The sequence below is a fragment of the Sphaerisporangium fuscum genome (assembly GCF_018531465.1).
In the GTDB taxonomy this organism is placed as follows: domain Bacteria; phylum Actinomycetota; class Actinomycetes; order Streptosporangiales; family Streptosporangiaceae; genus Sphaerisporangium; species Sphaerisporangium fuscum.
This window is the reverse complement of record NZ_JAHDTF010000004.1, coordinates 113,630-226,159: the sequence shown is the minus strand read 5'-3', so window position 1 is coordinate 226,159 and position 112,530 is coordinate 113,630. Positions and strand designations below refer to the sequence as shown.

Sequence of the window (112,530 nt, the reverse complement as noted above, 5' to 3'; positions counted from 1 at the left end):
CCTCCAGCTGGATCGCCCCCGGCGGCAGCCTGAGGCGGTCGAGCCCCGCCTCCAGCAGGTCGGGCAGTGCCGAGTCGAGCAGGTCGCGGGCCGAGACGTTGATCGAGACCGGCACCTCGATCCCCGAATGCCACCACAGGGCCGCCTGCTCCAGCGCGGCGTCGATCACGTGCTGGGTGATCTGCCGCATCAGGTACGACTGCTCGGCCAGGGGGATGAAATCGTCCGGCGAGACCGGGCCCCGGTCGGGGTGCCACCAGCGCAGCAGCGCCTCCACGCCCTCCACCGCGCCCGTGGCCAGCTCGACCTTGGGCTGGTAGTGCAGCTGGAGATCGTCCCCGCCGATCGCCCTGCGCAGGTCGCCGAGCAGGTTCAGCCGCTCGGGAGAGTTGCGGTCCTTCTCGGCGATGTAGACCTCGACCCCGGTGCGGCCCTCCTTGGCGAAGTACATGGCCACGTCCGAACGCTGGAGGAGCAGTTCGAAGTCCGGCGCGTGGTCGGGGTACAGCGCGATCCCGACCGAGGCGTCGACGTCGAAGGTCATGCCCTCCAGCCGTACGGGCTCGGTGAGCGCCACCCGCAGGCGGGCGGCCACCTCGCGGGCGGCGGCGGCGTCCCGGACGGTCGGCAGCAGCACGGCGAACTCGTCGCCGCCGAGCCGCGCCACCACGTCCCCCGGCCGCACGCTGTGCGTCAGGCGGTGGGCGACGATCTGCAGCAGCCGGTCGCCGACCGGATGCCCGAGGGTGTCGTTGACCTCCTTGAACCGGTCGAGGTCGAGCAGGAGCAGGCCGACCCGCTCGTCGTCGCGGGCCTCGGCGAGCGCCTCCTCGGTGCGGAGGATCAGCAGCTTGCGGTTCGGCAGGGACGTCAGCCCGTCGTGCATGGCCTGGTGGTCGCGGCGCATCGACAGCGAGGCCGTGAAGTACATCGCCGCGAGCGGGGCCACGAACAGCGGGACCAGGGCCGGTGACCGGCTCATCACGACGACGACCAGCGGGGCGAGGCCGAGCAGGGCGGTGTACACCAGGCTCTGGTGGCCGATCGTGGCCCGCAGCACCCGCAGCAGCGACCGCCGTTCGTGCAGGGCCACCGCCGCGCACACCAGCACGCCGCGCATCAGGAAGTACGCCACGGCGGCGAGCGCGACGACCGCGATGTCGCCGCCCTCCGGCACCCAGGGCTGGTCCGGATGGGGATGGTGCCCGAAGGCGCCGAGCACGACCGCCGACGCCGTCGAGGCCAGGGTCACCTGGGCGACGTTGAACAGCGTGCGGTGCCAGGAACGGCGGCGGAACAGGCCGCTGACGACCAGCGCGAGAGTGTGGATCAGCACGGCGACGGACAGCCCGTGGTACAGCAGCACGGCGAAGGTGAACAGCGCCGAGGTGGCCGTCCCGCTGGCCAGCCGGGAGGTGGAGACCACGATCGGCCGCAGCTCGCCCAGCACGACGAGCGCCGTGAGCACCCAGAACAGCGGCGTGCGCGCCAGGGTCGCCAGTTCGTGGAGACCGAGCTGGAATTCCGCGGCCAGCAGCGCCGCGAACCCGGAGACGACGACCCCGGTCAGGTAGGTCCACAGCGGGGAGAACCGCCGCGGCGCCTTGTCGCGCGTGTCGGATGGGTCCGTCATAGGCAAGTAAACCCCCAAGAGGTCACTATGGGAGGGTACGACCTCTGGGCCACTTCGCGAAACCGATTGGGCACGTTCCGTCACCGATTATTTCCGGGCCCCCGCTTTTCCTGTTCGCGACGAGGACAGATCATGGATGACGGAAACCACGACAAAATGTTCTTCTAGTGAGATCTCCGGACGCTTCGCCCCTCGTCGCCCGACCCCTCACGCCCCGGCCCGGAACCCCCGCCCAAGCTCCCCCGCCTCCGGAACCACCACCGAAACCGCCGGCCCGCCCTTGTCACGAACCGTGACCGAAATCGGTCGAAACCCGCGGGGCGGGTCACCCGTCACCTGGGCCAGGGAAGGTGGGCCGACACCTGCCAGCCGCCCTCCTCGGTAGGGCCGTACTCCAGGGCCCCGCCCACGAGGGAGACGCGCTCCTCCAAGCCCGCCAGCCCCCGTCCCGCCCCCGGAGGCGGCCCACCCGGAGCGGATGTCACGGCCCTCGGTCCAGGCCCGTTGCGGACCTCGGCCGTCAGGCCCTCACCGGCCGCGCCCGACACCCGTGCCCGCACCTCGGCCCCCGGCGCGTGCTTGCGGGCGTTGGTGAGGGCCTCCTGCACGACACGGTAGGCGGTACGGCCGGCGCTCTCGGGGAGGTCGCCGGCCACCTCCACCCGCAGATCCACCCTCATCCCGGCACGCTCGGACTCCTCGGCCAGCCGCCCGAGCCCGGCCAGGGTCGGCTGGGGCATCTCTCCCACGGGCGCGCGCAGGACGCCGACCACCTCCCGCAGGTCCTGCAGCGCCAGGTGCGCGCTCTCCCTGATCACCTTCGCGGCGCGCGCGATGTCCTCCGCGGTGGCGCCCGGATTGAACTCCAGGGCTCCGGCGTGGACGCTCAGCAGCGACAACCTGTGGCCGAGCACGTCGTGCATGTCCCGGGCGAGTGCCTCCCGGGCGAGGAGCTGGGCCTGCTCGGCGCGGAGCAGCGCCTCGGTCTCGGCCCTGGCGGCGCGGTCGCGCAGCGACAGTACGAGCTGCCGCCGGTGGCGGATGAACAGCCCCCAGCCGACGACGGCACCCTGGAGGGAGAAGGCCAGCAGCGCCACGACGGACCCGGGCAGGTCGGGCTCCGGGCGCGCCAGGACGTACACGACCGCGGTGACCAGGCTCAGCAGGAAGACGGTCGCGCTCGTGCGCGGAGGGCGGTGCACGGCGACCGTGAACAACGCCACCAGCATCGGACCGGCGACCAGCTCGAAGAACGCCGACAAGGCGACCATCGTCACGGCCAGCTCGACCGGCCGGCGGCGCCGCCACCACAGCGCCGCGCACCCCAGGGCGCCGATGACCTGGTCGAGGTCGAACAGCCATCTCGGCACAGTCATGGTGTCCAGGCGCATCCTGGCCAGCACGAGTCCGAAGCCCGCCGCGAAGAGGATCAGGACGGTGTCCACGAGCCGGTCGCGGAGGGGCCGTGGACGCTCGGCCACGGTCGCGGAACCGTTCATCGCGCCTCGACAGTCACGCCCGGAACCTTCCACGCACGAAGATCACGAATAGGTGGTCCAGGCCCACCTCGACGGTCACGACCGGAGCCCTCCCTCGTCCGAGGGTACGGCCCGCCCCGCGCGGGCGCCCGTCGCCCGAACGGCGGCCGATACCAAAGACGCGGCGCGGGCTACTTTGGTCGCGGCCGGCCCGCCGAGGCGGAGACCTCGGCCGGGGCGGCCCATGCCGTCGGCCGATCCGCAGGACGATCCTGGCGTCCTAGCTTCGGCTCATGAGCGAAGGTCACCACTCCGCCACCGACGAGACTCTCCCTCCCGGCATCGGCGCCCCGCCGGGGACGCCGACCGGTGAACGGCCCGGAAGGCCAGGTCACGCGGCATCCGGGAAGCCCGCGCCCGCCGGGACCCTGCGCCGCCTCGCGCCCGTCGCAGGGCTGTTCTTCCTCGCCCCGCTGGTCGGGGAGTTCCTGCTGGGGAACGTCCCGATCACGTTGCTCCCGGCGCTGCCGTTCTTCGCGCTGCTGTACGGCGGCGGGGCGCTCCTCATCCGCGAGGCGGCCCGCCGCGCCGGCCGCGGGTGGCCGACGATGGTGCCGCTCGCGGCGGCGTACGCGCTGTTCGAGGAGGGGCCGGTCGACCAACTGCTGTGGAACGACTCCTACGCCGGTCACGACTACCTGCACGGGGTCTCGTACGTGCCGGCGCTGGGCACCAGCGTCGAGGTCGTCCAGACGGTCCTCGCGCTGCACGTGGTGTGGAGCATGTGCGTCCCGATCGCGATCGTGGAGACGTTCGTCCCCCGCCGGCGGACCACCCCCTGGCTGGGGCGGCTGGGACTGACGGTGACCGCGGCCGTGTTCGCGTCCGGCGCGGTCGTGGTGTTCCTCGGCAACTACGCCGAGGCGCACTTCGTCGCCCCTCCCGCCCAGGAGATCGAAGCCGCCGTCGTCATCCTCGGCCTGGTGGTGCTCGCGTTCCGCCTCCCCTCGCGGCCGGTCCCCGAGGCGGGCGCCCCCGCACCGTCCCCGGCCCTCGTCGGCGCGGCGGCGCTCCTGGTGACCAGCGCCTGGTGGGGGCCCGCGGTGCTGGTTACGGCCGACTGGTACGACTGGGCCGGGATCGCGCTGTGGTTCCTCCTGGTCGTGGCCGGCGTGCTGATCGTCCACCGCTGGTCGCGCCGCCGCGGCTGGGGAGCGCGGCACCGCTTCGCGCTGGCGGCCGGCGCCGCCCTGACGTACGTGTGGGCGGCCTTCCCGAACCGCCCGGAGGCGGACGGCGTCCCGCCGTCGCTCGACCTGACCGGCAACGTCGTGCTCGGCGCGGCGGCGGTCGTCGTCCTGATCCTGGCCTGGCGCGTGGCCGCCAGAAGCGACGCGGCCGAGGGGAAATGATTGGCGCCCGGCATTCGGGCCCGTGTAGCTTCGCCCGCGTGTCCCCTGCTCTGCGCACCGCCCGCCTGCTGCTCAAGCCCTACGTCCCCCAGGACGAGGACGCCTTCGTCCGGCTCTTCGGCGACGAGGCGGTGACCCGGTGGATGGGGATGCCGGACGTTGACGCCCGGACGCTCTTCCGGCGCGCCTTCCTTCCGGGCAACACCGTCACCTGGGACATCTGGGCGGTGTGGGAGGGCGAGACGTACGTCGGCCACGCCGAGATCAAGCCGAGTCCCAACGCGCAGGTCGACGGGCACGAGATCGTCTACGCGCTCGTGCCGGAGGCCTGGGGGCGGGGCCTCGGCGGCGAGGTCGCCGAGGCGGTCACGGCGCACGGCCTGGAGACGCTGGGGCTCGACGCCGTGCACGCGACCGTCGATCCGGACAACTCGGCGTCCCTGGCGCTGCTCCGGCGGCTCGGGTACGAGGACGTCCGTGACCTCGTGGACGACGAGACGGGCGAGGTCAGCCGCATGCTGACGGTCAGTAGCCGACGGTGAACCTGGTGCGGTGGTGCCGGGGGCGTTCCGCCTCGTCCAGCAGGGCCACGGCGAAGTCCTCCATGGAGATCCTCGACTCGCCGTCGGCGCCCACCAGCAGGTCGTCCCCGCCGACGCGGTAGGCGCCGGTGCGCTCCCCCGGTTCGAGCAGGGCGGGCGGGCTCAGGTAGGCCCAGTCGACCCCGTCCTCGGCGGCCCGGCAGGCCTCCAGCTGTCCGGTGCAGGCCAGTGCGATGGGCCGCCAGTCCGCGGGGAAGTCCGGCGTGTCGACCACCGTGCCGCCGCCGGGGACGGTGAGGGTGGCCGCGCCGCCGACGACCAGCAGCCGTACGCCGGTCCGCGCCACCCCCGCGAGCAGGGTCTTGGTGGCGGTGACGAGCTCGTCCTCGTGTCCGGGTACCGGACGGGTGGCGGTGATGACGACGTCCTGGCCGGCGCTCAGCTCGGCCACGTGCTCGAGGTCCGCCGCGTCACCGGCGCGGAGGTGGGCGCCCGGGGGCACCTCGCCGAAGCGGGCCGGATCGCGGACCACGGCGGTGACCTCGTGGCCCCGGGACAGTGCCTCGGCGACCACGCGGCGTCCCACGTTCCCCGCCGCTCCGAAGACGGTGATGCGCATCGCTCTCAGGTTCCTTCCGGTCGGTCGCCGTCACGCGGTGGTGTGCGGGACGGCTGCGGGCTTCTCGGCCGCCTGGCGGCGGGTGTTCTGGGTCTGTGCCGCGACGAGGGCGGCCAGGACGACCACCGCTCCGGCGATCTGCGCCACCGTGAGCTCCTGGCCGAGGACGAGCCAGCCGAGCGTGGTGGCGACCACGGGGCTGAGCAGGCCGAGGAAGGTGACATGGGTGGGTGACAGGGCGCGGATCCCCCGGAACCACAGGGCGTAGGCGAGGGCGGCGCCGATGAGCGTGAGGTAGCCGTAGCCGGCCAGGTTGGCCGCGGTCAGCGTGGCGGGGGGCGGCCCTTCCACCAGGAAGGCGACCGGGAGCAGCAGCAGGCCGCCCGCCACGAGCTGCCATCCGGTGGTCGCGAGCAGCGGCGCGGGCGAGGTCCACCGCTTGCTGAGGACCACTCCGGCGGCCATGACGGCCGCCCCGCCGAGGGCGGCGGCGACGCCCAGGGCGTCCAGGCGCGCGCCGGCCCGCAGGACGAGCAGGCTCACGCCCGCCACCCCGGCGACGCCGGCGATCAGCGAGCGGGCGGTGAGCCGCTCGCCGAGCAGGCCCGAGGCGAGGACGGCGACCAGGAGGGGCTGCACGGCCCCGACGGTCGCGGCGACCCCGCCGGGCAGGCGGTAGGCGGCGACGAAGAGCAGGGCGAAGAACGCGCCGATGTTCAGCGCGCCCAGGACGAGCGCCCGCCACCACCAGTCGCCGTGCGGCAGCCGCCGGGTGAGGAGGACGAGCAGGACACCGGCGGGCAGGGCCCGCACCACCGCCGCCAGCAACGGCCGCCCCGGCGGCAGCAGCTCGGTGGTGACGAGGTAGGTGGTCCCCCAGACGGCGGGGGCCAGCGCGGTCACGAGGAGCGTCCCGAATCGATTGCTTAGCACTAAGACAAAGTACCTCAGCGCTAAGCTAATCCACCAGACTTGGACGGAGATTTATCTCACTACTAAGCAATCCCCCGCTCTGGGCGTGCTGTTCGAGCCGCCCGGAACGCTCGACGGCCATAAGGTTTCCGGGTGCCTGATGCGATCTTCGCCCACCCTCGGCTCGCCCCCGTCTACGACGCCTTCGACGGGGACCGCGACGACCTGGCCGCCTACCTCACCATCGCCGGCGAGCTCGGGGCACGCCACGTCCTCGACATCGGTTGCGGCACAGGGTGCCTGGCGATCCTGCTCGCCGGCAGCGGCCGCACGGTCGTGGGCGTCGATCCGGCCGAAGCGTCCCTCGAGGTCGCGAAGTCGAAGGATCGGACCGGAAGGATCACCTGGGTCCACGGCGACGCCACGGCGCTTCCCGCGCTCGGCGCCGATCTCGCCGTCATGACAGGAAACGTGGCGCAGGTGTTCGTGACCGACGACGACTGGTCGCGGACCCTCCGAGGCGTCCACGCCGCGCTCCGATCGGGAGGTCACCTGGTGTTCGAGACCAGGCGCCCCGGATTCCGGGCCTGGGAGGAATGGGCCGCCGACACCGCCCCCGTCACCCTCGACGTCCCGGGCGTCGGACCGGTCGAGCGGCGTTTCGAGGTGACCGGCGTGAGCCTGCCGTTGGTCTCCTTCCGCTACACCTACCGGTTCCTGGCTGACGGCGGCGTCGTCACCTCGGACTCGACGCTCAGGTTCCGTGACCGGGACGAGGTGGAGACGAGCCTGGCCACCACCGGCTACCGGGTGCTGGACGTGCGGGAAGCCCCTGATCGCCCGGGACGCGAGTTCGTGTTCGTCGCGGAGCGCGTGAGCTGAAACGGCGGGGCTTCTCCGCCCTCTCGCGTTCGTCGCGGAGCGCGTGCCCCTGAGCGGCCGGGCTCCTGCCGTCCCCCGTCACCCACGGAGCCGGGCTTCCGGAGGCGAATACCGGAGTACGCGGTCACCGGAAATCAATAGGCTGGGACGGTGGGAGATCACGTCGATCATGTGCTGGAGCAGTGGGCAGCGGAACGTCCCGATCTGGACGTCTCCCCGATGGCGGTGATCGGACGCCTCTCGCGGCTCACCCAGCTGATCAGCGGCGAACTGCGGCGCACGTTCGGCGAGCACGGGCTCGACTCGGCGTCGTTCGACGTGCTGGCGACCCTGCGCCGCAGCGGGCCGCCGTACCGCCTCACCCCGGCCGAGCTGATGCGCTCGGCCATGGTCACCTCGGGGGCCATCACCCAGCGCCTCGACCGCCTGGAGGCCCGGGGCCTGGTGACGCGCACCCCGAGCGAATCGGACGGCCGCAGCGTGCTCGTGGCCCTCACCGGCGAGGGCCACGCGCTCATCGACCGGGCCCTGCCCGACCACGTCGCCACCGAGCACCGCCTGCTCTCAGCGCTGCCCCCGTCCGAGCGTGAGACGCTCGCCACCGCCCTCCGCGCCCTGCTGGAATCCCTCGGCGACACCCCGGCCTGAGAGCCACCCTCCCGGCCGTTCAGGACTCTGCGGTTTCCTGGGAGTCGGCGGCCTCCTCCGCGGGGGTGACGGCTTCGGGGCCGTGGTCGAGGAGGGCGCGGAAGGCTTCCTCGTCGAGGATGGGGACACCGAGCTTCAGCGCCTTGTCGTACTTGGACCCGGCGTTCTCACCGGCGACCAGGAAGTCGGTCTTCTTGGAGACCGAGCCGGTCACCTTGCCGCCGCGTGCCTGGATGGCCTCGCCGGCCTCGTCGCGGGAGAAGCCCGCGAGCGTGCCCGTCACGACCAGGGTGAGCCCGGCGAGGACCTGTGGCCCCTGCCCGGTCGGAGGCTCGTCCTCCATGCGGACCCCCGCCGCGCGCCAGCGGTCGACGATCTCGCGGTGCCAGTCTTCGGCGTACCACTCCCGGATGGAGGCGGCGATGGTCGGGCCGACCCCCTCGACGACGGCCAGCTCCTCCTCGGAGGCGCCGAAGATGCGGTCGAGGGAGAGGAACGCCGAGGCCAGGGCCTGCGCGGCCGTCGGCCCGACGTGGCGGATCGACAGGGCGACCAGCACCCGCCAGAGCGGCTGCGACTTGGCCTTCTCGAGCTCCTCCATCATGCGCTCGGCGTTCTTGCTGGGCTCGCCGCTGAGGTTGGCGAAGAAGGTGACGACCTTGGGCTCGCCGGTCTCCGGGTCGGTCTTGGGCAGGCCGGTGTCCTGGTCGCGGACCACGGACTTGATCGGCAGCAGCCGATCGATCGTGAGGTCGAACAGGTCGGCCTCGGTGCGGACCGGAGGCTCCTGCGGGGGCAGCGGGGCGGTGAGGGCGGTGGCGGCGACGTACCCGAGGCCCTCGATGTCGAACGCGCCCCGGCCGGCCGCGAAGAAGATGCGCTCGCGGAGCTGCGCGGGGCAGGAACGGGCGTTCGGGCAGCGGATGTCGACGTCGGCTTCCTTCATGCGCCGGAGCTCGGTGCCGCACTCGGGGCAGTGGGTCGGCATCACGAACTCGCGCTCGCCGCCGTCGCGCAGCGCCACCACGGGCCCGACGATCTCGGGGATGACGTCGCCGGCCTTGCGGAGCACCACCGTGTCGCCGATGAGGACGCCCTTGCGCACGACCTCGGAGGCGTTGTGCAGGGTGGCCCGCTCGACGGTGGACCCCGCGACGACGACCGGCTTCATCACGCCGTACGGCGTGATGCGGCCCGTGCGGCCGACGCCGACCTGGATGTCGAGGAGCTTGGTGTTGACCTCCTCGGGCGGGTACTTGAAGGCGATGGCCCACCGCGGAGCCCGCGAGGTCGACCCGAGCTGCCGCTGCAGCTCGATGCGGTCGATCTTCACCACGACGCCGTCGATCTCGTATTCGGGGTCGTGGCGGTGCTGCCGGTAGTACTCGATGAAGTCGTTGATCTCGCTCAGGCTCTTGACGACCCGGAAGGTGTCGCTGACCGGCAGCCCGAACTCCTTGAGCTTGTCGTACACGCCCGACTGGCTGGCGGGGAGCGGCGCGCCGCCCTCCCAGGTGCCGACGCCGTGGCAGATCATGCGTAGCGCGCGCTGGGCGGTGACGCGGGGGTCCTTCTGCCGCAGCGACCCGGCGGCGGAGTTGCGCGGGTTGGCGAACGGCGGCTTGCCGGCGGCGACGAGCTGCTCGTTGAGCTTCTCGAAGCCCTCGACGGGCAGGAAGACCTCGCCGCGGACCTCGAGCAGGTCGGGCACGCCGTCGCCGGTGAGCCGGTGGGGGATGTTGGCGATGGTGCGGACGTTGGCGGTGACGTCGTCGCCGATGCGCCCGTCGCCGCGCGTGGCACCCCGGACCAGCCTGCCCTTCTCGTACACCAGGGCGATGGCGAGGCCGTCGATCTTGAGCTCGCAGAGGTAGGGCGCCGGGTCGATCTCCAGCATGCGCTCGGCCCTGGCCTGCCAGCCCGCGAGGTCGGCGTCGTTGAAGGCGTTGTCGAGGCTTTCGAGGCGCCTGAGGTGCTGCACCGGGGTGAACTCGGTGGAGATCGGCGCCCCGACCTTCTGGGTGGGCGAGTCGGGGGTGCGGAGGCTCGGGTGGGCCTCCTCGAGCTCGCGCAGCTCGCGCATCCAGGAGTCGTACTCCCCGTCGCTCACGGTGGGCGCGTCGAGCACGTAGTAACGCCAGTTGGCCTCGTCGGCCAGCTCCGCCAGCTCGGCGTGGCGCTCCAGCGCGCTCGCCGGCACGCCCTCGACCTCGGCACCCATGCTGCCGTCTCCCCTCGTCGTCCGACCCCAGGGAGAACGCTACGGGCAGCGGCGAGTGCTCGCGCCCCCGCGTGGGCGGTCTACCTGGGGAATCGTTACCTCCACCATGCCATCCCCCACCGACATTTCTACACGAGAGGCTTTCGCGTTCGCGGCGCTCCCCACCGGCCGTCCTTCCGGTTACGGCCGCGGTGAGCGGGTCAGCCGCCCTGGGCCCACACGCCTTCCCAGTGGGAGCACTTGCCGGTGATCCTCGTGGAGGTGCCCCGGCAGACCTTCGCCTCGGAGCTGATCATGTAGCCGGCGTTGACGTGGAAGGACCGCGGCGTGACCTGGTCGCAGTTCTTGAAGGTCGCGGTGCGGTACTTACCCTTGTCCGTCAGCCACTTGATCTTCAGCCACGAGCACGTGCGCGCGCCGCCCGCGTCGTACAGGTCGCCACTGATCCGCAGGCCGGAGCGGGTGGTCCTGATCTCGCCGCCGGCCCAGCCCTTGGTATCGGACGAGGCGGTCGGGCCCCATGACCACTTGTCGGCGGCCTTCGCCGTCGAGGCGGACGCGGCGGCCGGCAGGCCGAGGCCGAGCACGGCGGCGGTGGCGAGACCCAGCAGCACACGAGAAGCGTTACGCATGACTTTCTCCTGATCTGTCGATATTCGTGCACATCAAGAGATAAGCCGTCACCCTTGCAATGGACTTGAGGGCGCTTGCACCCCACTGGCCGGGCGCTATTCGTCGCCGGGGTCCTCGCGCAGGACGCGCGCGGCCTCACGGCAGCGGGCCAGGGCCGTCCTGGCGTACGCCGGAGAGGCCCCGGCGAGCCCGCACGACGGCGTGAGCACGACCTGCTCGGCGAGCCGCGCGGGGCCGAAGCCGAGACGCCGCCACAGCTCGACGGCCGGCTTGGCGACCACGCCGATGTCCGGCAGCCGGGTGTCGGTGCCGGGGACCACGCCGAGGAACAGGGCGATGCCCGCCTCGATCGCCTCCCCGACGGCGTCCTCTTCCCTGCGCCGCAGCAGGCCCATGTCCAGCGAGACCCCGTTGACGCCCGCCTCGCGCAGCACGCCGTACGGCACGCCGGGCGCGCAGCAGTGCACGATCGTGAACGCGTCGGCGGGCAGCACGGCCCGCAGCCGCTCGGCCGCCACCGGGGCCTCCACGGCGGCGAGCCTGCCGAAGCCGGACGCGGTCGGCACGGTGCCGGCGAGCACCCCGGGCAGGCCGGGCTCGTCGAGCTGGACGATCAGCCGCGCGCCGGGCACCCTGGCACGGACGTCGGCCATGTGGGCGGCCAGCCCTTCGGCCAGGGAGTCGGTCAGGTCACGCACCGCACCCGGGTCCGCCAGCGTCTTGTCGCCGTGCCGCAGCTCGATCGACGCGGCGAGCGTCCACGGCCCGCAGACCTGGATCTTGAGCGGCCCTTCGTACCCCTGCGCGACCTCCTCGAGCGCGTCGAGGTCGCGGGTCAGGTGGCTGACGGCCCGCCGCAGGTCGCGCCCCGGCCGGTCGGTGAACCGCCAGCCGGACGGCTGCACGGTGACCGGCAGCTCGACCAGCAGCGACGCCGTCCGCCCGATCATGTCGGCGCCGACGCCGCGATCGGGGAGCTCGGGAAGGTAGGGCAGGTCGGGCAGCTCGCCGAACACCACGCGCAGGGACTCGACATGGTCGTCGCCGGGGTGGGACCCCACCCCGGTCGCGCTCGCCGCACTCCAGGGAAACTCGCTCACGAGGCGCAAGCTTAGGGACTCCCGGCGGCACCCGGTTCCACCAGCCGTACGGCGGACCGTACGTGAGCCCCGTCCGGGCGCGGGATCTCCACAGGGCGATGATGGGAGGATGAAGCTCACCAAACACGGCCACGCGTGCGTCCGGCTGGAGAAGGACGGCTCGACCCTCGTCATCGACCCCGGGGGCCTGACCGAGGAGTCGGCCCTCCAAGGGGCGGACGCCGTGCTCATCACCCACGAGCACTTCGACCACCTGGAGGTCCAGCGCCTCGCCACCCTCGGATCCGGCGTGGAGATCTGGACCTGCTCCTCGGTCGCCGAGAAGCTTGAAGGCCTGAGCAGCAAGGTCAACATCGTCGGCGAGGGCGACTCGTTCACCGCGGCGGGTTTCGAGGTCGGGGTGGCCGGCCGCGACCACGCCCGGATCGCCTTCGACGTCCCCGTGGTGCAGAACATCGGCTTCCTCGTCGACGGCGAGGTCTTCCACCCCGGCGACGCGTTCACGGTGCCCGGACAGCCCGTGGGCACGCTCCTCACGCCCACCGGCGGTCCGTGGATGAAGGCCGCCGAGATGGTCGACTACCTGCGCGAGGTGGCTCCCGAGCGGGCCTACTCGATCCACGACGGCCTGGCCAACGACATCGGGCTGATGCTGGTCGACAGCACCCTCGCCCGGCGCGGCGAGGCGCAGCACGCCGACTTCCGCCGCCTGAGGACCGGCGAGAGCGTGGTCCTGCCCGGCTGACCGACGCCCCGGCGGACCGCGCGGAAGAACGGCGGGACGACGCGGTACGGCGGCGGTGAAGCTGAGAGCCGGGCCCGCCCGTGTGATCGAGGGCCCGGCCCGCTCGGCGTGCGGCTCGCGCTCCTCGCGGGCCGGCCCGGCCGGGTGACCGAGGGCCCGGCCCCGGAGGACGTCAGGAGGACGAGGTGATGGTGGCGGATCCGAGGACGACGTCGTCGCCGTAGAGGACGGCCGCCTGGCCGGCCGCCACACCCGTCGCCGGGGTGTCGAGCTCGACGTGCAGCACTCCGCCCGAGAGCTGCGCCCGGCAGCCGTACACCTCGCCGTGGGCCCGCAGCTGCACCTGGCAGGCCAGCGGCTCGTACGGCTCGGGCAGCGGCCCGTTCCAGACCGGCCGCTCGGCCACGATCGAGGTGACCGCCAGGGACGATCGCGGGCCGACCGTCACGGTGTTGGACACCGGCTCGATCGACAGCACGTAGCGGGGGCGGCCGTCGGGGGTGGGCCTGTCGATGTGGAGCCCCTTGCGCTGGCCCACGGTGAAGCCGTACGCGCCGCTGTGCGTGCCGATCACCGCGCCCGACTCGTCGACGATCGGCCCCTTCTCCGAACCGAGCCGCTCGGCCAGGAAGCCTCTGGTGTCGCCGTCGGCGATGAAGCAGATGTCGTGACTGTCGGGCTTGTCGGCCACGGTGAGGCCGCGCCTGGCGGCCTCCTCACGGACCTCCGCCTTCGTGGAGCCACCCAGCGGGAAGATCGCGTGGGAGAGCTGCTCGCGCGTGAGGACGCCGAGGACGTACGACTGGTCCTTGCCCGCGTCGACGCTCCTGCGCAGCACGCCGTCCTCGAGCCGGGCGTGGTGGCCGGTCGCCACGGCGTCGAACCCGAGCGCCAGCGCCCGGTCGAGCACCGCCTCAAACTTGATCTTCTCGTTGCAGCGCAGGCACGGGTTGGGCGTGCGCCCGGCGGCGTATTCGCTGACGAAGTCCTCGACGACGTCGCGGTGGAACCGCTCGGCCATGTCCCAGACGTAGAAGGGGATACCGATGACGTCGGCGGCGCGCCGGGCGTCGCGGGAGTCCTCCAGGGTGCAGCAGCCGCGCGCGCCCGTGCGGTAGGACTGCGGGTTGGCGGAAAGCGCCAGGTGGACGCCGGTGACGTCGTACCCGGCCTCGGCGATGCGGGCCGCTGCCACAGCGGAGTCGACGCCGCCCGACATGGCGGCAAGCACACGAAGGCTCATAACACCTCGAGACTACCCGCCCCCGCACCCCCGCCAGGTATCCGAACCCATCCCTCGGCCGCCTCGCGTTGGCGTCCGGGGGCGGGGCCTGGGAGGATCGAGGGCCATGGGACTGTTCGGGCGTACGAGCGAGCAAGGCGGGCCGGACGACGTGGTCGCCGGTTTCTGGGCGTGGTGGGCGCAGGCGCGGCCGAGGGTCGAGGCGCTGCTCGACGCGGGTGACGGCGCGGGGCTCGCCGAGGAGCTCGCGCCGGCCGTCGCCGGGATGCACCCCGGCCTGGAGTGGGACATCACGCACGGCAGGGCCGCACGCCACGCCTTGATCGTCTCCTGCGCCGGCGATCCCGAACTCCGCCCGCTGGCCCACCACTGGGCGCGCCAGGCACCGCCCGCCGACGAGCTGTGGGAGTTCCTCCCGTCGCGCCCGGCCCACCCGAACCCTGCCGAGCTCACGATCGACGTGAACGGACGCGAGCTCGACCTGGAGAAGATGGTGTTCGGCCTGCGGGTGCCCAACGGGCAGCCCCGCATCGACGTCTCGGCCTTCCACCCGATATTTCCCGACCTCGACGACGAGACCCGCATGGAGGCCACGGTCCTCGCCCTCGACTGGCTGATCGGCGAGGACGAGGTGGCGCGGTGGGTGGGCGACATCGTCGCCGCGGCCTTCCAGCCCATCGACGCCGTGGCCGCCGTCCACCTCCCCGCCGTGGTCGCCGACCTCGCCTCCGAATACCAGCAGGAGCAGTGGGCGCTCATGGAAGGCCAGACGGCCGGCGGGGCGCGGCTGATCGCCACGGTGCGCTATCCCCTGCGGCCGGTCGACCACCCGCTGTTCGACCGGCACATCGCGGTCGTCCTGCCGTACGCCGAGGCCGACGGCGACGGGCTGCCCGCCGGCGGGTCGGCGGCGGCGCTCGGGGAGTTCGACGAACGGCTGGCCGCCCTCCTCGATCAGCTGAAGGGCACGGCCGTGCTCGCCGCCCACGTGAGCGCCGAGGGGTCCCGCGTGCTGCACGTCTACGCCGACGCCGAAGGCGATGCCCTGGCCCGCCTGGAGGAGCTGGCCGCCGGCTGGCCGGAAGGCCGGGCCGGCGTCGAGGTGACGACCGACCCCGGCTGGCTGGCCGTCGCCCCCTTCCTCAGCTGAGCCGACGGCCGTACAGCGGAACGGCGACCCGGCGGAGGCGCCGGCGCGCTACGTCAGGCCGGCCCGGCGGGCGCGTTCGACGACGGGGGCGATCACCGCGAGCAGTTCGTCGACGTCGGCCGCCGTGGAGGTGTGCCCCAGGGTGAAGCGCAGCGAGCCGCGCGCCCGTACGGCGCCGGCGCCCATGGCGAGCAGCACGTGGGACGGCTGCGCGACCCCCGCCGAGCAGGCCGACCCGGTGGAGCACTCGACTCCCTTGGCGTCGAGCAGCATCAGCAGCGCGTCGCCCTCGCACCCGGGGAAGGAGAAGTGGGCGTTGCCGGGGAGCCGCTCACGGGGGTGGCCGTTGAGGACGACATCGGGCACGGCCTCGCGGACCCTGATGATCAGCTCGTCGCGCAGGGCGGTCAGCTTAGCTGCGTGCTCGTCGCGGTGTGCCACGGCGGCCTGCACGGCGGCCGCGAACCCGGCGATCGCGGGAGTGTCGAGGGTGCCGGAGCGCACGTCGCGCTCCTGCCCGCCGCCGTGCAGCACGGGCACCGGATCGACCCCCCGCGCCAGCAGCAGCGCGCCGACGCCCATGGGGCCGCCCAGCTTGTGCCCCGACATGCTGAGCGCGTCCACCCCCGATGCCGAGAACGACACCGGCACCTGTCCCACCGCCTGGACGGCGTCGGTGTGGAACGGGATGCCGTACTCGTGGGCGACCGCGACCAGCTCGGGGATCGGCTGCACGGTGCCGACCTCGTTGTTGGCCCACATGACGCTGACGAGGGCCACCCGGCCGGGGTCGGCCTCGATGGCGGCCCGCAGCGTCTCGGGGTGGACGCGGCCGTACTCGTCGACCTGCAGCAGCTCGACCGAGGCGCCCTCGTGGTCGGCCAGCCAGTGGGCGGGGTCGAGGGCCGCGTGGTGCTCGACGGCGCTGATCAGGATGCGGTCGGCTCCACAGGAGGCGTGGCGCGCCCAGTAGAGACCCTTGATGGCGAGGTTGTCGGCCTCCGTACCTCCGGAGGTGAACACGACCTCGCTCGGCCGGGCCCCGAGCGCGTCGGCGATGATCTCGCGCGACTCCTCGACGACCCTGCGGGTGCGGCGGCCTGCCGCGTGGAGGGACGATGCGTTACCGACCCGCGCGAGCTGCGCGGTCATCGCCTCGATCGCTTCGGTGAGCATCGGCGTGGTCGCCGCGTGGTCTAGGTAAGCCATGGCGTTAACCAGCGTACCCAGGTTGTGAACTGTACCGTCCGGACGGTATAGTTACGGGTGTGAGAAGAGATGAGCTTTTGAACGCGGCGGAACAGCTGCTGGCCGAGCAGGGGGCCCCGTGCCTGACCCTGTCGGCCGTGGCCGAGCGGGCCGGCGTGAGCAAAGGCGGCCTTCTCTACCATTTCAACAGCAAAGAAGCGCTGGTCAAGGGCATGATCGAACGGCTGGTCGCCGACTTCGACGAGCTCGTCGCCACGCAGGACGAGTCGTCCTACACGCGGGCCTACCTGGCTGCCACATTGGCGGCCATCCGCAGTGGACGCCTGAGACGCTGGGCCGTCGTGACCGGCGCGGCGGGGGACCCGCAGTTGCTGGCTCCCCTCCGCGAGGCGATGGCCCGCTGGCACCGTCAGGGCATGGAGTCCGAGCCGGACCTGATGGCGGCGCAGATCGTACGGCTCGCGTGCGAAGGCCTGTGGGACGTGGTGACCCACGACCCCGACTTCTACAACGAGCCCCAGTACGAGGAACTGCACCACCGCCTCCTCGCCCTGCTCCCCGACCCGTGACCCACTAGCCCAGGCCCACCCCCTCCACTCCGCCCGGCGACGGCCCTGGAACACGGAGCGGCCGCCCTTCCAGCGGCCGGTCCCCCCTTCCACGCCGGCAGTGGCGTCTCTTATCGGCGCCGCGACGGCGAGAAGCGGTACGGCGGCCCGCTCCCCAGCACCCGGGAACACCACCGACGTTTCCGGAACGGCCACCCTCCCGGAACACCACCGGCGTTCTGGAACACGGCCACCGTCCCGGAACACCGTCGGCCGGTCCGCCCCTCCGCGCCGGCAGTGGCGTCTCTTATCGGCGCCGCGACGGCGAGAAGGGGTACGGCGCATCCGGCGCCGCCGTACGGCGGCCCGCCGGACACCCCGTGGCCACTGCTTGCCTGTGTGACGTGGTCGGCCTGCCTCTGGGGAGATCGCCAACTTGTCCACCGTAGGACGGCGCCGGATTCGCCGTCCCAGTTCCCACCGCCTCGGCGCCGAGACGGGGGCACTGGGACCGGAGGGAAGCAGACGCTCCGCCTCGGCACCGAGACAGGGGCCCTGAGACCGGAAGGAAACAGGCGCCCCACCTCGGCACCGAGACAGGGGCACTGAGACCGGAAGGAAGCAGACGCCCCGCCTCGGCACCGAGACGGGGGCACTGGGACCGGAGGGAGCAGGGGCGCCATTCGTCCGGTGTTGGCGTGGACGGTGACGGGGGGAGGAAGGGCGCTTCCCCGGACTCCGTCGGGCCTCTGTGGTGCGATTCACTCTCTTCTGTCCTGAATTTCATGAAATTTACGGACATCAGACGAAGTTGAGCGGAATCGTCCCGCAAGGATCTCTCTGTCGTGGAGAGGGCGGAGCAGCGGTACGGCGGCCTCCGGGCCGAGCGGGCCACCGTCCGGACCCGCACCTCCCCACGCACTGCCCACACCCCCAGCCCCCCACCAATCCCCCAAACCCCCCACCTCCCCCGTAGTACCAACTGGAAAGGAAGCTTTGATGACCCGCGACCTGAGGAACGCCCGCGTGCGGGCGATCCTCGCCTTCGTCCTCGCCGGCCTGATGTGCGGCACGTTCACCGTGCGCATCCCCGCGCTGACCGAGAAACTCGGCATATCCGAGGCCTCGGTCGGTGTCGTGCTCCTCGCATGGGGGCTCGGGGCACTGGTGTCCATGCAGTCCATGCGCGGCGTGATGGCACGGGCGGGCAGCCGCGCCGTCCTGCGGGTCGGAGCCCCTCTCTGTGCCGTCTCACTGCTCGGCGTGGCCTACGCCCCGTCGTTCCCGTGGCTGATCGCCGCGGCGGCGCTGTTCGGCATGTTCTTCGGCGCCGTGGACGTGGCCATGAACGCCCAGGGCTCGACGGTGGAGCGCGCCTACGGCCGTCCGCTGATGAACGGCATGCACGCCGGCTGGTGCGTGGGCGCCATGCTGGCCGGTGTCCTCGGCACCGTGGCGATCACCGCCGGACTGTCGTTCACCGCGAACCTCGCGGCGGTGGCCGTGGTGTCGGCGCCGCTGGCGTACGTGCTGAGCCGCGGCTTCCTGCCGGACCCCGTCGCCGCCGCCCCGGCGGCCGGCGCGGCGAAGCGGCGGATGCCGCCCGTGGTGTACCTGCTCGGCGCGATCGCGTTCGGGGCCTTCATGGTCGAGGGGGCCATCGCCGACTGGAACGGCCTGTTCCTGCGGAACACCCTCGGCACCCCGGAGGCGGTCGCCGCCCTCGGCTACCCGATCTTCGAGGGGGGCATGCTGGCCGCGCGGCTCAGCGGTGACCGGCTGCGTACGCGACTGGGGGCCCGCCGCCTGCTGATGGCCTCGGGCCTCGGTACGGCCGTGACCTTCGCCCTCGTCGTCACGACGTCGTCGACGGTGATCGCCGTGGCCGGCATGGTGCTCATCGGCCTGACCGTCGCCATGGTGTCCCCCACGACGATCTCCCTCGCCGGCACGGCCACCGCCACCCCGGGTCCGGCGATCGCCCAGACCGGCGCGATGGGGTACGCGGGCCTGCTCCTCGGCCCCGTCGTGATCGGCTTCGTCAGCAACGCCGCCACCCTGCGGGTCGCCCTGGGCATCGCCGTCGTCCTCGGCGTGCTCATCTCGGTGGCCGCCCGCTTCCTGCCGCGGCCGCAGGGGGCGATGTCCGAGATCCACGCACCGATCGAGGAGCGCGAACCGCTGAAGATGGCCGCCTGAGGCCGAAGGCGACGAGCCGCGGCCGGACCACTTCCGGCCGCGGCTCCGTCATGCCGGGAAGAAGACGCCCAGGCGGGAACCACTGCCGGCCTCCTTGGAAACAACGGGTGTCCTGATCCGGAGCCGAGAGGCCGCAGCAGCTCGGTCGCCGACCACGGCGCGGCGGTCTCCAGGAGGTGAGTGACCGTCAGGTGAGGCCGGCGTCGTGGGTGAGAAGGGCGATCTGGGTGCGGTTGTCGAGGCCGAGCTTGGTCAGGATGTGGGAGACGTGGGCCTTGACCGTGGCCACGCTCATGAAAAGCTCCGCCGCGATCTCGGCGTTGGTGCGACCGCGCGCCACGGCGAGGGCCACGGCGTGCTCGCGCGGGCTGAGGGCGGCCAGCGCCGTACGGGCCCGCTGGTAGGCGTCGGCCTGGAAGACCGCGCGGTCCATGAGGCGGCGGGTGATCCGCGGCGACAGGATGGGCTCCCCGGCGGCCACCTGACGGACCGCCTCCACGATCCGCGGCGGCGGGGTGTCCTTGAGCAGGAAGCCGCTCGCGCCGGCGCGCAGCGCGTCCAGGATATTCTCGTCGGCGTCGAAGGTCGTCAGCACGATGACCTCGGGCGGGTGGGGCCGGCTCCGGAGCCTGCGGGTGGCGGTGACGCCGTCGACGCGGGGCATCCGCAGGTCCATGAGCACGACGTCGGGGGCGTGCGCGTCGACGGCGGCGGGCACCTGGTCGCCGTCCGCGGCCTCTCCCACGACGGTGATGCCGTGGATGCCGTCGAGCATCATCGACAGCCCGGCGCGGACGAGGGCGTCGTCGTCCACGACGAGCAGGCGCAGGGGGCGGGTCACGCCGGCCATGGTAACGACGCGCGCAGGCGGAACTCCCCCGCCGTCGCCTCGTGGTCGAGCCGCCCGCCCGCGAGCTGCACCCGCTCGGTCAGCCCGACGAGGCCGGTGCCGGTGCCCGGTGTGATCGGGGCGGCGGCTCCGGGCTCCGGCAGCGGGTTGCGGACCTCGATCACGAGCCCGTCGCCCGGCCGTCCCTCCAGCACCACCCGGACCGGGCGGCCCGCGGCGTGCTTGCGGGCGTTGGTCAGCGCCTCCTGCACGACCCGATAGGCGGTACGGCCTGCGGCGGCGGGCAGCCCGCCCGGATCGGCCACCTCATCGCGCAACGCCACCTGGACACCGGCGTCACGCGACTCCTCCACCAGCCGGGGGACGTCGGCGAGCACCGGCTGCGGCGCCCCGTCATCGGCGGCGTCGTCCTCGCGCAGCAGGCTGATCACCTCGCGGAGCTCGTCGAGCGCCTGGTGCACCCCGGCGCGGACCACCCCGGCGGCACGGGAGAGTTGCTCGGGTGGGGAGTCGGGACGGTACTCCAGCGCGCCCGCGTAGGTGGCCAGCAGGGAGAGCCGGTGGGCCAGCACGTCGTGCATCTCGCGGGCGATGCGGGTGCGTTCGAGCATGCGGGCCTCGGCGACCCGGCGGCCTTGCTCGGTCTCCGCGCGCCGGGCACGCTCGCGCAGCGACGCGACGAGCGCGCGCTGCGCCCGGACCAGCGCGCCTCCAGCGACCAGAGCGCCGTGCCCGAGGACGATCAGCACCAGCCACCACTCGTAGGAGATGCCGCCGTTGGGCTGCCACAGCCCCTGCACGGCGTGCGCGACGACCCCCGCGGCGGCCACCGGGACGGCGACGCGCAGGTCCCGGCGGCGCGCGACCTGTAGCACACCTCCCGTGGCCGGCGGGCTGGCCACGGGCGACAGCGCCGCCAGCACACTCAGCAGGAGTGTCCCGGTGACGGGACGCCACAGCACGACGGGCGACAGGGCCCACCCCAGCACCCCGGACACGACGTCGAGCGCCACCAGGAACCCGGAGCGGTGCTCGCCGAGCCGGCCCCACAGTGTCAGCGTGATGAGGGCGCCCACCGCGATGAGCATGACGGCGACGGCGGCCCTGGGGGTGGCCTCCGCCTCGGTGTCGCACTCAGTCCGGTCACGCACCGGGCAAGGGTAGCCCCGGCTCCGGCGGCGCCGACACCTACCAAAGTCGATGCTCGGCCCTACCGAGGACGGAGCCGCGACGGCCGTCCGCCTGATGCGCGGGCCGTCCCCGACCACGACACTGATCTTCCCACTCGTCGAAGGGAAGTACGTTATGCCCAGCCAAAGCACCCCCGTTCCCACCGCATCCGGACGTACCGGCGCACGGCGGGCGATCACCGTCGCCGGGGCGGTCGTCGCGGCCCTCGCCCTGTGGGGGCTGACCGGGCCGGTGGCCGGGATCGACCTCGCCGCCAGGCTGGGCGAAGCCGTGCAGCCGGTCGGGCCGGCCGCGGTGGTCGCGGCGAGCCTGGTCGCCGGGCTGGCGGCGTGGGGACTGCTCGCGGTGCTGGAACGGCTCGTGAGACGGCCCAGGCGCGTCTGGACGATCGTGGCCGTCGTGGTGCTCGTCCTGTCACTGGCCGGCCCGCTGGGCGCCGCCGACACGGGCAGCATGCTCGCGCTCGCAGGTATGCACCTGGTCGTCGCCGCGGTCCTCATCTACGGCCTCGCCCCCACGGCCCGCGCCCGCTGAACGTACCCGCGGCCCCGTCCCACCTCGGTTCACAGGTGGCGCACTTCCTGGGGGCGGGGGTCAGGAGCCTCGCAGGAACGCGGTCGGGTCCTCGCCGGCCAGGCGGAGCACGTCGCGGCCGGTCACGGTGACGAACACCGCGACCCCGGCCGTCCAGCAGGCGGCGGCCGCGACCACGACCGGGGCGACGAGGAAGTGTCCCAGCCCCGCCAGGCTCGCCGTCGCCCCCAGCGTGAGGACCCGCGCCGGCGCGGCGTACCAGTTGCGGCGCATGGCCGTCAGCACTCGCGTGCCGGCCAGGTAGCCGGCGAGGCCGCCGGTGACCAGCCACAACGCCCCGGTGGGCGCGTCGCCGCGCAGGGACAGGCCGACCCCGGCCGCCACGACCAGGAGCGAGAACGCGGGCATGATGTGACCGCCGGCGTACAGGGTGTGGGCCAGCGCCGGGTTGCCGCCCGACGCCATGAGGAGCCGCTCGTTGATGTCCGCGGCCGAGGTGAAGTAGACCCACCACAGCGCGGCGGCCAGCAGCAGGCCGCCGCCGAGGCCCAGCCAGTACGTCAGGTCCTGCTCGGGGCGCTCCAGGGCCCCGCTCCCCACCGAGATGACGATCTCGCCCAGCAGGATGATCATGAACAGGCCGAAGCGCTCGGCCAGATGGGCGGCGTCGACCGCGTGCGCCTGGTCGCGAGGCGCGTTGAGCTGGGCGAGGAGCAGGTCGCGCCGGCCGGGCCGCTCCTGGGAGCCGCGGCCGTGCCCCTCGTGGGAGCCATGGCCGGAACCCTCCCGGGAGCGGCGGCCGGTACCCTCCTGTGCCCTCTGGGTACGGGCCTGGCGCCACGCGCGCATCTGCTCACGGCGCTCGCCCAGCAGCAGCAAGGCGGTCTCCTGCACCAGCGCGAGGCCGCACAGCACGTAGACCGAGGTGCCGTGGAGGGCGCCGGCGAGCCCCAGGATGACCACGGACAGGGCGTACCCCCCGGCGCTGCGCCAGTCGGCCTTGCGATGCCCGTGCCTCGCGGCGACCGCGTACGCCGTGGCGAGCAGGAGCCGCGCGCCGGCCAGCGCGAGGATGAACCCGGCGGCGTGCCCCTCGAAGACGTGGTGGGCCTGGGTGGCGGCGACCACGCAGGGCACCGTACCGGCCAGGATGACCAGGCGGTGCGTGGTACGCCGGTCGTCGCCGCGGCGGTTGTAGAGCACCACGAAGCCGATCCAGGTCCACCACAGCATCATGAAGAGACCGAAGGCGGACAGGACGGCGTCCCCACCCGGGTCGGCGACGATCACGTGCGTGACCTGGCTGACCGCGAAGACGAAGACCAGGTCGAAGTACAGCTCCACCCAGGAGACGCGCTTGCCGTGCCCGGCCGCAGGCTGTTCCGAACTCACCGGATGATTGTCCCGGATACGAACATCCTCCGGTTCCCGTCCGAAGCGCCGAACGGGGAAGCAACGATTGTTCCGGATGTGAGCATCCTCCGACTTCCCGGCTCAAGCACCGAGCGGGGAAGTCGCGAGTGGAAGCGGCGTGACAGGCCAGGGAACGCGGAACGGCGCCGCCCCCGCCGGGCGGGGTGCGGCGCCGTTCACGAAGGGCTACTTGCGCTTCTCGATCTCGTCGGCGAGCTGGGGGACGATCTGGTGGAGGTCGCCCACGATGCCGAAGTCGGCGAGTTCGAAGATGGGGGCCTCGGGGTCCTTGTTGATCGCGACGATGGTCTTGGCGGTCTGCATGCCGGCCCGGTGCTGGATCGCGCCGGAGATGCCCGCCGCGATGTACAGCTGCGGCGAGACGGTCTTGCCGGTCTGCCCGACCTGGAACTGGTGGGGGTACCACCCGGCGTCCGTCGCCGCGCGGGAGGCGCCGACGGCCGCGCCGAGCGTGTCGGCCAGCCGCTCGATGATGGAGAAGTTGTCGGCGGAGCCGACGCCGCGGCCACCGGAGACCACGATCGCGGCCTCGGTGAGCTCGGGGCGGGCGCCCTTCTCCTGCTTGACGCGCTCGACGACCTTGGCGGCCTTGGCGGCGTCCGACAGCGCGACCGTCACCTGCTCCTCGGCCGCCGCCCCGGCGGACGCCTCGGGAGCGGTGGAGTTGGGACGGACCGCGATGATCGGGGTGCCCTTGCCGACCTTGGCCTTGACGTTGACGCCACCACCGAAGATCGACTGCTCGGCGACGAAGCCCTCGCCGAGGCCCACGGCGTCGGTGATGACACCGGAGTCGGTCTTGATCGCCAGGCGGCCCGCGACCTCCTTGCCCTCGGAGGTGGCGGCCACCAGGACCGCCGCCGGGGAGGCGGAGGAGACGAGCTGCGCGAGCAGCTCGGCCTTCGGCGCGACGACGTAGTCGGCGATCTCGGCGGAGTCGGCGACGTAGATCTTGTCGGCGCCGTACTCGGCCAGCTTGTCCTTGGCCGCCGGGGAGTAGCCGGGCCCGGCCCACACGGCGGACGCGGAGCCCAGCGAGCGGGCGAGCGTCAGCAGCTCCAGGGTGACCTTCTTGACCTCACCGTCGACGTGCTCGACGAGAACCAGGATCTCAGCCATCGGGTCCCCCTTAGATGAACTTCTTCGACGCGAGGAAGTCGGCGGTCTTGACCCCGCCGTCGCCCTCGTCCTTGACGATGGTGCCGGCGGCGCGCGGCGGCGCGGAGGCGAACTCCGTGACCTCGCTCCAGGCCCCGCCGAGGCCGACCTGGGCGGCGTCGATCTCGGCGTCGGCGACGCCGAGGGTCTCCACCGGCTTCTTCTTGGCGGCCATGATGCCCTTGAAGGACGGGTAGCGCGGCTCGTTGATCTTCTCGACGACCGAGACCACGGCGGGCAGCGTGCCCTCGACCTTGTCGAACCCGTAGTCGGTGACCCGCTGGATGCTGATGGAGGAGCCGTCGATGTCGACCTTGTTGGCCAGCGTGAGCTGCGGCGTGCCGAGGCGCTCGGCCAGCATTGCGGCCAGCACTCCGGTGCGCGCGTCGGTCGACTCCGACCCGAGGATGACCAGGTCGAACCCGATCTTCTTCAGGGCCTGCGCCAGGGCATAGGAGGTGGACAGGGCGTCCGAGCCGTGCAGGGCGTCGTCGACCAGGTGGACGGCCTTGTCGGCCCCCATGGCGAGTGCCTTGCGGATGGTGTCGGTGGCCTTGCCCGGCCCCATGGTCAGGACGGTCACCTCACCGCCGTGGGCTTCCTTGATCTTGAGGGCCTCTTCGACGGCGTATTCGTCAAGCTCGTTGATGACGCCGTCAGCCGCGTCACGGTCGAGCGTGTTGTCCTTGGGGTTCAGCTTGCGCTCGGTCGCCGTGTCGGGGACCTGCTTCACGCAGACGACGATGTTCATGGCCGGTGGCCGACCTCCCGTTTCACAGGCGCCACCGCATCGCTGGGCTGGCGCCGATTCCTCGGCACGTGCGCGCGGGGTACGCGCACGTCGTTCGGGCCGCCCCGGTGACCGGCACCGGGAGCGGCCTTCAGACTGTCATGCGCCCGTGGGCGTCGTGACGTCGGGTGCCCTGGGACGATCTCCATGCCGGCAGCTCGTCCCTTTCCCTCGGCAGTATGTTACTTGCTAGTAGCTTAGTGGCAAACCCGCAGCTGTACGGCCTGCACAGCCTTCCGTTTCCCACCATACCGAACTTTATTCCAGAGCCGGTCGATCAGCACACCCGGCCCGCGTCAACCCGAAAGAGTGATCATCGCCAGCACGACCAATACTGTCGCCAGCGCCAGAAACAGCGTGAACGGGCTGAACAACGCGAGGAGCGCGGCGTACAGGCCGACCGTACCCGCCCCGCCGGCCAGGTCGAACACCACCCGCGCCCGCTCCTTGGCGACGATCCCCACCCCCGCGTCGACCAGCACCCCGACGCCGTAGGCCGCGAGCACCAGCAGCGACATCTCGGGGACCCACGACCGTACGGCGGCGGCGGCCAGGCCCGCGACGACGCCGGTGCCGACCACCCACCGCCTGCGCACCTTGTCGCGCTGCCGGGCCAGCGCGTCGCCCTGGCGGGTGGCCTCCCGCCTGCCGGGCCGCCACTCCTCGGTCGGCGGCGCGTCGTCGACCACCCGCCGCCGCTGCTGCGGCACCGGCGCCATCGGCGGCACCTCGGCCCCGAGCCGCTCGCACAGCCCCTCCGCCGCCGGCCGCTCCTCGGGCCCCCTCCGCAGGCACTCCATCAGCAGCGGGACCAGCCACGCCGGCACCTCGTCGAGGTCGGGCTCGTGGTGCACCACGCGGTAGGCCACCGCGGGCGCCGGCCCGGTGCCGTACGGCTGGCGCCCGGACGCGGCGTAGGCGACCGTGGCCGCCCAGGCGAACACGTCGGCCGCCGGAGTGGTCTCCTCGCCCTGGAGCACCTCGGGAGCGAGGTAGCCGGGCGTGCCGAGCATCGCGCCGGAGGCGGTCACCGAGTCGGAGTCGAGGGCGTAGGCGATGCCGAAGTCGATCACGTGCGGCTCGCCGTCGGCGAGGATGACGTTCGCCGGCTTCAGGTCGCGATGCACGATGCCCGCGGCGTGGATCGAGGCCAGCGCCTCGGCCAGCCCGCGTGCCAGCCGTGCGAGGTCGTCACCCCGCAGCGGGCCGCCGGCCGAGACGACGGCCGCCAGCGACCGGCCCTGCACATATCGGGTGACGAGGTAGGGCCTCGGGCCGGTCAGGGACGCGTCGAGCACCTCGGCGACGTGCGGGCCGCGCACGCGGCGCATCGTCTCGACCTCGCGGGCCAGCCGCGCCAGGGCGGCCTCGTCGGCCGCGACGTGCGGATGGAGCACCTTGACCGCGACCGTGTGGCCATCGGGATCGAGCGCGAGGTGAACCTCGCCGAACCCCCCGGCCCCCAGCCGCGACAGCAGGCGGTACGGACCGAGCTGACCCGCTGTCGGCACGCTGCCCATGCGTCTCCTTCCGGCCCGCCCACTGCATGGTGCCCCGGACGTGCTCCCCGCACACCGAAACGACGGCGGCTTGTGATCACCTGCTCCAGAAGGCGAGGAAACCCAGGCCGAGGTTGCTCATGAGGTCCTTGACGAGGCCGCCGATCAGGCCGGTGGCGCTGCTGCGCGCCTGGTGACCGAGCGAGTCGATGGCCTGGGACGGCGGGTGCCAGGGGATCCACGACGCCACGGCCGACCAGGCGGCGACCACGGCGAAGAACGCCAGGGTGCCGACGATGATCGTGGCGACCATGCCGGCGCCCGGGCTGCGGATCACCGCGGTGAGGGTGCGCGCCACCGCCCTGCGGGGCTTCTTGCCGCCCGGCAGCAGGAACAGCCCGCCGACGAACGCCGACGCCGCGAACGCGGCCGCCGTGTCGGTGGTCATGCCGCCGAGCCAGTGCAGCGCCCCCCAGGCGCACAGCGCGAACATCACCGCCACCGGCGTGGCCACGAGCGTGGCGAGCACGGCCCTGATCAGCGCCCACGGGGTGCCGAGCACGGCGAGCAGGGGGTCGCTGGCGCTGCTGCCCCGGAGCTGGCGGCGCTCGGCGAGGTCGCCGAAGAGGTATTCGCCGACCCGCAGGCACAGCACCGCGACCAGTATGAACACACTCGTCAGCACCGGCAGCATGCGGGCCGCGGCGACGGCCACGACCAGCAGCGCCGCCGCGAGCACCGGATGTCCCGCGCGGTAGCGGGGACGCTCGGGCTCCTCGGGCCCGCGTGCCGGCTCGGGGGCGTACGGACGGCCCTGGGTGGCGGGGGCGGCGGCTCCGCCTCGGGTCGGCTGGGCGTACGGCGGCGGGGGCGGCCCCGCGACCCGCTGGTCGGGGTACGGCGGCGGCGTCTCCGTCCGGGGAGGCGCGTACGCCGCGGGCTGGTGGCCGGCGGGCGGCGGCGCGGCGTACCCGTCCGGGGCGAAGCCCGTGTGCGCGGGCGGTGAGGCGTACCGGTCCGGCGTCAGGCCCGTGTGCGCGGGCGGTGAAGCGTACCGGTCCGGCGTCAGACCCGTGTGCGCGGGCGGCGGCGCCTCGGCGCGGCCCCGTACGCGGCGCTCCGGCTCGGCGTACCGCACGGGCGGCAGCAGGTCGGAGTAGCTGTCCTCGGAGGCCGGCTTGGTGCGCTTGGTGGGCGGCAGGTCGTCGGTGCGCGCGGGGTCGCCCTCGATCACGTGGGTGGAGTCGGGCGCCCCGCCGTTCAGCACGTGTGTGGCGTCCGGGGCCCCGCCGTTCAGCACGTGTGTCGCGTCAGGCGCCCCGCCGTTCAACACGTGGGTGGCGTCCGGGGCGCCGCCGCCGATCACGTGGGTCGTGCCGGGGCTGTCGAGCCTGCGCGTGCGGCCGTCACCGATGGCCGTCTCCCGCAGCGCGGTCACGCTCGGGTCGAGCTGCTTGGCCATGGACAGCAGCCGCACGGCGTCGGGCCGGGAGGCCGCGTCGACCGAGAACGCCGCCCGCAGCCAGCCGCGCATCCAGACCGGCGCCTGGTCGATGTTGGCGCGCCCCTCCATGATCGCGAAACACACCGACTCGAAAGAGCCCGTGCCGAACGGCGGCTTGCCGGTCGCGCCGAAGAAGACGGTGGCGGCCAGGGCGTGCACGTCGGCGGCCTGGGTGATCTCCTCGTCCCTGATGATCTCGGGGGCAAGGTAGCCGGGGGTGCCGACGAACATGCCGGTCTGGGTGAGCCTGGTGGCGTTCACCAGGTGCGCGATGCCGAAGTCGATCACCAGCGGCTCACCGTTGACGAGCATGACGTTCGCCGGCTTGAGGTCGCGGTGGATGACGTCGGCCGCGTGGATCGCGACCAGCGCCTCCGACAGGCCCCGCGCCAGGCGGATGACCTCGCCCTCCGGCAGCGGGCCGTCGCTCAGGACGGTCTCCTCCAGCGTGCGGCCGGGGGCGTACCTCGTCACGATGTACGGCGTGGCGCCGGTGAGCTCGGCGTCGACCACCTCGGCCACGCGCGGGCTGCGCACGCGGCGCATGGTCTCGACCTCGCGCGTCAGGCGGTCGCGGGCCTTGAGGTCGGCCGCGACGTGCGGGTGGAGCACCTTGACGGCGACCTGCCGGTACTCCTGGTCGAGGCCGAGGTGGACCACGCCCATGCCGCCTTCGCCGAGCCGGCGCAGCAGTTTGTAAGGCCCGAGTCTGTCCAGAGTCTCCGGCATCGTCTCCCCCGTCATCCTGCCGTCCTCCGTAGGCCAAGGTCGTGGAGCCATGCGATCCACCGGTCGATGTCGACCGGAATCCAGACTGCCTCACCTACGGGTGCGACGAGCGTGGTCACCGCGAACAGGGCCGCCGCCGCGGCGAGCAGCCCGAGAACGCCTGTGAGCGCCGCGGCGGCGCTCTTCGAGGGGAACGCCGAGGCGAAGATCCTGCTCATCTGGCGGCCGGGCCCCTCGACCCCGGGACCCGCCGAGATGATCCACAACGAGACCGCGACTCCCCAGCTCAGCGCCGATGCAGGATGCACCGTGCGGACCAGGAACATCAGCACCAGGCTCACCGGCACACCGAGGATCAGCGCGTACGGCACCAGCGCCGCCGTGAGGCCGATCGACTTCACCAGCGCGCCGGGACGGCCGAGCACGCGCAGCACGTCGGCGGCGCCCCCCGGCCGCCCGCCGTTGAGCTCGCGCTGGGCGATGTCGGCGGCGCGCAGCAGCACGGCCGCCGGGACGACCAGCAGCGCCACGAGCAGCGGGGCGGCGACGGCGGCGCCGATGACGACGATCAGCGCGAGCACGCCGGCCACCGCGTACAGCCCGGCCGGGGGCGGCGGGACGACGGCCGGTGTGAAGTCCGACGTCGCCTCGGGCGGCAGGTGGACGGTCGGGACGTACCCGCCGTCCGTCTCCCGCCGGACGTGCGGCGTGGCGAACCCGTCCGGCGCCTGCTCGTACAGCGCCGCCTGCCGGTGTTCCGGGGGCAGCGGCGTGGTGCGCAGGGGCGGCTTCGCCTCGGGGACGATGGACGGCCCCTTCGCCTGGTGAGGGACCGGCGAGGAGCCGCCCTTCACCTCAGGCGGGACGGGCACCGTCGCCAGCGGCTGCGCCGCCGCCTTGACTTCGGGGACGACGGGCGCGCGGCGCTGGCCGGACAGCTCGTTCAGCTCCTCGGACCGCACGCGGCGCGTCGGCACCTCGCCCTGGTCGAGCACCGGCTCGGCCGGCTTCCACGGCTGCGCGGGGGCGGCGGGCGCCATGCCGGCCTTGCGCAGATCGTCGCCGGTGACCCGGACGGTCGGCCAGGGGTCGCCCTCGGTGCCCGCCGGGTGCGGCGGCGGCGCGTCGCCGAGCAGCGAGACGAACTCCTCGGCCGGCGCCGCCGGGGTCGCCGGGACGGCGGGCGCACCCGCCGTGGGCACCGACGGGAGCGGGCGCGAGGCCCCCGGGCGCACCGGCTGCGTGCCGTACGGCTCGGCGTCGTCCGCCTGCGCCGGGGATGCATGGGTCGCCGGAACCGGGGCAGCGGTCCCTGTCGAGAGCGCCGGCGAGGAGGGAGAGGTGTGCGGCCGCGAGACGCCGGGAACGGGCAGGGACGTGCCGGTCGCCGGAGGCTCGGCGGTGTGGTCGGGCACGGTGAGGATCTCGTCGGGGATCGGCACCCGGCCGGGGACGCCCCCGCGCGGCGGCACGAGCCTGGACAACTGCCTGGCCAGCTCGACGGCGGTGGGGCGCTTGGAGGGGTCGCGATGGAAGGCGGCCCGCAGCAGCGGCCGGATCACCGACGGGGCGGCGTCGACGTTCGCCCGGCCTGCGGTGATGTTGTAGAAGACCATCTCGAGCGTGCCCTTGCCGAACGGCGGCAGGCCCGTCGCGGCGTACAGCATCGTGCCGGCCCAGGCGTGCACGTCGACCTCGGGCCCGGCCTCGTGCCCCTCGATGATCTCCGGGGCGAGGTAGCCGGGGGTGCCGATGAACATGCCGGTCTGGGTGAGCCTGGTGGCGTCGACGGCCTGGGCGATGCCGAAGTCGATGAGCACGGGGTCGCCGTCGAGCAGCAGGACGTTGCCGGGCTTGAGGTCGCGGTGGATCACGCCCGCGACGTGCACGGCGGCGAGCGCCTCGGCGACGCCGTACGCGACGCGCAGCAGCGCGGCGACGGGAAGGGGACCGTCCTGCTTGACGGTGTCGTCGAGCGGCATGCCGGCGACGTAGCGGGTGACGATGTAGGGACGGCTGCCGGTGACGTCGGCGTCGACGACCTCGGCGATGTACTTGCTGCGCACCCGCCGCATGGTCTCGACCTCGCGCGCGAGCCGGCGGCGCGCGACGTCGTCCCCCGTGACCTCGCCGCGCAGGACCTTGACGGCGACCTGCCTGCCTTGGGGGTCGAGCGCGAGATGGACCACGCCCATGCCGCCTTCACCGAGCCGCCGGAGCAGCCGGTAGGGGCCCAATCGGTCGTCCTGATTCATCTGATCTCCGGCGGTGCCCCGGAATCGGTGTCCGGAGGAATGCGCCTTGCTCCAATTGTCACATTTCGCTTACTTTGCGCAATGCCCGTACCGGAAAGGACCGGACGGCAATCGATGACGTGGCCCGCCGCCCGGAGCACGCGCCACCGCGGCCGGCGTTCCCCTTTGCCGGCCGGTCGGCAGCCGGCCTCCCCCGTTCGGCTACCGGTCTCTCCTTTCAGCCCGACGTGGCGATGAGAGCGCTCCGCGGGCGCCCGCCCGCGGTTTTTGACGGCACGTAGCACCATACCGGCTTAAACCCCGCCCATGAGAGAACCATGAGGGCACATTCCCGGTAGTACAACGGCCCAACCCGGCCCAACGGTTTCCCGTATATGGAAACTGTTAGGACACGAACGGGTCACTGCGCGAGAGGCAGCACCTCGGCGGTCTTGAGGCGGGCGAGGGCCTCCCCGGCGAGCGCCAGCTTGGAGCCCCTGATGCCGCTGCCGATCACCAGCAGCGGCCGCCGCGCGACCTCGGCGTCGACCAGCACGGGCCAGTCCGCGGGCAGCCCCAGCGGCGTGATGCCGCCGTACTCCATGCCGGTCATCTCGACGGCTTCCTGCTGGGGGGCGAACGACGTCTTGCGGGCGTCCAGGTGCCGGCGGATCACCCCGTTGACATCGGCGCGCATCGTGGCGAGCACCATGACGGCGGCGTAACGCGTCTCGCCGCCCCGCTTGGCCGCCACGATCACGCAGTTCGCCGACTCGTCGAGGCCCACGCCGTACCGCTCGCAGAAGGCGGCGGTGTCGGCCAGGGCGGGGTCGATCGGCGCGACGGCGACCTCGTCGTCCACGGCCGCGACGGCCTGCGCGACGGGGGCCGCGAGCAGGTCGGGCCGCTCCCCCGCGGGCACCCACTCCAGTGTGCCCAGCCGCATGGGTCATCCCTCCTTCAGTACGCGGTGATGAAGCTCGGTGACCACCTTACGGGCCGACTCGAACGCCCCCGCCTGCCAGGCGATCAGGTGGGTGAGCCAGTCACCGGCGAAGTAGACCCGCCCCGCCGGGCGCTGGAGCAGCGAGAAGCCGCTCATCGACGGCCAGCGGACCCAGGAGCCCTCGATGAACGGCTGGCGGCGCCAGGCCACCGAGACACTGCCGCGGATGTTCCGGCCGTACTTGACGCCGTGCACGCGCCTGCCTTGGGCGAGGCCGCGGCGCAGCCGCTCGCGGTGCGGCAGCGGATCGTACACCTCGGCGTCCCGGCCGGTGTTGTAGTAGCCGACGACCAGGCCGCGCTCGCCGTGATAGCCATAGGAGGGGTACCAGATGTGGCCGATGTCCAGGTCCGTCTCGGTGGCGCCGCCGTACACGCGGTCCTCGATCTCCCACCACCGCACGCCGTACTCCAGGCCGAGCTTGCCCGCCGACAACGGGACGGGCGTGGCGAGGGCCGCCTTGACGTCGGCGCCGAGGTTGCCGGGGATCCCGGCCAGCAGGTGCGGGGGCAGCGCCGCGACGCAGTAGTCGGCCTTCAGCGAGGCGCCGCCCTCGACCTCGACCTCCACCCCGTCGGGCCGGTTGGTGACGCGGGTCACGCGCGTGCCGGTCCTGATGCGCCGCGCGCCGACCTTCGCGGCCAGCGCGCGGACGATGGCGTCCATGCCGCCGACCGGCTGGAACATGGGCATCGCCTGCTCGTAGCCCGCGTCCATGGTCAGCATCCGGCCCAGGTTCCGGCTCAGCACCTCCGTGAGCGAGGGCGGCGTGCCGAGCTCGGTGCCGGGGCCGACCCCGGGGTTCACGCGGTACCCCCGCCGCTCGCCGCCGGTGTACGCCAGCGACTTCTCGCCGATCGCCCCGAAGCGCGACAGGAAGTCGAGCAGGCGCTCCTTGTCGGCCTGCGTCAGGCGGCTGTCGAGGGCCCCGGCGTCGGTCGCCTTGGCCAGAAGCTCCGAGATGTACCCGTAGGCGTCCGCGCGGGCGGTGCGCGCTCGCACGGGGGCCGTCATCCCCTCGGTGAGGATGTAGGCGGAGGCGTTGGTGTTGACGAACACCTCCAGCGGGACGCCCAGCTCACGGCAGTAGTCGAGCGTCACCATCCACTGGGCGATGCGGGCGGGGCCGGCGTTGAAGTACGTCCCCTCGCCGAAGGTCACCTGCTGCGTCTCACCGGCCTTCGTGGCCGCGCCCTTGGCCGCGTTCGCCGGCGGCAGCTCGGTGACGGTGTCGCCGCCGCGCAGCGTGAGGCTGCGCCCGCCCACCCTGTCGCGGGCCTCCAGCACCGTGCAGTCGTACCCGGCCTTGCCCAGCTCGTACGCGCACGCCAGGCCCGCCACCCCGGCGCCGAGCACGAGCACCGACGCGGGCCGTCCGCCGCGCAGGGAGAAGTCGGACGGCTGCGGCGGGACGTACGGCGTCGGGGCGGCCGCCCCGCCGACCGCCGGGACGGGGGCGGTGCGCGGGGTGGGGGCCAGGCCGAGCACGCCCATGGCGGCGTACATCGCGCCCGCGCCGCCGGCCGCGCCGATGCCGACGAGCAGCGACCGCCGCGTCAGCCGGTCATGCGTGCGCGGTAAGGGGTCGGTCTCCATCCGTCAGCCGTACACGCCGCTGCCGCAGGCGATCTGGCCGGCGATCGTGGCGTAGATGCCCATCAGGGCCATGATGTCGCGGAAGTCGTCGGTGGTGAACTCGGTGTGCCGGGGGCCGGCCTGACGGGTGCCGGGGATCAGCGAGCAGCCGGAGGCGATGGCCGTGGAGTTCCACTCGACGCCGAGTGTGAACGGCGGGGTCACCTTGTAGGGCGTGAAGTCGCTCAGGCGGTTCAGCGCGCGGGCTGCGGCCTCCCTGATGAGCGCCTGGGCGACGCTGGGCGGCAGCAGCTCGGCCGAGAACCGGTCGACGCCCTTCTTCACCGCGACGGTCTCGACGTCGCCGAGGAGCGAGCGGGCCTCCTCGCAGACCGCCTCGTCGCCCGTCACCAGCGCCACCGGCACGCCCAGGAACCCGGCGCACCCGGCCACCAGCCGTGTCTCGCCGCAGACCTCGCCGTTCAGGTAGACGTTCTGGATCTCCTTGCCCATCCAGGTGTGGTTGAGCACGCCGTGCTGGACGCCCGCCCGCGCGTGGTAGCCGGCGAAGCAGGCGGCCTGGAAGTCGCCGGTCAGGCCCTGCGCCATGCGCATCGGCTTGCCGGGGCCCCGGATCAGCGAGGCGCGCGCGTCGAGCAGGTCGACGCGGAGGTTCTTGGTGGAGCCGTGGGCGTCGTTGACGATCACCGCCGTGGCCCCCGCCTCGAAGACGCCCGCGATCACCGCGTTGGCGTCGGCGGTCATCAGCTCACAGCCCCGCTCGTAACCGCGGCCGCCGGCGTGCATCTCCTCGGGGTCGGTGAGCCCGGTCACGCCCTCCATGTCGACCGACACGTAAACCTTCATCGCCGTCCCCAGCTCTCCACCCGCTCGATGTCGTCGGCGTCCATGAAGCCGAACTCGTCGGCCATGATCGTTTCGATCCTCTTCCGCCATGGTCCGGGGATCTCCTCGACGGCCGGAGGGTAGCACCGCTCCAACCATCGCGTGGACTCCTTCGTCGCCTTGAGATACTCGGCGGCTCTGGCGAAGGGGGTGTCCTCGATGCCGGGAACGTGGGCGCAACCGTACTCGATCATCTCCTGGCCACCGTACGGCGGGGGCTGCTGCCACTTGCGGGCCACCGGACGGTCGGGGGTGATCGTGGTGCGCATCGGCCGGCGCTCTAGGGCGGCCTGGATGAGCTCCTTGTACAGGCACTTGCCGCATCGGTCGCACGGGCCGTCGGCGTCCCCGCGCAGGCACCAGCGTACCTGCTCACGAAGGGGGGAACCGAGTGCCAGCCGCATGGTCATCGCCTCGCTGATCCCGCCCACCGGCAGGACGAGCGGCAGTCCGGCCGCGGCGAACAGGCGGCCCCAGGGGCCGTGGCCGGACCACATCGGGTTGTCCGGCGTGTACCGATGGACGTACCTGCCACCGCCCAGCCACCGCGAGCCGATCTCGTACCCCAGGGCGATGCCGCCGAGGTCCATGTCGTCGGCCAGCAGCGCGGCGCCGATCGTCACCGCGTGGTGCTCGGGGTAGCCGGGACGGGGGTGGCGCAGCAGGAACTCCAGGTCGGAGTCGACGATCGTGACGTCCCTGCCGGTCTGCTCGGCCAGCTCGGCGAGCACGTCGGACCGGTAGTGCGTCCAGCGGTTCGGGACGCGGGGGTGGCCGACCCGGCGGAAGTGGACCAGCGGCGCGTCCGGCAAGATCGCCGCCACCGCCACCGAGTCCGCCCCACCGCTGTAGGAGACCGCCAACCGAGCGCCACCGGTACGGGCGGCCTCGCCGACCGGGCCGGCGTCGATGCCCCAGCCGCTGTGGAAGGCGGCGGCGAGCTCGGCGGAAATGGGCCGGTCGAAGACGATCCTCCCGGCCGTCCACGGCGCGACGACCGTCCAGGCCGCCAGGGCCAGCAGGTCGGGATGGGGGGAGACGGCGCGCGGCAGCCGTACGTGGCAGGTGTCGGTGGAAAGCTCGACCACCTGCCCGTCGGTGACGGTCCCGCCGACCCCCTCAGCGGGATCCAGCCGCAACCGTAACCGCCAGAGACCACCGTCACCGGTCCAGCCGACCTTCATGAGTCCGCACGCTCCCCTGGAGTCGCCTTCATGACGTGGTCCCGGCGCCGTCGCCTTCGCGCAGGGCGTCGACGGCCTGCCAGAGCAGGACCTCCGACTGCAGCAGGTGATCGACGGACGAGGCGGTCTCGGTGGCCAGCCGGTGGGCCTCGTCCACCTTGGCGGCCAGGGCCTTGTCAGGGGACGCCGGAGCCGCGCGCCTGACCTCCCGCCGGAGCTGCTCCACCTCGCGCCGCAGCGTGGTGATCTCCCGCTTGAGCGCCTGGACCTCCCAGAGGGCGTCCTTCACATCCTGCCGATGATCGGCCCGGGTGACGAAGCGGGCGTCCAACCGGGCCAGTACGGCGCGCCGGACCCGCGGAGGCATCAGGACACGCATGACAAACCGCGCCATGATTCGTCACCCTAGCGGCAAATCATGATCTTCCCGAATCACTCCATGACAGCCTGATCACGTCGACGCTCTTCCCCTGCGAACCCGGCCGCCCGGATCTAACCTCGAACCGGAAGGGACACCGTCATGGAATTCCTGTTAGGCGCAGCCGGATTTCTCGTTCTCATCGTGCTGCTCACCGGCATCAGGGTGGTCAACCAGGTCGAACGCGGCATCGTCTTCCGGTTCGGACGGGCCCAGCGGCGCGTCCGGCAGCCGGGGCTGCGGCTCCTGATCCCGCTCGTCGACCAGATGAAGAAGATCAACGTCCAGATCGTCACCATGCCCATCCCCACCCAGGAGGGCATCACGCGCGACAACGTCTCGGTGCAGGTCGACGCGGTGGTCTACTTCCGGGTCCAGGACCCGATGCGCGCCGCGATCGAGGTGCAGAACTATCTGTTCGCCATCGAGCAGGTGGCACAGACCTCGCTCCGCTCGATCATCGGCAAGAGCGAGCTCGACGACCTGCTGTCCAACCGCGAAGAGCTGCACCAGGGGCTCGCCGTGATGATCGACAGCCCGGCGGTGGGCTGGGGCATCCACATCGACCGCGTGGAGATCAAGGACGTCCAGCTGCCCGATTCGATGAAGCGCTCGATGTCGCGGCAGGCCGAGGCCGAGCGGGAACGCCGCGCCCGCGTCATCGTCGCCGACGGCGAGCTGCAGGCCGCCCAGAAGCTGGCCGACGCCTCCAGCATCATGGCCGAGACACCTGCCGCGATGCAGCTGCGCCTGCTGCAGACCGTGGTCGAGGTCGCGGCGGAGAAGAACTCCACCCTCGTCATGCCGCTGCCGGTGGAGATGCTCCGCTTCTTCGACCGCCTCTCCCAGACCGGCGCGGACAAGTCCCCCGCTCAGGAGCAGGACACGAGAGCCTCCCACGCGGCAGCGGCCCCCCAGCAGAGCCTGGCCGAAGGAGCGGCCACGAACCAGCGCAGCCTGAGCGATGCCGCCCACCCCGAGCTACCGCCGCTCACGCTCGACGACGAACCAACCCAGTCCGTCCGCCCCCGCTCCACCCCCGAACACCCCTGACCCACGCCCCCGCCCCTCCTACCCCAAGGTGGCGAGGAAGGGTGCGGCGAACCCCGCGCCAACGGGCACCGGAGCAACGCCCCCCGACGCCCCCTCCTTCTACGCCAAGGTGGGCAGGAAGGATGCGGCGAACCCCGCGCCAACGGGCACCGGAGCAACGCCCCCCGCCCGCTGTGGCCCCTCTTCGGCGCCGGCGCGGCGAGAAGCCGTGCGGCGAACTCGGCGCCGCCGTACGGCGGGGCACCCGGTGGGCGCCCATGAGGGGGCTGTCAGTCGATCTCGCTGAGAAAGCGTGCGAGGACTTCGGTCGCGTGGCCGGCCTCGGGGCCTTCGGCGCGTACGGTCACGGCCGAACCGGCCCGCGCGCCCAGTCCCATGACCATGAGGAGACGGGCAGGGTCGACGGACCTGCCGTCGTACTCCAGCACTACGGACGCCCGCAGCCCCGCGGCCAGCTGGGCCAGCCGTCCCGCCGGCCGGGCGTGCAGGTCGGCCGGCAGAACCACCGAGACCTCGGACACCTGCGAACCCTGCGCGGTCTCCGAGGTCTGCTCGCTGCCCGACGGCGACGGATCAGAACTTGCGGACATGACGTGCCTCCTCGGCGGCGGTGACGATGTCCGTCATCTCGCCACCCGCCGCCGCCGTGGCCGCGGCGGCGACCGCGCCCTCGACGAAGGGGGCGTCGATCACGACCGCGGTGAGCTCGGGATGGTCGTCCAGGACCGTGCGGGTGGTCAGCACCGAGCTGCCCAGGTCGGGCAGGACCGCGACGCCGCGCCCCCGATCGGCCTCGGTGATCGCCTTGTGGATCAGGGTGTAGCTCGTCCCGATCCCCCCGCCGTCGGCGCCGCCCACGGCGACCACGGGCACCGCGCCGGAGGTGATCTCTTCCAGGATCTCGGCCAGCCCCGCGGCCAGCCTGGGGCTGTGAGACACGAGTACGATGCCAATGGGCTCGTTCATGAACGGTGACTCTATATTTCTGAACACGGTTCATCAATACCGAACGAATGGCAAAAATGATCCAGTCAGTGCAGCGTGCCGTGCAGATCCTGCGCCACCTCGCCTCCAGTGGGTCGAGGCTCGGCGTCACCGAGCTGTCCGAACGGCTCGGCGTCGCCAAGCCGACCGTGCACGCGATGCTGCGCACCCTGGAGGCCGAGGGCCTGGTCGTGCAGGACCACGAGTCGAGCAAGTACGCCCTCGGCCCCGGCCTGCTGCACCTGGGCAACGCCTACCTCGACGGCCACGAGCTGCGCACCCGCTCGATGACCTGGGCCGACTTCCTGGCGACGCAGGCCAACGAGGCGGTCTGGGTGGGCGTCCTGACCGGCGACCACGTCCTGGTCGTCCACCACGCCTTCCGGCCCGAGGGAGCGGTCCAGATCCTGGAGGTGGGCGCCAGCATCCCCTGGAACACCTGCGCCCTCGGCAAGGCGATGGTCGCCTTCGGGGCCGAGGCCGTCGAGCGCAAGCTGCTGGCGGAGGAGCCGGCCGTCCTCACGGGGAGGAGCGTGACCAGCCCCGCCCTGCTCGCCGAACAGCTGGAGTCGGTACGCGGCACCGGTTACGCCATCGAGGACCAGGAGTCCGCCATCGGGGACGCCGGGATCGCCGCCCCGGTGTTCGACAGATCGGGCGAGGTCAGCGGCGCCATCGGCATCGTCGGCCCGGTCGAGCGGGTGCTGGCCGCCGACCGGTGGGAGGAGTTGGCCGTGGCGGTCAGGGAGACCGCCCGCAACCTCTCCCGCGACCTCGGCGCCCCCCGCGGCCAGGCCCGCCGCACCACCCGCTGACCCGGGATCAGCCCGGCCCGTACGGGGAAGCGGCGCGGGTGGCCGGCTCAGCGGGTAGGTCCGTGTCGCCACGGGGTCAGGAGATCACCGGAGGGGGCGGAAGAAGGCTCTGACGTCCTCGACGAGCAGGTCGGGGGCCTCCATCGCGGCGAAGTGGCCGCCGCGGTCGAACTCCGACCAGTGCACGATGTTGTGTTCGCGTTCGGCGATCCGCCGGACACCGGGGTCACCGGGGAAGACGGCGACGCCGTGTGGCAGCGCGGAGTACTCGGCCACCGTCCCCCAGCTCTTCTGCCCTTCCTTGTAGAGGCGGGCGGCCGAGGCGGCGGTCTGGGTGAACCAGTAGATGCTGACGTCGGTGAGCATCTGGTCCAGGTCCACCGCGTCCTCGGGCAGTTCGCGGGCCGGGTCGGTCCACTCCTTGAACTTCTCCACGATCCAGGCCAGTTGCGCCGCGGGCGAGTCGTGCAGCCCGAACGCGAGGGTCTGCGGCCGGGTCGCCTGCATGATCGCGTAGCCGGCCCGGTCCTGGTCCTGGTACTGGCCCAGGCGGGCGAGTTCCGCCTGGGTGAGCCCCTCGAACTCGCGCGGGTCACCGGTCGGGAACCCGAGCGCGCCGTTGACGTGCACCCCGACGACGTTCTGGGGCGCTGCGCGACCGAGCATCGGTGAGATGACCGCGCCGCTGTCGCCGCCCTGCGCGCCGTATCGCCCGTAGCCCAGGCGGTCCATCAGCACCGCCCACGCCCGCGCGACCCGCTGCAGGTCCCAGCCGGTCTCGGTGGTGGGACCGGAGAAACCGAACCCGGGGATCGACGGCGCGATGACGTGGAAGGCGTCGGACCGGTCACCGCCGTGCGCCGCCGGGTCGGTGAGCGGGCCGATGACCTTCAAGAACTCGGCGACCGAACCCGGCCAGCCATGCGTGATGATCAACGGCAGCGCGTCGGGTTCGGGCGAGCGGACGTGCAGGAAGTGGATGTTCTGCCCGTCGATCCGGGTCGTGTACTGCGGGAAGGCGTTCAGTCGCGCCTCGGCGGCCCGCCAGTCGAACCTGGCGCGCCAATATTCGGCCAGTTTCTTCGCATAGCCGACGGGGACCCCGTAGGACCAGCCCACCCCGGGCAGCTCGTCCGGCCAGCGGGTCGCCGCCAGCCGGCCGTGCAGGTCGTCCAGCTGCGCCTGCGGGACATCGACTTGGAACCGGTGAATTCGCGTGTCGTCGTTCATGTCGATGACGGTAGATTCCGGTTAGGACAGGTCCGGTCCTAGGATGCGCGTCATGTTGGAAACGTCGGCGCGGCTTCTGCGGCTGCTGTCTCTGCTGCAGACCCCCAGGGACTGGCCGGGCACCGAGCTGGCCGAACGGCTCGACGTCTCGCCCCGCACGATCCGCCGCGACATCGACCGGCTGCGCGAACTCGGCTACGTCGTGCACGCCACCGCGGGCACACCCGGCTACCGGCTCGGCGCCGGCAGCGGTGTTCCGCCGCTGCTGCTCGATGACGACGAGGCGGTCGCGGTCGCCATCGGGCTCGGCACCGCCGCCGTCTCCAGCGTGGCCGGCATCCAGGAGACCTCGGTCCGCGCCCTGGCCAAGCTCGAGCAGGTCCTCCCTCCCCGGCTCCGCAACCGCGTCGGCGACCTGCGGTCGGTCACCGTCCCGCTGGCGGGCCCGGCCGAAGCCGTGGACCCGGCCGTGCTCACCGCGATCGCCGCGGCCGTGCGCCACCGGGAAAGCCTGAGGTTCGACTACCGCTCCCACAACGGCACCGAGGACCGCCGCACCGCCGAGCCGTACCGGCTGGTGAACTCGGGCCGCCGCTGGTACCTGGTGGCATGGGACACCGGCCGGGACGACTGGCGCACCTTCCGCGTCGACCGGCTGCGCCTGCACGCCCCCAACGGGCCACGCTTCACGCCCCGCGAGCCGCCCAGCGGAGACCTCGTCCGCTACGTCTCCGAGCGGATCTCCGTCGACCCGTACCGCTACCGCGGCCGGTTCACGGTGCACGCCCCGGCCGAGGTCATCGCCGCCCGGATGCCGCCGACCATGGCGGTGGTCGAGCCGGCCGACGGCGGCGCGTGCGTTCTCAGCGCCGGATCGAACTCACTCGACGAACTGGCCATGTGGATCGCGCAACTCGGCGTCCCGTTCGAGGTGCACGAACCACCCGAACTCATCCAGCACATCCACGCGCTCGGCACCCGCCTCGTCGATGCGACCCGGCATCACTTGAAGCCCTGACAGGGACGGCACTTCCCAAACTGCTGCGGGGTGGCCGGGCCGTACGTGCGCAGGACGGGGTACACCGACTCCCGGGCAGCCCATAACGCGATCGTCACGGACCCTTGACATCGTCACCGGGCGAGCTTAGGTTCCGGACCATCGTTCATCATTGCTGAACATGATTCGGATGTCATGCGAGGAGGGTGAGGCGCTTGCTCGCCGGGGTGGTCCGCCAGTCCGTCCGCGACGCCCGCCCGGTCGCGGCGGAGGCCCGTCCGGCCGCCGCCCGTACAGAGGCCCCGCGTAAGGCGGCCGACACCGGTCAGGTGTCCGCCACCACCCGTACGAAGACCTCTTCCCCGCCGCCGAGGAGATCAGCGCGAAGGAGACAGTGCCATGAAGAAGTTCATCAACGACCCCGGCTCCGTCCTCCGCGACGCGCTGGCGGGTGTGGCCGCGGCGCACCCCTCGCTCCGGGTGGACTCCGTCAACCGCGTCATCACCCGGGCCACCTCGACCCCGCCCGGCAAAGTGGCGCTGATCAGCGGCGGCGGCAGCGGTCACGAACCGCTGCACGGCGGATACGTCGGAACGGGCATGCTCGACGCCGCCTGCCCCGGTGAGATCTTCACCTCTCCGGTACCCGACCAGATGCTGGCCGCGGTCAAGGCCGTCGACAGCGGCAGCGGCGTCGTCTTCATCGTCAAGAACTACACCGGCGACGTGATGAACTTCCAGCTCGCCGCCGAACTGGCCGCCGACGACGGGGTCGCCGTCGAGACCGTGCTGGTGGACGACGACGTGGCCGTGCAGGACTCGACCTGGACCGCCGGACGGCGCGGGACCGGCGCCACCGTCTTCGTCGAGAAGATCACCGGCGCGCTCGCCGAGCAGGGCGCCCCGCTGGCGGAGGTCGCCGCGATCGGCCGCGAGGTGAACGCCGCCAGCCGTTCCTTCGCGATCGCCCTCACCGCCTGCACCACCCCCGCCGCCGGCCGTCCCGGCTTCGACCTGCCGGACGACGAGGTCGAGATCGGCGTCGGCATCCACGGCGAGCCCGGACGCAGGCGAGGCCCGTTCCAGCCGGCGGGCGAGCTGGCCGCCTCCATGGTGGAGGCGATCCTCGCCGACATGCCGCTGTCGGAGGGCGACCAGACCATCGTCATGCTCAACGGCCTCGGCGCAACACCGCTGATCGAGCTCTACGTCCTGTTCGGCGAGGTGGCGGCCCGCCTGGCCGACCGCGGGATCGTCATCGCGCGCAACCTGGTCGGCAACCACATCACCAGCCTCGACATGGCGGGCGCCTCCCTCACCATCTGCCACGCCACCGCCCAGATGCTCACCCTCTGGGACGCCCCCGTGCACACCCCCGCCCTCCACTGGTGACCCCCACGTTCGTCCCCCATACCGACCCCCGGCCCGTCTCCCGTAACCACACCCAGCCCCTCCGTTCGCCGTAGCCCCCCGCCCTGGCCCGTCCCCGGACGGCCGGGGTAACGACAGGAGTACTCCATATGGACACCGACACCACCTTGGCCTGGGTCCGGGCCGTCACGGCGGCCGTCTCTGCCCACACCGACCTGCTCACCCAACTGGACGCGGCGATCGGCGACGCCGACCACGGCACCAACCTGCAGCGCGGATTCACCGCCGTCGCCACCGCCTTGGAGAGCTCGTCGTTCGACACGCCCGGCGAGGTCCTCACCAAGACGGGCACCACGCTGATCTCCACCGTCGGCGGGGCGTCCGGACCCCTGTACGGTGCCGTGTTCCGCGCCATGGGCAAGCGGCTCGCCGGCGAGGCGAGCGTCACGCCCCAGGACCTGGCGGAGGCGTTGCGCGCCGGGCTGGAGGCCGTGCAGAAGCTGGGCGCGGCGCAGCCGGGCGACAAGACGCTGATCGACGCGTACGCCCCCGCCCTGGAGGCCTTCGAGGACGCGGTGCGCAACGGCGGCGACCTGCCGGGAGCAGCGCGCGCGGCGGCGGGCAGCGCCGAGGAGGGGATGCGCGCCACCGTCCCCATGGTCGCCCGCAAGGGCCGTGCCTCCTACCTCGGGCCGCGTAGCCAGGGCCACCAGGACCCGGGAGCCACCTCCACCTCCCTCATCTTCGGTGCGCTGGCCGAGACGGTGAGCAGGTGAGCATGGCCGAGTTCGCCGGTCGCGTCGCCTCGCCGGGCATCGCGCTGGGATTCGCCCACCGGGCCGACCGGCCCAGGCCGGACGCACCGATCACCGTGGCGGCCGGCACCGACCCCGCCCTGCTGGTCATCAGGGCCTTCGACGCCGTCGCCGAGCGGCTGGCCGCGCTGGCGGTGGCCCTGCGCGAGGACGGCCGGGCCGAGCAGGCCGACATCATGGAGGTCAACGGCTACATCGCACTCGACCCCGACCTGCGCGGCACCGCGACCCGGCACGCCGCCGAGGGCCTGCCCGCCGACGTCGCGATCCGCGAGGCGGTGGACGAGTACGCCGCCATGCTCGCCGCACTCGACGACCCCACTCTCGCCGAACGCGCCACCGACGTCCGTCAGGTCGGCAGGCGCGCCCTCGCCTGGCTCGCCGACCCGGGCGAAGCGGACACGCATGAGGCGCGCCACGGCGGCGGCAGCCCTGCCGCGGACGGCGGCCCTGGTGGGGCGGGTGGTGGTCAGTCGGACGGAATCAGTGCAGGCCGGTCCGGTGGTGGCGGACAGGTGGTCGTGTTGATCGCCGAGGAGGTCGGGGCGGCTGATCTCCTGATGTCCGACTGTCCGGTCGTCGCGGCTCTGTCCGTGAAGGGCGGTCCGAACTCGCATGCGGCGATCGTGGCCCGATCGATGTCGATCCCCCTGCTGACCGGTGTCGACCCTGCCCTGCTCGACCTGCCCGACGGCACCGAGCTACTCGTGGACGCTCGCGCACGAGGCGTCGTACGCTCGCACCCGCCCGCCCGCGAGCGCGAGGCGGCGCTGACCGAGATGGCCGAGGCTCGCGACCGCCGGGCGGCGTACGCCGCCGAGCGGTACCTGGCCTGCGAGACCCGGGACGGGCACCCGATCGTGTTGCGCGCCAACGTCGCCACGGCTCAGGACGGTCGCGCCGTGTCCGCCACGCACGCCGACGGGGTGGGGCTGCTGCGTACCGAGCTGCCGTTCCTGGAGGCCGCGCACTGGCCGACGCAGGCCGAGCACACCAAGGCGCTCGCGCCGATCATGTCCGAGCTCGCGGGAATGCCCGTCACCGTCCGCACGCTGGACTTCGCCGACGACAAGCTCCCGCCGTTCCTGACGGCCGGGCGCGAGGGACGGCGGCTGGGGCGCGGGCTGCCGCTCATGCTCGCCGAGCCCGAGGCGTTCGCCGACCAGTTCCGCGCCGTTCTCACCGTCGCCCCCGCCGACGCCGACCTGCGGGTGATGATCCCGATGGTGGCCGGCCTGGACGAGCTGCGGAGCTGCCGCGAGCTGCTGCTCTCCGCCGCGTCCTCGCTCGGCGTCGCCGCGCCGCCCCTGGGCGTCATGATCGAGCTGCCCGAGGCCGTGGCCGCCGTCGACGCGCTGGCCGCCGAGGCCGCGTTCCTGTCGATCGGCAGCAACGACCTGACCAGCCAGGTCCTCGGCCTGGACCGCCGTGACCCGGCCGCCACGCCGAGGATGACGGCCCACCCGCGCGTCCTGGCCGCGATCTCCGAGGTCGTCCGCGCCGCCCACGGGCACGGCCGGCAGGTGTCGGTCTGCGGGGACGCGGCGGCCGACCCGGTGGTCATGCCGCTCCTGGTCGGCCTCGGCTGCGACATCCTCTCCGTCGCCCCCGCGGCCGTGGACGAGATCCGCTACCGCGTCCGCCGCCTCGACCTGGAAGCCTGCCGCTCGATCGCCGCCCGCTCTCTCGAATGCGAGACCGCCGAACAGGTGTGGAAGCTCGTCCGTGAGGCCGGCTGAGAGAGCGCGTCACCGCAGGTAGTTCTCGACCTGGCTCTCTTCGCTCGAACCCGAGCGGGTCGTCTAGCCGGCCGCCTCGGGCAGGTCGTCCGTCCATTCGGCCGCCTCGACGGTGATGGTGCCGGACGCCTTCCCCTCGTCACCGGCGAAGGACGATCCGCGCAGCCGCGCCGCCTGTGGATCCACGATCAGCTTGATCTCACCGCCCGAATCCTTGATCGACAGGGCTTCGCCTCCGTCGACGGCGCCGAGGCTGCGAACCTCCGGCAGCGCGGCGAGCGCGCGGAAGGCCGCCGCGCGGACGTCCGGCGGGGCGGGCATGCTGGACAGCACGTCGATCAGCGTGGTCGTGCGGGCGGCCTTCGGGGTCAGCGCCTGTGTGGCGTGCTGGAGGAGCCACTTCGCCAGTTCGTCCGGGTCCGTGGGCAGTCGCTGGATCTGCTCGTAACTCAGCCTGGTGCCCTCCAGGTCGAAGCCGTCGGACCAGTGCCCGGCGTCACCGTTGTTGTCGATGACCTTGCCCTTCGAGCTCTGCCGGACCCAGGACGCGCCGTCACGCCTGGTCCACGTCTCCACGGTGCTCTTCCCCGTGTCGCCCCCGGGTGTGGTCTTCGTGTACGCGGTCCGGACGTACCAGTAGGTGCCGGACTCCTCGGGGGTGGCCGCCGCGGTCGTCGCGGCGGCGAGCAGGATCTGCCGTCCCGACTTCCGGACCTGGAACGACGGGCCGCCGGGCGTGGAGGCGGACGGCCGTTCGTGGCCCAGGCCGGCGGCGGATGGCCGGCCGCGGTCCAGGGTGGCGGTGGGCGGGCCCGTGGGCGTGGCGACCACCACGGCGACCGCCGTGACGCCCGCCGCCAGGACCGCCGCTCCGGCCAGGCGGAACCGCGACGGCAGCAACCGGCGGACGGGCCGGTGGCGTGGCCGTGGCGAGGTGGCGTGCTCCATCAGGGCCGCGCGGGCGGCGGTGGAGGTGGCGCGCGAGGGGGCCTCGGTCTGCGGCCGGGCCGCGTGCAGCATCTCGATGTCGTCCATCGTCAACGGTCCTTTCCTGTGGTCGTGGCTCCGGTCCCGTGCGCGGTCCCGGTCCCGGTGGTGGCTCCGGTCCCGGTCGCGGTCGCATTCCCAGTTCCGGTCCCAGTCCCGGTCCCGGGCGTGGTCGCGGCGCGGTCCAGCGCGGCGCGGATCTTCTTGCGGGCCCGGTGCAGCCGGGTCCGGGCGGTGGCGGGCGGGACGCCGAGGGCCTCGGCGGCCTCCTCGCAGCTCAGCCCGGCCCACGCGACGAGCAGCAGCACGTCCCGGTGAGCGTCGGTGATCTTCGCCAGCGCCGCCATGAGCGGCCCTCTGAGGGCCTCGGCGTCCACCCGGCCCGCGACCTGCTCGGCGTGCCCTTCGTCGGTCCCTCCGAGTGGCGCCCGGGACAGGGCCCGGTAACGCCGGGCCTCGGTGCGGTGATGCCGCGCGATCAGGTTGGCGACGATTCCGTACAGCCAGGGCCGGGCGTCCTCGCGGGCCAGGTCGTAGCGTTCCCGCCGGTCGAACGCGATCAGGAACGTCTCGGCGGCCACGTCGTCGGCCAGGCTCGGGCCCAGCCGCTGCGCCGCGAACCCATGGATCTGGAAGTAGTAGCGGTCGAAGACGGCGGCGAAGCGTTCCGGGTCGCGCCAGGATTGCTCGATGATCGCCGCGTCGCTGACCTCCTCGGTGGGCAGCGCCTGCGTCACCGCAGCCATATCCCGATATTTCGTGTCATCGCCTGCCTCCCGTCGGTGAACTGTCGCCCTCCTTCACCGATGGACGGAAAAGTGTTTCACCCACAGCCGAGGGACACCTCCCCGATCAGCCGACAGGCAGGTGAACGACGAGGTGCTTTCCGCCGCCGGGGGTGGGCTCGACGGCGTGACGGCCACCTGCCCCTTCGGGCAGGAGCATGACCATGGGCGCAGCCGGCTGGGACCGGCGCAGGCCGATCCCAGCGCCTTGTCTAGAGAACATGCGATGCGCCCAAGTAACGCGGGTCAGCGGCCGGCACCTCAGGGGCATGAAGAGGGCCACCACAGGAGACGAGAGATGGATCAAACTCGAGCGAGACAACCGGCGGCATCATTTCTGCATGATGAGATCCAGCCGGACGTCGGAGAGGTTTTGACGATATCAGACGAAGAAGAGACACGTCGCCATTACATTTTCTGCCACAACACCCGACGTTTCCTTGAAACCAGAGAGATGAGATACGCACTGACAGGAAACCGGTCGATACTGATCAATAAAGACGCCGGCGACATTTCCGTCGCCCGGACGGATATCCCATCGGAAGATCAATTACAGAACGACGAGCCAGCTCACCCGAGACCATCGTGCGCTGGGCCGCTGCCATCGCCCTCGCCTGGCACGGTCCGGTGAACGACAACCTGACGCTCGGGCTGCTGCACGAATGCTCCACCGGCGCCGATGAATCACAAACCGAAATCCCCTATCACCACGGACTGATCGGCCACTTCGCCGAAGAAGCCCTCAAGCGTTCGCCCTGACATCCACCCCCTGACCTGTTGTCGCCATCACTGCCAAAAGAACCAATGACGGCCCCTGTGTCCCAGCGAATGTCATGTCTGATTCAGTGCCGATTCGGCAGCGGTGACAGGCAGGTGGACGACGATGTGCTTGCCGCCGCCCGGCGTCGGCTCGACGGTGTGGCGGCCGCCTGCTTCTTCGGTCAGGAGCATGACCATGCGGAGTCCCCGCCCGCCGTCGCCGTAAGGAGTGGCCAGGGCCCGGGGCAGGCGGGGGTGGGTGTCGTGGACGGCGACGGTCAGCCAGTGGGCGTCGGCGGCCAGCATGACGGTCGCGGTGGGTGACTCGGCGGCGGCGTGCTCGGCGACGTTGGCCACCAGCTCGGTCACGATCAGGCTCGCGGTGTACGCCAGGTCGCCGCCGATCCCCCAGGCGGCGAGGACCTTCCTCGTCTCGTGTCTGGCTACGGGCACCTGGTCGACGGTGGACAGCACCGTGAAGGCATGAGTTACACGCTGACCGGAAGGCATGGATTTCCCTTCTCCTCGCCGCGCCCGCCGTCGTCGGCGGCCGGCTGCCAGGGTCCGGGACGAAGGCCTTAAGTCGAACATCGAAACGTCATCGACCGATCACGTCGAGTTATGACAGATTGGCATCGCGGGGCGGGTCCGGCCGGTCGTACGGTGGCGCGCCTGGCCGCGTGCGCGAAGGGGTGACGTTCATGGGTGGGTGTGAGCGGTTGTGCCCGGTCTGCCGCCGGACGCGGCTGAGCCGCTACAACCGTGATCCGGTCTGCGCGCCGTGCCTGCGGGCGAGCCGGGGCGAGCGTCCCGCCGCGCCGTCCTGGCTGTGGGACAGCATGCCGATGCGCGAGGCGCTGGCCGCAGGCGATCTACCCGCCTTCGTGGCGATCGTCCGGGCCGCCATCGGACTCAGCCAGTTGGAACTGGCCAGCCTGGTCGGCTGGTCGCAGAGCACGGTGAACCGGATCGAAAGCGGCGAACGCGACACCCTGTACGACGTCCGCGAACTGCTCCGCTTCGCCGACGCGATCGACATGCCCCGCCACGCCCTCATGCCCCTGCTCCTCGGCACCCCACTGGCGATCACCGATGCCAAGGGCATAAATGGTGATATGGAGATGGATCGCCGGCACTTCACCGGAGTCCTGGCGGGCAGCTTGGCGGCGGGCATGGGCTGGGGCTCGCCCCACATCCCCCATCGGATCGACCCAGCCCATGTCAAACACTTGAAGGCGACCGTTGACCGTCTGCGAGTAGAGGATCAACGCACAGGTGGCGGTATGCTCCTCGCCCCCGCACTGCACCTCCTCAGCAGAGTTCGCCGCATGATCGACGAAGCGGACTACAACGAGACCATCGGACGCCAGCTCCTCACCATCGCGGGAGGGCTGAGCGCTGACACCGGGTGGTTCGCCTACGATTCCGGTGACCAGCGCCTGGCCCGGCATCTGTACGGGGAAGCCCGCGACTACGCCGACCAGGCAGGGGCACATGAGCTGCAGGTCCAGGTGGGGTCTCTTCTCGCGATGCAGGCGGCGCGACTTGGCCGGCATCAGCAGGGCCGCGCCCGGGAAGCCCTGCGCTTCGTGGCGGTGGCGAAGGAAGCGGCACGGCACTGGGCGACGCCACGGGTGTACACCCTGCTGGCTCTTCGAGAGACCTCGGCCCATGCCAGCCTCGGGGATGAGAGCGCCTCCCGAAGCTCGATGGCGGCCGCCTGGCGGGCGTTCGAGCGTGGTCCACGCGAGGACGACCCTCCGTGGGTGGACTTCGTGAGCGAGGCGGAGCTGCTGAGCTTCGAGGGACGTACCGCGATGGCGGTGGGCAGACCCACCGCCGCAGTAGACCTCTACCAGCGATCGGTCGCCAGGTGGGAGAGCGACCGCAACCGCCTGTACGGACGAGCCTGCCTCGCCGGTGCGCTGCTCGCGAGCGGAGCCAGGACCGATGCCCTCGCCGAAGGGCTGGAGTTGCTCCCCCATGTGGGCGGTTCCAGGCGGACGCTGCAGGAGCTGGCGCCCCTACGTGAGGCCGCCGGAGAGTCGTCGGAGTTCGCCCAGAAGTACGACCGGCTGCTCGTGGCCTAGGGCCCTGCGCCCACTCCAGACCGAGGACTACCCTTTCGCCGATGGCCACCACGCGATCTTCGGATGCCCGCACGCGCACCGCGCGATCGCGTGGCCGCCTTCCCAGTCCGGCTAACGGAGGATGTGCCAGGTGTCCGAGGTCGACAACAAGGCGTTTCTGCAGGGGGTCTTCGCCGAGACCGCGAAGGGGAACGGACGGCCGTTCGTCGACGCGCTGGCCGACGACGTCCGCTGGACGATCATCGGGCGGACCGCGTGGTCGCGTACCTATGAGGGGAAGCGCGCGGTGCTGGACGACCTGCTCCGCCCGCTCGGGGAGCAGCTCGGCGGCCGTAACGTCGTCAGCGCCGAGCGCTTCGTCGCCGACGGTGACGTGGTCGTCGTCGAAGCCCGCAATCACAGCGTCACGAGCTCCGGGCACGACTACCCGAACCGTTACTGCTGGATCTTCGTGATGCGCGACGGCAGGATCGCCGAGATCACCGAGTACACCGACACCCAGTTGATCACCGAGGTGCTCACCCCACCTCCGGCCACGTCGTCACACCCTGCCGGCTGACCGACGGCCCGCCCTGCTCCCGGCGCTCTGGAGCCATTCAAAAGGAGGCACTATTCAACGAACCGCCGTCCACGGTGTCCGGCCGGGCGACGTTCGCCGGGGTCACGATGGCGCGGGCTCCTGGTCGGTGTGCGCGGCGTCGTAGGTGGCGTGGGCCCGAGCTATGTCGGCACTGCGCCGCTTGGCCCAGTCGACCAGCGCGAAGAGCGTTTCGCACAGCTCGAGCGCCATCTCTGTGCAGGTGTACTCGACCTTGGGGGGAACCGTCGGATAGACGGTCCGCACAAGCAGGCCCTCGCGTTCGAGCTTGCGCAGGTTCAAAGTCAGCATCCGGCGGCTGATGCCCGTGATGCCGCGCTCCAGTTCGCTGAAGCGCACCGGGCCCTTCGCGGCGGCGATCAGGATGCCGATCGCCCACTTACCCGCGACACGGTCGAGGACCTCGCTCACCGAACAGGCGGGGTTCTCCTGCTGGTCCGTCACACGGCTGTAACTGCGTGACAAAAAAGTGCCTCCTTCCAGATCAGGCCATGGTTACAGAAGATGTCCCCTGTAACAAAACTGCACTTGAGAGAGGGGATATCCATGTCCGCTCAGGCGGTTTCGCCGCCCGTCGGCCGCGCGTCCCGGCGGATGGCCCTGGCGACCATCTGCGCCGGCCAGCTGATGGTGATCTTGGACGGGACGATCGTGAACGTGGCGCTGCCGTCCATCCAGCGGAGCCTGGACTTCTCGCAGTCGGGGCTCGGCTGGGTCGTCAACGCCTACCTGATCCCGTTCGGCGGGTTGCTTCTGCTCTGTGGCCGGATGGGAGATCTTCTCGGTCGAAAGCAGATGTTCGTCACAGGCCTGGGCGTCTTCACGGTGGCGTCCCTGCTGTGCGGCCTGGCACGGGATCCGATGATGCTGCTGGTCGCCCGCTTTCTGCAGGGGGTAGGCGGTGCGGCGACGTCGTCGGTCACCCTCGCCATGGTCGTGACCATGTTCGCCGAGCCGCGCGCTCGGGCCGGGGCGCTCGGCGTCTACAGCTTCGTTCAGTCGGCTGGTGGCACCCTTGGCCTGCTTTTGGGCGGTGTGCTGACGCAGACCATCAGCTGGCACTGGATCTTCTTCGTCAACGCGCCCATTGGCGTGATGGCCATGGTGGCGGCCGTCCGCGTCCTCCGCGCGGAGCGCGGGACCGGCCTCGGTGCCGGCATGGACGCACTCGGCGCCGCGCTCGTCACCGCGGCGCTTCTGGTCGCCGTCTACACCATCGTGGGGATCACCGACCGCGGCTGGGATTCCGCCCACACCCTGGGCTTCGGCCTTGGCGCCTTGGTGCTGCTGGCCGCTTTCGTCGTCCGGCAGGCCAAGGCGGCCGATCCCCTTCTCCCACCCCGGATGTTCAGAGTCCGCAACGTCCCCGGAGCGCTGGCCACGCACACCCTCATGATCTCCGGCATGTTCAGCTTCCAGTTCCTCGCCGTGCTCTACATGCAGAAGGTTCTCGGCTTGGACGAGGTGCGGACCGGTGCGGGTGTAGTTCCCGTCTCGCTGCTGATCGGCCTGATGTCACTGTTGGTAGCGCCTCGACTGATCGCCCGATTCGGTGCTCGCACCGTCCTGCTCGTCGCCCTCACGCTGATCGCGCTTGGCTTGGGCGTGCTCGGCCAGATCTCAGCCGACGGCACCTATGCCACAGATGTCCTGCCCGCGACGTTCCCGCTCGGCGTCGGGTTCGGTTTGGCCATGCCGTCCCTAGCCGGATTGGCCATGTCAGGCGCGGCACCACGCGACTCAGGTCTCGCCTCGGGCATGTTCAACACGATGCAGCAGGTGGGCAGTTCCCTCGGATTGGCGATCCTGAGCACGCTGGCCGCCTCGCACACCGACAACCTGTTCGCCCATGGCGCCACCCAGGCCACCGCGTTGACGGGCGGCTACCAACTCGCCTTCCGGGTCGGCGCGTGTTTCGTACTGGCCGCCATCGTGGTGGCCGCCGCCGTGGTCCGCACCCCGCGAGAATCCGCCGACGGACCGGCACCACGTCCGATCAGCCCGCAGCCGGCGGAGAAGGACACCACCTCGGCGTGACCCCGACGCCGACCTGGACGTCGCGCTATACCTGCTCTACGGCCCGCTGCACTACCGTCTGCTCTACGACCTGGGCATGCCGGACGCCAACGAACTCGACGTCCTCATCAGGCGTGCCCTATATGCGATGAATCAGCCCGATCCGCCCCCTGCGGCCGAACTGAGGTCGTAGTACTACGACTGTCCGCGGGATAGACGGTCGGCGCGGCGAATGGGTTCCGGGAGGCGGAACTTCGGGGTCAGTCCGAGGACGTGGCGGCAGGCCTCGTCCAGGCCGACGCGGTGCCCCTGCGAGACGAAGACCGGCTTGACCCCGGTCTGCGTGCGCAGGCTCCTGCCGACGACCTCGCCGCCGTCGACGATCGGCGACCAGGAGCCGCGCTCGGTCCCCGGTACCTCGTACGTGCCGACGAAGGCCGTCTTCCCCACCCCGAGGGTGGGCAGATCGGTCAGCACGCCCAGGTGACAGGCCAGGCCGAACCGGCGCGGGTGCGCCAGCCCGTACCCGTCGCAGACCAGCAGGTCCGGAGTGACCGTGAGCTTCTCCAGCGCCTCGACCAGCGCGGGCAGCTCACGGAAGGCGAACAGCCCCGGCACGTACGGGAACCGCACCGGCCGGGAGACGACGACCTGCTCGGCGACCTCCAGCGTCCGGGCGTCCAGGACGACCACCGCCGCCGTCACCTGGTCGTCCCCCGCTGAGTACGCCACGTCCAGCCCCGCGACCAGCTCCACGTTCTCCGGGCCGGGATCGTCGAGCACGACGAGGGGGCGGAGCCGCTCCTGGATCGCCTCCGCCTCCGGGATCGCGGCGGGCCAGTCATGGAGTCTGCGGACGCGCACCTCCGGAGGATAACAACGCCCCGCCGGTGGGCCGGGTCGCGGATCGACGGCGCGCAACCGGACGGACGCGGCTGGGGTTCACAGCCCGTATGTGTACGCGGCTTGAGCCCTTTCGCGCGAAGGAAGGTCATGGATCGTAAGAGATGGATGCTGGCGGCGCTGCTGACCGGGCAGTTCATGGTGAACATCGACGTGGCGATCGTCAACGTCGCGGGACCGGCGATCCGGGACGGTCTGCGGACCTCTGGCGGTGAGCTGCAATTCGTGATCTCCGGCTACACCCTCGCCTACGCGATGCTGCTGATCACCGGTGCGCGGCTGGGCGACACCCGGGGCTACAAGCGGATGTTCCTGCTGGGCCTCGCCGGGTTCACCCTCGCCTCGCTCGCCTGCGGGGTGGCCCCCGCCGCCACGGCGCTGATCATCGCACGGGTGGTCCAGGGCGCGGCGGGAGCGGTCATGGTGCCGCAGGTGCTGTCGGGCATTCAGCTCCACTTCTCGGGCGCGGCGCGGGCCCGCGCGCAGGGACTGCTCGTGCTGACCATGTCCGGTGGCGCCGTGGCGGGACAGGTCTTCGGCGGTGTCCTGGTCTCGGCGAACCTCCTCGGCCTGACCTGGCGGCCGATCTTCCTGATCAACGTGCCGGTCGGCGTCGCGCTGCTGGTGATCGGGCTCCGCTGCCTGCCCGCGGATCAGCCGTCCCGAGGCAGGAGGCTCGACCTCGGCGGCGTCGTCGCGCTGTCGGCCGCCGTACTGCTCGCGATCGTCCCGCTGGTCGCCGGCCGCGAGGCGGGCTGGCCCGTCTGGACGTGGGTGTCCCTGGCGGCGAGCGTGCCCATGATGGCGACGTTCGTGCTGTGGCAGCGGCGGGTCGCGTCGCGGGGCGGCTACCCGCTGCTCAACCTGCACGTGGTCGCCCGGCCCATGGTCTCCTGGACACTCGGCGCGCTCGCCGCGGCGACCGGCACCTACTTCGCGATGCTGTTCGTCCTGGCGCTCTACCTGCAGCAGGGACTCGGCAGGAGCCCGCTGTACTCGGGGCTGGCCCTGGTGTCGTGGGTGGCGGCGTTCGGCATCGCCGGACCGCTGCTGCCGCGCCTCCCGGCGCCCGTCGCCCGCCACGCCGCGACCGCCGCCTACGTCATCCTGGCGGCGGCCTATCTGGGCATCGGCATCTCGCACGCGAGCGGGGCGCCGCTCGTCGCCCTGCTCGGGGCCGGCGGCTTCGGGCTCGGCACCGGTTTCGCCGCGCAACTCGGACGGCTCACCTCCGGCCTGCCGGCCGCGTACGCGCCCGACGTCAGCGGGCTGGTCAACACCACCTCACAGTTGTCGGGCGTCGTGGGTGTGGCGGTGTTCGGCACGCTGTATCTCGGCCTCGCCGATCGGCCCGCCAGCGCCTTCGCCGTCGTCATGAGCGCCTTCGGCGTCACTTCCCTGGTCGCCGCCGTCATGACGTACGCGGCGGGGCGGAGGGCCGCGCCGGCCACCGGCTCTCCCGGCGCGGCCCTCCTTCACGCCGACGTCACCAGTCCTGGCCGGCACACCCTGCACGGCCGGTAGCCGGCCGCCCGCGCCTCGCCGAGGCTGCGGAACCCCCGCTGGTGCGCCGTGGTGATCCGCCGCGCGTTGTGGCAGGTCGGGAAGCAGACGATCCCCGTGGTGTCGCTGCCCAGGAAGTACACCCCGTCACGGGCCAGGTCTCTGACCCAGCCGAGGTGGACGCCCTCGGCCGAGAGCAGCGCCAGCTTGACCGTGGCCCCGAGGACGTGGTCCCCGGCTTCTCCGTCGGAGCGGACGACCCGGTGGCATGGCAGGAGCACCGGCACGGGGTTGTCGGCGAGCGCGGCGGCGACCTCGTGCGCGGCCGTCGGCCGGCCGACCAGCCGGGCGAGCCAGCCGTACGGCCTGACCTGCCCCTTCGGGATCGCCAGCGTGGCCAGCAGCACCTCCCGCTGGAACTCGCCGGTTCCGCCCAGGTCGAAGCGCAGCCCGGCCGCCCGTCCGGACCGCAGAGCTGGCAGCAGCCCCGCCGGAGGGCGGTCGGCGTACAGCAGCGGGCGGCCGAAACGCTCCCGGAACCCGGCGGCGAAGCCTTCCTCCTCCGCCGGGCGGACGTAGGCGATGCCCTCCTCGGTGAAGGCGACCGACAGCCGGCCGATGGGGCCGCTCACCTCCACCCGGCGGGCGGCGACCCGGTCCAGCAGGCCGGGCGGGGCGTCGGTGGCAAGCGCCGCGAGCCCGGCGAGCAGCGGGTCGTCCTCTTCGAAATCCCTCATCGGGCACCTCCCTGCAGATCGGTGAGCGCGCGCAGTCGCCGCAGCCCACGGAAGATGTGGGACTTGACGGTTCCCTCCGGCAGGGCGAGCACCGAGGCGATCTCGGCGACGGGCAGGTCGACGACATGACGCAGCACGACGGCCGCACGCTGCTCCTCCGGCAGCAGGCCGAGCATCCGGGCCAGCTCGCAGCCCGTCTCGCGGCGCGCGGTCACCTCCTCGACGCCTTCGCCGGGGTCCGATGCCTCCGGGGGCCGGTCGGTGAGAGCGGGCCGAGGCTGCCGCGCGTCGTCACGCAGCTTGTTGCGCCACAGATTCATCAGGATCGTCATCAGCCACGGACGCGGCCGTAGCGCGGTGATGCGATCGTGATCGTAGGCGCACAACGCCCGGAACGCGCGGAGGAACGCCTCGGCCGTGAGATCCTCGGCGTCCTGCCACCGCCCCGACAGCCGTAGCGCCGCCGAGAACACCTGTCCCCGGTAGGCGCCGAACAACTCGGCGAAGCCGCTGTCGAGGTCGTCGGCCAGTGCCTTCACCACCGGATCGGCGGCCGCCGGCAGCCCCTCGTCGCGAATGTTCATGCCCCTCACGCCCTGCCAACCCCGCCGGGACGCCTCCGGTTGCACCCCGGTGGCACTTTTCCGGCAGTCTGTCGGATCTCTCCGGCGGGCCGGGTAACTCTGCGCCTTACCTGTCGCGTAATCGACGCCACCCCCTGCACCCTGACAGGCTCTTTCACGTCAGACCACGTGAGATCCCCCTGAGGAGAGCGACCGATGTTCTTCGAGACCGCCGATGGAACCCGCCTCGCCTACGAGGACTACGGTCAGGGCCGGCCCATCGTCTTCGTGTCCAGCTGCATGCTCAGCACCGACATGTGGGAGTACCAGATCCCTTTCTTCGTCGAGCGGGGTTACCGGTGCATCGCGCTGGACCGTCGTGGCCACGGGCGTTCGGACCGCCCCTCCGGCGGATACGACATGGACACCACCACCGATGACCTGGCCGCGCTGATCGAGCACCTGGACCTGCGGGACGCCATCCTCGTCGGCCACTCCATGGGCGGCGCGGAGGTGGCCCGCTACCTGGCCCGCCACGGTGAGGAGCGTGTCGACCGGGCGGTGTTCATCTCGGCGATGCTCCCGTTCCTGAAGCTGACCGACGACAACCCCAGCGGCGTGCCCGAGGCCCTGTTCGACACCATGATCGCGCGCATCCGCTCCGACCGGCCCAAGTGGCTCTCCGACCAGGCACAGGTGTTCTTCGCCACGCACCTGGGTCCGGCGGTGTCCCCCGCTCTCATCGACTGGATGATCCGCGAGTGCGAGGCCACCTCGCCGTGGGCGGTGCTGCACTTCCAGCAGGCCATATTCCACGCCGACCACCGCGCGGAACTGCGCGGTATCACCATCCCCACCCTGGTCGTCCACGGCGCCGCGGACTTCTCCGCACCGGTGGACGTGACCGGGCGCCGTACCGCCGAGCTCATCCCGGGCACGGTGTACAAGGAGTACCCCACCGCCGGACACGGCATCTTCGTCAGCCACCAGGACGAGCTGAACACCGACCTGCTGGAGTTCATCAAGAGCTGAGGCCGCCTCGGAGGCGGCCCGGGCCCCCTCTCCCGGCTCAGCGGCCGGTGAAGTCGGGCTTGGTCTTCTCGGTGAAGGCGCGCAGGCCGGTGTGGGTGTCCTCGGTGGCGAACAGGGCCGAGAAGTGGAGGCGTTCGATCTCCAGGCCGGTGGTGAGGTCGACCTCCAGGCCGTGGTCGATGGCCTGCTTCGCGGCGCGCAGGGCGAGGGTGGGGCCGCCGGCGAAGCGTTCGGCCAGGGCGACGGCCTCGGTGTGGACGTCGGCGTCGGGGACCACCTTGTCGACCAGGCCGATGGCGAGGGCCTCCTCGGCGTCCACGTGGCGGCCGGTGAAGATGAGGTCCTTGGCCCTGGCGGGGCCGATCAGGCGGGGCAGGCGCTGGGTGCCGCCCGCGCCGGGGATGAGGCCGAGCGCGATCTCCGGCTGGCCCAGCTTGGCGCCGGCCCCGGCGACGCGGAAGTCGGCGCAGAGCGCCAGCTCGCATCCGCCGCCCAGGGCGTATCCGGTGATCGCGGCGACGACCGGCTTGCCGATCTTGGCGACGGCGGTGAAGCACGCCTGGAGATCGGCCGAGTGTGCCGACATGTCGGCATAACCCATATCGGCCATCTCCTTGATGTCGACCCCGGCGGCGAACGACCGCTCGCCTCCGTAGATCACGACGGCGTGGACGTCCGGGTCGGCGTCGATCCGGCGCGCGCACTCGCCGAGCTCGGTCTGCATCTGGCGGTTGAGGGCGTTCATCTTCGGCCGGTCCAGCCTGATGGTCGCGACCCGGCCGCTGACCTCGATGCGTACGAACTCCGCCATGCTGTCCTCCTCGGTGGCCTGTGACCCGCGGCATGCCGCAGCACCACCATACGGGCGTACGCGATCACCGAGACCAGGCAGTCCCCCGGTGACCTCGTCGGCCACCGCCTCGCGTGCCGCCTGCCCTGCACGACCAGGGCGGCGTACGGCCGCGGAAGGCCGGTACGCCGGGCCGGGGCTCCGTTTCCGGTACGTCCCCGGCCCGGCGCTCGACTAGCGGAGGGTGCCGTTGGTCATGCCGACCGGCTCCTCCGGCAGCGCGATCAGCCCGAGCTCGGCCGGGGAGCTCATCAGCGGGTGCGAGGGCACGACCCGGACGGTGTACCCGAAGGCGCCGGTGCGGTCGAGCGGCACGACCCCGGTGCAGGTCACCTTGCCGTCGTCACCGGCCGAGCCCGCCGACAGGTCGATGTAGGACGGCCCGAGCAGCTCGTCGTGCACGCCGACCTTGCCGTACGCCGCCTGGACGCTGACGTCGTCCGGGGACAGCTCGCCGAGGGCGATCGTCGCGCGCACCTGGATCGACGCCCCGAGCTCCGGAGTGTCGCCGATGCCCGACGCCTCGATGTGCTCGACCCGCACCCCCGGCCAGGCCCGGCTGACCCGCAGCTTCCACGCGGCGAACTCGCGCGCCTTGGCGAGGTCGCCCTTGGTGAGCTCGCGGGCCGACTGGGCGGCCGGCTCGTACAGGTCGACGACGTAGTCGCGCAGCATGCGCCCGGCGAGGACCTTGGGGCCGAGCGAGCTGAGGGTGTGCTTGACCATGTCGAGCCAGCGCCGGGGGTAGGAGCCGCCCGCCAGGTCGTAGAAGCGGTCGGCCACCTCGCGCTCGATCAGGTCGTACAGCGCGGCGGCCTCCAGGTCGTCACGGCGGTCGGGGTCCTCGACGCCGTCCGCCGTGGGGATCGCCCAGCCGTTCCCGCCGTCGTACCACTCGTCCCACCAGCCGTCCCTGATCGACAGGTTGAGGCCGCCGTTGAGCGCGGCCTTCATGCCGGAGGTGCCGCAGGCCTCGAGCGGGCGCAGCGGGTTGTTCATCCACACGTCGCAGCCCTGCACCATGAGCTGCCCGAGGGCCATGTCGTAGTCGGGCAGGAAGACGATGCGGTGGCGGACGTCCTCCTGGTCGGCGAACCTCACGATCTGCTGAATGAGCTTCTTGCCGCCCTCGTCCGCCGGGTGCGCCTTGCCCGCGATCACGATCTGGATCGGCCGCTGCGGGTCGAGCAGCAGGGACTTCAGCCGCTCGGGGTCCTTCAGCATGAGGGTCAGCCGCTTGTAGGAGGGGACGCGGCGGGCGAAGCCCATGGTCAGGATGTTCGGGTCGAGGGCCTCGTCGATCCAGCCGAGCTCGGCGGTGGAGGCGCCGCGGGCCCGCCAGGACGTGCGCAGCCGGTCGCGGGCCGCCTCGACGAGCCGGCCGCGCAGCTTGCCGCGGATCTCCCAGATCTCCTCGTCGGAGAGCTTCTGCACGCTCTCCCAGCCCTGGGCCTCCTCGATCAGCGTGGGCAGCTCCTTGCCCGCGAGCTCCATCACCTCGCGCGCGACCCAGGTCGGCGCGTGGACGCCGTTGGTGATCGACCCGATCGGGACGTCGTCGAGGTCGAAGCCCGGCCACAGCCCCTGGAACATCTCGCGGCTGACCTTGCCGTGCAGCTCAGAGACGCCGTTGACCCGCTGGGCCAGGCGCATGCCCATGACCGCCATGTTGAACACGGACTCCTCGGGCTTGGAGTCGGGCGACGGGGGCTCGGCGCCGAGCGCCAGGATGCGTTCCACGGGGACGGTCGGCCAGGCGTTGTCGCCGCCGAACTGTTTCTCGATCATCTCGGCCGGGAAGCGGTCGATGCCCGCCGGCACCGGGGTGTGGGTGGTGAAGACGGTGCCGGCCCGGACGGCCTCCAGCGCCTCGTCGAACGACAGCCGGTGCTCGGTGAGCTCGCGGATGCGCTCCAGGCCCAGGAACCCGGCGTGGCCCTCGTTGGTGTGGAAGACCTCGGGCTCGGGGTGGCCGGTGATGCGGGAGTACGCCCTGATGGCGCGCACGCCGCCGATGCCGAGCAGCAGCTCCTGCATGAGGCGGTGGTCGGTGCCGCCGCCGTAGAGCCGGTCGGTGACGTCGCGCGCGGCGTTGTCGTTGTCGGCGACGTCGGAGTCGAGCAGCAGCAGGGGGACGCGGCCGACCTGGGCGACCCAGATCTGCGCGTGGAGGGAACGGCCGCCCGGCAGCGGGATGGCGATGCGCGCGGGCCTGCCGTCGGCCTCCTTGAGGAGGCTGAGGGGCAGGCCGCCGGGGTCGAGGCTGGGATAGTGCTCCTGCTGCCACCCCTCGGCGGACAGCGACTGGCTGAAGTAGCCGTGGCGATAGAGCAGCCCCACCCCGAGGATGGGCACGCCGAGATCGCTCGCGGCCTTCAGGTGGTCGCCGGCCAGGATGCCCAGGCCGCCGGAGTACTGCGGGAGAGCGGCGGCGATGCCGTACTCGGGCGAGAAGTAGCCGATCGCGGCCGGCGCGTCGGGGAGGGTTTGGTACCACCTCGGCGCGGTCATGTACTCCCGCAAGTCGTCCGCGGCGTCGGCAAGCCTGCGGAGGAACCTGCGATCACGAGCCAGCTCGGCGAGCCGGTCGGCCTCCACCGCTCCGAGCAGCGCGACCGGGTCGTGCCCGACTCGTTCCCACGTGTCGGGATCCACTTCGGCGAACAGGTCCATGGTCTCCGGGTGCCAGGACCAGCGCAGATTGTGCACGAGCTCGCCGAGGGCGGCAAGCTCCACGGGAAGGACGGTACGGACGGTGAACCTGCGGATTGCTCTCACGGGGCCAGACCCTAGTTACTCAGCGCCGCGAAGCGCGACCGAAACACTCTTGTGCGCTTGCCTGATCTCATGCGTTTCGCTCTCACCACTAGCGAACCGCCTCAAACCTCACTAAAGCCGACGACCTGCTGTGATCACAACTTGATCATGGTGGACTTGACCGAGTCTCGAGCGACTACCCCTAAGTTCTCTCAAGCAGGCTTGAAGAGGGACTATGGGGGCAGTGGCATAGAAGAACCGCACACCGCACCTTCAGCCTCAAGACTGTTAAACGTCACCTCTGGGGGTGAAGATGACCATGCCCGGACATAGCCACGGCACCACCCAGAACCGACGTGAAAGCAAAGATCCATCCTTGCCCGCACAATCTCCGGCGGCGCCCGGTGCGTCGTCGCTACCTTGAGACACGATGATCGGACGCATCCCAATACAGGAAATCCACCCTGTTGTCGAGTGCGGGCAGTGGCCCGCGAAGGCGGCGGCTGGCGAGACCTTCGAGATCAGCGCCACCGTGTTCCGCGAGGGACACGACGCGGTGGCGGCCGGGGTCGTGCTGACCGGCCCAGGCGGCGCGCGCGGCCCCCTTCTGCTCATGCGGGAGCAGGTGCCCGGCACCGATCGCTGGTCCGTCGAGGTCACGCTGCCCACGGAAGGCGAGTGGCACTTCCGCGTCGAGGCCTGGAGCGACCCCATCGCCACCTGGCTGCACGACGCCGGGATCAAGATCCCTCGTGACATAGACACCGATCTGATGTGCGTGGAGGGCGCGCGGTTGTTCGAGCGCGCCGCCAAGGGCGTACGGCAGGCCGGCTGCGAGGAGTGCACCCACCGCGCGGCGTTGCAGGACGTCGCCGAGCGGCTGCGCGACGACGACCTCGACCCACGGGCGAGGCTGGCGGTGGCGCAACTGCCGGAGACGGCACGGGCGCTCGAGGCCCACCCGCTGCGCGAGCTGGTGACGCGCGGCCCGAGGCACCGCATCCGGGTCGACCGGCGGCGGGCGCTGTTCAGCTCCTGGTACGAGCTGTTCCCCCGCTCGGAGGGCGCGGTCGTCGAGGAGGGCGCCGTCCCCAAGTCCGGCACCTTCCGCACCGCCGCCGAGCGGCTGCCCGCCGTGGCCGGCATGGGCTTCGACGTGGTGTACCTGCCGCCGATCCACCCGATCGGCCAGACCTTCCGCAAGGGGCGCAACAACACCCTGCACCCCGAGCCGTACGACCCGGGGTCCCCCTGGGCGATCGGCTCGGAGGAGGGCGGGCACGACGCCGTCCACCCCGACCTCGGCACGATCGAGGACTTCGACGTCTTCGTGCGGCGGGCGCGTGAACTGGGGCTGGAGGTCGCGCTCGACCTGGCCCTGCAGTGCTCCCCCGACCATCCCTGGGTCAAGGAGCACCCGGAGTGGTTCACGATCAGGGCCGACGGCTCGATCGCCTACGCCGAGAACCCTCCCAAGAAGTACCAGGACATCTACCCGCTGAACTTCGACAAGGACCCCGAGGGCATCTACGCCGAGGTTCTGCGGGTCGTGCGGCACTGGGTCGAGCACGGCGTGCGCATCTTCCGGGTGGACAACCCGCACACCAAGCCGGTGGGCTTCTGGGAGCGGCTGCTGGCCGAGGTCAAGGCCGAGGACCCGGACGTGATCTTCCTGTCGGAGGCGTTCACCCGGCCCCCGATGCTGCGCGGGCTGGCCAAGATCGGGTTCGACCAGTCGTACACCTACTTCACGTGGAAGAACTCCCGCAGCGACCTCGAAGGCTACCTGAACGAGCTTTCCCACGAGACTTCGCACTACCTGCGACCGAATCTTTTTGTCAATACTCCCGACATTCTTCACGAATACCTGCAGAACGGCGGCCTGCCGGCGTTCAAGATCAGGGCGGTGCTGGCGGCGCTGGCGTCACCGTCGTGGGGTGTGTACGCGGGCTACGAACTCGGCGAGAACGTCCCGGTTCGCCCGGGAAGCGAGGAATATCTCAACAGCGAGAAATACGAGTACAGACCTCGCGATTGGGCCGGGGCGGAACGCGATGGCCGCAGCCTGGCGCCTTTCATCACGAGACTGAATTTGTTCCGAAGAGCCCACCCCGCGGTCCAGGAACTGCGTAACCTACGGTTCCACGACATCGACCACCCGGACATGGTCTGCTTCTCGAAGCGGCTGCCCGGCGCCTACGACCCTTCCACACGACGGCATGGTGTAGGCGACGTGGTCCTGGTCGTCGTCAACCTCGATCCGCACAACACGCACGAGGCGACGGTCCGGTTGGACATGCCCGCCCTCGGCCTCGACTGGGGCGCGGAATTCGTGGTGGACGACGAGCTCTCGGGCGAGTCCTACCACTGGCGGGAAGCCAACTACGTACGTCTCGATCCGCACATCAACCCAGCCCACGTCCTCACAATGCGAACGCCGAGCCAGCCCTAGCGCGACGGCGAAAAGCGAGCACAAGCACAGCGGGGAGTCCACAGGTGAGCTTGACGCCTCAGCCCGTCCCGGACACGTTCACACACGAAACGCCACGTGACCCTTACTGGTACAAACGCGCCGTCTTCTACGAGGTCCTCATCCGGGGCTTCGCCGACTCCAACGGCGACGGCACCGGAGACATCCGTGGCCTCATCAGCAAACTGGACTATCTCCAGTGGCTGGGCGTCGACTGCCTGTGGCTCCTGCCGCTGTACGAATCACCGCTGAAAGACGGCGGCTACGACATTTCCGACTTTATGAAGATCCTCCCGGACTTCGGTGATCTGGGAGACTTCATCAAGCTGGTCGACGAGGCGCACAAGCGCGGCATGCGCGTCATCGCCGACCTGGTCATGAACCACACCAGCGACCAGCACCCGTGGTTCCAGGCCTCCCGCCACGACCCCACCGGCCCCTTCGGCGACTTCTACGTCTGGTCGGACGACGGCGAGCAGTACAACGACGCCCGCATCATCTTCATCGACACCGAGACCTCCAACTGGACCTACGATCCGGTCCGGGGGCAGTACTACTGGCACCGGTTCTTCCACCACCAGCCGGACCTCAACTACGAGAACCCGGCGGTTCAGGACGCCATGGTGGAGGTCCTGAACTTCTGGCTCGACCTGGGCATCGACGGCTTCCGCCTGGACGCGGTGCCCTATCTGTTCGAGCAGGAGGGCACCAACTGCGAGAACCTCCCGCAGACCCACGCCTACCTCAAGCGCATCCGCAAAGAGGTCGACCAGCTGTACCCCGACCGGGTGCTGCTCGCCGAGGCCAACCAGTGGCCGGCCGACGTCGTCGAGTACTTCGGCGACGCGGTCACCGGCGGCGACGAGTGCCACATGGCGTTCCACTTCCCGCTGATGCCGCGCATCTTCATGGCCGTGCGCCGCGAGACCCGCTACCCCATCTCCGAGATCATGGCGCAGACGCCCAAGATCCCCGAGAACTGCCAGTGGGGCATCTTCCTGCGCAACCACGACGAGCTGACGCTCGAGATGGTGACCGACGAAGAGCGCGACTACATGTACACCGAGTACGCCAAGGACCCGCGCATGCGGGCCAACGTCGGCATCCGGCGGCGTCTCGCCCCGCTGCTGGAGAACGACCGCAACCAAATCGAGCTGTTCACCGCCCTGCTCATGAGCCTGCCGGGCAGCCCGGTGCTGTACTACGGCGACGAGATCGGCATGGGCGACAACATCTGGCTCGGTGACCGCGACGGCGTGCGCACGCCGATGCAGTGGACCCCCGACCGCAACGCCGGCTTCTCCGACTGCGACCCCGGCCGCCTCTACCTGCCGGTGATCATGGACCCGATCTACGGCTACCAGGGCCTCAACGTCGAGTCACAGCAGAAGAACCCCGGCTCGCTCCTCCACTTCACCCGCAAGATGATCGAGATCCGCAAGCGGCACCCCGTCTTCGGTCTCGGCGAGTTCACCGAGCTCAACTCCTCCAACCCCAGCGTCCTGGCGTTCGTCCGCGAGCTCGGCGACGACCGGGTGCTGTGCGTCAACAACCTCTCCCGCTTCCCCCAGCCCGTGGAGCTGGATCTTCGGAGGTTCGAGGGCGTCACGCCCGTCGAATGCACAGGTGGAGTGCCATTCCCACCGATTGGCGAACTTCCGTATCTTTTGACGCTTCCTGGGCATGGGTTCTATTGGTTCACCCTTCCGCCCACGAGCGCAGCAGCCGAGGAGACGTGAGACATACTCTCGAAGAGCTACTTGCCGGCTGGATCACCTCACAGCGGTGGTTCGCCGGCAAGGGCCGCGCGATCACCGAACTGACCATAGAGACCATCACGCCCGTCCCACTTCGTGGTCCTGCAGAATCCTTCCACAGCGATGTGGCGGGATCCTCCGGGACCACGGACGGCACGGCGAGACCGTCAGGTGAGCACGACGTCACTTTGAGCCACCTGATCATAACGGTCCGCCAGGATACCCAGACCGACCGCTACCAGCTCCTGGTCGGCTTCCGTCCCGAGCTGCCGCAACGGCTGCGGCACGTCGCCATCGGGGAGACCGAGGACGGCTTCGCCTACGACGCCGTGCACGACGCCGAGGTCACCGGTGTCCTGCTGACGTCCATAGCGGAGGACGCCGAGCTCGGGCCGCTCCGCTTCCGCCACATACCGGGCACTCGCATCGACACCGCCCTGCGGAGCCTCGTCCTCGGCGCGGAGCAGTCGAACACGTCCCTGGTGTTCGGGGACGCCTACATCTGCAAGCTCTTCCGCAAGCTGGTCCCCGGCCTGAACCCGGAACTGGAGGTGGTCTGCGCGCTCGCCGAAAGGGGATCGCCCAATATCGCCAGGCCATACGGATGGATCGAGACCGAGGTCGCCGGCGAGAACACCACTCTCGCCTTCACCCAGGAGTTCCTGCCGACGGCGAGCGACGGCTGGGCCCTCGCGCTGACCAGTGTCCGCGACCTCTACGGCTCACTGCCGGGCATGACCGCCGCCGACGCCGGAGGCGACTTCGCCGCCGAATCGCACCGCCTCGGCGTGGCCACCGCCCACCTCCACAAGGAGATGGCGGCGGCCTTCCCGACGAGCACGATCGAGGCGACCGAGGTGAAGCGGATGGTGGAGGGCTTCCGGCGCCGCCTCGAAGGGGCCATCGCCGAGGTGCCGCAGCTGTCCGAGCACGCCAAGTCCGCCTACGACGCCTTCGACCAGCTCGCCGACATGGGCACTCCGGTCACCGTCCAGCGCGTCCACGGCGACTACCACCTGGGGCAGGTCATGCGCACGCCCGGCGAGTGGGTGGTGCTCGACTTCGAGGGCGAGCCGGGGCAGCCGCTCAGCGAGCGCCGCGCCCTCGACTCGCCGCTGCGGGACGTCGCGGGGATGCTCAGGTCGTTCGACTACGCGGCCCGTCACCTGCTGGCCGACCACCCGCAGGCCGGGAGTCTCCAGCGGAAGGCGGCCGAATGGGCCCAGCGCAACCGGGCGGCGTTCGTCGCCGGCTACTCGGCGGGCGGGGGTCGCATCCGCGGGGTGGACGCGGTGCTGCTGCGCGCCCTGGAGCTCAGCAAGGCGGCCTACGAGGTCGTCTACGAGTCCCGCAACCGCCCTTCCTGGCTCCCGATCCCGCTGGCCGCCTTCACCGAACCGGAACTCTGACAAGAGGGAAATCGGCGCCGCCGTGCGGCGGCCCGCCGGGCACGCCTCCGCGGGCGCAGCGCTTCGGATACGCTGCGCGTCACCATGGGTGCGCACAGTGACAGCGGAGGATGGGCGCGGCGCCGGCGGCTGGCCGTCGTGGTCGCGTGCGCGGGCGTCGTGACGGCCGTCGCGGTGGCCCGGCCCGCCCACGAGCCCGGCGCCGCACGCCACCACCGGCAGCCGGGTGACCGTCCGGCCACGAACAACGACCCCCCGGCGCCCGCGCCCCGCCGTACCGGCTCCTCCGTCGCCTGGGCCGACGATCTTCCCGCCGCCTCTCCGGAGACCACCTGGCCCGGCGCCCCCTCCCCTGCGGAGGAGCGGCAGGCGGCCGCGTTGCTGCTCGGCCACCCCGCACTGGGACGGGCCGTACGCGAGCGGTACGCCCACGCGGCAGACGGTCACGAGCCCACACCCACAACCCTGCGCGTCCGTACACTGATCTTCCGGCGGCACGGCTGCGAGACCCACCGGTGCCTGCAGCTGTTCGTCTGGTTCCCGGACGGCGGCATGCTCGACGCCGGCAGGATCATCGCCGACCTGTCGACCGGCGCCATCCGTGTCCTGAAGTGGGGATAAGACTCCGGGCCCGCATGATTTGCCCAGACATGACGGGTTCGGGCCGACAACATGGGTTGGCGCGCTGATCTGGGGCAGGGTTAGCTCATGAACGCAGTGACGGTGCCGAGGAGCGGTGATTGATGAACGCGGACCTTGACCTGAACCGGCTGGCCGGTGGTGCGCACCATGATCCCCACTCGATCCTGGGCGCGCACCTCACCCCCGACGGGCTCACGGTGCGGGCGCTGAAGCCACTCGCCGAGAAGGTCGAGCTCGTGCTGGAGGACGGCGGCGTCCACGACATGCCCCACGAGGCGTACGGGATCTTCACCGTGACGCTGCCGGGCGTGGACAAGATCCCCGCCTACCGCCTCCGGGTCACCTACCCGGGCGGCGAGCCGCACGAGGTGGGCGATCCGTACCGCCACTGGCCCACCCTCGGCGAGATCGACCTGCACCTGATCGGCGAGGGCCGCCACGAGCGCCTGTGGGAGGTCCTCGGCGCGCGGGTCATGCGGCACGAGGACGAGGAGGGCACCGCCTTCGCCGTCTGGGCGCCCAACGCGCGCGGCGTCCGGGTCGAGGGCGGCTTCAACCACTGGAACGGCGCGGCCCACCCCATGCGGTCCCTCGGCGGCTCCGGCGTCTGGGAGCTGTTCATCCCCGGCATCGGGCCCGGCGAGCACTACAAGTTCTCCGTCCTCGGCGCCGACTCCGTCTGGCGGTCCAAGGCCGACCCGATGGCCCGCCGCACCGAACGGCCCCCGGCCACCGCCTCGATCGTCGAGGCCTCCGACTACACCTGGCGCGACGACGAGTGGCTGCGCGCGCGGGCCGAGCGGGACGCCATGGCCGAGCCGATGAGCGTCTACGAGGTGCACCTCGGCTCGTGGCGTCCCGGTCTGAGCTACCAGGAGCTCGCCACGCAACTGGTCGGCTACGTGAAGGACATGGGCTTCACCCACGTGGAGCTCCTGCCGGTCGCCGAGCACCCGTTCGGCGGCTCCTGGGGGTACCAGGTCACCTCCTACTACGCGCCGACCTCCCGTTTCGGCAGCCCGGACGAGTTCCGTCACCTCGTCGACGAGCTGCACGCGGCCGGCATCGGCGTGCTGCTCGACTGGGTGCCCGCCCACTTCCCGATGGACGAGTGGGCGCTGGCCCGCTTCGACGGCACGCCGCTGTACGAGCACGCCGACCCGCGGCGCGGCACCCACCCGGAGTGGGGCACTTACATCTTCGACTTCGGCCGCAACGAGGTGCGCAACTTCCTGGTCGCCAACGCCCTGTACTGGCTCAGGGAGTTCCACATCGACGGGCTGCGCGTGGACGCGGTGGCCTCGATGCTGTACCTCGACTACTCGCGCCGCGAAGGCGAGTGGACGCCGAACCAGTACGGCGGCCGCGAGAACCTCGACGCGGTGGAGTTCCTCAAGGAGATGAACTCTCTCGTCTACCGCGAGGAGCCCGGCATCGTCACGATCGCCGAGGAGTCGACGGCGTGGCCCGGAGTCTCCCGGCCGGTCTACCTCGGCGGGCTCGGGTTCGGCTTCAAGTGGAACATGGGCTGGATGCACGACACCCTGGCCTACCTCAAGCACGAACCGGTGTTCCGGCAGTACCACCACCACCAGATGACGTTCTCGCTGATGTACGCCTACTCCGAGAACTTCGTGCTGCCCCTGTCGCACGACGAGGTGGTGCACGGCAAGGGGTCGCTGCTCGGCAAGATGCCCGGCGACGAGTGGCAGCGCTTCGCCAACCTGCGCGCCCTGCTGGCCTTCATGTGGGCCCACCCCGGCAAGAAGCTGCTGTTCATGGGCGGTGAGTTCGGCCAGGGGTCGGAGTGGTCGGAGGAACGCGGCCTCGACTGGTGGGTGCTCGACTTCGAGCCGCACCAGGGCGTGCAGAAGCTGGTGCGCGACCTCAACCGGGTGTACGGCGAGACGCGCGCCCTGCACTCCCAGGACCACTCGCCCAAGGGCTTCCAGTGGATCGACGCCGACGACGCCTCGGGGAACGTCTTCTCGTTCGTCCGCCACGGGGACGACGGCTCGATGGTGGCCTGCGTGGCCAACTTCTCGGGCCGTCCCCACCAGGACTACCGCGTGGGCCTGCCGGCCGGGGGCCGCTGGGACGAGGTGATCAACACCGACGCCTACCCGTACCACGGCAGCGGCGTGGGCAACTTCGGCGCGGTGGAGGCCGTCGACGAGCCCTGGCACGGCCTGCCGTACTCCGTCAGCCTGCGGGTCCCGCCGCTCGGCGCCCTGTGGCTGCGCCGCGCGGGCTCACCCGGCAGCGAGCAGGAGGCCGAGGTCGCCGGCGAGCGGGCACTCCTGTCGGAGATCGAGGCGGGCGCCGGTCTGCGGAACGAGCCCGCCACCGAGGAGGGGGGCATCCGGGCCGGCGAGGTCGTCGCGCAGGCGGAGGGGACGCTCGTCCGGTCGGCGGAGGCCGTCGTGGCGGCCGAGGAGCCCGTCGCGGAGCCCGCGGACACCGTGGTGAAGGCCGAGGGGACCGCCGGGCCGCCGTCCGGGGCCGCCGCGGTCGCCCCTCCGGCCGAACCCGGTGCCGGCGACGCGCCTACCAAGGGAAATCGTCGCCTAGGGTAGCGCTATGGACGCGACAAAGGCGATCAAGGAGACGGTCGACCGGTTCCGGCAGCGGCGCACCGCGCCCGTGGTGCTCGAGCTCGATCTCACCGAAGGGCTCACCGAGGGGGCGCCCGCCGATCCGCTCGGCGCCGTCCTGTCCATGCGCAAGACCCGCCTGGCCGACGTGCTCGACGGGCTGCGCCGCGCCCGCAGGGACCCTCGGGTCAAGGGCCTGGTCGTCAAGCTGGGCGGCAGGCCCATCGGGCTCGCCATGGTGCAGGAGCTGCGCACGGCCGTCGTCCAGCTGCGGGCCGCGGGCAAGCTGACCGTGGCGTACGCCGAGACGTTCGGCGAGTTCGGCGCGGGCACCGTGCCCTACTACCTCGCCAGCGCCTTCGAGAAGGTCTACCTCCAGCCGTCCGGCGACGTCGGGCTGACCGGCATCTCGCTGGAGCAGCGCTTCCTGAAGAAGGCGCTGGACAAGGTCGGCGTCGAATACCAGATCGGCCAGCGGCACGAGTACAAGACCGCGGCCAACATGTACACCCAGGACCACATGACGGAGGCGCACCGCGAGTCGGCGGCCCGCATCGCCGAGTCCGTCATCGAGCAGATCGTGGCCGGCATCGCCGAGGGGCGTGGCCTGCCGCCGGAGCGGGTGCGCGAGCTGATCGACAAGGGCCCGTTCATCGGCGCCGAGGCCGTGGAGGCGGGGCTGGTCGACCGGCTCGCCTACCGCGACGAGGTGTACGACGAGATCCGCCAGGAGGGCGACCTCCTGCTGTACGTCTCGCGGTACGCCAGGGGCGCCATCACCAAGAAGATCCCGCACCCGGGCGAGCGGGTCGTGGCACTGATCCACGGCAACGGCATGATCCGACTGGGCCGCAGCGGCCGTAGCCCGCTCGGCGGCGGGGGCGCCATGGGGTCCGACACGATCTGCGCCGCCTTCCGGGCCGCCCGCCGCGACGACAACGTCAAGGCGATCGTGTTCCGCGTCGACAGTCCCGGCGGGTCGTACGTCGCCTCCGACGCCATCTGGCGTGAGGTCGTCCTCGCCCGCCGGGCCGGCAAGCCGGTGATCGTCTCGATGGGCGACCTGGCCGCGTCCGGCGGCTACTTCGTGTCGATGGCCGCGGACGTGATCGTCGCCCAGCCGGGCACTCTCACCGGCTCGATCGGGGTGTTCGGCGGCAAGCCGTCGATCGGCGAGCTCCTCGGCCGCATCGGCGTCACCTCCGAGGCGGTCGACGTCGGCGCCAACTCCGGCATGTTCTCCCCCAGCCGTGCCTATTCCGAGCCGCAGTGGGCCCGGGTCAACGCCTGGCTCGACCGTATCTATGACGATTTCGTGGGCAAGGTCGCCGAGGGCCGGGGCATCGACCGCGACCGCGCGCACGAGCTGGCGCGGGGCCGGGTGTGGACGGGCGCCGACGCGTTCGGCGGCGGGCTGGTCGACGAGCTGGGCGGCCTGGAGGACGCCCTGGCGCTCGCCCGCAGCAGGGCGAACCTCCCCAGGGACGCCTCGGTCCGCACCTATCCCCGCATGCATCCGCTGGAGCGGCTGCGCCCGCCGGAGTCCAGCGAGGACAAGGCGGCCGCACTCACCCGGATCCGTCTGGAGGCCTGGGGCCCCCTGACCCGCCTCGCCGCCGAACTCGGCCTCCCGTCCTACGGCCCCCTCATGCTCCCCACCTGGTGGACCATTCGCTGAGGTGTGTCAGGCGGTCCAGGCGGGGATGAGCCTGTCTCCGTCGCGGACCGCGCAGGCGTCGCCGGCCGGCTCCAGCGTGCCGTCCGGGGAGTACGCCCGGCCCCCGGGCTGGGCGGCGACGATCGCGGTCAGGCCGGACTCCTGGTCCGCGTGCACCTGCCGTCGCACGTCGGCGGGCATGACGATGGTGTCACCGGCCCCGATCACGAAACTCTCCTCGCCGAGTTCCACCGTGGCGCCCCCGGACAGGCACGTCCACACCTGCTCGACGTCGAACGCGTGGACCGGCCCTGACTGCCCGGCCCGCATGTCGACCCGCCACATCGCCAGCCCCGCCCCTCCCTGGGTGGGCGAGGCGAAGGTGGTCATGACGGCGTTGGGCGTCTCGGTACGGCGGCTTTGGGCATGGCGAATGACGGACATCCCGAACATCTCCTACAATGGACAACGTGGTTGTCTATATGGTGAACCTGGTTGTCCATCGTGTCAACTGACCCTCCTGGCTTCGAGCTGCCCCTGAGGCTGCTCCTCGGGTTCCGCACCCTGATCGACGAGCTCCACGCCGAGCTCGCCCGCCAGGGGCATCCTGACGTGCGGCCGATGTACGGCTTCGTCATGCAGGCCATCGGCCCGCAGGGGACGACCGCGGCCGAACTCGGCCGCCGCCTCGGCGTGTCCAAGCAGGCGGCGGGCAAGACGATCGACGCGCTCACCCGTATCGGCTACGTCGAGCGCGGCACCGATCCGAACGACGCCCGCCGCAAGGTCGTCCGCCTCACCGACCGCGGCGTCGACAGCCTCGTCCGGGCGGCCCGCATCTTCGACGACCTGCGGGCCCGCTGGGCGCAGATCATCGGCGAGGACCGCCTGCGCGCCCTCGAATCCGACCTCCGCCGGCTGACCCCGGCCGAATTCTTCCGCCTCGACGTCCCGGGCTGGTTCGGCGGGTACCAATGACCTTCGCCACGAGCGGGCACATCGGCGTGACATGAAACGGCCTCCCGCCGCGGACGAGGAGAACGTCCGCGGCGGGAGACGGATGGCCGTCAGGCCGAGGGAGCTCTAGGACTTCAGGAGCTCCCGGTGAGTGCCGGCCACGGACCGGATGGTGACGTTGATGCGGTTCCAGGCGTTGATCTGGGCGATCGCCAGCACGAGCGCGGCGAGGGACTCCTCGTCGTAGTGGTCGGCGGCCTCGTCCCAGACCTCGTCGGGCACACCTTCGCCGTTGTCGGCGATCCTGGTGGCGGCCTCGGCCAGCGCCAGCGCGGCCCGCTCCTCGGGGGTGAAGAACGGCGCCTCGCGCCAGGCCGCCACCGTGTAGAGCCGCTCGTCGGTCTCGCCGGCCTTTTTGGCGTCGTCGTTGTGCATCGCCAGGCAGAACCCGCACCCGTTGATCTGGCTGACCCGGATCTTCACCAGTTCGAGCGTGGCCTGCGGAAGCGGGCAGTTCTTCAGGAATGCCTCGACGGCGTACATGCCCTGGACGCCCTTGCTGATCTTGCTCAAGCTGCTCATCCGTGGCTGCATGGCGTTACTCCGTTTCGTGGTGATGTGAGGTACGGCGGTGGCCGCCGTGGGCCTGTCGGGAAGGGTCCGATCTACGGGCGACGAATCAAGATATTGAATGTCCAGTTTCTTCTCCCGCCTCCGCGCCGGCCCTCCTTCTTCAAACGAAGATCAGCGGGCGTACCACCGCCGGACGCCCTCACCGAGGTCGGGCGCGTGACGCTCGGCCGCCTCGCGCACCTCGGCCAGGGTCTGGGCGGCGAGCGCCCGCCGGTACGCCATCTCGGCCTTGCGCATCGCGGTCGACACGGCGCACGGGGCGCGGTACAGCCTCTCGGGCGCCTCCGCCCCCATGCCGCGCTGCCGGATCTCGGTGCACTGGAACGCCTCGTCGGGCCCCTCGATGGCCGTCACGACGTCCATGAGCGTGATCTTCTCGAGCGGCCGAGCCAGCCGGAAGCCACCCCTGGCCCCGGCGACCGAGGCCAGGATGCCGGCCTTGACCAGCGCCTGAAGCTGTTTGTTCAGGTACGCGGGCGGCAACTCGTAGCCGCCCGCCAGCTTCGCGGTGGGCACCGGCCGCTCGTCCCCCAGCCATGCCAGGGTCAGACAGCAGTGAATCGCCCACTCGACGCCTTCGCTCATCCGCATAATCTAGATATACCACATCCAGGTTTCCGGCCTTCGCGCCTCCACCCGCCTTCTTCTCAGGTGGTCGCCCGGTACCGGCCACGCAGCCGTACCAGCGGCGGGAGCGAGGGGTTCACGTAGTCGACGCCGAGGACCTGCGCGAGGAACAGCGTGTGATCCCCCCCGGGGATCACACGGGCGGTCTCGGCCTCCAGCGCCGCGACCCCGCCGTCGACGACGAACGCCTCGGTGTGCGTCCCGCGGTGGTGTGGCGTGCCGGCGAGCAGCAGGCGTGCGCTCGGACGTCCGGGGGTGGCGAACCGGCTGGCCACCACGGCCTGACCGCCCGACAGCAGGCTCGCGGCCCAGCGGTCCTGGCGCAGCAGCACCTCGCACAGGTACGCCGAGGAGGTGAGGCTGAGCATGACCATCGGGGGGTCGGCGGACAGTGAGGCGAACGTGGTGACGGTCGTCCCGATGTCGTCACGCCCGTCACGCACGGTGACCACGGTGACCCCCGCGACGAGTTGCCTCATCGCCTCGGTGTACTCGTTCATGGTCACCACTCCTACCACGCGAAGGAAGCGGACATACCTGGGTATACCTCCATAGAAAGGGCTATCGAGTCTTCGGGGGCATCAATGACCACTGCAGGAGAGAGCAAGAGGGCGCAGGACGTGATGCACGCCGGCGCCGAGTGCGTCGGCGAGCACGAGAGCCTGCGCAGGGCGTCCCAGATGATGCGCGACCTCGGGGTCGGCGCGCTGCCGATCTGCGGGGAGGACGACCGGCTCAAGGGGATCATCACCGACCGCGACATCGTGGTGAAGTGCATCGCGGAGGGCAAGGACATCGACCGCACCACGGCCGGCGAACTGGCCGGCGGGCTGGTGTGGGTGGACGCCGACACCAGCATCGAGGACGCGCTCACCGCGATGGAGCAGCACCGGATCAAGCGGCTGCCGGTGATCTCCAACCACCGCCTCGTCGGCATGATCAGTGAGGCCGACCTCGCGAAGGAACTGCCCGACACCAAGCTGGCGGAGTTCGTCCACCGCATCTACGCGAGCGCCTGACCCGTCCGTCCCAGCGCAAAGGGCCCCGATCGGCTCGCGATCGGGGCCCTTCACGCGCGGGTCAGCTCAGGCCGTTCTGGGTGAGCCAGTCCTTCGCGACGGCCGGCGGGTCGTCCTTGTCGACGGCGACGCGCTTCATCAGGTCGCCCAGCGTCTTGGTGTCGAGCTTGGCCGACACGGCGTTCAACGTCGTGCGGACGGTGTCGTCGGCGCCCGCCTTGTTGACGAGCGGGGTGACGTTCTGGGCGCTGAAGACGTGCTTCGGGTCCCCCAGCGACACCAGGCCGTTGATCAGGATCTTGGGGTCGGTCGTGAACACGTTGCCCACCTGGACAGCGCCGCTCTTGATGGCGTCGGCCGTGGTGTCACCGGTCGGCTTCCAGTCCTTGAACGTCAGCCCGTAGACGTCCTTGAACTGGGCCTCCCGGCGCTTCTTGAACTCCGGCGGGCCGCCGACCACGAAGTCCTTGCCGACCTTGGCGAGGTCCTCGATGGTGGTCAGGTTGTTCTTGGTGGCGGTCTCCTTGGTGACCGACAGCGAGTCCTTGTCCTCGGCGGCCGAGGAGTCGAGGATCTCCAGCTCCGCGGGGAGCTTCGACTTCAGCTCGCCGTTGACGTCGTCCTTGCTCGCCGCGGTGGTCTTGGGGTCGAGGAAGCTGAGCAGACCGCCGTTGTACTCGGGGAGCACCGTCAGGGCGCCGCTCTTGACCTGGTCGTAGAGGACCTCGCGGCTGCCGATGTTGAACTTCTCCTCCACCTGCACGCCCTTGGCCTGCAAGGCCTGGGAGTAGATGGACGCCAGCAGCACGTTCTCGGGGAAGTTGGCGGAGCCGACGACGACCTTCGCGCCGCCGCCGGAGCCGGACGCGCTGGGGGCGGCGCTGGCGCTGGAGGTGGTGCTCAGCGGGTCACCGCCACCGCACGCGCCTAGGGTGAACACCGCGGTGAGGGCGACCGCCGCGGTGGTGATGATACGCCTCATCCTGCAAAATTCCCTTCCAATTCGGGGGGTAATAGACACTAGCGGACCTTGGCGCGCCTGCTCACCCCCGGGGAGACGACCACGCGCTGCAGCAGGCCGAAAAGAAGCTGCACGAACAGCGCCAGCAGCGCCACCAGTACCGCTCCCCCCAGCGTGCTCGGGAAGTCCTTGGTCGCGAGCCCGTCGATGATGTAGCGGCCGAGCCCGCCGAGACCGACGTACGCGGCGACGGTGGCCGTCGCGACCACCTGGATCGCCGCGATGCGCAGCCCGAGCAGGATCAGCGGCAGCGCCACCGGGACGAGCACCTTCATCAGCACCTGGCCGCCGCGCAGCCCCATGCCGTACGCGGCGTCGCGCAGGTCCTCGTCGACGCCGCGGATGCCCTCGTAGGTGTTGACCAGGATGGGCGGGATCGCGAGGGCCACCAGCGGCACCAGCACCGGCCAGGTCGTCCCCACCCCGACCAGCAGCACGATCAGCACCACCAGGCCGAGGGTGGGCAGCGCCCGCGCCGCGTTGGCCGCGACCACCACCACGACGGCGCCCTTGCGCCTGTGGCCGATGAACAGGCCGAGCGGGATCGCCACGAGCATCGACAGGGCCAGGGCGACCAGCGAGAACTCGATGTGCTCCAGGAGCCGGACGGGGATGCCGCCCGAACCCGACCAGTTGGCGGAGTCACCGAAGAAGTCGATCAGCCAGTTCACGCGGTCCTCCTGGCGCGGGCCCACGGCGTCAGCAGGCGCTGCGCGAGGACGAGGAGTCCGTCGGCGAGCACGGCGAGCGCCACGACGAGCACGATGCCGACGATGATCGGCGTGTAGAACTGGCGCTGCCACCCGTCGATGAACAGGTAACCGAGGCCGCCGCGGCCGATCAGCGCGCCCACGCTGACGAGGCTGATGCTGGAGACCGTCGCCACCCGCAGGCCCGCCAGCACCACCGGCACGGCGATGGGCAGCTCGACCTGCAGCAGCCGCCGCATCTGGCCGAATCCCATGGCCACGGCCGACTGGCGCACGTGGTCGGGGACCGCGCCGAGGCCGTCCACCACGGCCGGGATCAGCACAGCGAGGGAGTAGAACGTCAACGGGATGATCACCGTCGTCTGCTCGGCGAGGCCGGTCAGCGGGATCAGGACGATGAACACCGCCAGCGACGGCAGAGAGTAGACGACGTTCATCAGGCCGACGGTGGGCTGGTAGAGCACCCGCCAGCGCGCGCTCGCCAGGCCCAGCGGCAGGGCGACGACCAGGCCGAGGATCACCGGCACCAGCGCCATGATCACGTGGTCGACGAGAAGGTGCTGGATGTTCGGCCAGTTCCTGCCGATCCAGTCCCAGCGGATCAGCGGCTCGGTGTCACCCATCGGAGACCGCCCCCGTCGCCCGCGCCAGCGCCTCGTCCAGGGCCTGCCGGGTCACCACACCCGTGAACCTGCCCTCGCCGTCCACCGCGATCGCGCAACCGGACGGGGCGAGCAGCGCGGCGTCGAGGGCGGCGCGCAGGGAGTCGTTCTCCAGGTCGAAGGTGCCGAAGGGCATGAGCCGGTCGACGTCCGCGGCGCCGTTGCCGGACGACCAGCCGAGCGGGCGGCGGTCGTCGTCCAGGACGACCTTCCAGCCGGGGACGGCCGGCTCGGAACGCACGGCCAGACCGCGCGCCGGGACGAACGAGAGCCGGCGGATGCCGCGGTCCTTGCCGAGGAAGCCCTCGACGAAGTCGTCGGCGGGCTCGGCCAGCAGGGTGGCGGGGTCGGCCACCTGGGCGAGATGGCCGCCGACGCGGAACACCGCCACCGTGTCGCCCAGCTTGATCGCCTCGTCGATGTCGTGGGTCACGAACACGATGGTCTTGCGCAGCTCCGACTGGAGCCGGAGCAGCTCGTCCTGGAGGCTGGTGCGCACGACCGGGTCGACGGCGCTGAAAGGCTCGTCCATGAGCAGCACGGGCGGGTCGGCCGCGAGGGCCCGGGCCACGCCGACGCGCTGCTGCTGCCCGCCGGACAGCTGGAAGGGGTACCGCTCGGCCAGCTTGGTGTCGAGCCCGACGCGCTCCAGCAGCTCCATGGCCCGGGCGCGCGCCTTCTTCTTGTCCCAGCCCAGGAGGTAGGGCACGGTGGCGACGTTGTCGACGATCTTGCGGTGCGGGAACAGGCCCGACTGCTGGATGACGTACCCAATGCCCCGGCGCAGCGTCGGCGGGTCGATGGCGCGGACGTCCTCGTCGTCGAGGAGAATGCGCCCCTCGGTGGCGTCGATCATGCGATTGATCATTCGCAGTGACGTCGTCTTGCCACAGCCCGAGGGCCCGACGAACACCGTTATCGCGCCCGTCGGCACCTGGAGGTTGAGATTGTCGACGGCCACCGTCCCGTCGTCGTAACGCTTGGTGACGCCTTCAAATGTGATCACGCACGACCTCGTGCTTCTCGGCCGGGTCCGCTTGGCCCGGAATCGTCGAGTCGGCTGCGTACGGCCACCGCCCGCTCGGCAGCCCCCACGGTAGGTGACGATCCGACCGCGGGTCTAACGGATCTTTCCCGACACACCCTATGGGGATCACGACCTATCTGTCCCACGACAACCGGTGCTACCGGCTTGTCATGGTTCCCCAAAAGATCGAACGTCCGCCGTCATCCCGCTTCTTTCCTGGTAGTTTCGCGATATCTATCAAAGTGGCATCGATCAACGCGCGCACGGTGACAGGCTTGGCATGATTGGCTCCCGAGTTCCGCCTCTATCCTCCTCAGCCAGGCCAAACCGCCCAGCCCGCACGAGAATTCCAGAGGTACGGCTGTGACCCAACCGCTCATCGACCAGCGATCGAGGTCCGAGCTGGTCGCAGAGCTCTACGACCGTCACGCCGCGGGCCTGTTCGCGTACTGCCACGACCAGCTCGGCGACACCGCCTCCGCCGCCGACGCCCTGACCGCCGTTCTCGCCAACGTCCCGGCCCTGGAGCCGCCGCGCGCCGCGCTGTACGCCCTCGCGCGCCGCGAGATCTACCGCCGGGACGTCGCCTACTCCTTTCCCGCGGTGGACCCCGACGCCGACCCGGCCGTGGCGCTGATCGAACGCGTCTTCCGCGAGATCCGTCCCCACCAGCGCGAGGTGCTGCTGCTGTCGGCCGTCTGCGGGCTCGACACGGTCGAGCTGGCCTGGGTGCTCGACGTGGCGGCCGACACCGCCGAGGACCTCGTGGTGAGCGGCCGCCAGCGCTTCACCCACTCCCTCACCTCGGCGGTCGCCTCCGCCCGCGCCGCCGGCCGGGTGCCGGCACAGGCGGCGCAGGTGTACGAGACGCTGCTGACCGCGCGGCCCGAGTACGCCCTGGCCCGCCTGCCCTGGCGCGCGCCGTCGCCGGGGCTGCGGGCACGCGTCCTGAGCAGGATCCCCGACGACAGACCCGCGGCCGGCGCCGCCGTACGGCCGGAGGGCGACCGGCTCTGGCCCATCACGCCGCAGTGGCCGCTGCCCTCCGGCGGCCCCGAGCGCGTGACGAACGCCGAGGTGTCGCCACCCGCCCGGCGAGGCCGCAGGTCCAAGCACGAGGCCACGACCGAACCGATGCCGATGCTCGCCGAGAGGCAACGGGCCCGCGAGGAGTCGCTCGCCGAGGAGCACAGCCGCGGGGCTTCACCGACGGAGAAGCGGGCCCGCAAGGAAACGCCGGCCGAGAGGCGGGGCCGCGAGGGATCTTCGGCCGAGGGACGGGTCAGCGAGGGGTCGCTCGCCGAGAAGGTCTCGCCCTTCCGCCGTGCCCTGTCCACCGGCCACTGGCCCACCCTCCAGCGCACCTTCGCCTTCCCCCGCCCCGACCGGTCAAAGCACGCGACGGCACCGGCCACCGCCGACGACGTCCCGGCCTCCCACCACGAGGAGCCCCCGGCCCCCGAGGCGTGGCTCGGTTCGGACGTACCGGCGAACGGCGCCGGGCGACCGTGGCGTCAGGACATGCCGCCGGCCGCTCCCCTCTCTCAGAGGGACACCGGAACCCGGGGCCCGGACGCGCTCCCCGTCGTGCCCGGCTTCGAGGCGCCCGCTGTCATTCCCAGCGCGGCGACGCCCGCTGTCGTGCCGGGCTTCGAAGCGTCCGCCGTTGTGCCGGGCTTCAAGGCACCCGCCGTCGTTCCAGGCTCGGAGGCGTCGGGAGAGAAGCGGAGCGCCTTGGCGAAGCTCGTCGCCGCCGCGGGTGCGGTGCTGAAGCGCCGGTCGGCACCCAAGCCGTCGGCGGCGGAACCCGTGCCGGCCACTGACGAACCGTCACCCGAGCAGCAGCCACCCTCCGGTCAGGTTTCCTCCCCCGCGTGGATGGAATCACCGAACGGGTGGCCGAGCAACCTGGTGGAGCTCGGTCCTCAGGACGCGTGGTCGAACGCCCTGGTGGAACTCCCGCCTCCTTCACGAAGGGGCACGCCTCGGGCGCAGGAGGCGGCACCCACTGTCCCCGCCACAACGGAAGCCGCCCGCTCGGAGGACGTGCAGGCCCCCGAAGGGACGTCCGGCACTTCCGCGACCTCCGGGACTCCCGGCACGTCCGGCACCTCCGGGACTCCCGGCACCTCTGGCACCTCCGGGACTCCCGGCACCTCCGGGGCCTCCGCGACCTTCGGGGCGTTCGGGCAGGAGGCGGGCTCGGCGACCTACCGTCCGGACCCGCTGGCGGACACCGACCCCGGCCTGATGACGCCGGCGATCGTCACGACCGGATCGGCTGGATCGGCCGGGTCCGCCGGGTCGGAGGTGGCGGAAGCCGCGGAGGAGATGCCGGCGGAACCGGCGGCGAAGCCATGGTCCTCCCGTCCCCGCCGGCATAAGCGCCTCAAGCCGATCAAGCTGGGTGAACACCACTACGATTGGCTCTGGGAACTGGGCGGACTGCTCCTGTGCGTGGCGATAGCCCTGCTCGTCTTCTTCTCCATGGGCACGTTCATCACCCACTGACCCCGCGAGTGCCGGCTTCCCCGCCGTAAAGGGGCGCTGGCACCGCCGACCACCACCCCACCGCCTCGGCGCCCTCACAAGACGCCATGCAACACCGGAGGAAATCGGCCGGGCAAGAGCGAGTGCCGGCCTCCCCGCCGTAAAGGGGCGCCGGCACCGCCGACCACCACCCCACCGCCTCGGCGCCCTCACAAGACGCCTGGAACACCGGGGGAGGCCGACGGGGCGACGCCGGACGGGCAATCGCTAGGACGATCGAACCGGCAAGGGCCGGGCCGGTGATGGGAAGGGGCCGGTGAGGGGAAGGGGGCGGTGAGGGGAAGGGGGCGGTGATGGGGGGCCGGTGTGGGGAGGTTGTCAGGGGTGTTTGGAGAGGATCAGGCCGCTGGTGGGGACGCCGGTGCCTGCGGTGATGAGGGTGTTCTGGACGTGGGGGACCTGGTTGGCGGCGGTGCCGCGGATCTGGCGGACGGCTTCGGCGATGCCGTTCATGCCGTGGATGTACGCCTCGCCGAGCTGGCCGCCGTGCGGGTTGACCGGGAGGTGGCCGTCGATCTCGATGCCGCCGTCGGCGACGAAGTCCTTGGCCTCGCCCCTGCCGCAGAATCCCAGTTCCTCCAGCTGCATCAGTACGAACGGCGTGAAGTGGTCGTACAGGATCGCCGTCTGGATGTCTGCAACCGACATTCCCGACATCTCCCATAGGCCGCGCCCCACGACCCCCATCTCCGGCAGACCCGACATGTCGTCCCGGTAGAAGCTCGTCATCATCATCTGCCCGGCCCCCGAGCCCTGCGCCGCCGCCGTGATGATCGCCGGGGGCCGCCGCAGGTCCCGCGCCCGCTCGGCGGAGGTGACGACGAGGGCCACGGCGCCGTCGCTCTCCTGGCAGCAGTCCAGCAGGTGCAGCGGCTCCACGATCCACTTCGACCGCTGGTGCTCCTCCAGCGTGATGGGACGCCCGTGGAACCACGCCGCCGGGTTCGTGGCGGCGTGGCGCCGCATCGCCACGGCCACCCTGCCGAAGTCCTCCGAGGTCACGCCGTAGGTGTGCATGTACCGCCGGGCGAACATCGCGACCCACGCGGCGGGGGTCATCAGCCCGTACGGCACGTGCCAGCTCATCTCCAGGCCCTGCGAGGACGGCTCGCCGCCGAGCCGGGCGTCCGGCTGGCCGAACCTTCGTCCCGACCGCTCGTTGAACGCCCGGTAGCAGACCACCGTGGAGGCCGTCCCCGTCGCGACGGCCATCGCGGCCTGCAGCACGGTCCCGCAGGCCGCGCCTCCCCCGTAGTGCACGCGGGAGAAGAACGTGAGGTCGCCGATGCCCACCTCACGCGCCACCCCGATCTCCTGGTTGGCGTCCTGCGTGTAGGTGACCAGGCCGTCCACGTCGGACGGCGACAGGCCGGCGTCGTCGAGCGCGGCGAGGACGGCCTCGGCGGCGAGCTGGAGCTCCGAGCGGCCGGAGTCCTTGGAGAAGTCGGTGGCGCCGATGCCGGCGATGGCCGTACGCCGGGAAAGCGAGTGCACGCGGTACCTCTTCCGGTCAGGTGGGGAGGAACAGGCGGACGGTGCCGGTGGCGTGGTCGCCGAGGCTGACCGTGCCGCGTACCGCGACCGTCACCTCGCCGCCGTCGCGGGAGGTGACCGTCCCGCTGAAGGTGAGGGTGTCGCCGGCGTACGCGGGGACGCCCAGCCGGACGTTGATGCCCCTGACCAGCGCCTCGGGGCCTGCCCAGTCGGTGACGTACCGCTCGACCAGCCCCATCGTGGTGAGGATGTTCAGGAAGATGTCCTTGGAGCCCTGGGCCCGTGCCCGCTCGACGTCGTGGTGCACCGGGGTGAAGTCCCGGGTGGCCAGCGCGGTCGAGATGACCGTCGTCGGGGTCAGCTCGACGCGCAGGGGAGGCAGGGCCGCTCCGAGTTCGATGTCGTTCTCCGCCAGTGTGCGCATCAGGACTCCCGGGGTATCCATATCGGCAGGGTCAGCTCGTCGTCCATCTCGCGATACGTCACGCGCAGCGGCATGCCGATGCTCACCTTCTCCGGGGCGCATTCCACGACGTTCCCGACGATGCGCGTCCCTTCCGGCAGTTGGACGACCGCCACCACGAAAGGCGTCTCGATTCCCGGCACCGGCGGGTTGTGGTGCACGACGTAGCTGTGGACCTCGCCCAGCCCGCTCGCCACGGTGTACGAACGGTTCGCCGACCGGCAGGAAGGGCAGATCGGTCCGGGCGGATGCCGCAGCTCACCACAGTCGCCGCATTTCTGGATCCGTAGTTCGCCTTCCCGCACACCCTCCCAGAAGAACGCGGTATCCCGGTTGATCGCGGGTTTCAAGGGGTACGGCTTGCGCTTCTCGGGCGCTGTTTTCTTCTCCCTGGGACGAAACTTGAGTATCCGGAACATCATTTCGGCGACGGGCTCGTCCGCCGAATACCACGTCACCACCCAGGTCACGAAATATCCGACGCCGAGCGCCGTCGTCTTCGGCCCCGACAACCCGGTCATCCGCGTAGCCGGGACGATCCGCTCACCCAGCCCCAGGTACCTGTGATGGGTCTGTTCGCAGTTGGTGGCCACGACGCCGGTGAAGCCGTTCTCGTCCAGGGCGGCGAGCACCTCGTCGACCGGCGTGACGCCCTTGTCGCGTATCAGCCCCGGCATCGTCCACACCTGCACCATGGCGGGCGGCGCGACGATGCGCCCGTGCACGCTCGCCGCCGCGAACTCCTCGTCGGTGTAGACCGGGTTGGCGTCCCCCATGGCCTGTGTCCAGTGGTGGATCATGGGCAGGTTCACCGGATCCGCCGCGGCGGCCCCCCGCGTCTCGCCCAGCGCGATCTGCCGCTCGGCGAGAGCGGTCAGCCGCTCGTGGACGATCGATTCAGCCGTCGTCGTCAATCCGTCTCCTCGGTGATCTCAGCGGGGCGGGCGGGGCAGGCTGAGGCCGAGCATCGCGATGAGCTCGCGCTGCACCTCGTTGACCCCGCCGCCGAAGGTCAGCACGACCGCTCCCTTGACCGCGTGGTCCAGCAGGTCCATGAACGCGGCCGTCTCCGGGTCGGACGGGTCGCCGTACCGGGCCAGGACCTCCCCGACGAGCCTGCCGACCTCCTGCATGCGCTCCGAACCGTAGATCTTGGTCGCGGAGGCGTCGGGGGCGCCCAGCCAGCCGAGGCCCATGTTGGCCGCGACCTGCCAGTTCAGCAGCTCGTTGGTGCGGAAGTAGGCGTACACGCGCCCGACGGCCCGCCGTACCGCCGGCTGCTCGACGGCCCCGGTGCGCCGGGCCCAGGCGACGAACCGGTCGTACACGTGGGCGAGGTTGCCCGCCGGACCGAGGGTGACCCGCTCGTGGTTGAGCTGGTTGACGATGAGGTCCCAGCCCTTGTTCTCCTCGCCGACCAGCATGTTCACCGGGACGCGGACGTCGCTGTAGTAGGTGGAGTTGGTGTGGTGGCGCCCGTCCATGGTGATGATCGGCGTCCAGGAGTACCCGGGGTCGGTCGTGTCGACGATCATCATCGAGATGCCGCGGTGCTTCTTGGCGCCGGGGTCGGTGCGCGCGGCCAGCCAGATGTACTGGGCGTAGTGCGCGCCGGAAGTGAAGATCTTCTGCCCGTTGACGACGTAGTGGTCGCCGTCCCGTACCGCCGTCGTGCGCAGCGAGGCGAGGTCGGTCCCGGCGCCCGGCTCGCTGTAGCCGATGGCGAAGTGGCACTCCCCCGCGAGGATGCGCGGCAGGAAGAACTCCTTCTGCTCGTCGGTGCCGTACTGCATGAGCGTCGGCCCCACCGTCTGCAGCGTGATGATCGGGTACGGGACCTCGGCGCGGGCGATCTCGTTGGCGAATATCTGCTGCTCCAGCGGCCCCAGCCCGCCCCCGCCGTACTCCTCGGGCCAGCCGAGGCCGAGCTTGCCGTCGCGGCCGAGCCTGCGGCAGTGCTCGATGTACGCCTCGCCGAACGGGTCCTGGGCGATCTTCTTGCGGTCCTCGTCCGTCAGGCAGGCGGTGAAGTATTCGCGCAGCTCGTCGCGGAGCCGCTTCTGCTCGGGAGTGAGGTCGATCAGCATCAGACGAGCGCTCCTAACGTGTCGAGCCGGGCCTCCACGCCACCGAGGAGGTGGGCTCGGTGCTTGCCCCAGGCGAAGTAGCGGTGCAGCGGGTACGTCATGTCGAGCCCGATGCCGCCGTGCAGGTGCTGGCAGGTGTAGAGGGCGACGAGGGCCGCGTCGGTCACGGTGTGCGCGGCGACGGCGAGGTCCAGATCGGCCTCCTCGTCGAGCCCCTGGTCGATCCGCCACGCCCCCGACCAGACCGCCACGTCGAGCGCCCGGCCGGCGATGTACACGTCGGCGATCTGCATGGTCACGGCCTGGAACTTGGCGAGGGCGCGGTCGAACTGCCGGCGCGTCCTGATGTACTCGGTGGTCAGCTCCAGCGCCCCCGCCAGCACACCGGACGCGCTCGCGGTGAGCGCTGCCAGCGCGAGCAGCCTCAGCGTCCCGAACGCCGCGCCGTCCGGCTCGCCCACCGGCTCACCTGGGGTCCCGTCGAGGGTGAGCACGGCCGCCGGCTCCCCCGTCGCGGTCGGCACCGGCTGCGGGGCCGCCGCCTCCGGCCTGACCAGGAACAGCCCGACCCCCTGCTCGGTGCTCGCGGGCACGAGCACGGCCTCGGACTCGGCGGCGTACGCCACCATGCTCTTGCGCCCCGACAGCAGCCACGCGCCGCCGGACTCGCGGGCGGTGGTGAGCGGCGCGGCGCCGAGGTCCCGGCCCGGTTCCAGCGGCGCGGCGGTCAGCACGATGCCGCCCTCGGCCAGGCGGCCGAGCCTCTCACGCTGCCCGGCCGTGCCGTACCGCGCGATCGTCAGGCCCGCCACCAGGGAGTCCTGCAGCGGGACGGGCACCACGTGGGCGCCGGCCTCGCGCAGCACCACCGCCATGCCCACCGCGCCGAGCCCGGCGCCGCCCGCCTCCTCCGGCAGGCAGGCGCCGACCAGGCCCGCCCGCGCGGCGGCCCGCCACAGCTCCGCGTCGTACGGCCGGCCGCTCCTGTCGTGCTCCGCGAGTCGCTCCTGGGAGGCCTCCCGGCCGAACAGCCCCGCGGCGAGCTCCTTCAGCTCCGCCTGTGTCTCGTCCAGGGTGAAATCCATCAGCGCTCCAGTAGGTGCCGCCGGCCGTGCCGGCTGAACTCGTCCTCGATCGCGGCCAGGTCGGCCGGGGTCAGCTCCCGGAAGGCGTCCGGGGCGCCGGGTGGACGCCACCAGACCGGGTCGCCGGCCCGCCAGCCCTCGGCGGCGAGGACACGCTTGACGACCTTGTGCGACGGGGTCAGCGGGAGTTCCTTCGCCACGCGCACGTACCGCGGCAGCGCCTTGCTCCCGAGGTTCCGCCGCCCGGCGAGGAACGCGGCGAAGGCGCCGGGGTCGAAACCGCCGTCGAGCACCAACGCGGCCATCACCTGGTCGCCGGCCGCCGCGTCCGGGACGGGGTAGACGGCCGCCTCGACGACCCCGGGGAACTCACGGATCACCGCCTCGATGGGCGCGACCGCGAGGTTCTCGCCGTCGACCCGCAGCCGCTCGGTGCCGCGCCCGGCGAAGTACACGAAGCCGTCCGGGTCGGCGTACGCCAGGTCACCGCTCCAGAAGGCGCCGTCCCTGACCCGCTCGCCGTCGGCCTCGGGGTCGTTGTAGTAGCCGTCGAACAGGCCGACACCCCGCGTGTTCACCAGCTCGCCGACGGCCTCGTGCCCGTTGACCAGGCGGCCGTCCTGGAGGATCGCGGGCGGGCAGCGGCGGCCGGTGGACGGGTCGCGGATCTCCACCCCTTCCGGCAGGCGTCCCAGGCTGCCCGGCGGGCCGGAGGGGACGGGCGTGATCGAGATGGCGGTCTCCGTCGAGCCGAAGGAGTCGACGACGCGGCAGCCGAACCGTTCGGCGAACCTCCTGGTCGCGGTCGCGCTTCCCTCGTTGCCGAAGGCGATCCGGAGCGGGTTGTCGGCGTCGTCGGGCCGTTCGGGGGTGGCCAGGACGTACGACAGGGCCTTGCCGACGTACTGCAGGTACGTGCAGCCGTACCGCCGCAGGTCGGGGAGCAGGCCCGAGGCGGAGAACCGCCTGCGCAGCGCGATCGCCGCCCCGCTGGCGACGGCCGGGGCGTACGCGGCCATGATCGCGCCGGAGTGGAAGAGCGGCATGGAGCAGTAGACGACGTCCTGCGGCGTCAGCATGGCCGCCAGGGACGTGCCGGGAATGGCGATCTTGCGCTGGGTCACCTTCACGGCCCTGGGCCGTCCGGAGGTGCCGGAGGTGAAGATCAGCATCACCAGGTCGCTCGGGGCCGCGGCATCGTACGCCCCCGGGCCGGGCTCGGCCGGGTCGTGCCCGCCGCTCATCCCCCCGCCCGGGTCGGCAGGGACGGCCGGGAGCTCGAGGCGCTCGGCCACGTGGGCGGCGACCTCGGTGTACGACGGCTCGTGCACCAGCAGTTCGACGTCCGTCGCACGGGCGTCCCTGACCAGCTCCTCGGCGCTCCTGGTGGCGTTCAGGGCGACGAGCACGTGCCCGGACAGCGCGGCGCCGCCCAGGAGGAACAGCAGCTCGGGCACGTTGTCGAAGAGCACGCCGAAGTGCAGCGGGCGGTCGTGGGGGGCGTCCCGGCGACGGGCGGCCTCCTCCAGGCAGGCGGCACGGAGGCGGCATTCGGCGACGTACTCGCGCCACGACCACGTCCGGCCCTCGAACAGCAGGCCGGGCCGGTCGTCCCGCGCCCGCGACCGGAGCAGCCCCGCGAGCGTGTCCGCCGACATGACGCCTCCAAGCAGGTCTCCGCCTGTGATCGGCCCGTGGAGCCCCGCCGGCCGATCAAACCGGTCAGCCGCAAACTAGAACACATTCTAATAACTGTCCAGGGCCAATTCAGGTGACAACCCTCTGACATCTCTTCGCAACACAAACGTCATGGAAGACCGGCATTCGTTGTGACTGGTCAGTAACAAGCCCTACCTGCGAGTAATCCGGTAACGTGTTCTCATGCGCACCCCGCATGCAGGCACCGCGGCCGCCCCCGCCCCTATTGGGCCCGAGGGCGACCACGCGGCGCACCCGTCTTCGGCGGCCCCGGTCTCCTCCGGCGTCCGCACGCGCAGCCAGCACCAACGGCGCAAGCGCATCGTCCAGGCCGCCGCGGCGCTCGCGTCCCGCGGCGGTGTCGAGGCCATGCAGATGCGCACGGTGGCCGAGCGAGCCGGCGTCGCCCTCGGCACGCTCTACCGCTACTTCCCGTCCAAGATGGATCTCGTCGTCGCCGTGGTCGGCGAAGAGATCGACCTGCTCGAGAGCAGCATCGAGCGGCGACCGCCGAGCGCCACGTCCCCGGCGGGGCGGGCGGTCGACGTGCTCATGCGCGCCACGCGCGGGCTCATGCGCGAGCCCGAGCTGGCCGACGCGCTGATCCGCTCGCTCATCATGGCGGAGGTCGACACGCCCTTCGGCGACCGCATGGCGGGCCTCCTGCTGCGGGTCTCCGGCGACGGGCTGACGACCGAGTCGGCCACCGAGGAGCAGTTCGCCCTCGCCGGCTCGCTGGCGAGCGTCTGGGTCCACGAGCTGCTCGAAATGCTGCGCGGCCGGCGCACTTACGAGCAGATCCAACGCCGCATCGAAATCGCCGCCGACCGTCTTCTCGCCGACTTCGCCGCTATTCGACCGAACGCCCAATAAGGCGGCCCTGCGCGCCGAGGGCCGCGAAACACCCACTTCCGCTGGAAAATAGAACCGGTTACAGTTCGGCTGGACGAGGTTCTGACGCCAGAGGAGGCCCGCATGGGCACGCCGGTGATCGTCGAGGCCGTACGCACCCCGATCGGCAAGCGGAACGGCTGGCTCGCGGGGGTCAAACCCCAGGCACTGCTCGCGACGGCCATGAAGGGCGTGGTCGAGAGGTCCGGCGTCGACCCGGCGACGATCGGGCAGGTGTTCGCCGGGTGCGTGACCCAGGCCGGAGAGCAGGGCGGGCACGTCGGCCGGTACGCCTGGCTGTACGCCGGCCTGCCCTACCAGGCGGGGGTGACCACCGTGGACGCGCAGTGCGGCTCCTCCCAGCAGGCGGTCCACCTGGTCGCGGCGCTCATCCGGTCGGACGTGATCGATGTCGGGGTCGCCTGCGGGGTCGAGGTCATGAGCCGCCAGCCGCTCGGCAGCAACGTCCTGCCCGCCAAGCCCCGCCCCGACGACTGGTCCATCGACATGCCCAACCAGTTCGAGGCGGCCGAACGCATCGCCCGGCGGCGGGGGCTCACGCGGGAACGGCTCGACTGGTTCGGCGCGCGTTCCCAGCAGCTCGCCGCCAAGGCGTGGGCCGACGGCAGGTTCGACCGAGAGATCATCCCGGTCACCGCGCCGGTGCTCGACGAGGAGCGACGGCCGACCGGCGAGAGCCGCACGGTGAAGCGCGACCAGGGGCTGCGCGAGACGACGGCCGAGGGGCTGGCCACGCTCAAGCCGGTGCTCGGCGAGAACACGTTGCACACCGCGGGCACCTCCTCCCAGGTCTCCGACGGCGCGGCGGCCGTGCTGCTGATGAGCGAGGAGGCCGCCGCACGGCAGGGCCTGCGGCCCCGCGCCCGCATCCTGGCCCAGGCGCTGGTCGGCGCCGAGCCGTACTACCACCTGGACGGTCCGGTGGCCGCCACGGCGAAGGCGCTGGGGATGTCCGGCATGACCATGGGCGACATCGACAGGTTCGAGGTGAACGAGGCGTTCGCGGCGGTAGTCCTGTCGTGGGCGAGCGTCCACGAGCCGGAGATGGAGAAGGTCAACGTCAGTGGCGGGGCCATCGCGCTCGGCCATCCCGTGGGGGCCACCGGCGCGCGCCTGGTGACCACGGCCCTCCACGAGCTGGAGAGATCGGACTCCTCCACCGCGCTCATCTCGATGTGCGCCGGCGGCGCCCTCGCCACCGCGACCGTCCTCGAGCGCGTGTGAGGACGCGGCGCAGGCCGTACGGCGCGCAGCGGCCCATGGACCTCGGCGGCGGGGTGTGGAGCGTCCCGGTGCCCATCCCCGGCAACCCCCTGGGGTACACCCTGGTGTACGCCGTGGAGTCGCCGTCCGGGCCGGTGCTGGTCGACGCCGGGTGGAACCACGAGGACGCCTGGCTCGCGCTGCGCGACGGGCTGGCGGCCGTCGGCATGGACGTGCGGACGGTGCGCGGGGTGGTCGTGACGCATCACCATCCCGACCACGCGGGGCTGGCGGGACGGGTCCGCGAGGAGTCGGGCGGCTGGATCGCGATGCACGAGGCGGACGCCGCCCTCGTACGGCTGATCCGCGGCATGGACGGCGCCACCCAGCGGGCCTTCCAGGCCGAGATGATCCGCCGCGCCGGCGGCGAGCCCGACGCACCCGGACCGACGCCGTCCACCGGCCGTCCCGCCCCTGCCCTGGACGGCGCCGACTCCTCACCAACGGACGGGACCGGCCCCGGGAAGGAGCCCGGAGCCGCCGGCCCCGAGCCGGACCGGTGGGAACGGCCGGATCCGCCCGCCGCGCCCGATCTGGAGTTGCGGGACGGGGACCTCGTCGACGTGCCGGGCCGCAGGCTGCGTACCGTCTGGACCCCGGGGCACACCCCTGGGCACATCTGCCTGCACCTGGAGGACGCCGGGCGGCTCTTCACCGGCGACCACGTCCTGCCCGGGATCACCCCCCATATCGGCCTTTATCCCTATGACCGGGACGACGTCGATCCGCTCGGTGACTTCCTCGCATCCCTGGACCTGGTGACCGGCATGCCCGACGTCGAAGCCCTGCCGGCGCACGAATGGGCCTTCCCCGACGCGGCCGCCCGCGCCGCCGAGATCCGCGACCACCACGAACAGAGGCTGCTGCGGTTGCACGACCTGCTCGCCGGGCTCCCGGCCGTGACGATCTGGGAGGTCGCCGAACACATGCCCTGGAACCGTTCGTGGTCCGACCTCGGGCCACAGCAGCGCGGCATGGCCGCCGGGGAGGCGGCCGCCCACCTGCGCACGCTGGAGGCGCGCGGCCTGGCGCGCCGCCTGCCCGGCGCTCCAGGGGCTCCGATCCGGTTCACCGCCTCGCGACGCTGAGCCCTTGGGCCCGTTTTCCGTACATCGCCCTCATCGATCTGGTTGATCGCCGACAGCGCCCCGGCCGCAGACAGTGTCTGACCCGGGTGATTCGGGCTCGCGCGGAAAACAGGCCTAGACTCATAAACCTCCGATGTCTGAGCACGTGGTGTGCGAAATCCAGAGGTGGTGACTCCGTGGCGGTCACGGACGCTGCGATCGACAAGATCAAGGGCATGATCGTCTCCGGCGAGCTGGCCCCGGGAGCGCGGCTGCCGAAGGAGGCCGACCTCGCCGAGCGCCTCGGACTGTCCCGCAACTCCCTGCGAGAGGCGGTCCGCGCGCTCGCCCTGATCAACGTGCTCGACGTGCGGCAGGGCGACGGCACCTACGTCACCAGCCTGGAGCCACGGCTGCTCCTCGACGCCCTCACCTTCGTCGTCGACTTCCACCGCGACGACACCGTGCTGGAGTTCTTCCAGGTCCGCCGCATCCTCGAACCCGCCGCGACCGCCATGGCGGCGACCAGCATGGGGCCGGACGACATCGAAGAACTGCGCGCGATCCTCGACGCCCTCCCCGAGGACCCGAGCGTCGAACAGCTCGTGGCCAACGACCTGGAGTTCCACCAGCGCATCGCCCGGGGCTCCGGCAACACCGTCCTGTGCTCGCTGATCGAGAGCCTCTCCGGCCCCACCACGCGGGCACGCATCTGGCGCGGCCTCACCCAGGAAGGCGCCACCGCCAAGACCCGCGAACAGCACACCGCCATCTACGAGGCCATCGCCACCCACCAGCCCGACATCGCCCGAGCCTGGGCCACCGTCCACATCGCCGGCGTCGAGGAATGGCTCCGCCGCGCCCTCTGACCTGTCGGATGCTCTGACGAGAACCCACGAAGCAATTTCCGCCAGCGGGATGTCGAGGGGGCTGTGTCGGCTTCGACCAGTTGGTGGAGGGCGTCCAGGAGGGGCGTCCGGCGGAAGGGAGCCGGCAGTGAAGTACATGATCATTATTTATGGCAACCAGGAGCTGTGGGAGTCGTTGTCCGGCGAGGAGTTCCAGAAGGCCATCGCCGAGCAGGACGCGTTCAACCGCAGGTTCAAGGAGACCGGTGAGCTGCTCGGCGCGTACGGCAACGCCGACGCGGTGCAGGCCAAGACGGTGCGGGTGCGCGACGGTGCGGTGGCCGTGACCGACGGGCCCTATCTGGAGACCAAGGAGTACCTCGCCAGCTGGTACCTCATCGACGTCGACAGTGAGAAGCGCGCGTTGGAGATCGCCGCCGAGCTGCCGTTCGCCGCGCTCAAGGAGGTCGAGGTCTGGCCGATCCTGCACGAGGCCCCAGGGAACGAGCTTTGAGCGACGAGCCGCTCGAGGACCTGCTGCGCCGCCTGGCGCCGCAGGTCCTGGCCGCGTTGATGCGCTCCTACGGGCGGTTCGACACCTGTGAGGACGCGGTGCAGGAGGCGCTGCTGGCGGCGGCCACGCAGTGGCCCGAACAGGGCACCCCCGGCAATCCGTACGGGTGGCTGGTGACGGTCGCGACGCGGCGGTTCACCGACTGGGTACGCAGCGACGTCGCGCGCCGGCGCCGCGAGGACGCCGACCTGCTGGCCACCCCGCCTTCCATGCTCGTCGCGGCCCCCGCCGACCAGCCGTCGCCCGGCGGGCACGACGACAGCCTGACGTTGCTGTTCCTGTGCTGCCACCCGTCGCTGTCGCCGCCGTCGCAGATCGCGCTCACGCTGCGGGCGGTCGGCGGCCTGAGCACCGCCGAGATCGCCCACGCCTTCTTCGTCCCCGAGGCGACCATGGCGCAGCGGATCAGCCGGGCCAAGCAGACCATCCGCAAGGCCGGCGCGCAATTCGCCCCTCCCCCGGCGGCCGAGCGCGCCGAACGCCTGAAGGCGGTGCTGCACGTCCTCTATCTGATGTTCAACGAGGGCTACGCCGTCACCTCCGGCTCCCGGTTGCAGCGCCACGACCTCACCGCGGAGGCGGTGCGCCTGGCCCGCCTGGTGCACCGGCTGCTCCCCGACGAGGCCGAGGCGGCCGGGCTGCTGGCGCTCATGCTGCTGACCGAGGCCCGCCGGGAGGCCCGCACCCACGAGGACGGCTCGATCGTCCCGCTGCCGGAGCAGGACCGCGACCGGTGGGATCAGGAGCTCATCGCCGAAGGCGTGGCGCTCATCAGCGAGACCCTGGCGGCGACGTCGCGGCTCGGGCCGTACCAGCTGCAGGCGGCGATCGCGGCGGTCCACGACGAGGCGCGGCGGGCCGAGGACACCGACTGGCCGCAGATCGTCGCGCTGTACGAGCTGCTCGAACGCCTGGCGCCCAACCCGATGGCGACCCTCAGCAAGAGCGTCGCCGTCGCGATGGTGCACGGCCCGGAGGCGGGTCTCGACATCGTGGCGAAGCTGGAGGCCGACGACCGCCTGGCACGCCACCACCGGCTCCACGCCGTGCGCGCCCACCTTCTCGAGATGGCCGGTCGCGGACAGGACGCCCGTGACAGCTACCGCACCGCGTCCCGCTACGCCACCAGCCTCCCCGAGAAGCGCTACCTCGACGCGCGTGCCGCCGACCTTTCCGGAACATGTGACGTCCCGTGATGTTGCGCACGATTTGTGAGGCAAGTACAGGATTCTGAGGATTCGCAGCCGACGGACGTCCCGGAGCCCGGGACGCCGGTGCGGCCGGTCGCGCCGCGCCTGGTGGTGCTGGGCACGGACGACGCCCCGGCCTGCTCGGACGGGACCTGCTGGTGAGCGAGGAGATGTCAGTGCGCGTCGAGATCTGGTCCGACGTCGTGTGCCCCTGGTGCTACATCGGCAAGCGGCGTCTGGAGAAGGCACTGGCCGGGTTCGAGCACGCCGGAGAGGTCGAGGTGGTGTGGCGCAGCTACCAGCTCGACCCCTCGCATCCGAAGGGCGTCCGCGAACCGGTCCACGAGGCCCTGGCCAAGAAGATGGGCGGCACCGCCGCGCAGGTGCGGACGATGACCGAACGGGTCAAGGCCCTGGGCGCGCAGGAGGACCTGGCGTACGACTTCGACCGGGCCGTCATGGTCAACACCTTCGACGCCCACCGGCTGACCCACCTGGCGAAGGCGCACGGCCTGGGCGATCAGGCGCACGAGCGGCTGCTGCGCGCGCACCTCGTCGAGGGTGAGGCCGTCGACGACGCCGAGACGCTGGTCCGGCTGGGGGCCGAGATCGGCGTGCCGGCCGAGGAGACGCGGCGCATGCTGGGCGGCGACGACCACGTCCGGGACGTCGAGGAGGACATCCGTGAGGCCCAGGCGCTCGGCGTGAGCGGTGTGCCGTTCTTCGTGCTCGACCGCGCGTACGGCGTTTCCGGCGCCCAGCCCGTCGAGACGTTCCTGGCCGCGCTGCGCCAGGCCCACGGACGCGCCACGGCCACCCGCTGAAGGTCAGGCGGCTTGGGCGGAGCCGTCCTTCTCGCGCAGCGTCGCGCTGGCCTTCGTCCAGGCCGCCAGGCCGTCCAGCAGGCCCTTGGCGCCCGTCTCCATGGCCTCGTTGGGCGTCAGCCTGCCGTCGGCGTCGAGCGACTGGTGGACGAACGGGATGTTGACCGCCTCGACGACCGGCACCATCTTCACCGCCGTGACGACCTGCTTGAGCATCTGCACGGCGCGCGTCCCGGCGGCCACACCCCCGTAGCTGACGAACCCGACCGGCTTGTGCCGCCACTCGGCGTGCAGGTAGTCGATGGCGTTCTTGGTGGCGGCGTTGAAGCCGTGGTTGTACTCGGGGACGACGAACACGTAGGCGTCGCCGCGGCCGATGGTCGCGCTCCAGTCCTTGGTGTGCTGGTGGACGTACCGGCCAAGACGCGGGTGGTGCGGCTCGTCGAACAGCGGCAGGTTCACCTCGGCGAGGTCGACGACCTCGACGTCGAACATGCCGTGGGCGGCCGCCCGCTCCCGGAACCATTCGGCGACCCGGGGCCCGACGCGGCCGGGGCGGGTGCTGCCGATGATGATCTGCAAGGTCGGCTTGGACATGTGCGTCTTCCTCTGTGGCGCTGTGACGTACTGTCTGCGGCTGCCCGCAGACGTGTCGTCGATGTCGGTGCCCGCCGGAATCCTCGATCTCCGGCGTGTGCCGGGCGGCGCTCCTGCGCCCCCGGCTCCCCCCAACACCGTGCCCCGGCCTGCCCATTCCCGGCCGTTGACCTGCGCTTTCCCCGTCACTCCTTTCCGGCGGCCCCGCCGGCCCACCGGACGCGGACTTCCCCGGTGCCGGAGCGGGCGTTCAGGGTGCGGGTGGCCTTGCGGTCGTTCGGGATCTCGGACGTCGCCCTGCCGTCGTCGCTCGCGGTGGTGACGCGGTAGGCGCCGGCGGTCCTGGGCACCGTGAGGTCGACCGCCCCGTCCCTGGAGACGGCCTCGACCTTCGTGGGCGCCGCGCTGAAGGCGAGCGACACGTGCCCGTCGGTGGAGCGTGCGGTCACCTGCGGGGAACCGGTCCTGCGGGCCACGATGTCGCCGCCCGTCACGATTTCGAGCGGTCCCGTCATGCCGTCGGTGTGCACGTTGTCGTCCCTGGCCGTGATCTTCACGGGCTGGGCGAGGCGGACGGCGTTGACCTTGTCGTCGCCGTCGACCTCGATCGTCACGCCGGGCGGGACCTGGATGGTGTGTTCGGCGCCGCAGTTGATGACGATGCCCGAGCAGACGACGCCGACGTGCAGCTTCTGGCCCTCCAGGGTGAGGGGCGCGTTGCCCTGCTCGGCGGCCTTGCCGGTCAGCCGCCTCTCCACGCGGATCTTGCCGGCGACGCCGGGTTCGAGGCGCACGGGAGTGCCTCTGGCCTCGATCACCAGCTTCGCCGCCGTGTAGGCGAACTCCCGGGAGTCGCTCCGTTTCGCGTCCGCGGAGAACGCGCCACAGCCGCTCGCCGTCAGCACGCCGGCCGCCGTCGCCACGAGTATCAAAGCTCTGGGAATCACCCGTCCAGGTTCGCCGTACGTCTGGTGGCGGGCCATCGGACATTCGTCCACGGAAACCGCCGGAAGATCGGCCGATCGGAGGAGCCCGGACGCCGGCACTCCTCGCCGTGCGCCTTCGCCGCCGTCCTCATGGGGAGCGCGCTCATGGTAAGGATGTCCACATGTCAGGTCCGGCCCCCTTGCGCGCGGAAGACCCGGATCGCCTCGGCGCCTACCGCCTCACCGGGCGGCTCGGTCGCGGCGGTCAGGGAGTGGTGTACCTCGGCCTCTCCCCTCAGGGCGCCCGTGTCGCGGTGAAGCTCATGCACGCGCGGCTCGACGAGGAGCGGGCCCGCCGGAGGTTCGCCGCCGAGGTGGAGGCGGTGCGCCGGGTGGCCCCGTTCTGCACGGTGCAGGTGCTCGACGCCGACCTCGAGGGCGACCGGCCGTACATCGTGAGCGAGTACGTCGAGGGCGTCTCGCTGCAGGAGCACATCACGGCCGAGGGGCCGCGCACCGGCGGCTCCCTCGACCGTCTGGCCGTGGGGACGGCGACCGCGCTCGCGGCGATCCACGGCGCGGGCGTCGTCCACCGGGACTTCAAGCCGGGGAACGTCCTGATCGGCGGTGACGGTCCCCGGGTCATCGACTTCGGCATCTCCCGCATCATGGACGCCGCCTCCATGACGGGCGGCACGCCCGTGGGCACCCCGGCGTACCTCTCCCCCGAGCAGCTCAGGGGCGAGCCCGCGGGGCCGGCGGCCGACATGTTCGGCTGGGCTCTCACCGTGGCGTTCGCCGCGAGCGGGCGGCACGCCTACGCCGCCGGCTCCTCCGAGGCCGTCCTCGGCCGCATCCTCTTCGGGGAGCCCGACCTCGCTCCTCTCACCGGGCGGCTGCACGAGATCGTCGTCGCCTGCCTGGCCTCCGACCCGGCGGACCGGCCGAGCGCCGACGAGGCGCTGCGCCACCTCATCGGGCAGGGGCCGGCGGCCGTCCCTCCCGGCCGGATGCTGAGCACCGGCGCCACCCTCGCCTCCGCCGGCGGCCGGGTGCGGCGACGGTGGCCCGCCGTCGTGGGCGGGCTCGCCGTCCTGGCGGCGGGCGTGGCCGCGGCCGCGCTGTGGTGGGGAGGGGGAGCCGCCGCGTTCTCGTACGCCGGCCGCTGGACCGGCGTCGCCGAGCACCCCACCGCCGGCCGCGTGTTCCCGGTGGAGATCAGGGTGGACACGGCCGGCGGGGGCGGGACGATGAGGTGGGGCGCCGACCTGCACTGCGTCGGCCGGCTGACCAAGGTGGGCGGGAAGCCCGCGGAGCCGGACTTCCGGCTCGACGAGGTCCACGGCGAAGAGTGCAAGCAGGGCAGCCTGCACCTGTCGCCCGACGGGTCCGAGCAGGTGCGTTTCCAGGTGACCGCGTCAGGAGAACCCCGTTACTTCGGCACGGCGTCCCGCTCCTCCTGACCGCGCGTACCCTGCCGTCAGAAGTTCACGCTGATGCAGGCCAGCCGCGCACCGGCCGTACCCGCGTGCCCGGGGTCGGTGTGCGTGTGGTCGGCGTGGATGACGATCGACTGCGGATGCCTGTCGGTGAACTTCCAGTTCAGAGTCGACACCGACGAGGCGTTGCCGTGCGCGTCGGTGGTGAAGTCGAGCCAGACCTCGTTGCGGGCGTTGGCGTACCTGGGGTCCGTGGAGGGGGTGACCGGGTCCTGCTTGTGCTGGTAGTGCGGTCCGGCGTCCTCGGGCTTGGCGCCGCACCGCTTGGTGTGCACGTGCGCGCCGTATTTGCGGTCGGGGAGGAGGCCCTGCACCTGCAGCCGGACGCTGGAGACGTCGCGGCCCGGAAGGTAGGCGACCCCGGCCGTGGCGCCCGACGGCACGAGCTTGGGGTCGTAGGTGATGGTGGTCTGGTCGTTGGAGTACGGCATGAACCGCCCGACCGCGATGACCGGCTCGGGATCGGGCGCCGCCCCCGCCGGCATCGCCCCCGCGCCCACCATCGCCAACGGCATCACCACGGCCGCGACCCCCACACGTACCGCCCGCATAACGTCCCCCTCGCCCTACTTGTGTTGCCTTTCGACCGGCATTTGCGGATATACCCGGCAAGCGGATAAGGCGAGCCAAGAGCGATTCATCCCGGCTTCATGCCCCCGCGTCACCGGTCAGATCCGCAAACCGTACGTCGTGCGGGCCGTGGTGTCGAAGACGCGGGCGCGTTCCGACGGAGTGAGGGCGGAGGTCAGCTCGTGGGCGAGGGCGACGACCTCAGCGTAGGAGGCGGCGAGCTCGCAGACCGGCCAGTCGGAGCCGAACATCACCCGTTCCGGGCCGAAGCACGACAGGACGTGGCCGGCATAGGGAGCCAGGCGGGCGGCGTCCCAGTCGGTCCAGTCGGCCTCGGTCACCAGGCCGGACAGCTTGCAGGTGACGTTCGGCGACTGGGCGAGGGCCTCGATCTCGCCCGCCCACGGTTCGAGGGCGCCGGAGGCGACGGGCGGCTTGGCGGCGTGATCGAGGACGAACCGGACACCGGGCAGGTCGCGGACCAGCTCGCGGGCCGCCGGCAACTGCCGGGTGAGGACGAGCAGGTCGTAGACGAGCCCGGCCTCGCCCACGGCGCGGATGCCGGAGCGCACTTCGGGACGGGAGAGCCACGCGGGGTCCGCCTCGTCCTGCACCTGGTGCCGGATGCCGGTGAGCAGGTGCCCGCCCGGCAGGTCACGCAGTCGCGCGAGCTCGTCGGCGACGTCCGGGGCGGTCAGGTCGACCCAGCCCACCACGCCGGCGATCAGCCCGCCCGAGGCCCCGGCCGTCGCGAGGAACTCCTCGGTCTCCTCCACCGTCCCCACGGTCTGGACGAGCACGGTCGCCTCGACGCCCGCGGCCGCCGTCTCGCGGCGCAGGTCGTCCACGCCGTACGGCCTGCGCAGCGGCGCCAGCGCCTCCCCCTCCATCCAGGGGTACGGCCGCCGGGACGGGTCCCACAGGTGGTGATGCGCGTCGATCATCGGCGGGGCTCCGGGTCGATCAGGGACTCTTCGGTCAGGTCGGCCCACAGGGCTTCGGGCACCGGGGCCGCGGTCAGGGCGGCGTTGCGTGCGACCTCCTCGGCCGAGCGGGCGCCGACCAGCACAGACGTCACGGCCGGGTGCCGCAGCGGGAAGGCCAGGGCCGCCTGCGGGAGGCTGACCCCGTGCCGCCGGCACACCGCCGCGACGCGCCGCGCCCGCTCGACGAGCGCGTGCGGCGCGGGCCCGTAGTTGTACGTCCCGGTCGCGTCCTCGGTGGCGAGCAGCCCGCTGTTGAACACCCCGGCGGCGACCACCGACACGCCGCGCTCCTCGCACAGCGGCAGCAGCCCGTGGGCGCCCGACTGGTCGAGCAAGGTGTAGCGGCCGGCGAGCAGCACCAGGTCGAGGTCGGTCTCCTTGACGAAGTCCCCCAGCATCTCCCACTGGTTCATGCCGGCGCCGATCGCCTTGATCACCCCCTGGTCGCGCAGCTCGGCCAGCGCCGGGTACGCCTCGCCGACCGCCTCGGCCCAGTGGTCGTCGGGATCGTGGAGCAGGACGACGTCGACGAAGTCGTGCCCGAGCCGCGAAAGGCTCTCCTCCAGCGACCGCCGCACGCCGTCCCGCGAGAAGTCCCAGACACGGCGGTGCGTGGCCTGGACGTCGAAGCCCTGGTCGTCACGCCCACCGCCGGAGGACGGCACGAGCAGCCGGCCGACCTTGGTGGACAGCGTGTACGACTCGCGGGGCCGGGACCGCAGCGCGGCGCCGAGGCGGCGCTCGGACAACCCGAGCCCGTAGTGCGGCGCGGTGTCGAAGTAGCGGACGCCGCCCGTCCACGCCGCGTCCACGGCCTCGGCGGCCTGCTCGTCGCTGATCGCGGTGTACAGGTTCCCGATCGGGGCGGCGCCGAAGCCGTACCGCGTGACGCGCGCGCCCCGCCCCACCGTGCGGACCTCCACCTGCTCCTCCTCGTGCACCTCCTACATCTCCCAGACCAGGCGCAGCCCGCCCGCGGAGGGGTCGAAGTCGCCGTCGAGGAGGCGGTTCATCTGGGCCTGCCACGCCTGGTTGGCGGCGCTGCCCCTGAGCTTGTCCTGCATGGCGGCGTAGTCGTCGACCTCGACATAATGGAACAGGTCGAGGCCGTCGCGCCAGATCTTCCAGTCGTGCACCCCGGCCGCGCGCATGTCGGCCTCCAACTCGGCCGGGATCGTCGCGTGCTCGGCTTCGTAGGTCTCCTCGGCCCCGGGCCTGAGCCGGGTGCGCAAGGCGATCCGCTGCATGGGGAACCCCTCTGTTCTCTCAGTCTTGGGCTTTGCCGCTGGTGACGCGGGCGAGCATGAGGGCGACGAGGATGATGCCACCGTAGATGGCCTGGATCCACTGCGCCGACACCCCGGCCAGCGTGAGGATGTTGTTGATCAGGCCGAGCACGAGCACGCCGCAGAGCGCGCCGAACAGGGTGCCCTTGCCGCCGTCGAGGCTGACGCCGCCGATGACGGCCGCCGCGAACACCGTGAAGATCATGCCGTTGCCCTGGCTCGCCGCCACCGAGCCGAGGCGTCCGGTCATCAGCAGCCCGGCGAGGGCGGCCAGCAGGCCGCCGACCATGAACACCGTCCAGACGACCCGGTCGGTACGGACGCCGGCCGCGCGGGCGGCGTCCGCGTTGCCGCCGATCGCGTAGATCGACCTGCCGTGCCGGAAGTAGCCGAGCAAGACGATGCCGGCGGCGTAGGCGACCGCGCAGATCCAGATGGACGCGGGCAGCCCGAGCCAGCGGGCGTTGCCGAGGTAGAGCACCGAGTCGGGCAGCGCGAAGAGGTTCTGCCCGCTGGTGAAGCCGATCTGCAGGCCGCGCAGCACGATCAGCATGCCGAGCGTCACGATGAACGCCGACAGCTTGAACCTCAGGATCAGCAGCCCGTTGAACGCCCCGACGGCCACGCCGATGAGCAGGCAGATCGGGACCGCGAGCGCCGTCGGCCACTCGGTGCCGAGGCCGTTGGACCCGGCGGGGATGACCAGGCCGGCGGCGAGCGCCGGAGCGAGCCCGACGGTCGACTCCAGCGACAGGTCGAACTTCCCGGCGATGAGGATCATCGCCTCGGCGAGCACCAGCAGCGACAGCTCGGTCTGCTGCTGGAGCACGTTGGTCAGGTTGTCACCGCTGAGGAACGCCGGGTCGATCAGGGCGCCGACCACGATCAGCAGCAGGATCGCCGGGACGAGGGCCAGGTCGCGGAAGCGCGCGAGCCGTACCCGGTCCGGCGCCGCGCTCGTGCCGCCGGCAGGGGGGCCCGAGGACCCCGAAGAGGCGACGGTGGTTTCGGTCATCGTGCGTCGACACCTTCCATGACCGCCACGAGCTCGGCGTCGGCCCAGCCTCGCGGCACTTCCTTCACGACACGGCCGTGGAACATCACAAGGACGCGGTCGCAGATGCGCAGGTCGTCCAGCTCGTCGCTGACGAGCACCGCCCCGGCGCCGCGCTCGGCGGCGTCCTCGACCGCGCCGAGCAGGGCCTGCTTGGCCCGTACGTCCACCCCGGCGGTGGGGTTGATGACGACCAGCGCCCTGGGGTTGTCGGCGATCGCCCGCGCCATCACCACCTTCTGCGCGTTGCCGCCGGACAGGTCGCCGACCGGCTGGGAGGGCCCGGTGGTCTTGATGGCCAGCTCCTCGATCATCCGCTCCGCCCTGGCCCGCCGCAGGGCCGGGGACACCGCCCCGAGCCTGCCGAGCTTGTGGGCGATGGGCAGGGTCGCGTTCTCGGCGATGGAGAGCAGCGGGACGAACCCCTCCTTGTGCCGGTCCTGCGGGACGAAGCCGAGGCCCGCGCGCAGCGCCGAGGAGACGTCCCCTGGACGCGGCCGCCTGCCGTTGATCACGACCGTGCCGCTGTCGGCCGCGTACAGCCCGACCAGCGTCTCGGCGAGGCCCACCTTGCCGCTGCTGCCCGACCCGGCCAGCCCGACGATCTCCCCCTCGCGGACGGCGAGGTCGACGTCGCGGTAGCGGCCGGCCAGGGACAGCTTCTCCGCGCTCAGCACGACCTTCGCGCCGTCGCGGACCACCCGTGCGCGGGCCTGGTAGCCGGCGGCGGCCTCGCCCGTCATCGCCGCGACCAGCTCGTCGTGCGGGAGATCGGCGACCGGGCGGGTCAGGACGTGGCGGGCGTCGCGGAACACGGTGACCGACTGGCAGACCTGGTAGACCTCCTCCAGGTGGTGCGAGATGAACATCATCGTCACGCCCTGCTCGCGCAGGGCCCGCATCCGCTCGAAGAGCCGCTCGATCGCGGGGCCGTCGAGCTGCGCGGTCGGCTCGTCCAGGATGATGAACCGGGCGCCGAACGACAGCGCCCGCGCGATCTCCAGCAGCTGGCGCTGCTCCACGCCGAGGTCGCCGGCGAGGCGCCCGGCGTCGACCCCGACCCCGTACTGGTCGAGCAGCTCGCGCGCGCGGGCCCGCAGGGAGCGCCAGTTGATGGGGCCGCGGCCGGCCTGGCGATTGAGGAACAGGTTCTCGGCGACGGTCAGCGTGGGGATGATCGTCGACTTCTGGTAGACGCAGGCGACCTGCCGCCGCCAGGCGTCCCGGTCGGCGAGGGCGGGCGCGGGACGGCCGGCGAACAGCACCTCGCCCTCGTCGGGCCGCTGGAGGCCGGTGAGGATCGACACCAGCGTCGACTTGCCGGCCCCGTTGCGGCCGACCAGCGCGTGCGTCTCCCCCTCCGCGATCGCGATCCCGGCCCGGTCGAGCGCCGTCGTCGGCCCGAAGCGCTTGGTGACGCCCCGCGCCTCGACGGCGGGGGCGGTGTCGGAGGACGTCATCACTTGACCTGGTTGCCCCAGAGGCCGGGGTCGTCGACGTTCTCCTTCGTCACCAGCGGGGCGGGCAGCTGGTCCTCCAGACGCCCGCCGCCGACGTCCACGATCGTGCTGTCGTGGTCGGTCTTCCCGGGGGCGAAGGTCCTGCCCTCCAGCGCGGCCTTGGCGTACGACAGCGCCCACTTGGCGTACAGGTCGGCCGGCTGCGACACGGTGGCGTCGATCTGGCCGTCGCGGATGGCCTGGAACTCCTGCGGGATGCCGTCGTTGGAGACGATGAAGATGTGCTTGGGGTCGGCCGGCGGCACCAGCAGGTTCTTCGACTTCAGCAACTGCAGGGTGGGGGCGAGGAACGCTCCGCCGGCCTGCATGTAGATGCCGTTGATGTCGGGGTGCTGGGTGAGCCGGGTCTGCAGCGCGGCCGAGGCCTTGGTGCCCTCCCACTCGGTCGGCTCCGCGAAGACCGTGATGCCGGGGTAGTTCGTCTTCATGCACTCGGCGAACGCCTCGGAGCGGTCGCGGCCGTTCACCGACGCCAGCGAGCCCTGGAACTCGACGACCTTCCCCTTGCCCTTCAGCTGTTCGCCGAGGAACTTGCACGCCTTCTCGCCGTAGGCCCGGTTGTCGGCGCGCACCACCATGTAGGTCTTGCCCTTATCGGGACGGGTGTCGACGGTGACGACCGGGATGTTCTTGCTCGCGAGCTGGTCGAGGGTGGTGGCGATCGCGCCGGTGTCCTGCGGGGCCATGACGATCGCCTTGGCGCCCTGGCTGGTGAGGGCCTGCACGTTGGCGACGAGCTTGGCGACGTCGTTCTGGGAGTTGGTCGGCGGCATCAGGTCGATGCCGAGCTCGCCGGCCAGCTTGGGGACGTACTTGTTGTAGGAGTTCCAGAAGTCGGTGTCGGCGCGGGGGAAGTCCACGCCCACCTTGCCGCCCTTGCCCGCGGCCGCGCCGCCTGAGGACGACGTGGTCGTGGAACCGGAGGAGCCGCACGCGGCGAGCGTGAGGGTGAGGGTGAACAGGGCCGCGCACGCGGCCGAAGGTCGTGCTTTCACTGTCGCCTCGATTCGAGAAGGGTTCGGAGGCGCCGGCCCGGGCTTGGGGACGGCCGGCTTTGGGGGGTGCTTCCGAGGGCGGGCAGGTCAGGCTTTGGGCCGGGGGCGCAGGCCGTGCATGCCGCCGTCGACGGCGAGCACGGTGCCGGTGGTGCTGCTCGCGAGGGGACTGGCCAGGTAGGCGATCGCGGCTGCCACCTCCTCCGCGCTGACCAGCCGCCCCATCGGCTGGCGCTGCTCCAGCGCGCGCCGCTCGGCCTCGGGGTCCGGCGCGGCGTCGAGCAGCCGCTGCACCCAGGGGGTGTCGGCGGTGCCCGGGTTGACGCAGTTCACGCGGATCCCGTCGGGGAGGTGGTCGGTCGCCATGGCCAGCGTGAGCGACATGATCGCGCCCTTGGACGCGCTGTAGAGCGCGCGATTCGGCAGGCCCGCCCACGCCGCGATGGAGCAGGTGTTGACGATGGCCGCGTGCTCGGAGGCGCGCAGGTGCGGCAGCGCGGCCCTGGTCACCCGCACCATGCCCAGCAGGTTGACGTCGAGGACGCGCAACCATTCCTCGTCGGGGTTCTGCTCGACGGTGCCGGCCGCGCCGATGCCCGCGTTGTTGACCAGGATGTCGAGGCCGCCGAGCGCCTCCGCCGCCGCGGCGACGGCCGTCCGCACCGCGGCGTCGTCGGTGACGTCCGCGGTGACGCCGACGAACCGGCCCCCGGGCGGCGCGATGTCGAGACAGGCCACCCGCGCGCCGCGGTCGGCGAGCAGGGTGGCGGCGGCGAGGCCGATGCCGGAGCCTCCGCCGGTCACCAGTGCCGCGAGCCCGTCGAACTCTCCCATGACGTTGCCTCGTTCCTCCATCACTCGCCGCTCCAGGCGTCCCCGCCGGGGAAGGCGTACCTGGCGAGCGACTCCGGGCGCATCCGCGCGCTGAACCCCGGCGCGGCCGGCGCCTGGTAGCGACCGCCGGCGATCACCACGGGGTCGACGAAGTGCTCGTGCAGGTGGTCGACGTACTCGATCACCCGGTCCCGCGTGCTGCCGCTGACCGCCACGTAGTCGAACATCGCCAGGTGCTGCACCAGCTCGCACAGGCCGACGCCGCCGGCGTGCGGGCAGACCGGGACGCCGAACTTGGCCGCGAGCAGCAGGATGGCGATGTTCTCGTTCACACCGCCCACGCGGGCCGCGTCGAGCTGCAGGACCGACAGCGAGCCCGACTGCAGCATCTGCTTGAAGACCACGCGGTTCTGCACGTGCTCGCCGGTCGCGACCTTGATCGGGGCCAGGGCCCGGGCGATGGCGGCGTGGCCGAGCACGTCGTCGGGGCTGGTCGGCTCCTCGATCCAGTACGGCTCGAACTCCCGCAGGGCGTTGACCCAGGTGATCGCCGTGCCGACGTCCCAGCGCTGGTTGGCGTCGATAGCGATGCGGAAGTCCGGGCCGCAGACCTCGCGGGCGATGCGCATGCGCCGGACGTCGTCGTCGAGGTCGGCGCCGACCTTCAGCTTGATCTGGGTGAACCCGGCGTCGACCGCCTCCTTGCACAGGCGGCGCAGCTTGTCGTCGTCGTATCCGAGCCAGCCGGGCGAGGTGGTGTACGCCGGGTAGCCTCCGGCCCTGAGATGGGCGATACGCTCGCGCCGTCCCGGCTCGGCCTCCCTCAGCAGGGCGATCGCCTCCCGCGGGGTGATCGCGTCGCTGAGGTAGCGGAAGTCGACCAGCGAGACGAGCTCCTCGGGGGACATCTCGCCGAGCAGCAGCCACAGCGGCTTGCCCTCGATCTTGGCCTTGAGGTCCCACAGGGCGTTGACGACCGCGGAGATCGCCATGTGCATGACGCCCTTCTCCGGGCCGAGCCAGCGCAGCTGGGAGTCGTGCACCATTTCCTTGTAGAGCGCGCCGAGGTCGTCGAGCCGCCGGCCGACCACGAAGGGTTCCAGCGCCTTGATCGCGATGGTCTGCACGTCGTTGCCGCGGCCGATGGTGAACGCGAACCCGTGGCCCTCGACCTCGCCGTCGGTCTTGACCACCACGTAGGCGGCGGAGTAGTCGGGGTCGGGGTTCATCGCGTCGGAGCCGTCGAGCTGGAGCGAGGTGGGGAACCTGATGTCGTGGGTCTCCACCCCGGTGATCACCGGCGCGCTCATGCCTGTCCCATGGTCTGCCGCTGCCGGCCGAGGCCGTCGATCTCCAGCTCCACGACGTCCCCCTTCCTGAGGAACGGCTGCCCCGGCATGCCGAGCGCGACGCCGGCGGGCGTGCCGGTGTTGATGACGTCGCCCGGGTCGAGGACCATGAACCGGCTCAGGTACCGCACGACCTCCGCGACGGTGAAGATCATGTTCTTGGTGTGGCCGTTCTGCCGGACCTCTCCGTTGACGCTCAGCCGCAGGCCGAGGTCCTGCGGATCGGGGACCTCGTCGGCGGTCACGAGCCAGGGGCCGAGCGGGTTGAAGGTCTCGCACGACTTGCCCTTGTCCCACTGGCCGCCCCGCTCCAGCTGGAACTCCCGCTCGGAGACGTCGTTGGAGATGGCGTACCCGGCGACGCAGGCGAGCGCGGCCTCATGGGAGTCGAGGTAGCGGGCGGTGGCGCCGATGACGACCGCCAGCTCGACCTCCCAGTCGGTCTTCACGCTGCCGCGCGGGATCAGCACCTCGTCGTGCGGTCCGACGATCGTGTTGGGTGCCTTCATGAAGACGATCGGCTCGTCGGGGATCGCGGCCCCGGTCTCCTCCGCGTGGTCGCGGTAGTTGAGGCCGATGCACACGATCTTCCCCGGCCGGGCGACGGGCGCCCCGATGCGTCCCTCCCCGTCGAGGAGTGGCAGCTCGTCCTCCAGCAGCGCGCGCTCGACGCGTGCCACCTGCCCGGAGGCGAAGAAGGCTCCGTCGATGTCGGCTCCCTCGCCGAGCAGGCTTCGCAGGTCACGTGGGCGTCCGGCGCTGTCGAGAACGGCGGGGCGCTCCTCTCCGGGCGGCCCGACTCGCAGTAGCTTCACGCGTTTCCCTCGTATTCATCCGATGTCTTCGAAAGGAAAGCCTAACCAGACTGGGTGATACGTCAAGAGTGGCGAGGTCGTCAGGTTTATTCATCGGATGTGAACTTGTGCATTTGGGTCGATTCAGACTGTGACTCAATGGTTACTTTCCGCTGTCGCCCATGGCAGGGATAGTGGCACGGCGGCCGGTCGTCTTGACGTGGATGCGGGGTCGTAATAGAACACGTTTCAGAAAGCGCTTCAAGCAAGCGCTTGATCAAGACCTTGGGCGGAGACATGGACATCAACCTGGTCGACCAGGATCACTACGCGCGGCGGGGGGTGCCGCACGACCAGCTCCAGTGGCTGCGGGCCAACGACCCCGTATTCCGGCACGAGGGCGACGCCGAGCGCGACTGGCCCCCGTTCTGGGCCGTCACGAAACACGAGGACGTCGTCCACGTCTCGCGCCACTCCGAGATCTTCTCCTCCAGCAGGAAGCTCGCGCTGTTCAACGAGATGCCCGAGGAGCAGCGCGAGCTGCAGCGGATGATGATGCTGAACCAGGACCCTCCGGAGCACACCCGCAGGCGGTCCCTGGTCAACCGCGGCTTCACGCCCCGTCAGATCGGCACGCTCGAGCAGCACATCCGCGACATCTGCGAGGGCCTGGTCGACGAGGCCGCCGCCAAGGGGCGGATCGACTTCGTCACCGACATCGCCGCGCCCCTCCCGTTGTACGTCATCTGCGAGCTGCTCGGCGCCCCTGTGGAGGACCGCGACAAGATCTTCGAATGGTCCAACCGCATGATCGGCAGCGAGGACCCCGACTACGCCACCAGCCCCGAGGAGGGGCAGGCCGCCGCCTTCGAGGTCTACGCCTACGCCAACGACCTCGCCGCACGGCGCCGCGAGCGGCCACGGGACGACATCGTCACCAAGCTCCTGCAACCCGGCGAGAACGGCGAGACGCTCACCGAGGACGAGTTCGACCTGTTCGTCCTGCTCCTCGTCGTCGCCGGCAACGAGACGACGCGCAACGCGGCCTCCGGCGGCATGCTGGCCCTGTTCGAGCACCCCGAGCAGTGGGACCGGCTCGTCCGCGACCCCTCCCTCGCGAGCACCGCCGCCGACGAGATCGTGCGCTGGGTGTCACCGGTGAACCTCTTCCGGCGCACCGCCACCCGTGACACCGTCATCCGCGACCGGAAGATCAAGGAGGGTGACAAGGTGGTGGTGTTCTACTCCTCCGCCAACCGCGACGAGGAGGTGTTCTCCGCCCCGTCCACCTTCGACATCGGCCGCGACCCGAACCCCCACATCGGCTTCGGCGGCGGCGGCGCGCACTTCTGCCTGGGCAACCACCTCGCCAAGCTGGAGCTGCGCGTGCTGTTCGAGGTCGTCGCGCGGCGCCTGCCGAACCTCCGCCAGGCGGGCGAGGCCAAGCGGCTGCGGTCGAACTTCATCAACGGCATCAAGACCCTGCCCGTCGAGGTGTGAGCAGAGCTAGTCCGGCAGGCGCAGTCCTGCGATGAGGAGTTCGACCAGCCGGCGCGCGTCGTACCGGGGATCGCTGTCCGCACCTATGCAGAGGTTCCCGACACCGCGCATGAGCTCGTAGGCCTCCAGGCCGGAGCGGATCTCGCCGGCGGCGGCCGCGGCGTCCAGAAGCCGCGTGCACACCGGCACGAGGCGGTCGAGGAAGTAGGCGTGCAGCGTGTCGAAGCCGGCGTTGTCGGACTGCAGCACGGCGGCGAGTCCGTGCTTGGTGACCAGGAAGTCGACGAACAGGTCGATCCAGCGCGCCAGCGCGGCGTAAGGGGTCGCACTGGTCGCCAGCAGGGCCGGACCGGCCTCGGCGCAGGCCTCGATCTGGTGCCGGTAGACGGCGATGATGAGATCCGCCCGCGTCGGGAAATGGCGGTAGATCGTGGCCGTCCCGACGCCGGCCTTGGCCGCGATGTCGCGCACCGGCGCTTCCACGCCCGACGTGACGAAGATCGCGGCAGCCGCGTCGAGCAGGGTCTTCTCGTTGCGCCGGGCGTCCGCCCTTTTGGGCCGGGCCGCGCCTTCGTCGCCGTCGTTCATCATGCCGTTCCCTCCACCACCGGGGTTGCTAAACGGGACAACGTTCCGTATCGTCAATCGGGACAACGTTCCGTTTACTCATGATGCCAGAGCAGAGGCCTGACGACCAGGCCAGGCACCGTCATCACCCATGGAGGAGACACGGTCATGCAGTACCGCACCTTGGGCCGCACCGGCGTACAGGTCAGCACCCTCGCGCTCGGCGCGATGAACTTCGGCACGATCGGGCGCACCACCCAGGACGAGGCCACCGCCATCGTCGACGCCGCCCTCGAGGCCGGGATCAACCTCATCGACACCGCCGACATGTACAGCGGCGGCGCGTCGGAGGAGATGGTCGGCAAGGCCATCACCGGCCGCCGCGACGACATCGTCCTGGCCACGAAGGCGGGCATGCCGATGGGCGAGGAGCGCAACCATCGGGGCGGATCGCGCCGCTGGCTGGTCACCGCGCTGGACGACAGCCTGCGCCGCCTCGGCGTCGACCACGTCGACCTCTACCAGATCCACCGATGGGACCCGAGCACCGGCGACGAGGAGACGCTGTCGGCCCTGACCGACCTGCAGCGCGCGGGGAAGATCCGCTACTTCGGCTCCTCGACCTTCCCGGCCCACCGCATCGTGCAGGCCCAATGGGCCGCCCGCGACAACCACCTGAGCCGCTACGTCACCGAACAGCCCAGCTACTCGATCCTGCAGCGCGGGATCGAGGCCCACGTCCTGCCCGTGACCGAGCAGTACGGGCTGGGCGTGCTGGTGTGGAGCCCGCTGGCCTCGGGCTGGCTGTCGGGCGCCGTCCGCGAGGGCCGGGAGATCACCACCAGCCGCTCGACGTTCATGCCACAGCGCTTCGACACCTCCATCCCGTCCAACCGCGCCCGGCTCGACGCCGTCGAGCGGCTGGCGAAGGTCGCCGACGAGGCCGGTCTGACGATGATCCAGCTCGCGCTCGGTTTCGTGACCGCGCACCCGGGCGTGACCAGCGCGATCATCGGCCCCCGCACCCTGGACCACCTGCACTCGAACCTCGCCGCCGCGGACACGGTGCTCTCCGCCGACATCCTTGACGCCATCGACGCGATCGTCGCCCCCGGCACCGACCTCGCCGCCCACGAGAAGTTCGACACCCCGCCCGCCCTGCTCGACCCGTCGCTGCGCCGCCGCTGATCGTGCGCGCGTCCACAGCCGGAGTACGGGCGGTACTCCTGGAGGCGTACAACGGCCCTGTAGGTGCGCGCCTGAAGACGTAGACGATGTGTCGTCGTACGGCGGACGACGCAGGAGAGCGCATCCGCCACCATCCCGGTTGGACCAATCGACCGAGGAGGTACCGATGCGCAAGGCCTACGTCGCCCTGACCGGCCTGATGCTGCTCGCCGTGGTGCTGCAGTTCTACTTCGCGGCCGTCGGCGCGTTCGACAAGCCGCACACCGACAGCTCGTTCATGCTGCACAGCATGACGGGCATGATGGCGATCCCGTTGTTCTCCCTGCTCGCCACGATCGCCGCGGCCGTGGCGCGGGCGCCGGGCCGGCTGATCGGCATGACGATCCTCCCGCTCGGCCTGATCATCGTCCAGACCCTGATCGTCGCCCTGGGCGGCCTCCTCGACGACGGCGCCGGCAACACCACCACGGCGAGCCTCGCGATCCTCGGGCTGCACGCCCTGAACGGCCTGGCGATCATGGGCGTGTCCGGCATGGTCTTCCGCCAGGCGCGGCTGTTCGCCACGCCGGCCGCCGCGCCCGCCTCATGACCGTCGACGGGCTGATCGCGCTCGACCTGCTCGCCGAAGTCACCGCGGCGGCAGCCTGGTTCGGCGCGGCAGCGGCGGCGGCCGCACGGCGCAGCGGTACGGCGCTGGCCGTCCTCGCCGTCGCGGTCGCGGCCTCCCTGGCGCGGGCCGGGCTGACCGCCGCGCTGGCGTCCGGCGGGGAGTGGTTCGTCCAGGAGAAGGTCACGCTGACCCTGCCCCTGCTGCTGGCGGCCGGGCTCGTCGCGCTGCTCGTGGCCGTCCCCCGGCTGCTGTCCGCCGTCCGGGGCGGGCCGGGGCCGTCCCCCGCCGTCCCGGCGTCGCTGTTCTTCGCGGGGTACGCCGCGGCGGCCGGGCCGGCGGTGACGCTCCTGGCCGGCTACCCGGCGACGTGGAGCATCGCGGTGTTCACCATCGGGCTGGTCGCGGCCGCGGCGCTGTTCACCTGGCGCGTCCTTTCCGCCTCGGTCTCCGGCGGCCACGGCGCGCCGCCGGGGAGGGCCGGCACGGTGGCCGGTGCGGCGGCCCTCATCGTGGGCCTACTCGGGATCGGCCTCGCGTTCGTCCCCGGGGAGACGAGCGACACCGGAGGAGGCCCGCCGGAGGGCGGCCACATGAGCGGCGGGGACGCCACCATGCACCACGCCACCGGGACGCCGGTGACCGCGTTGCGCGGCCCGTCCGGCCCCACCGGCGGCGGGACGGTCCGCCGGTACACCCTGACCGCTCGCACCGCGACCGTCCGGCTGGCGTCGGGGCGCCAGGTGGCGGCGTGGACGTTCGACGGCCGCGTACCGGGGCCGCCGATCACGGCGACGCGGGGTGACCTGGTGGAGGTACGGCTGCGCAACGCCGACATCACGGCGGGCGTGACCCTGCACTGGCACGGGTACGACGTGCCGTCGGGCGAGGACGGCGTCCCGGGCCTGACGCAGGAGGCCGTGATGCCCGGGCAGGAGTTCGTGTACCGGTTCCGGGCCGAGCAGGCGGGAACCTACTGGTACCACACCCACGAGGTGTCCGACCAAGGCGTCAGGATGGGCCTGTACGGCACGTTGCTGGTCACTCCCCCGAAGACGAACGGCCCCCCGACCGGGACCACGAACCACCCCGGGACGACAAGCCGCACCACGAGCCACACCACGGCCGAGACGGCAGGCCGCGGCACGACCGGGACGACGGGAGCGGCTCCGGGGGCCGCTGGAGCCGTGGCACCCGGCGTCGATCTCACCCTCCCCGTGCACACGTTCTCGGGCGTCCTGGCGCTCGGCGACCAGGACGGTCCGTACGAGCGGCGGGTGGCGCCCGGCGCGGCCGTACGGCTGCGGTTGATCAACACCGACAACACCCCGCACCGGTTCGCCCTGACCGGGACCTCCTACCGTGTGGCGTCCATCGACGGCAGGGATCTCAACGACCCCGGCGAGCTGAGCCGGGTGGCCCTGCGCCTGCCCGCCGGGAGCCGCTACGACCTGGTCTTCCCCATGCCGTCCACCCCTGTGGCCCTGCTGGCGGACGACGGCGCGGACACCCTGCGGCTCACCCCCGACGCCTCGGCCACGCCCCCGCCCGGCGACTCCCCAGGCGGTTCCACCCCAGCCCCCGCCGGCTCCCCCGTCAGCCCCACGGACTCCGCAGGTGGCTCCACTCCACCGGCGATCGGCTCCCGCGGTCCTGGAGGGACGCGGGACACCTCGGGGTGGCCCGAGTTCGACCCGCTCAGGTACGGCACGCCGGCCGCAACGCCGTTCGGCGCGCGCAGTCACTTCGACCGGAGCTTCACGATGGTGCTGGACCGGGGGCTCGCCCTGTCCGGCGGCCGTCCGATGTACGCGCACACGGTGAACGGCCGGGCGTTCCCGTCCATCCCCACCCAGCTCGTCCGCGAAGGCGACCTGGTCCGGGTGACCGTCGTCAACAGGGGCCGTGAGACCCACCCATGGCACCTACACGGGCACACCGTCCTCGTACTGTCCCGGGACGGCCGCGCTCCGACGGGCAGCCCGCTGTGGCTGGACACCTTCGACGTGCGGCCGGGCGAGGTGTGGGAGGTCGCCTTCAGGGCCGGCAACCCGGGCATGTGGATGAACCACTGCCACAACCTCGGGCACGCGGACCTCGGCATGGCGCTGCACCTCGCCTACGAAGGAGTGACGACACCCTTCCACGGCGCCCACGGCGGCTGACAGCGGCGGGGACGCCCCCGACAGCACGGATACCCCAGCCGGTCCGACGGCGGTTCGGCTCAGCGGTCGGGTGTGGTGCTTCA

At 71.5% G+C, this 112,530-nt stretch carries 104 protein-coding genes (1 of these 104 running past the window's edge); 43 read left to right on the top strand and 61 right to left on the bottom strand.

All coding sequences use genetic code 11. The features are described 5' to 3' along the window. Together KIK05_RS06035 and KIK05_RS06030 are read right to left on the bottom strand one after the other, a co-directional pair. Positions 1-1,633 carry the 5' portion of a putative bifunctional diguanylate cyclase/phosphodiesterase gene (locus KIK05_RS06035; RefSeq protein ID WP_214409549.1) on the bottom strand. It extends 434 nt beyond the left edge of the window, so the window shows 1,633 of its 2,067 coding nt (coding positions 1-1,633); it begins with the start codon at positions 1,631-1,633; its stop codon lies beyond the left edge, outside the window. A gap of 332 nt (positions 1,634-1,965) precedes the next feature. Beyond that, positions 1,966-3,132 carry a histidine kinase gene (locus tag KIK05_RS06030; protein ID WP_214409548.1) on the bottom strand — a complete coding sequence of 389 codons (1,167 nt, stop codon included), beginning with the start codon at positions 3,130-3,132 and terminating at the stop codon, positions 1,966-1,968. Between the two features lie 272 nt (positions 3,133-3,404). Between KIK05_RS06030 and KIK05_RS06025 the strand changes: the two genes are divergently transcribed. Both KIK05_RS06025 and KIK05_RS06020 read left to right on the top strand, forming a co-directional pair. Next, complete coding sequence (locus tag KIK05_RS06025) at positions 3,405-4,523, top strand: hypothetical protein (RefSeq protein ID WP_214409547.1); 1,119 nt, start codon at positions 3,405-3,407, stop codon at positions 4,521-4,523. Positions 4,524-4,561: 38 nt separating this feature from the next. After that, positions 4,562-5,065: a GNAT family N-acetyltransferase gene (locus tag KIK05_RS06020; protein ID WP_214409546.1), complete on the top strand. Its 504-nt coding sequence runs from the start codon at positions 4,562-4,564 to the stop codon at positions 5,063-5,065. On the opposite strand, the gene KIK05_RS06015 is transcribed toward KIK05_RS06020, so the two are convergent. Then, positions 5,049-5,684 (bottom strand): NAD(P)-dependent oxidoreductase, encoded by a 636-nt coding sequence (locus KIK05_RS06015; RefSeq protein ID WP_214409545.1) that lies wholly within the window; start codon positions 5,682-5,684, stop codon positions 5,049-5,051. The genes KIK05_RS06020 and KIK05_RS06015 overlap by 17 nt on opposite strands. A gap of 30 nt (positions 5,685-5,714) precedes the next feature. Beyond that, positions 5,715-6,617 (bottom strand): EamA family transporter, encoded by a 903-nt coding sequence (locus KIK05_RS06010; protein WP_214409544.1) that lies wholly within the window; start codon positions 6,615-6,617, stop codon positions 5,715-5,717. A gap of 132 nt (positions 6,618-6,749) precedes the next feature. Between KIK05_RS06010 and KIK05_RS06005 the strand changes: the two genes are divergently transcribed. Both KIK05_RS06005 and KIK05_RS06000 read left to right on the top strand, forming a co-directional pair. Continuing rightward, a complete protein-coding gene (locus KIK05_RS06005) occupies positions 6,750-7,478 on the top strand; it encodes a class I SAM-dependent methyltransferase (RefSeq protein ID WP_214409543.1) in 729 nt (242 codons plus the stop codon). 150 nt (positions 7,479-7,628) lie between these two features. Continuing rightward, on the top strand, positions 7,629-8,126 hold the full coding sequence (locus tag KIK05_RS06000) for a MarR family winged helix-turn-helix transcriptional regulator (protein ID WP_214409542.1): 498 nt from the start codon (positions 7,629-7,631) through the stop codon (positions 8,124-8,126). A 19-nt stretch (positions 8,127-8,145) separates the two neighbouring features. Here KIK05_RS06000 and ligA read toward each other — a convergent pair whose 3' ends face one another. The 3 genes from ligA to KIK05_RS05985 all read right to left on the bottom strand — a co-directional run bounded on the left by ligA (position 8,146) and on the right by KIK05_RS05985 (position 12,080). After that, positions 8,146-10,347 carry an NAD-dependent DNA ligase LigA gene (ligA, locus tag KIK05_RS05995; RefSeq protein ID WP_214409541.1) on the bottom strand — a complete coding sequence of 734 codons (2,202 nt, stop codon included), beginning with the start codon at positions 10,345-10,347 and terminating at the stop codon, positions 8,146-8,148. A gap of 200 nt (positions 10,348-10,547) precedes the next feature. Next, positions 10,548-10,979, bottom strand: a complete 432-nt coding sequence (locus KIK05_RS05990) for a hypothetical protein (protein ID WP_214409540.1) — start codon at positions 10,977-10,979, stop codon at positions 10,548-10,550. Positions 10,980-11,075: 96 nt separating this feature from the next. Then, on the bottom strand, positions 11,076-12,080 hold the full coding sequence (locus KIK05_RS05985; RefSeq protein ID WP_214409539.1) for a methionine synthase: 1,005 nt from the start codon (positions 12,078-12,080) through the stop codon (positions 11,076-11,078). 109 nt (positions 12,081-12,189) lie between these two features. Here KIK05_RS05985 and KIK05_RS05980 point away from each other — a divergent pair, with 109 nt between their 5' ends. After that, positions 12,190-12,825, top strand: a complete 636-nt coding sequence (locus KIK05_RS05980) for an MBL fold metallo-hydrolase (RefSeq protein ID WP_214409538.1) — start codon at positions 12,190-12,192, stop codon at positions 12,823-12,825. Between the two features lie 172 nt (positions 12,826-12,997). Here KIK05_RS05980 and mnmA read toward each other — a convergent pair whose 3' ends face one another. Further along, positions 12,998-14,068, bottom strand: coding sequence for a tRNA 2-thiouridine(34) synthase MnmA (gene mnmA, locus KIK05_RS05975; protein ID WP_214409537.1), 1,071 nt, complete (start codon positions 14,066-14,068; stop codon positions 12,998-13,000). 106 nt (positions 14,069-14,174) lie between these two features. Between mnmA and KIK05_RS05970 the strand changes: the two genes are divergently transcribed. Then, positions 14,175-15,218 carry a DUF695 domain-containing protein gene (locus tag KIK05_RS05970; RefSeq protein WP_214409536.1) on the top strand — a complete coding sequence of 348 codons (1,044 nt, stop codon included), beginning with the start codon at positions 14,175-14,177 and terminating at the stop codon, positions 15,216-15,218. Positions 15,219-15,266: 48 nt separating this feature from the next. Here the strand turns inward: KIK05_RS05970 and KIK05_RS05965 are convergent, their stop codons facing one another. Then, complete coding sequence (locus tag KIK05_RS05965; protein WP_214409535.1) at positions 15,267-16,427, bottom strand: cysteine desulfurase family protein; 1,161 nt, start codon at positions 16,425-16,427, stop codon at positions 15,267-15,269. Positions 16,428-16,486: 59 nt separating this feature from the next. Here KIK05_RS05965 and KIK05_RS05960 point away from each other — a divergent pair, with 59 nt between their 5' ends. Both KIK05_RS05960 and KIK05_RS05955 read left to right on the top strand, forming a co-directional pair. After that, on the top strand, positions 16,487-16,996 hold the full coding sequence (locus KIK05_RS05960; RefSeq protein WP_214409534.1) for a TetR/AcrR family transcriptional regulator: 510 nt from the start codon (positions 16,487-16,489) through the stop codon (positions 16,994-16,996). Between the two features lie 978 nt (positions 16,997-17,974). Next, on the top strand, positions 17,975-19,174 hold the full coding sequence (locus KIK05_RS05955; protein WP_214409533.1) for an MFS transporter: 1,200 nt from the start codon (positions 17,975-17,977) through the stop codon (positions 19,172-19,174). Between the two features lie 187 nt (positions 19,175-19,361). Here the strand turns inward: KIK05_RS05955 and KIK05_RS05950 are convergent, their stop codons facing one another. After that, a complete protein-coding gene (locus tag KIK05_RS05950) occupies positions 19,362-20,024 on the bottom strand; it encodes a response regulator transcription factor (protein WP_214409532.1) in 663 nt (220 codons plus the stop codon). Then, positions 20,012-21,175, bottom strand: a complete 1,164-nt coding sequence (locus KIK05_RS48750) for a sensor histidine kinase (protein WP_308249770.1) — start codon at positions 21,173-21,175, stop codon at positions 20,012-20,014. The genes KIK05_RS05950 and KIK05_RS48750 overlap by 13 nt, the downstream gene beginning before the upstream one ends. A gap of 154 nt (positions 21,176-21,329) precedes the next feature. On the opposite strand from KIK05_RS48750, the gene KIK05_RS05940 reads away from it, so the two are divergent. After that, positions 21,330-21,749 carry a DUF6069 family protein gene (locus KIK05_RS05940; protein ID WP_214409531.1) on the top strand — a complete coding sequence of 140 codons (420 nt, stop codon included), beginning with the start codon at positions 21,330-21,332 and terminating at the stop codon, positions 21,747-21,749. A gap of 60 nt (positions 21,750-21,809) precedes the next feature. Here the strand turns inward: KIK05_RS05940 and KIK05_RS05935 are convergent, their stop codons facing one another. From KIK05_RS05935 to KIK05_RS05885, 11 genes are all read right to left on the bottom strand, one after another. Then, positions 21,810-23,141 (bottom strand): low temperature requirement protein A, encoded by a 1,332-nt coding sequence (locus KIK05_RS05935; RefSeq protein WP_214409530.1) that lies wholly within the window; start codon positions 23,139-23,141, stop codon positions 21,810-21,812. Positions 23,142-23,348: 207 nt separating this feature from the next. Further along, positions 23,349-24,302, bottom strand: a complete 954-nt coding sequence (locus KIK05_RS05930; RefSeq protein ID WP_214409529.1) for an electron transfer flavoprotein subunit alpha/FixB family protein — start codon at positions 24,300-24,302, stop codon at positions 23,349-23,351. Positions 24,303-24,312: 10 nt separating this feature from the next. Continuing rightward, a complete protein-coding gene (locus KIK05_RS05925) occupies positions 24,313-25,092 on the bottom strand; it encodes an electron transfer flavoprotein subunit beta/FixA family protein (RefSeq protein WP_214409528.1) in 780 nt (259 codons plus the stop codon). Between the two features lie 335 nt (positions 25,093-25,427). Beyond that, positions 25,428-26,651 carry a serine/threonine-protein kinase gene (locus KIK05_RS05920; protein ID WP_214409527.1) on the bottom strand — a complete coding sequence of 408 codons (1,224 nt, stop codon included), beginning with the start codon at positions 26,649-26,651 and terminating at the stop codon, positions 25,428-25,430. A gap of 76 nt (positions 26,652-26,727) precedes the next feature. Further along, positions 26,728-28,878, bottom strand: a complete 2,151-nt coding sequence (locus KIK05_RS05915; protein ID WP_214409526.1) for a serine/threonine-protein kinase — start codon at positions 28,876-28,878, stop codon at positions 26,728-26,730. Next, a complete protein-coding gene (locus KIK05_RS05910; RefSeq protein WP_214409525.1) occupies positions 28,875-31,118 on the bottom strand; it encodes a serine/threonine-protein kinase in 2,244 nt (747 codons plus the stop codon). Before KIK05_RS05910 ends, KIK05_RS05915 begins: the two co-directional genes overlap by 4 nt. A 400-nt stretch (positions 31,119-31,518) precedes the next feature. After that, positions 31,519-32,043: a YbaK/EbsC family protein gene (locus tag KIK05_RS05905; protein WP_214409524.1), complete on the bottom strand. Its 525-nt coding sequence runs from the start codon at positions 32,041-32,043 to the stop codon at positions 31,519-31,521. Between the two features lie 3 nt (positions 32,044-32,046). After that, complete coding sequence (locus tag KIK05_RS05900; protein WP_214409523.1) at positions 32,047-33,699, bottom strand: flavin monoamine oxidase family protein; 1,653 nt, start codon at positions 33,697-33,699, stop codon at positions 32,047-32,049. A gap of 3 nt (positions 33,700-33,702) precedes the next feature. Next, positions 33,703-34,545 carry a M55 family metallopeptidase gene (locus KIK05_RS05895; protein WP_214409522.1) on the bottom strand — a complete coding sequence of 281 codons (843 nt, stop codon included), beginning with the start codon at positions 34,543-34,545 and terminating at the stop codon, positions 33,703-33,705. Further along, positions 34,542-35,768 carry a DUF6395 domain-containing protein gene (locus KIK05_RS05890; protein WP_214409521.1) on the bottom strand — a complete coding sequence of 409 codons (1,227 nt, stop codon included), beginning with the start codon at positions 35,766-35,768 and terminating at the stop codon, positions 34,542-34,544. The genes KIK05_RS05895 and KIK05_RS05890 overlap by 4 nt, the downstream gene beginning before the upstream one ends. A 28-nt stretch (positions 35,769-35,796) precedes the next feature. Beyond that, positions 35,797-36,162: a hypothetical protein gene (locus tag KIK05_RS05885; protein ID WP_214409520.1), complete on the bottom strand. Its 366-nt coding sequence runs from the start codon at positions 36,160-36,162 to the stop codon at positions 35,797-35,799. Between the two features lie 126 nt (positions 36,163-36,288). On the opposite strand from KIK05_RS05885, the gene KIK05_RS05880 reads away from it, so the two are divergent. After that, the gene (locus tag KIK05_RS05880) at positions 36,289-37,239 is read left to right on the top strand and encodes a slipin family protein (protein ID WP_214409519.1); all 951 of its coding nucleotides are present in this window, start codon (positions 36,289-36,291) and stop codon (positions 37,237-37,239) included. Between the two features lie 269 nt (positions 37,240-37,508). Here the strand turns inward: KIK05_RS05880 and KIK05_RS05875 are convergent, their stop codons facing one another. Further along, positions 37,509-37,829 (bottom strand): HPr family phosphocarrier protein, encoded by a 321-nt coding sequence (locus KIK05_RS05875; RefSeq protein ID WP_214409518.1) that lies wholly within the window; start codon positions 37,827-37,829, stop codon positions 37,509-37,511. Next, positions 37,813-38,205 (bottom strand): dihydroxyacetone kinase phosphoryl donor subunit DhaM, encoded by a 393-nt coding sequence (dhaM, locus tag KIK05_RS05870; protein ID WP_214409517.1) that lies wholly within the window; start codon positions 38,203-38,205, stop codon positions 37,813-37,815. Before dhaM ends, KIK05_RS05875 begins: the two co-directional genes overlap by 17 nt. Positions 38,206-38,261: 56 nt before the next feature. On the opposite strand from dhaM, the gene KIK05_RS05865 reads away from it, so the two are divergent. Further along, entirely contained in the window at positions 38,262-39,038 is a 777-nt protein-coding gene (locus KIK05_RS05865) for an IclR family transcriptional regulator (protein WP_214409516.1), read from the top strand. A gap of 84 nt (positions 39,039-39,122) precedes the next feature. Here KIK05_RS05865 and KIK05_RS05860 read toward each other — a convergent pair whose 3' ends face one another. Further along, positions 39,123-40,268: an epoxide hydrolase family protein gene (locus tag KIK05_RS05860; protein ID WP_214409515.1), complete on the bottom strand. Its 1,146-nt coding sequence runs from the start codon at positions 40,266-40,268 to the stop codon at positions 39,123-39,125. A gap of 52 nt (positions 40,269-40,320) precedes the next feature. On the opposite strand from KIK05_RS05860, the gene KIK05_RS05855 reads away from it, so the two are divergent. The 4 genes from KIK05_RS05855 (at position 40,321) to KIK05_RS05840 (ending at position 45,190) form a co-directional block, all read left to right on the top strand. Beyond that, complete coding sequence (locus KIK05_RS05855; RefSeq protein WP_214409514.1) at positions 40,321-41,286, top strand: helix-turn-helix transcriptional regulator; 966 nt, start codon at positions 40,321-40,323, stop codon at positions 41,284-41,286. Positions 41,287-41,664: 378 nt separating this feature from the next. Beyond that, positions 41,665-42,657 carry a dihydroxyacetone kinase subunit DhaK gene (dhaK, locus tag KIK05_RS05850; protein WP_214409513.1) on the top strand — a complete coding sequence of 331 codons (993 nt, stop codon included), beginning with the start codon at positions 41,665-41,667 and terminating at the stop codon, positions 42,655-42,657. Between the two features lie 128 nt (positions 42,658-42,785). Further along, positions 42,786-43,412, top strand: a complete 627-nt coding sequence (gene dhaL / locus KIK05_RS05845; protein ID WP_214409512.1) for a dihydroxyacetone kinase subunit DhaL — start codon at positions 42,786-42,788, stop codon at positions 43,410-43,412. Positions 43,413-43,414: 2 nt separating this feature from the next. Next, positions 43,415-45,190: a putative PEP-binding protein gene (locus KIK05_RS05840; protein WP_250562365.1), complete on the top strand. Its 1,776-nt coding sequence runs from the start codon at positions 43,415-43,417 to the stop codon at positions 45,188-45,190. 63 nt (positions 45,191-45,253) lie between these two features. Here KIK05_RS05840 and KIK05_RS05835 read toward each other — a convergent pair whose 3' ends face one another. Together KIK05_RS05835 and KIK05_RS05830 are read right to left on the bottom strand one after the other, a co-directional pair. Then, positions 45,254-46,225 carry a CU044_5270 family protein gene (locus tag KIK05_RS05835; RefSeq protein ID WP_214409510.1) on the bottom strand — a complete coding sequence of 324 codons (972 nt, stop codon included), beginning with the start codon at positions 46,223-46,225 and terminating at the stop codon, positions 45,254-45,256. A 2-nt stretch (positions 46,226-46,227) separates the two neighbouring features. Beyond that, entirely contained in the window at positions 46,228-46,923 is a 696-nt protein-coding gene (locus tag KIK05_RS05830) for an RNA polymerase sigma factor (RefSeq protein WP_214409509.1), read from the bottom strand. A 265-nt stretch (positions 46,924-47,188) separates the two neighbouring features. Here KIK05_RS05830 and KIK05_RS49380 point away from each other — a divergent pair, with 265 nt between their 5' ends. Further along, positions 47,189-47,593: a YrhB domain-containing protein gene (locus KIK05_RS49380; protein ID WP_372455571.1), complete on the top strand. Its 405-nt coding sequence runs from the start codon at positions 47,189-47,191 to the stop codon at positions 47,591-47,593. Continuing rightward, complete coding sequence (locus KIK05_RS47960; RefSeq protein WP_284681215.1) at positions 47,590-47,721, top strand: hypothetical protein; 132 nt, start codon at positions 47,590-47,592, stop codon at positions 47,719-47,721. Before KIK05_RS49380 ends, KIK05_RS47960 begins: the two co-directional genes overlap by 4 nt. 72 nt (positions 47,722-47,793) lie before the next feature. Here the strand turns inward: KIK05_RS47960 and KIK05_RS05820 are convergent, their stop codons facing one another. Beyond that, positions 47,794-48,231 (bottom strand): ATP-binding protein, encoded by a 438-nt coding sequence (locus tag KIK05_RS05820; RefSeq protein ID WP_214409507.1) that lies wholly within the window; start codon positions 48,229-48,231, stop codon positions 47,794-47,796. 191 nt (positions 48,232-48,422) lie between these two features. Here KIK05_RS05820 and KIK05_RS05815 point away from each other — a divergent pair, with 191 nt between their 5' ends. After that, positions 48,423-49,811 (top strand): helix-turn-helix domain-containing protein, encoded by a 1,389-nt coding sequence (locus KIK05_RS05815; protein ID WP_214409506.1) that lies wholly within the window; start codon positions 48,423-48,425, stop codon positions 49,809-49,811. Between the two features lie 130 nt (positions 49,812-49,941). After that, positions 49,942-50,370: a nuclear transport factor 2 family protein gene (locus KIK05_RS05810; protein ID WP_214409505.1), complete on the top strand. Its 429-nt coding sequence runs from the start codon at positions 49,942-49,944 to the stop codon at positions 50,368-50,370. Between the two features lie 102 nt (positions 50,371-50,472). Here the strand turns inward: KIK05_RS05810 and KIK05_RS05805 are convergent, their stop codons facing one another. Next, complete coding sequence (locus KIK05_RS05805; protein ID WP_250562304.1) at positions 50,473-50,874, bottom strand: winged helix-turn-helix transcriptional regulator; 402 nt, start codon at positions 50,872-50,874, stop codon at positions 50,473-50,475. An 81-nt stretch (positions 50,875-50,955) separates the two neighbouring features. Between KIK05_RS05805 and KIK05_RS05800 the strand changes: the two genes are divergently transcribed. Next, complete coding sequence (locus tag KIK05_RS05800) at positions 50,956-52,446, top strand: MFS transporter (RefSeq protein ID WP_214409504.1); 1,491 nt, start codon at positions 50,956-50,958, stop codon at positions 52,444-52,446. Between the two features lie 174 nt (positions 52,447-52,620). Here the strand turns inward: KIK05_RS05800 and nfi are convergent, their stop codons facing one another. Further along, on the bottom strand, positions 52,621-53,289 hold the full coding sequence (gene nfi, locus KIK05_RS05795; protein WP_214409503.1) for a deoxyribonuclease V: 669 nt from the start codon (positions 53,287-53,289) through the stop codon (positions 52,621-52,623). A gap of 129 nt (positions 53,290-53,418) precedes the next feature. Between nfi and KIK05_RS05790 the strand changes: the two genes are divergently transcribed. After that, positions 53,419-54,852 (top strand): MFS transporter, encoded by a 1,434-nt coding sequence (locus KIK05_RS05790; RefSeq protein ID WP_214409502.1) that lies wholly within the window; start codon positions 53,419-53,421, stop codon positions 54,850-54,852. On the opposite strand, the gene KIK05_RS05785 is transcribed toward KIK05_RS05790, so the two are convergent. Further along, positions 54,804-55,568, bottom strand: a complete 765-nt coding sequence (locus KIK05_RS05785) for a methylated-DNA--[protein]-cysteine S-methyltransferase (RefSeq protein WP_214409501.1) — start codon at positions 55,566-55,568, stop codon at positions 54,804-54,806. The two genes, KIK05_RS05790 and KIK05_RS05785, sit on opposite strands and share 49 nt — an antisense overlap. Continuing rightward, positions 55,565-56,152, bottom strand: coding sequence for an RNA polymerase sigma factor (locus KIK05_RS05780; RefSeq protein ID WP_214409500.1), 588 nt, complete (start codon positions 56,150-56,152; stop codon positions 55,565-55,567). The genes KIK05_RS05785 and KIK05_RS05780 overlap by 4 nt, the downstream gene beginning before the upstream one ends. A 195-nt stretch (positions 56,153-56,347) precedes the next feature. Between KIK05_RS05780 and KIK05_RS05775 the strand changes: the two genes are divergently transcribed. Further along, positions 56,348-57,163: an alpha/beta fold hydrolase gene (locus KIK05_RS05775; protein WP_214409499.1), complete on the top strand. Its 816-nt coding sequence runs from the start codon at positions 56,348-56,350 to the stop codon at positions 57,161-57,163. Positions 57,164-57,200: 37 nt separating this feature from the next. On the opposite strand, the gene KIK05_RS05770 is transcribed toward KIK05_RS05775, so the two are convergent. Together KIK05_RS05770 and glgP are read right to left on the bottom strand one after the other, a co-directional pair. Then, complete coding sequence (locus tag KIK05_RS05770) at positions 57,201-57,974, bottom strand: enoyl-CoA hydratase/isomerase family protein (RefSeq protein WP_214409498.1); 774 nt, start codon at positions 57,972-57,974, stop codon at positions 57,201-57,203. 213 nt (positions 57,975-58,187) lie between these two features. Further along, on the bottom strand, positions 58,188-60,791 hold the full coding sequence (gene glgP / locus KIK05_RS05765) for an alpha-glucan family phosphorylase (RefSeq protein WP_214409497.1): 2,604 nt from the start codon (positions 60,789-60,791) through the stop codon (positions 58,188-58,190). A 409-nt stretch (positions 60,792-61,200) separates the two neighbouring features. Here glgP and KIK05_RS05760 point away from each other — a divergent pair, with 409 nt between their 5' ends. From KIK05_RS05760 to sppA, 6 genes are all read left to right on the top strand, one after another. After that, the gene (locus KIK05_RS05760) at positions 61,201-63,222 is read left to right on the top strand and encodes an alpha-1,4-glucan--maltose-1-phosphate maltosyltransferase (protein WP_214409496.1); all 2,022 of its coding nucleotides are present in this window, start codon (positions 61,201-61,203) and stop codon (positions 63,220-63,222) included. Positions 63,223-63,266: 44 nt separating this feature from the next. Next, positions 63,267-64,979: a maltose alpha-D-glucosyltransferase gene (treS, locus tag KIK05_RS05755; protein ID WP_214409495.1), complete on the top strand. Its 1,713-nt coding sequence runs from the start codon at positions 63,267-63,269 to the stop codon at positions 64,977-64,979. Next, positions 64,976-66,406, top strand: coding sequence for a maltokinase N-terminal cap-like domain-containing protein (locus KIK05_RS05750; RefSeq protein WP_308249769.1), 1,431 nt, complete (start codon positions 64,976-64,978; stop codon positions 66,404-66,406). Before treS ends, KIK05_RS05750 begins: the two co-directional genes overlap by 4 nt. Positions 66,407-66,490: 84 nt before the next feature. Next, positions 66,491-67,027 (top strand): hypothetical protein, encoded by a 537-nt coding sequence (locus tag KIK05_RS05745; RefSeq protein ID WP_214409494.1) that lies wholly within the window; start codon positions 66,491-66,493, stop codon positions 67,025-67,027. 122 nt (positions 67,028-67,149) lie between these two features. Continuing rightward, positions 67,150-69,624, top strand: coding sequence for a 1,4-alpha-glucan branching protein GlgB (glgB, locus tag KIK05_RS05740; protein ID WP_250562302.1), 2,475 nt, complete (start codon positions 67,150-67,152; stop codon positions 69,622-69,624). A gap of 4 nt (positions 69,625-69,628) precedes the next feature. After that, a complete protein-coding gene (gene sppA, locus KIK05_RS05735; RefSeq protein ID WP_214409493.1) occupies positions 69,629-71,320 on the top strand; it encodes a signal peptide peptidase SppA in 1,692 nt (563 codons plus the stop codon). A gap of 6 nt (positions 71,321-71,326) precedes the next feature. On the opposite strand, the gene KIK05_RS05730 is transcribed toward sppA, so the two are convergent. Beyond that, entirely contained in the window at positions 71,327-71,743 is a 417-nt protein-coding gene (locus KIK05_RS05730) for a cupin domain-containing protein (RefSeq protein ID WP_214409492.1), read from the bottom strand. Positions 71,744-71,803: 60 nt separating this feature from the next. On the opposite strand from KIK05_RS05730, the gene KIK05_RS05725 reads away from it, so the two are divergent. Then, the gene (locus KIK05_RS05725) at positions 71,804-72,277 is read left to right on the top strand and encodes a MarR family winged helix-turn-helix transcriptional regulator (protein ID WP_214409491.1); all 474 of its coding nucleotides are present in this window, start codon (positions 71,804-71,806) and stop codon (positions 72,275-72,277) included. Positions 72,278-72,382: 105 nt separating this feature from the next. Here the strand turns inward: KIK05_RS05725 and KIK05_RS05720 are convergent, their stop codons facing one another. The 3 genes from KIK05_RS05720 to KIK05_RS05710 all read right to left on the bottom strand — a co-directional run bounded on the left by KIK05_RS05720 (position 72,383) and on the right by KIK05_RS05710 (position 74,016). Continuing rightward, positions 72,383-72,838, bottom strand: a complete 456-nt coding sequence (locus tag KIK05_RS05720) for a carboxymuconolactone decarboxylase family protein (protein ID WP_372455567.1) — start codon at positions 72,836-72,838, stop codon at positions 72,383-72,385. Between the two features lie 162 nt (positions 72,839-73,000). Continuing rightward, positions 73,001-73,474 (bottom strand): RrF2 family transcriptional regulator, encoded by a 474-nt coding sequence (locus KIK05_RS05715; RefSeq protein WP_214409489.1) that lies wholly within the window; start codon positions 73,472-73,474, stop codon positions 73,001-73,003. 62 nt (positions 73,475-73,536) lie between these two features. After that, entirely contained in the window at positions 73,537-74,016 is a 480-nt protein-coding gene (locus tag KIK05_RS05710; protein ID WP_214409488.1) for a flavin reductase family protein, read from the bottom strand. 84 nt (positions 74,017-74,100) lie between these two features. Between KIK05_RS05710 and KIK05_RS05705 the strand changes: the two genes are divergently transcribed. Then, positions 74,101-74,535, top strand: a complete 435-nt coding sequence (locus KIK05_RS05705) for a CBS domain-containing protein (protein ID WP_214409487.1) — start codon at positions 74,101-74,103, stop codon at positions 74,533-74,535. A gap of 61 nt (positions 74,536-74,596) precedes the next feature. On the opposite strand, the gene KIK05_RS05700 is transcribed toward KIK05_RS05705, so the two are convergent. From KIK05_RS05700 to KIK05_RS05685, 4 genes are read right to left on the bottom strand one after another with little or no spacing between them, the layout of a single operon-like run. Continuing rightward, positions 74,597-75,517: an ABC transporter substrate-binding protein gene (locus KIK05_RS05700; protein ID WP_214409486.1), complete on the bottom strand. Its 921-nt coding sequence runs from the start codon at positions 75,515-75,517 to the stop codon at positions 74,597-74,599. A 38-nt stretch (positions 75,518-75,555) separates the two neighbouring features. Next, positions 75,556-76,227: an ABC transporter permease gene (locus KIK05_RS05695; protein ID WP_214409485.1), complete on the bottom strand. Its 672-nt coding sequence runs from the start codon at positions 76,225-76,227 to the stop codon at positions 75,556-75,558. After that, positions 76,224-76,889 (bottom strand): ABC transporter permease, encoded by a 666-nt coding sequence (locus KIK05_RS05690; protein WP_214409484.1) that lies wholly within the window; start codon positions 76,887-76,889, stop codon positions 76,224-76,226. The genes KIK05_RS05695 and KIK05_RS05690 overlap by 4 nt, the downstream gene beginning before the upstream one ends. Next, the gene (locus tag KIK05_RS05685; protein ID WP_214409483.1) at positions 76,882-77,934 is read right to left on the bottom strand and encodes an ABC transporter ATP-binding protein; all 1,053 of its coding nucleotides are present in this window, start codon (positions 77,932-77,934) and stop codon (positions 76,882-76,884) included. The genes KIK05_RS05690 and KIK05_RS05685 overlap by 8 nt, the downstream gene beginning before the upstream one ends. 384 nt (positions 77,935-78,318) lie before the next feature. Between KIK05_RS05685 and KIK05_RS05680 the strand changes: the two genes are divergently transcribed. Continuing rightward, entirely contained in the window at positions 78,319-80,466 is a 2,148-nt protein-coding gene (locus tag KIK05_RS05680; protein WP_214409482.1) for a hypothetical protein, read from the top strand. 357 nt (positions 80,467-80,823) lie between these two features. Here the strand turns inward: KIK05_RS05680 and KIK05_RS05675 are convergent, their stop codons facing one another. The 6 genes from KIK05_RS05675 to KIK05_RS05650 are packed head-to-tail and all read right to left on the bottom strand — an operon-like array spanning position 80,824 to position 87,292. Next, positions 80,824-81,999, bottom strand: coding sequence for a lipid-transfer protein (locus KIK05_RS05675; RefSeq protein ID WP_214409481.1), 1,176 nt, complete (start codon positions 81,997-81,999; stop codon positions 80,824-80,826). A gap of 16 nt (positions 82,000-82,015) precedes the next feature. After that, the gene (locus KIK05_RS05670; protein WP_214409480.1) at positions 82,016-82,423 is read right to left on the bottom strand and encodes a MaoC family dehydratase; all 408 of its coding nucleotides are present in this window, start codon (positions 82,421-82,423) and stop codon (positions 82,016-82,018) included. Further along, the gene (locus tag KIK05_RS05665; protein WP_214409479.1) at positions 82,423-83,376 is read right to left on the bottom strand and encodes a bifunctional MaoC family dehydratase N-terminal/OB-fold nucleic acid binding domain-containing protein; all 954 of its coding nucleotides are present in this window, start codon (positions 83,374-83,376) and stop codon (positions 82,423-82,425) included. Before KIK05_RS05665 ends, KIK05_RS05670 begins: the two co-directional genes overlap by 1 nt. Positions 83,377-83,394: 18 nt before the next feature. Then, positions 83,395-84,549 carry an acyl-CoA dehydrogenase family protein gene (locus tag KIK05_RS05660; protein ID WP_214409478.1) on the bottom strand — a complete coding sequence of 385 codons (1,155 nt, stop codon included), beginning with the start codon at positions 84,547-84,549 and terminating at the stop codon, positions 83,395-83,397. Beyond that, positions 84,549-85,634, bottom strand: a complete 1,086-nt coding sequence (locus tag KIK05_RS05655; RefSeq protein ID WP_214409477.1) for an acyl-CoA dehydrogenase family protein — start codon at positions 85,632-85,634, stop codon at positions 84,549-84,551. The genes KIK05_RS05660 and KIK05_RS05655 overlap by 1 nt, the downstream gene beginning before the upstream one ends. Beyond that, positions 85,634-87,292, bottom strand: a complete 1,659-nt coding sequence (locus KIK05_RS05650) for an AMP-binding protein (protein ID WP_214409476.1) — start codon at positions 87,290-87,292, stop codon at positions 85,634-85,636. Before KIK05_RS05650 ends, KIK05_RS05655 begins: the two co-directional genes overlap by 1 nt. 223 nt (positions 87,293-87,515) lie before the next feature. Between KIK05_RS05650 and KIK05_RS05645 the strand changes: the two genes are divergently transcribed. The 7 genes from KIK05_RS05645 (at position 87,516) to KIK05_RS05615 (ending at position 94,010) form a co-directional block, all read left to right on the top strand. Next, on the top strand, positions 87,516-88,205 hold the full coding sequence (locus KIK05_RS05645) for a TetR family transcriptional regulator (RefSeq protein WP_250562301.1): 690 nt from the start codon (positions 87,516-87,518) through the stop codon (positions 88,203-88,205). Between the two features lie 102 nt (positions 88,206-88,307). Beyond that, positions 88,308-89,468 carry a steroid 3-ketoacyl-CoA thiolase gene (locus tag KIK05_RS05640; RefSeq protein ID WP_214409475.1) on the top strand — a complete coding sequence of 387 codons (1,161 nt, stop codon included), beginning with the start codon at positions 88,308-88,310 and terminating at the stop codon, positions 89,466-89,468. Beyond that, on the top strand, positions 89,465-90,595 hold the full coding sequence (locus KIK05_RS05635) for an MBL fold metallo-hydrolase (protein WP_308249768.1): 1,131 nt from the start codon (positions 89,465-89,467) through the stop codon (positions 90,593-90,595). The genes KIK05_RS05640 and KIK05_RS05635 overlap by 4 nt, the downstream gene beginning before the upstream one ends. Before the next feature lie 176 nt (positions 90,596-90,771). After that, on the top strand, positions 90,772-91,443 hold the full coding sequence (locus KIK05_RS05630; protein WP_214409474.1) for a FadR/GntR family transcriptional regulator: 672 nt from the start codon (positions 90,772-90,774) through the stop codon (positions 91,441-91,443). A gap of 136 nt (positions 91,444-91,579) precedes the next feature. Next, positions 91,580-91,936, top strand: a complete 357-nt coding sequence (locus KIK05_RS05625) for a YciI family protein (protein ID WP_214409473.1) — start codon at positions 91,580-91,582, stop codon at positions 91,934-91,936. Continuing rightward, a complete protein-coding gene (locus KIK05_RS05620; protein ID WP_214409472.1) occupies positions 91,933-93,192 on the top strand; it encodes an RNA polymerase sigma factor in 1,260 nt (419 codons plus the stop codon). Before KIK05_RS05625 ends, KIK05_RS05620 begins: the two co-directional genes overlap by 4 nt. Before the next feature lie 170 nt (positions 93,193-93,362). Further along, positions 93,363-94,010 carry a DsbA family oxidoreductase gene (locus KIK05_RS05615; protein ID WP_214409471.1) on the top strand — a complete coding sequence of 216 codons (648 nt, stop codon included), beginning with the start codon at positions 93,363-93,365 and terminating at the stop codon, positions 94,008-94,010. 3 nt (positions 94,011-94,013) lie between these two features. Here KIK05_RS05615 and KIK05_RS05610 read toward each other — a convergent pair whose 3' ends face one another. Then, positions 94,014-94,607 (bottom strand): NADPH-dependent FMN reductase, encoded by a 594-nt coding sequence (locus tag KIK05_RS05610; RefSeq protein ID WP_214409470.1) that lies wholly within the window; start codon positions 94,605-94,607, stop codon positions 94,014-94,016. A 185-nt stretch (positions 94,608-94,792) separates the two neighbouring features. After that, positions 94,793-95,530, bottom strand: coding sequence for a DUF4097 family beta strand repeat-containing protein (locus tag KIK05_RS48745; RefSeq protein WP_214409469.1), 738 nt, complete (start codon positions 95,528-95,530; stop codon positions 94,793-94,795). A 185-nt stretch (positions 95,531-95,715) separates the two neighbouring features. On the opposite strand from KIK05_RS48745, the gene KIK05_RS05600 reads away from it, so the two are divergent. Further along, on the top strand, positions 95,716-96,996 hold the full coding sequence (locus tag KIK05_RS05600; protein ID WP_214409468.1) for a serine/threonine-protein kinase: 1,281 nt from the start codon (positions 95,716-95,718) through the stop codon (positions 96,994-96,996). A 17-nt stretch (positions 96,997-97,013) separates the two neighbouring features. Here the strand turns inward: KIK05_RS05600 and KIK05_RS05595 are convergent, their stop codons facing one another. From KIK05_RS05595 to KIK05_RS05550, 10 genes are all read right to left on the bottom strand, one after another. Continuing rightward, the gene (locus KIK05_RS05595; RefSeq protein ID WP_214409467.1) at positions 97,014-97,583 is read right to left on the bottom strand and encodes a superoxide dismutase family protein; all 570 of its coding nucleotides are present in this window, start codon (positions 97,581-97,583) and stop codon (positions 97,014-97,016) included. A 117-nt stretch (positions 97,584-97,700) separates the two neighbouring features. After that, positions 97,701-98,546 carry an amidohydrolase family protein gene (locus tag KIK05_RS05590; RefSeq protein ID WP_214409466.1) on the bottom strand — a complete coding sequence of 282 codons (846 nt, stop codon included), beginning with the start codon at positions 98,544-98,546 and terminating at the stop codon, positions 97,701-97,703. Beyond that, the gene (locus KIK05_RS05585; protein ID WP_308249766.1) at positions 98,543-99,529 is read right to left on the bottom strand and encodes an aldo/keto reductase; all 987 of its coding nucleotides are present in this window, start codon (positions 99,527-99,529) and stop codon (positions 98,543-98,545) included. Before KIK05_RS05585 ends, KIK05_RS05590 begins: the two co-directional genes overlap by 4 nt. A gap of 3 nt (positions 99,530-99,532) precedes the next feature. Continuing rightward, positions 99,533-99,835 (bottom strand): L-rhamnose mutarotase, encoded by a 303-nt coding sequence (locus KIK05_RS05580; protein WP_214409465.1) that lies wholly within the window; start codon positions 99,833-99,835, stop codon positions 99,533-99,535. Between the two features lie 19 nt (positions 99,836-99,854). Then, positions 99,855-100,889 (bottom strand): ABC transporter permease, encoded by a 1,035-nt coding sequence (locus KIK05_RS05575; protein WP_214409464.1) that lies wholly within the window; start codon positions 100,887-100,889, stop codon positions 99,855-99,857. Further along, positions 100,886-102,388 (bottom strand): sugar ABC transporter ATP-binding protein, encoded by a 1,503-nt coding sequence (locus tag KIK05_RS05570; RefSeq protein WP_214409463.1) that lies wholly within the window; start codon positions 102,386-102,388, stop codon positions 100,886-100,888. The genes KIK05_RS05575 and KIK05_RS05570 overlap by 4 nt, the downstream gene beginning before the upstream one ends. Further along, entirely contained in the window at positions 102,388-103,443 is a 1,056-nt protein-coding gene (locus KIK05_RS05565) for a sugar ABC transporter substrate-binding protein (protein WP_214409462.1), read from the bottom strand. The genes KIK05_RS05570 and KIK05_RS05565 overlap by 1 nt, the downstream gene beginning before the upstream one ends. 87 nt (positions 103,444-103,530) lie before the next feature. Next, positions 103,531-104,298 carry an SDR family NAD(P)-dependent oxidoreductase gene (locus KIK05_RS05560; RefSeq protein WP_250562356.1) on the bottom strand — a complete coding sequence of 256 codons (768 nt, stop codon included), beginning with the start codon at positions 104,296-104,298 and terminating at the stop codon, positions 103,531-103,533. Beyond that, positions 104,298-105,587, bottom strand: coding sequence for an L-fuconate dehydratase (locus KIK05_RS05555; RefSeq protein ID WP_214409461.1), 1,290 nt, complete (start codon positions 105,585-105,587; stop codon positions 104,298-104,300). The genes KIK05_RS05560 and KIK05_RS05555 overlap by 1 nt, the downstream gene beginning before the upstream one ends. Continuing rightward, the gene (locus tag KIK05_RS05550; protein WP_214409460.1) at positions 105,584-106,441 is read right to left on the bottom strand and encodes a fumarylacetoacetate hydrolase family protein; all 858 of its coding nucleotides are present in this window, start codon (positions 106,439-106,441) and stop codon (positions 105,584-105,586) included. The genes KIK05_RS05555 and KIK05_RS05550 overlap by 4 nt, the downstream gene beginning before the upstream one ends. 252 nt (positions 106,442-106,693) lie before the next feature. On the opposite strand from KIK05_RS05550, the gene KIK05_RS05545 reads away from it, so the two are divergent. Then, positions 106,694-107,920: a cytochrome P450 gene (locus tag KIK05_RS05545; protein ID WP_250562299.1), complete on the top strand. Its 1,227-nt coding sequence runs from the start codon at positions 106,694-106,696 to the stop codon at positions 107,918-107,920. A 6-nt stretch (positions 107,921-107,926) separates the two neighbouring features. On the opposite strand, the gene KIK05_RS05540 is transcribed toward KIK05_RS05545, so the two are convergent. Then, complete coding sequence (locus KIK05_RS05540) at positions 107,927-108,511, bottom strand: TetR/AcrR family transcriptional regulator (protein WP_250562298.1); 585 nt, start codon at positions 108,509-108,511, stop codon at positions 107,927-107,929. Positions 108,512-108,655: 144 nt separating this feature from the next. Between KIK05_RS05540 and KIK05_RS05535 the strand changes: the two genes are divergently transcribed. The 3 genes from KIK05_RS05535 (at position 108,656) to KIK05_RS05525 (ending at position 112,447) form a co-directional block, all read left to right on the top strand. Then, a complete protein-coding gene (locus KIK05_RS05535; RefSeq protein ID WP_214409459.1) occupies positions 108,656-109,675 on the top strand; it encodes an aldo/keto reductase in 1,020 nt (339 codons plus the stop codon). A gap of 166 nt (positions 109,676-109,841) precedes the next feature. Beyond that, positions 109,842-110,264 carry a DUF6220 domain-containing protein gene (locus tag KIK05_RS05530; protein WP_214409458.1) on the top strand — a complete coding sequence of 141 codons (423 nt, stop codon included), beginning with the start codon at positions 109,842-109,844 and terminating at the stop codon, positions 110,262-110,264. Continuing rightward, entirely contained in the window at positions 110,261-112,447 is a 2,187-nt protein-coding gene (locus tag KIK05_RS05525) for a multicopper oxidase family protein (protein WP_214409457.1), read from the top strand. Before KIK05_RS05530 ends, KIK05_RS05525 begins: the two co-directional genes overlap by 4 nt. The last annotated feature ends 83 nt before the right edge of the window (positions 112,448-112,530 follow it).

Excerpts from the sequence above, each read along its gene's own strand:
- KIK05_RS06030 (WP_214409548.1), bottom strand. The coding sequence starts at position 3,132 with ATGAACGGTTCCGCGACCGTGGCCGAGCGTCCACGGCCCCTCCGCGAC.
- KIK05_RS06025 (WP_214409547.1), top strand. The coding sequence starts at position 3,405 with ATGAGCGAAGGTCACCACTCCGCCACCGACGAGACTCTCCCTCCCGGC.
- KIK05_RS06015 (WP_214409545.1), bottom strand. The coding sequence starts at position 5,684 with ATGCGCATCACCGTCTTCGGAGCGGCGGGGAACGTGGGACGCCGCGTG.
- ligA (WP_214409541.1), bottom strand. The coding sequence starts at position 10,347 with ATGGGTGCCGAGGTCGAGGGCGTGCCGGCGAGCGCGCTGGAGCGCCAC.
- KIK05_RS05990 (WP_214409540.1), bottom strand. The coding sequence starts at position 10,979 with ATGCGTAACGCTTCTCGTGTGCTGCTGGGTCTCGCCACCGCCGCCGTG.
- KIK05_RS05980 (WP_214409538.1), top strand. The coding sequence starts at position 12,190 with ATGAAGCTCACCAAACACGGCCACGCGTGCGTCCGGCTGGAGAAGGAC.
- mnmA (WP_214409537.1), bottom strand. The coding sequence starts at position 14,068 with ATGAGCCTTCGTGTGCTTGCCGCCATGTCGGGCGGCGTCGACTCCGCT.
- KIK05_RS05970 (WP_214409536.1), top strand. The coding sequence starts at position 14,175 with ATGGGACTGTTCGGGCGTACGAGCGAGCAAGGCGGGCCGGACGACGTG.
- KIK05_RS05965 (WP_214409535.1), bottom strand. The coding sequence starts at position 16,427 with ATGGCTTACCTAGACCACGCGGCGACCACGCCGATGCTCACCGAAGCG.
- KIK05_RS05955 (WP_214409533.1), top strand. The coding sequence starts at position 17,975 with ATGACCCGCGACCTGAGGAACGCCCGCGTGCGGGCGATCCTCGCCTTC.
- KIK05_RS05950 (WP_214409532.1), bottom strand. The coding sequence starts at position 20,024 with ATGGCCGGCGTGACCCGCCCCCTGCGCCTGCTCGTCGTGGACGACGAC.
- KIK05_RS05940 (WP_214409531.1), top strand. The coding sequence starts at position 21,330 with ATGCCCAGCCAAAGCACCCCCGTTCCCACCGCATCCGGACGTACCGGC.
- KIK05_RS05930 (WP_214409529.1), bottom strand. The coding sequence starts at position 24,302 with ATGGCTGAGATCCTGGTTCTCGTCGAGCACGTCGACGGTGAGGTCAAG.
- KIK05_RS05925 (WP_214409528.1), bottom strand. The coding sequence starts at position 25,092 with ATGAACATCGTCGTCTGCGTGAAGCAGGTCCCCGACACGGCGACCGAG.
- KIK05_RS05920 (WP_214409527.1), bottom strand. The coding sequence starts at position 26,651 with ATGGGCAGCGTGCCGACAGCGGGTCAGCTCGGTCCGTACCGCCTGCTG.
- KIK05_RS05915 (WP_214409526.1), bottom strand. The coding sequence starts at position 28,878 with ATGACGGGGGAGACGATGCCGGAGACTCTGGACAGACTCGGGCCTTAC.
- KIK05_RS05910 (WP_214409525.1), bottom strand. The coding sequence starts at position 31,118 with ATGAATCAGGACGACCGATTGGGCCCCTACCGGCTGCTCCGGCGGCTC.
- KIK05_RS05905 (WP_214409524.1), bottom strand. The coding sequence starts at position 32,043 with ATGCGGCTGGGCACACTGGAGTGGGTGCCCGCGGGGGAGCGGCCCGAC.
- KIK05_RS05900 (WP_214409523.1), bottom strand. The coding sequence starts at position 33,699 with ATGGAGACCGACCCCTTACCGCGCACGCATGACCGGCTGACGCGGCGG.
- KIK05_RS05895 (WP_214409522.1), bottom strand. The coding sequence starts at position 34,545 with ATGAAGGTTTACGTGTCGGTCGACATGGAGGGCGTGACCGGGCTCACC.
- KIK05_RS05890 (WP_214409521.1), bottom strand. The coding sequence starts at position 35,768 with ATGAAGGTCGGCTGGACCGGTGACGGTGGTCTCTGGCGGTTACGGTTG.
- KIK05_RS05885 (WP_214409520.1), bottom strand. The coding sequence starts at position 36,162 with ATGGCGCGGTTTGTCATGCGTGTCCTGATGCCTCCGCGGGTCCGGCGC.
- KIK05_RS05880 (WP_214409519.1), top strand. The coding sequence starts at position 36,289 with ATGGAATTCCTGTTAGGCGCAGCCGGATTTCTCGTTCTCATCGTGCTG.
- KIK05_RS05875 (WP_214409518.1), bottom strand. The coding sequence starts at position 37,829 with ATGTCCGCAAGTTCTGATCCGTCGCCGTCGGGCAGCGAGCAGACCTCG.
- dhaM (WP_214409517.1), bottom strand. The coding sequence starts at position 38,205 with ATGAACGAGCCCATTGGCATCGTACTCGTGTCTCACAGCCCCAGGCTG.
- KIK05_RS05865 (WP_214409516.1), top strand. The coding sequence starts at position 38,262 with ATGATCCAGTCAGTGCAGCGTGCCGTGCAGATCCTGCGCCACCTCGCC.
- KIK05_RS05860 (WP_214409515.1), bottom strand. The coding sequence starts at position 40,268 with ATGAACGACGACACGCGAATTCACCGGTTCCAAGTCGATGTCCCGCAG.
- KIK05_RS05855 (WP_214409514.1), top strand. The coding sequence starts at position 40,321 with ATGTTGGAAACGTCGGCGCGGCTTCTGCGGCTGCTGTCTCTGCTGCAG.
- dhaK (WP_214409513.1), top strand. The coding sequence starts at position 41,665 with ATGAAGAAGTTCATCAACGACCCCGGCTCCGTCCTCCGCGACGCGCTG.
- dhaL (WP_214409512.1), top strand. The coding sequence starts at position 42,786 with ATGGACACCGACACCACCTTGGCCTGGGTCCGGGCCGTCACGGCGGCC.
- KIK05_RS05840 (WP_250562365.1), top strand. The coding sequence starts at position 43,415 with ATGGCCGAGTTCGCCGGTCGCGTCGCCTCGCCGGGCATCGCGCTGGGA.
- KIK05_RS05835 (WP_214409510.1), bottom strand. The coding sequence starts at position 46,225 with ATGGACGACATCGAGATGCTGCACGCGGCCCGGCCGCAGACCGAGGCC.
- KIK05_RS05830 (WP_214409509.1), bottom strand. The coding sequence starts at position 46,923 with ATGGCTGCGGTGACGCAGGCGCTGCCCACCGAGGAGGTCAGCGACGCG.
- KIK05_RS49380 (WP_372455571.1), top strand. The coding sequence starts at position 47,189 with ATGCGCCCAAGTAACGCGGGTCAGCGGCCGGCACCTCAGGGGCATGAA.
- KIK05_RS05820 (WP_214409507.1), bottom strand. The coding sequence starts at position 48,231 with ATGCCTTCCGGTCAGCGTGTAACTCATGCCTTCACGGTGCTGTCCACC.
- KIK05_RS05815 (WP_214409506.1), top strand. The coding sequence starts at position 48,423 with ATGGGTGGGTGTGAGCGGTTGTGCCCGGTCTGCCGCCGGACGCGGCTG.
- KIK05_RS05800 (WP_214409504.1), top strand. The coding sequence starts at position 50,956 with ATGTCCGCTCAGGCGGTTTCGCCGCCCGTCGGCCGCGCGTCCCGGCGG.
- KIK05_RS05790 (WP_214409502.1), top strand. The coding sequence starts at position 53,419 with ATGGATCGTAAGAGATGGATGCTGGCGGCGCTGCTGACCGGGCAGTTC.
- KIK05_RS05785 (WP_214409501.1), bottom strand. The coding sequence starts at position 55,568 with ATGAGGGATTTCGAAGAGGACGACCCGCTGCTCGCCGGGCTCGCGGCG.
- KIK05_RS05780 (WP_214409500.1), bottom strand. The coding sequence starts at position 56,152 with ATGAACATTCGCGACGAGGGGCTGCCGGCGGCCGCCGATCCGGTGGTG.
- KIK05_RS05775 (WP_214409499.1), top strand. The coding sequence starts at position 56,348 with ATGTTCTTCGAGACCGCCGATGGAACCCGCCTCGCCTACGAGGACTAC.
- KIK05_RS05770 (WP_214409498.1), bottom strand. The coding sequence starts at position 57,974 with ATGGCGGAGTTCGTACGCATCGAGGTCAGCGGCCGGGTCGCGACCATC.
- KIK05_RS05760 (WP_214409496.1), top strand. The coding sequence starts at position 61,201 with ATGATCGGACGCATCCCAATACAGGAAATCCACCCTGTTGTCGAGTGC.
- KIK05_RS05745 (WP_214409494.1), top strand. The coding sequence starts at position 66,491 with ATGGGTGCGCACAGTGACAGCGGAGGATGGGCGCGGCGCCGGCGGCTG.
- glgB (WP_250562302.1), top strand. The coding sequence starts at position 67,150 with ATGAACGCGGACCTTGACCTGAACCGGCTGGCCGGTGGTGCGCACCAT.
- sppA (WP_214409493.1), top strand. The coding sequence starts at position 69,629 with ATGGACGCGACAAAGGCGATCAAGGAGACGGTCGACCGGTTCCGGCAG.
- KIK05_RS05730 (WP_214409492.1), bottom strand. The coding sequence starts at position 71,743 with ATGTCCGTCATTCGCCATGCCCAAAGCCGCCGTACCGAGACGCCCAAC.
- KIK05_RS05720 (WP_372455567.1), bottom strand. The coding sequence starts at position 72,838 with ATGAGCAGCTTGAGCAAGATCAGCAAGGGCGTCCAGGGCATGTACGCC.
- KIK05_RS05715 (WP_214409489.1), bottom strand. The coding sequence starts at position 73,474 with ATGAGCGAAGGCGTCGAGTGGGCGATTCACTGCTGTCTGACCCTGGCA.
- KIK05_RS05710 (WP_214409488.1), bottom strand. The coding sequence starts at position 74,016 with ATGAACGAGTACACCGAGGCGATGAGGCAACTCGTCGCGGGGGTCACC.
- KIK05_RS05705 (WP_214409487.1), top strand. The coding sequence starts at position 74,101 with ATGACCACTGCAGGAGAGAGCAAGAGGGCGCAGGACGTGATGCACGCC.
- KIK05_RS05700 (WP_214409486.1), bottom strand. The coding sequence starts at position 75,517 with ATGAGGCGTATCATCACCACCGCGGCGGTCGCCCTCACCGCGGTGTTC.
- KIK05_RS05690 (WP_214409484.1), bottom strand. The coding sequence starts at position 76,889 with ATGGGTGACACCGAGCCGCTGATCCGCTGGGACTGGATCGGCAGGAAC.
- KIK05_RS05670 (WP_214409480.1), bottom strand. The coding sequence starts at position 82,423 with ATGCGCACACTGGCGGAGAACGACATCGAACTCGGAGCGGCCCTGCCT.
- KIK05_RS05660 (WP_214409478.1), bottom strand. The coding sequence starts at position 84,549 with ATGCTGATCGACCTCACTCCCGAGCAGAAGCGGCTCCGCGACGAGCTG.
- KIK05_RS05655 (WP_214409477.1), bottom strand. The coding sequence starts at position 85,634 with ATGGATTTCACCCTGGACGAGACACAGGCGGAGCTGAAGGAGCTCGCC.
- KIK05_RS05650 (WP_214409476.1), bottom strand. The coding sequence starts at position 87,292 with ATGTCGGCGGACACGCTCGCGGGGCTGCTCCGGTCGCGGGCGCGGGAC.
- KIK05_RS05645 (WP_250562301.1), top strand. The coding sequence starts at position 87,516 with ATGCGCACCCCGCATGCAGGCACCGCGGCCGCCCCCGCCCCTATTGGG.
- KIK05_RS05640 (WP_214409475.1), top strand. The coding sequence starts at position 88,308 with ATGGGCACGCCGGTGATCGTCGAGGCCGTACGCACCCCGATCGGCAAG.
- KIK05_RS05625 (WP_214409473.1), top strand. The coding sequence starts at position 91,580 with ATGATCATTATTTATGGCAACCAGGAGCTGTGGGAGTCGTTGTCCGGC.
- KIK05_RS05610 (WP_214409470.1), bottom strand. The coding sequence starts at position 94,607 with ATGTCCAAGCCGACCTTGCAGATCATCATCGGCAGCACCCGCCCCGGC.
- KIK05_RS05600 (WP_214409468.1), top strand. The coding sequence starts at position 95,716 with ATGTCAGGTCCGGCCCCCTTGCGCGCGGAAGACCCGGATCGCCTCGGC.
- KIK05_RS05595 (WP_214409467.1), bottom strand. The coding sequence starts at position 97,583 with ATGCGGGCGGTACGTGTGGGGGTCGCGGCCGTGGTGATGCCGTTGGCG.
- KIK05_RS05590 (WP_214409466.1), bottom strand. The coding sequence starts at position 98,546 with ATGATCGACGCGCATCACCACCTGTGGGACCCGTCCCGGCGGCCGTAC.
- KIK05_RS05580 (WP_214409465.1), bottom strand. The coding sequence starts at position 99,835 with ATGCAGCGGATCGCCTTGCGCACCCGGCTCAGGCCCGGGGCCGAGGAG.
- KIK05_RS05575 (WP_214409464.1), bottom strand. The coding sequence starts at position 100,889 with ATGACCGAAACCACCGTCGCCTCTTCGGGGTCCTCGGGCCCCCCTGCC.
- KIK05_RS05570 (WP_214409463.1), bottom strand. The coding sequence starts at position 102,388 with ATGACGTCCTCCGACACCGCCCCCGCCGTCGAGGCGCGGGGCGTCACC.
- KIK05_RS05560 (WP_250562356.1), bottom strand. The coding sequence starts at position 104,298 with ATGGAGGAACGAGGCAACGTCATGGGAGAGTTCGACGGGCTCGCGGCA.
- KIK05_RS05555 (WP_214409461.1), bottom strand. The coding sequence starts at position 105,587 with ATGAGCGCGCCGGTGATCACCGGGGTGGAGACCCACGACATCAGGTTC.
- KIK05_RS05540 (WP_250562298.1), bottom strand. The coding sequence starts at position 108,511 with ATGATGAACGACGGCGACGAAGGCGCGGCCCGGCCCAAAAGGGCGGAC.
- KIK05_RS05535 (WP_214409459.1), top strand. The coding sequence starts at position 108,656 with ATGCAGTACCGCACCTTGGGCCGCACCGGCGTACAGGTCAGCACCCTC.
- KIK05_RS05530 (WP_214409458.1), top strand. The coding sequence starts at position 109,842 with ATGCGCAAGGCCTACGTCGCCCTGACCGGCCTGATGCTGCTCGCCGTG.
- KIK05_RS05525 (WP_214409457.1), top strand. The coding sequence starts at position 110,261 with ATGACCGTCGACGGGCTGATCGCGCTCGACCTGCTCGCCGAAGTCACC.